The following is a 115,343-nucleotide window of genomic DNA, read 5'->3' as shown; positions in this document are numbered from 1 at the left end:
GTCCGAGCTGGCAGACATCGCCGACGTCCTGGGGCACGAGGTGGTCGTGGCGGAGCGCGACACCGACGTGTACCTCCAGGCGCGACGCAAGGACCGCCTGACGCTGGCCGCCGAGATGCAGTGGCAGCTGCTGCCCGGCCGCGCCTGTTCCCGGCCCGAGTACGAGCTGGGTGCCCAGCTGGAGCCTGCCTACGCCATCTTCGGCGACAACTTCGACTGGTCCGCCACCGCCGACCGGCTGACGCTGTACGTCACCAACGGCATGGGCGAGGGCATAGAGGCGTCCCTGCTGACGAACCTGGCCATCAACGCGCTGCGCAACGCCCGGCGCGCCGGGCTGTCCATCGCCGACCAGGCGGCCCTGGCCGACCAGGCCGTCTACGCCCACTACCGGGGGCGCTGCTATCTGTCGGTCCTGATGTTCGACTTCGACCTGGCCACCGGCCGGGCGAGCGTCGTGGACGCCGGCTCCCCCCAGCTGCTGCGGCTGCGCGGCGGCACCGTGGAGCGGGTCGCCTTCGACGCCCAGCTCCCGCTGGGCATGTTCGAGGAGACCGACTACATCGCGCAGGACTTCCACGCGGAGCCCGGCGACCGGCTCGTCTTCGTCAGCGACGGTGTCCACGCGGTGGCCTCCCCGAGGGGCGAGGCGTACGGGGAAGGGGCTCTCGCCCGGGCCATCCACTCCACGCGCCTGCTGCCCGCCGCCGAGGTGCCGCGCGCCGTCCTGCGGGAGCTGACCGGCCACCGCGGTGAAGCCATGCCGGACGACGACGCGCTGATCGTGTGTCTGGACTGGCACGGCAGGCCACAGCAGTCCGGCTGACCGGCGAGTCGGCGCGCTGCGGCGGGGGCATGTTGTTCGCCGCACACGCTCGCGTTAACGTTTGCCATGCGGCAATAATTGCCACGTGGCCTGACCGCTCGGCGGGCCGAATGGGCTCGCAGGCAGGGAGACGATGCAGGTGGCGGAGCACGACACAGCCCTCGAGACGGCGAAGGAGCTGGGCGCCTTCCTCGAGCGGCGTCGTGAGCAGATCGCCCAGCGCTGGGCGGACGCCGCCCTGTTCCGTACGGTCTTCACCGTGTCCCGGGACGAGGCGGTCGAGGCGTGCAAAGCCGTGGTGGACTCCCTGGCCGACGTGGCCCGCTCCGGGCGTATCGAGGATGTCGACGCACCTGGCTTCGGCACCGTGCGGGACCAGCTCGGCCGGATGGCCGCGGCCCGGGCCCGGGCCGGGTTCACGCCGGTGCAGATCGCCGGAGAGGTCGCGGAGCTGCGCGAGCCGGTGACCGCACTGCTGCGCTCCGAGTTCGAGGACGCCGCCGACGGCATGCGAGGGGACGCGTGTGTCCAGGCGCTGGCGGTCCTGACGGCCACCCTCCGCCTGGTGATCATGGAGACGACGGTGAGCGCGGGCGAGGAGCTCATCGCCCGGCAGCGCCAGCAGCTGCTGGAGGTGGCCACCCCCGTCATAAAGCTGTGGGAGGGCGTGGTCGCGGTACCGCTGATCGGAACCCTGGACAGTGCCCGCAGCCAGGTCGTGATGGAGAGCCTGCTGGAAGCGATCGTGGACCAGCGGGCCGCGTACGCCATCCTCGACATCACCGGCGTCCCGACCGTGGACTCGCTCGTGGCGCAGCACTTGATGAAGACGGTCGCCGCGGCCCGGCTGATGGGCGCGGAGTGCATCGTCTCCGGGATCCGTCCCGCCATCGCGCAGACCATCGTCCATCTCGGCATCGACCTGGGCTCGATCATCACGCGGGCCGGTCTCGCCGACGCGCTGGCCTACGCGCTCACCCAGCAGGGCATCGTCGTCTCCGCACGCCCGGTGACGGGAGCGAGTCCGCGGTGACCGGCTTCCTCGCCACGCATTCCGGCCCGGGCCCGGTGCCGGTACTCGCGCTGGGAGACGTCCTGCTGGTCACCCTGCAGGGCGAGCTGCGCGACGGGGTGGCCGAACAGCTCCAGCACGACATCTCCGAGCGGATCGCGTCCAGTGCGACGCCGGTGAACGGTGTCGTGATCGACATCTCCGGGGTGGAGATCGTCGATTCCTTCCTCGGCCGCGTCCTGGCCGAGATCGCCGCGAGCTCACGCCTGCTGGCCGCCCGGACCGTACTCGCCGGCATGCGTCCTGTCGTGGCCATCACTCTGGTCGAGATGGGTCTCACCCTGCCCGGCCTGGGGACGGCCCTCAACGTCGAGAAAGCCCTGTCCCTGCTGGGCCGCGCGCCCTCGGCAGCTCCGACCGCACACCCGGAAGAGGGTGCATGATGCATGCCCCCATCGCCTCGACCACGCGCCTGCCCATCGCCTCGGACGCGGACCTGGCCTGGGTCCGCCAACAAGTGCGCCAGAGCGCAGCCGACCTCGGCTTCAACCTGGTCCAGCAGACCAAGCTGGTGACCGCGGCCAGCGAGCTGGCCCGCAACACCCTCGTCCACGGTGGCGGCGGGCACATGGAGATGACCGTGCTGGCGGAAGGCGCCCACCGCGGACTGCGGCTGTCCTTCGTCGACACGGGCCCCGGCATCCGGGACGTCGAGCTCGCCATGACCGACGGCTACACCACCGGAAACGGTCTGGGCCTGGGACTGAGCGGGGCCAAGCGGCTCGTCAAGGAGTTCGCTCTGGACACCCGCCCGGGCCAGGGCACCACCGTCACTATCACCGACTGGGTCTCCGGCCTGCCCGCGCCCCGCACAGGTGCGTCGTGAGCAGGGTCTGGGACATTCCGGTCCAGGACAGCACCCGCGTCCGGGACGTACGGGTCGCAGCCGAAGCCGCCTGCGCCGCGGCGGGCCTGGACGCACACGCCACGGCGGTCGCGGCGCTGGTCGCCACCGAGCTGGGCACCAACCTCGTCAAGCACGCCGGGGGCGGCCGCATCTTCATCAACCTGGCCGCGCCCGCCGACACGCTCGCCGAGGACGTGCCCTGCGTGCAGATCGCCTCGCTCGATCACGGACCCGGCATCGACAACGTCCCGGCGGCGATGCGAGACGGTCACACCACCGCCTCGTCGTCCCTCGGCGCGGGCCTGGGCACCTGCCGGCGCGTCGCCGGCGAGTTCGACCTGCACAGCAGACCGGGGAGCGGCACCGTCGCGGTGGCCCGCATCACCCCGGCGCGGGGCCCCGGCCGCTCTCGCCCCCGGGAGGCCCGGTCGGGTCCGGGCACCCGGGCCGGTGGGATCACCACCTCCCTCGCCTACGCCGAGAACTCGGGAGACGCCTTCAGCCACGTGCGCTCCGGTCCGCGGGTCACGCTGATGCTCGTGGACGGGCTCGGCCACGGGGACAAGGCGGCCGACGCGTCCACGGCCGCCGTGGAGGAACTGCGCCGGTGCGCCGACCTGCCGCCGGCCGAGATCCTGCGACGGCTGCACACCGCGCTGCGGGCCACGCGAGGAGCGGCCGTCGGCGTCGCCCAGCTCGACGAGGACAGCGGCCGGCTCTCCTTCGCCGGGGTCGGCAACATCGGCGCCAGGCTGCGCACCGACGGCGTATGGCAGCCCCTGATCTCCCACCCCGGCATCGTCGGAGCCCACTTCCCCGCCACCGTGCCCCTGCGCGAGAGCGCCTGGACGCCGGACAGTCTGCTCGTCCTGCACAGCGACGGGCTCCCCAGCCGCTGGGAGCCCCCCGGCGATCCCCGGCTCGCCGCCCATGATCCGGCCGTGGTGGCCGCGGTCGTCCTGCGGGACGCCGGCAGCGCCGCCCGCCCCCTGCGCGACGACGCCAGTGTGGCCGTACTGGCCCCTGACCACCGGACGGACCCGTATGACCGCACCCCCTGACGTCTGGAAGATCGCGTCGGTGGCCGACGCCGCCCGGGCCCGCGCCGCCGTCGACCGCATCGCCACGGACGGCGGGGCGCCGGCGCTGGAGCGGGCCCGCTTCCTGACTGCGCTCACGGCACGCCTGCGCCACTGCCTCGGCCAGGGCGGTGAGTGGCAACTCCGCCTCCACATCCGGCCGTCCGGTCTGCTCGAGGTGTCCTTGAGCCCGGCCGGCGAGCGCGAGCCGGATCCGCAGGACGAGACGCCCTTACTGACCTGCCCGCTGCCGCACGGGCCCGTCCGCAAGGGGCGCCGCGGCGCCCCCTCGCTGCCGCAGGCCCTGCTGCGCGCCGACGAGAACACCGCGGCCGTGCTGAGCCTCCTGGACGAGCAGGAGAACCTGGTCCGGCTGCACCGGGAGGAACTGCACCAGACCAACCAGGGCGTCCTGGCGCTGCACGCCGATCTGGAGGCCGCGGCACGCGCTCAGCAAGAGCTCCTCGAAGCCGAGCGGACCGCACGCGCCGCGGCCGAAAAGGCCCGCCGTCTGCTGACCTTCCTGGGTGACGCCAGCGCCGCCATCACGTCGTCCCTCAGCCGTACGGCCATCCTGCGCCGCCTCTTCGACGTGCTGGTGCCGGAGTACGCGGAGCGCCTCGACGTCTGGCTCTTCGACGAGGAGGAGTCCGAGGGACGCGACGACGAGCGCGCGCACCGCGTCCGGGAGCACTCGGCGGCCGCGGTGGCCGCCGCCCGCACGGGCCGCCCCCAGCACGCCGCCGCCCACCCGGGCCGCCTTCCCGGCGTCGACGATCTCCCGCCCTCCGCCCTGTCCCCCGAGCGGCCCCTGCTGGCCATCCCCCTCGTCGCACAGCGCCTGCTGGGCGTCCTCACCCTCACCGCCCCCGGTCCCCGCTTCGACGAGGACACCTCCCTGATGCTGGTCGAGCTGGCCCGCCGCGTCGGTGTCGCCCTGGACCACGCCCACCGCTACCAGCGGTCCCGCAACACCGCCGAAGCCCTGCAGCGCGCCCAGCTCACGGACCTGCCCACGCCGCCGGGACTGCTGCTCGCCGCGCGCTACCTCCCCGCCACCTGGGGCATGAACATCGGCGGTGACTGGTACGACGCCTTCCTCCAGCCCGACGGCAGCCTGCTGGCCGTCATAGGGGATGTCACCGGCCACGGGCTGCACGCCGCCGTCGTCATGGGCCAGTTGCGCACGGCCCTGCGCGCCTACGCCGTCGAGAACGCCACCCCCGGCGAGATCCTCACGCGCCTGCACCACATGCTGGGCCACCTGCAGCCTGACCTGTACGCCACCGCGCTGATCGCCCGTTTCCGGCCGGGTGAACCGGAAGTGGTCTGGGCCTCGGCGGGCCACCCGCCGGCCGTCGTGCGCGCCGCCGACGGCACCGTACGGGTCCTGGACGCCAAACCCGGCGTGATGCTGGGCATCCCGCTGCCCTACGTGTACACGGACCACCGGACCGACCTGCCCCCCGGCTCGTCCCTGGTGCTGTACACCGACGGCCTGGTGGAACGCCGGGGGCAGGGCATCGACCCCGGAATCGGGCGCCTGTGCCGCGCTCTGGAGGCGTTGAGCACACCGGAACTGGAACAGGACCTGGACGCCGCCGCCGACGCCCTGCTCAAGCCCCTCCTGTACGACTCCGAACGGGACGACGACGTCTGCCTGCTGCTGTGCCACACCGTGACCGCCGCGGCGCGGGAGCGGCCCCGCACAGCCGATCGCTCGCCTTCCGAAAACGAACCGCCTGCCGGCCCGTCCGCTCGCGGTAGCGTGAAGGACACAAGGCGAGAGGGTGGATTTAGTGAAAGCCTCTGAACCGCAGCCGTCCGCGGAAGCACAACTGCGCGCGGCCTCGCCGCACGCGCTGGTGGCCACCGCCCGCCGTCTGCTCGCCGAACGGGCAGGGGCTCAGGAGGTGAGCGTGCTCCTCGCCGACTATGGCCTGGCCGTCCTTCAGCCGGTGACGCACCTGCCGCGGACCGGCCCCCCGGTCTCCGCCCACGAGGGGCCCGCGGGCAGTGCCTTCCTCACCCAGAAACCGGTGCTCGAAGTCCTTCCGGCCGGCCAGCTGGCGCATCTGCCCATCACCGTGCGCGGCGACCGTCTCGGCGTCCTGTCCGTGCACCTGCCCGCAGGCGCCGTGGACCCGCGCACCGTGCTCCAGCTGGGCGACTTCGCCACGGCGCTCGGACACGAGATCGCCACCGCCGGCCGCGACACCGACCTCTACCTCCAGGCCCGCCGCACCCGTCGGCTGACCCTCGCCGCCGAGATGCAGTGGCAGCTTCTGCCCGGCCGGGGCTGCGCCCGCGAGGAGTTCGTCATCGGCGCCCACCTCGAACCCGCCTACGCCATCGGCGGCGACACCTTCGACTGGTCCACCGGCGCCGACCACCTCGTCCTCACCATCACCGACGGGATGGGACAGGGCATAGACGCCTCCCTGCTCGCCGGTCTCACGACCGGCGCCCTGCGCAACGCCCGCCGCGCCGGCATAGGCCTCGCCGACCAGGCGTGTCTCGCCGACCAGGCCGTCTACGCCCAGTACGGCGGCAAGGCGTACGCCTCCACCCTGCTGTTGAGTTTCGAGCTGGCCACGGGCCTCGTGCACGCCGTCGACGCGGGCTCCCCGCAACTGTTCCGGCAGCGCGGCGGCCACACCGAGCGGGTCGAGCTGGAGGCGCAGATGCCGCTCGGCATGTTCGAGGAGACCCTCTACACCGAGCAGACGTTCCAGGTGGAGCCGGGCGACCGTCTCATCGCGGTCAGCAGCGGGGTCCACGGCACCCGCTCGGCGACGGGCGACCTGTTCGGCGAGCGGGTCCTGCGCCAGGTCCTCGGCGCCACGCGTGCCACGCCGCCGCACGAGACGGCACGCGCGGTCGTCGGCGGGCTCATCGAGCACTACGGCAGCAAGGAACTGCTGTCCGACGCCGCCGTGGTGTGCCTCGACTGGACCGGCCGCCAGGGCTGACCCCGCGGTCAGCGTCCGAGGTCGTCGTTCTCCTTGTCGGTGTCGCCCTGAGCGCTCAGGAAGGCCCGCAGCCCCCCGCTCAGCGCCGCCCGCTCGCCGGGTCCCATGGCCGCGAGGACCTCGGCGAGCGCCTGTGATCTGCGCGCGGCGACCTCGTCGAGCACATGCCGGCCGCGCACCGTGAGAACGAGCTGCACCTCGCGCCGCCGGTGCGGGTGCAGCAGACGCTCCAGCAGGCCGGCGGCCTCCAGCCGGTCACACAGCCGGCTGGCGGTCGGCGGGCCTATCTCCATGCTCTCCGCCAGAGTGGTGAGGTTGAGCCCCGGTTCCGACTCCAGGATGCGCAGTGCTCTCAGCTGGTGCGGTGACAGCCTCAGGCTCGCTCCCTGGGCGGCCACCGACCACAGGTTCGCGAGACCGTCCACGGCGTCGGCGACCTCCAGCGCGACGGAGAGTGGGTCGTCACCCGGTCCGCTCGACTGGTCGTCCCCCGAGCCACTGAGACGAGTCACACACCCATCGCTTTCAGTAATCGCTTGGCCATGCAGATACCACCCTCATTCAAACGCGGTACCCGATGCGCCGTCGAGCAAGCACGTGGGTCCGCTCCGGAGGACGGCAAAAAGAAAGGGCAAGGAGAGAACTCTCCTTGCCGTTACCCAAGTTATAGCGCGAAGGGGGGCTTGCGGCAAGCCCCCGGTCACCGCGCACAATCGTCGGCCGAGGCCACAACCTGCGGATATGGGGGAACTACGTGTCGTCAGACCTGACCGAGCAGTACGTTTTGGATCTTCAGGAGGTCGACGGAAGTCAAGTCGCCGTCGCCGGCGGCAAGGGGGCGCATCTGGGCAGCCTGTCACGGATGGAGTGCATCCGCGTGCCGGCGGGCTTCTGCGTGACGACGGACGCCTACCGGCGGGTCGTGGAGTCGACGCCGTCGCTCGACGCACAGCTGGATCAGCTCTCCCGGGTGGACCCGGACGACCAGGAGGCGATCCGCACGCTCAGCGCGGAGATCCGCCGGACCATCGAGGGGATCGCCGTCCCGGACGAGCTGGCGGAGGCGATCACCGGTGCGCTCGCCCGGTCCGGCGAGCAGGCCGCCTACGCCGTCCGGTCCAGCGCGACCGCCGAGGACCTGCCCACGGCCTCCTTCGCGGGCCAGCAGGACACCTACCTGAACATCGTGGGTCCGGCGGCGATCCTCCGGCACGTCAGCCGGTGCTGGGCGTCTCTGTTCACCGAACGGGCCGTGACCTACCGCCGGCGCAACGGCATCGACCACCGTACGGTCCGTATGGCCGTCGTCGTGCAGCAGATGGTCCTCCCGCAGGCGTCCGGCATCCTGTTCACGGCCGACCCCGTCACGGGCAACCGGACGGTCGCCACCGTGGACGCGGGATTCGGCCTCGGCGAGGCCCTCGTCTCGGGTCTGGTGAACCCGGACGTCTTCACGGTGCGGCACGGCGAGGTCGTCGCCAGGACGATCTCCGCCAAGCAGCGTGCCGTACACGCCCTGCCCGCCGGGGGCACGCGGGAAGTGGCGATCGACGCGCAGCGGCAGGAGCAGCCGGCGCTGACGGATGCGCAGGCCGTCCGGCTCGTGGAGCTCGGGCGTCGGATCGAAGCGCACTTCGGCCGCCCGCAGGACATCGAATGGTGCCTTGTCGGCGACGACTTCCACATCGTGCAGAGCCGGCCGATCACGACGCTGTTCCCCGTCCCGGAGAGCGGTGACCAGGAGAATCATGTCTACGTCTCCGTCGGCCACCAGCAGATGATGACCGACCCCATGAAGCCCCTGGGCCTGTCCATGTGGCAGTTGACGGCCATGGTGCAGATGCACGAGGCCGGCGGGAGGCTGTTCGTCGACGTCACCCGGCGCCTGGCCTCGCCCGCGAGCCGGGCCGCCCTGCTGGACCTCATGGGGAGGGGCGATCCGCTGGTCAGGGACGCGCTGGAGACCGTCCTGGAGCGCGAGGGCTTCGTCCCGTCGCTCCCGGACGCGCCCGCCGGCGGGCCGCGGGCCGGCGGCGCGTCCGACCCGGTCGAGACCGATCCGGCCGTCGTCACCGGGCTGATCGAGCGCAGCCAGGCATCCCTCGCCGCCCTGAGGCGCGAGGTCCGGACGAAGAGCGGACCGGAGCTGTTCGAGTTCCTGCTGGAGGCCTTCGAGGAACAGAAACGAGTCCTCACCGATCCCCTGAACTTCAAGGTGATCATGGCGGGGATGGAGGCCACCTGGTGGCTCAACGACAAGCTGGAGGAGTGGCTCGGCGAGAAGAACGCGGCCGACACCCTGACCCTGTCCGCCCCCGGCAACGTCACCTCCGAGATGGGACTCGCGCTGCTCGACGTCGCGGACGTGATCCGCCCGCATCGGGACGTGGTCGCGTTCCTGGAAGGTGCCGGGAACGACGGCTTCCTCGACGGGCTGGTGAAGCTTCCGGGCGGGACCGAGGCACGCGACGCCATCGAGGCCTACCTCGACCGGTACGGCATGCGCTGCGTCGGCGAGATCGACATCACGAGGCCGCGGTGGCGCGAGCGCCCCGGCACGCTCGTACCCGTGATCCTCGACCACGTCAGGAACTTCGAACCGGGCGCGGCCCGGCGGCGTTTCGAGCAAGGGCGCCAACAGGCGCAGAAGAAGGAACAGGACGTCCTGTCCCGCCTGCGGGCCCTGCCGGACGGGGAGCGGAAGGCCGACGAGACCAAGGGCATGATCGACCGGGTCCGCACCTTCATCGGCTACCGGGAGTACCCGAAGTACGACATCATCAGCCGCTACTTCGTCTACAAGCAGGCCCTGTTCGCGGAGGCCGAGCGTCTGGTGGAGGCGGGTGTGCTCGCCGAGCAGGAGGACGTCTCCTATCTCACCTTCGAGGAGTTCCGCGACGTCGTGCGCTCGAAGCAGGTCGACGACCGGCTCGTCAAGCAGCGCAAGGACGCGTTCCGCTCGTACCAGGCGCTCACACCGCCCCGGGTCCTCACCTCGGACGGCGAGGCTCTCACCGGGGCGTACCGGCGGGACGACGTGCCGGAAGGCACCCTGGTGGGCCTGCCGGTCTCCACCGGGACCGTCGAGGGAAGGGCCCGCGTCATCCTCGACATGGCGGACGCCGATCTCGAAGCGGGCGACATCCTGGTCACCACCTTCACGGACCCCAGCTGGTCACCGCTGTTCGTCGGCATCGCCGGCCTGGTGACGGAGGTGGGCGGCCTGATGACCCATGGCGCGGTGATCGCCCGGGAGTACGGCCTGTCGGCCGTCGTGGGCGTCGAGCAGGCCACCCGGCGGATCCGGGACGGGCAGCGGATCCGCGTGCACGGCACCGACGGGTACATCGAGATCCTGGACTGACCGTGCCGGCCGATCGGCTCAGGGTCGAGCGCCGCTCGCGCCGTCGGGGTGGATGGTGAAGATCTGATCGAGACCGACGATGCGCAGCACGCGCAGGGTGTTCGGCGGTACGGCCGCCAGGGCGACGTCTGCCTGGACGGCCTGTGCGTTGCTGCGCGCGGCGATCAGAGCCGTGATGCCGCTGGAGTCGCAGAACTCCAGTCCGCTCATGTCCAGGACCAGGCACTGACCCGGCCGGAGGGAGAGGCCGTCGAGCACGGCGCGCAGCTCGCCGACGTTGGCGTAGTCGAGTTCACCGAAAAGCTTCAGAACGGGGCCGGTCGCGGCGTCTCGGGTGGTGATGTTCAGCGGGCTCATGGTTCGTTTCTCGTCTGTGGGTCGGAGGCGGGGACACCTATGGCGAGCAGGGCGGTGTCGTCGTCGAGGCCGTCACCGAAGCTGTCCAGGAGTCCGGTCAGGGCCTGGATGAGGGCCTGCGGTGGCTTGCCCGCGTGCGCGGTGACGAAGGCGAGCAGCGCCTCGTCGCCGTAGAGACCGGTGCGGTCCTGGCCGGTGCGGGCTTCGGTGAGGCCGTCCGTGTAGAGCAGAAGCGTGTCGCCGGGGCCGAGAACGGTCCGGGCGTCGGCGAAGCGCGCGGAGGGCAGGATGCCGACGAGAAGGCCGCCGGGGGTGGGCAGGAAGTCGGCTGTGCCGTCCGCGCGGGCGACGATGACCGGTGGGTGACCGCCCGCGGCGAGGTGAACGGCCAGCTGCCCGGTCTCCGGATCGGGTTCGAGGGTGCCGAAGACGGCGGTGCAGTAGCGGGGGTCGCCGCTGCCGGCGTACCGCTCGTGGAGCGCCGTGTTGAGGATGGTCAGGGCGGAGACGGGGTCGGGGTCGTGCAGTGCGGCGGCGCGCAGGGTGTAGCGGGTCAGCGAGGTGAGTGCGGCGGCCTGGGGCCCCTTGCCGCACACATCGCCGAGGAAGAAACCGAAGCGTTTGCCGTCGAGGGGGAAGACGTCGTAGAAGTCGCCACCCAGCCGGTCGGGTGAGGCGGTGTGGTAGTGGGCGGCCGTCTGCACGCCGGGTACCGGGGGCAGGGTGTCCGGGAGCAGCGACTGCTGGAGCACGGCGAGCGCCTCCTGCAGTCGGGCGCGGTCGGCCTCCGCCTGCCGGCGTGCTTCCTCGGCCGCTTCACGGCGGCGCAGGAGTTCGGCCTCGTAGGCGCGGCGGTCCCGGGCGTCGAAGACCGTGGTGCGGATCAGGATGGGCTGCCCGGTGGTGCCGTTCTTGATGACGGACGACGCCAGCACGGGTATCCGGCCGCCGCCGGACTGTTTCATCTCCAGGGCTATGCCGCTGATCTCGCCCTGCATCCGCAGCAGCGGCGCGAAGTGCGTCTCGTGGTACAGCTTGCCGCCGACGGTCAGCAGGTCGGTGAACCGCATCCGGCCCACCACGGCCTCCCGCTCCAGGCCGAGCCAGTCCAGCAGGGTGCCGTTGATCTTGGCGACGGTGCCGTCCATCAGCGTGGAGAGGTACCCGCAGGGGGCGTTCTCGTAGAGGTCCTCGACGCTGTCCTCCAGCAGTGCGGCGAACACCGCGTCCGCGGCGTTGTCGCGGTCGGCGTCCCGTGGGTCCGGTTGCTGGCCGGCGCGGCACATCATCACAGGCTCGCCAGGAAGTCGACGATCGCCCGGTTGGTGGCCTCGGGCGCGGACAGATGCGGGCAGTGCCCGGTGGCGTCGAGCGTGACCAGGGTCGAGTCGGGAAGCGCCTCGTGGACGAAGGCGCCGACCTCACGGGGGGCGATCACGTCCTGGGTGCACTCCAGCACCAGCGTCGGCACGCTCACCTTCTTCAGGTCGTCCCTCGAGTCCGACAGGAACGTGGTCCGGGCGAAGACGCGTGCCATGTCCGGGTCGGTGGCGCAGAAGCTGTTCTTGAGCTCGTCGCCCAGTTCGGGCCGGTCGGCGTTGCCCATGATCAGCGGGGCCATGGCGGCCGACCAGCCGAGGTAGTTCGCTTCCAGGGACGCCAGCAGTTCGTCGATGTCCTCGGCACTGAACCCGCCCCGGTAGCCCTCGTCGTCGATGTACCGCGGGGACGGCGCGACCATCACCAGCGCGCCGATCCGCTCCGGAGCCGAGCCGGCCGCCAGTACGCCGATCATCGCGCTGACCGAGTGGCCCACGAACACCGCGTCGCGCAGGTCGAGGGCTTCGCACACCTCGACCACGTCCCGGGCGTACCCGTCCAGAGAGGCATACCGGTCCGCCGAGAACGCGGACGCGTCCGAGCGGCCCGAACCGACGTAGTCGAACAGCACCACGCGATAGTCGTCGACCAGAGCGGGCACGGTCAGCCGCCACATGTTCTGGTCACAGCCGAAGCCGTGAGCCAGCACGACCGTGGGTCCCTGCGCGTTGCCGGTGACGGTCACATGGTTTCTGCTCACGATGTCCATACCCGGCAGTCTCTCAAGCCCGGTGCGCACCTCGTGACGCCCCCTGTCACGCACGGGCGCCCGCCAGGGCCCGGAGCAGGCGGTTGCGGCCGCCGTTGGGCACCGTCCACAAGGGGTGGCCCCGTACCGCCCATGACTGCAGGATGGCGTTGGCGGCGAGGAAGCCGCTGGTGGCGGCCCGTTCCATCAGGGCGACGGGGAGGTCCGTGCGCACCAGGTCGCCCGCGAGCATCAGGCCGGGCTGCGGGGTGCGTACGCCGGGACGGTCGGTGTATCCGCCGACGGGGAACAGGGGGCAGTCCTGCCGCCACTCGTGCCGTGCGTCGAGGACGCGCGCGTCGCGGGTCTCGGGGTAGACGTTGCCCAGCTGTGCGATCAGGTGCCGGGCCCGCGCGTCGGGGTCGGCGTTCTCGGGCAGCGCGTAGCCGTGGAGTTCGACCACGGAACCGCCGGTGCGGGCGGACCATCGTGCGGCCTCCTGCTCCCAGCGCTCCAGGACGCTGACGTTGTCCAGTGAGCCGTATCCGGCCGTGCCGAGGAATCCGGGCCGGCCGGCGTCGACGGGGCGGTCGAGCCAGAGCCGGGAGACGAGGAAGGGCGGGGCGGTGCGGAGCCGCCCGACGCGTTCACGCCAGGCCGCGTCGGCGAGCCGGGGCGAGCGGCCGACCAGGGAGCGCAGGCCCGCGGTGTCGAGGGCCAGCACGACGGTGTCGTACCGCCTCTCCTCGCGGTCCGTGGCGATGGTGAAGGCGCCGTCCGCGGTGGGCGAGACGTTCTCGACGGCGGTGGACAGGCGCAGGTCGACGCCGTGGTGGCCGAGGTGCTTGGCGAGGGGGTCCCACAGGGCGGTCGGGAAGGGGTCGTCGGGCACGTCGAAGAGAAGGCCTTCGGAGCTGCCGAGGAAGTAGATGTGGAACATCAGGACCATCTCGGCGGCCGAGAGGTCGCGGGGGTCGGCGAAGAAGCTGCGGGAGAAGACCTCGAAGGCCAGGTGGCGTGCGGCCGCCGGGAAGCGCAGGGACGCGAGGAAGTCGTGGGCGCTGACGGCGTCCAGTTCGGTGTAGACGTCGGGGACGCGGACGTCCAGCAGGGGCAGGGCCCGCGCGGGGCTCATGCGCGCCATGTCCCGCCAGCGGAAGGAGGGGCTCAGCGCCACGAAACCCAGTGCGCTCAGTGGCGGGGTGCGCGGCACTCTGCGGAAGCTGTCCCGCAGTCCGTCGCGGTGCCGCAGCGGGTAGTCGGGGAGGCCGGTGAGGCGGCCCCGACGGGAACCAGTACGGCTCAGCAGGCTGCGCAGGTTGTAGTACTGGCGGAAGAAGGCGTGGAAGCCACGGCTCATGGTCGCGGTGGTGCCGTCGTACAGGTGGGTGTTCCAGCCGCCGACGCGGCCGCCGAGGTATGCCTCGCGTTCGTAGAGCGTGACGTCGACGCCGCGTTCGGCGAGCGCCGTGGCGGCGGCGAGCCCTGCGATGCCGCCGCCGACGACGGCGGTGCTGCGCGGCCCGCCGACCCGGGTCGCTCCGGGCGGCGGGGGCAGGAGGACGGCGTGCCGATCCCGCCCGGGGCGGGGACCCGCCGTGGCGGCGGTCACTGTCCGCCCCGGGCATGCGGCGCGGCGCGGCGGGCGACGACGGTGTGGGTGATGCCGGTCTGCCAGCCGGGCAGGGGCAGGGCCCGTACGCGGTCGAACCCCCGGGCTCGCACGCGGTCCGTGAACCGGTCGACGGTGTCGAAGTCGACGACGCTGCGCCACAGGTGGCGATAGAGGTCGCCGTCGCCGAGGGCGGTGGCGACGGGCAGCACGAGGCCGCGGCACACGGCCGTCCAGACGGCCCGGTCGAGCGGGCGGCCGCTGAGGGTGTACTCGTGCACGGCGAGCCGGCCGTGCGGGGCCAGCAGGTCGTGGACGGTGTCCAGCACGGCGTCGGGGTCCGCGACGTTGCGGAAGAGGTAGGCGGCGAACACCGCGTCGAAGGGCCCGGCCACGCCCGCCTCGGCGAGAGCCTCCGCCGGCGCGCACACGAACCTGACCCTGCCGTGCCACGGCTTGGCCGTGGCACGGTCGAGCATCCCGGCGGAGGCGTCCACGCCCGTGATGTCGGCGTCGGGCAGGACGCGGGCGAGTGCGGCGGTGGAGGCGCCGGTGCCGCAGCCGAGGTCCAGCACGCGCAGCCCGGTGCCCCGGTGGGGCAGGCCCAGCCGCCGGGCCGAGCGGCGCAGCTGGGCGTGGTAGCCGGGGTTGGCGGCCACGAGGGTGTCGTACCTGTGCGCCGCATGGTCGAATGCGGCGGCCAGGTCCGCGTCACGCAGCACGGTCACGCTGCCTCCTGGTGCGGGTCGTCGGGGAGTCGGGGGATCGGGCCGCACCGCGGGTCAGGGTCCGGGGAAGGGGCGGCGGGGAAGCCGGGGCACTTGCGCGGCGGCCCGCAGCATGGGCAGGACGGGGGTGCGCAGTCCGATGGCGAGTTCTTCGTGCGGTCGTGTGCCGCCGTCGAGGAAGCGCAGGAGCCGGGTCATGGGGATCTTTGTGAACAGTCGTGCGAAGAAGTCCGCGCCGTCGACGAGGCCGCTGTCGAGGGCGTGCAGCAGGACCGCGTCCATGGCGCGCGAGCGGCGCGAGTGCGGCAGCGGGGGCAGGGGCCGCCGGCCTCGGCGCAGGGCGGCCGCGACGGCCGCGGTCTGGCGCTGCACTCCGGCGAAGGTGTAGCCGGTCGAGGGCCGGGTGGCTCCGCCGGCCGCTCCGATACGGAAGACCGACGCGCCCGTCTGCCGTGCGAACCTGGCGTCGGTCATCGGGATGACGCCGGTCTCGGTGCCGGTCACCTCGAAGTCCCGCAGCCCGAGGACGGTGCCGGTGTAGTGGTCCAGGGCCTTGTCGTACGCGTCCGCGGACAGGACGGCCGGCGAGAACTCCGTGTACTCCACCAGGGCCTGGTCCGGGCGGGTGGGCAGCACGTAGCCGAAGGAGAGCCCTTTCGCGGGCTGGGAGGTGCGCAGGTCCATGAACTCGACGCGGTCCGGGTCGAAGACCGGACGGCCGGTGCGGACGAACCAGCCGTGGAAGTGCTGGAGCAGCGTCGTACGGGCGGCGGGGAGGCTGTCCAGCGGCCGGGAGTCGAACACCCAGCGGGCCTGCACGGATGCCGGACGCCCGGCCGCGGTACGGGCGTCGATGCGTGCACCCTGCGGGAGTCCTTCGACGCTCTCGACCGTGGCCTCGAGGCGCCGGACCTGGCCGCTGCGGGCGAGGTCCTGCTCGATCAGGGACTCGAAGTCGTCCGAGTGGATCATCTTGTACCGCAGGGGGGAGATGTCGTGCTCGATCGGTTCCCCCGTGGGCGGGTGCACGCGCAGGCGCTGCCATGACCTGGTGACCGCGGCGTCGTAGGGTCCGCGGCCGGTCTCCCAGAAGCACCAGGTGCGCCGGGGCGGGCGCAGCGGGCCGGGCGGGGCGTCCACGAGGACGACGGACAGGCGTCGCGCGCCTGGGGCGGGGCGCGAGAGGCGGTGGGCCAGGGACAGGCCCGCGGCTCCCGCTCCGATGATGGCGACGTCCGCCTCGTCCATGGCCGCTCACTCCCTCCGCGCCCTCGCCGTGCCGTGTCGTCGGTGTTCCGGTCGCAGTACCCGTCCGGATGCGGATGCCACCTGTGAAGACGTGGATCGATTCCGCGTCGTCTTCACGCGGCGCACTCGACGAGATCGTCCGTGCGGAGCCGGCCGGCGAGGCGGCGCAGGCCGCGTCGGGCGTGGCTCTTGACCGTGCCCAGCGGCCAGCCGGTGAGTTCGGCGATCTGGGTCTGGGTGAGGTCGTCGTAGAAGGCGAGGTTGAGCACCCGGCGCTGGGGTGCCGGAAGCTGTGACATCTCGTCGGCGAGCAGGACACGGTCGAGGGCGGTCTCCGGCAGCACCGCCTCGTCGTGGGCCCGCAGCACCAACTGGGCGCCCACGGCGGCGACGAGTTCGGTGCGCCGGGTGCGGGCGGCGAGCGCGTCGGCGATCTTCCGGCGGGCGATGCCCGTGAGCCAGCCGGGCAGGGTGCCGCGGTCCGGGGCGAATCCCACGCGGCCCCGCCACGCGGCGAGGAACACCAGCTGGGTGACGTCCTCCGCCTCCCTCGCATCCCCCAGGGAGCGCCTGGCGAGGGCGTGGACGAGCGGACCCCACCGGTGGTGCACGACCGCGAGGCATGCCTCGTCCCCGTTGCGGAACCCCTCCACGAGCTCGCGCTCGTCGATGTCCCCGCCGGTTCGCTGTGCGGTCCTCATCGTCACTCCTCCGCTGGGCCTGGTGGTCGCCTGGAGCGACCGCGGCCCTTCCACCGTGCGGATCCCACGCGGATGGGGCAACTTGCATCGACTTCGCATCGAATCGAGCAGGTGACGGGGAAACGCTCCCCCGTGGGGCCCGGTCGCTTCCATCCCTTCCCGTTCCGCCCCGCATCCGTCTCCGCCATCCGAGGCGAACCGGTCATGACGACGCCAGCTCTGAGCACGAGCATTCGACGAGGGGAAGCGGCATGAGCTCCACCGTGGCAAAGGACCACTGCGCGGACCGGAGTCCGTGCGCACCCCCGACCGCCGAGCAGGTGTCCCCCGCTCCGGCCCACCGGACGGCCGCAGACACGGGCCACGGACGAGGTGATCACCAGCGCGCCTCCCCGCCCGGCACATCCCCCGCGTACGACGACCCGCGCGCCGTGGACGCGGACGTGGCGCACGCCGTGCGCGCGGTTCTGGGTGACCTGCTCGACCATCACCTGGCCGCGGCCGAGGCCGTCGATCCGCTCTTCGGCGCGGACCTGGCCGCGCGGGTCGCCCGTTTCACGCGGAGCGGCGGCAAACTCGGCCGCGCCCAGTTCGTTTGGTGGGCGCTGCGGGCCTGCGGCGGCGGCGAGCCCTGGCAGGCGCACGCCGCGCTGCGGATCGGAGCCGCCCTGGAACTCATCCAGACCTGTGCCCTGATCCATGACGACGTGATGGACGGCGCGCGGCTGCGCCGCGGACAGCCCGCCCTGCACGTCGACGTGGCCGCCCAGTACGCCGGAGCGTGTGCCCCGCGGCGCGGTGCGCGCCTCGGGGAGGCCGCGGCGATCCTCGCCGGTGACCTGGCCCTGGCCTGGGCGGACGACGTGCTGGCGGACACCGAGATGCCGCGCCCCACCGCGCGGCGGGTCCGGGAGCTGTGGAGCGCCCTGCGCACGGAGATGGTGGCCGGGCAGTACCTGGACGTGCAGGGTGAGGCCACCTCGGCGCGTTCCGAGGCCCGGGCGATCCGCGCCGCCTGCCTCAAGAGCGCCCGGTATTCGGTGGAGCGCCCCCTCGCCCTCGGGGCGGCCCTGGCCGATGCCGGCCCCGCCGCCACCCGGGCCCTGTGTTCGGCGGGCCGCCGCGTCGGGCTGGCCTTCCAGCTGCGCGACGACCTCCTCGACGCCTTCGCGGATCCGCACGACACCGGCAAGCCCCGGGGCGGCGACATCCGCAGCGGCAAACCCACCTACCTCGCCGCCGTCGCGCAGGCACGGGCGCAGGCCTCGGGTGACCGACATGCCCAGGACCTGCTGCGCGACACGCTCGGCCGGACGGACGCCTCCGACGCCCAACTCGCCGCCGTACGGCAGGTGTTCATGTCCACGGGCGCGCGCGACACCGTCGAGGACAAGATCCGCGGGCTCGTCGCCCAGGGCCTGCGCCACCTGGACACCGCCGCGCTCGAACCCGGCCCCGCGAGGCGATTGCAGGGGCTCCTGCGCTCCGCGGGCGGCGTGACCGGCACCACGGCCTCCGACGTGGTCCCCCTCCCCCTGGCCCCGGCGACCGGCGAGGGGGCCGGCCGATGACCCGGACCGTGCCCGGGCGCACCGACCATGTGGTGGTCGTCGGCGCCGGTCTGTCCGGGCTGGCGGCCGCCCTGCATCTGCTCGGCGCCGGACGCCGGGTGACCGTGGTGGAACGCGACGCGTCACCCGGTGGGCGTGCCGGCCGGATCGTCCGCGGCGGCTACCACTTCGACACCGGACCCACGGTGCTGACGATGCCTCACCTGGCGGACGAGGCGTTCGCCGCCGTCGGCGACAGCCTGCGCGCCCGGGTCGATCTGGTGCCGCTGCACCCGGCCTACCGGGCCCGGTTCGCCGACGGCAGCACCCTGGACGTGCACACCGGCGCCGAGGCGATGGAGGCGGAGATCGAGCGCTTCGCCGGGGCCGCCGAGGCCGCCGGATACCGGCGGTTGCGTGCCTGGCTGGAGCGGCTGTACCGGGTGCAGATGCGGCGCTTCATCGACGCCGACTTCGACTCGCCCCTGAGCCTGCTCCACCCCGACCTCGCACGCCTGGCCGCGCTCGGCGGGTTCGGGCGTCTGGACGCGCGCATCGGACGCTTCCTGCACGACGAGCGACTGCGGCGCGTCTTCTCCTTCCAGTCCCTGTACGCGGGGGTGGCCCCCGAACGCGCCCTGGCCGCGTACGCCGTCATCGCCTACATGGACACGGTGGCGGGCGTGTGGTTCCCGCGCGGCGGTATGCACGCCCTGCCCCGGGCGATGGCGGACGCCGCCGCGGACGCGGGCGCCGACCTGCGCTTCGGCGAGGCGGTGACCCGTCTGGAACGCTCCGGGGAACGGATCACCGCCGTGGTCACCGACACCGGCCGTATCGCCTGCGACGCCGTCGTCCTCACCCCCGACCTTCCCGTCGCCTACCGGCTGCTGGGCCGCGCCCCCAGACGGCCGGTGGGCCTGCGGTTCTCTCCCTCCGCCCTGATCCTGCACGCCGGCACGGACCGCACCTGGCCCTGGCTGGCCCACCACACCCTCTCCTTCGGGGCGGCATGGCGGCGGACGTTCTCCGAACTGACCGAGACCGGCCGTCTGATGAGCGATCCGTCCCTGCTCATCACGCGTCCGACCGCCACCGATCCGGGCCTGGCCCCGCCGGGACGCCATCTGCACTACATCCTGGCGCCCTGCCCGAACACCGCGCTCGGCCCCGGCCCGGCCGCCTGGGGCGAACTCGGGCCGCGCTACCGCGACAGCCTGCTCGCCGAACTGGAACGACGCGGCCTGGACGGTCTCGCCGCCGCCATCGACGAGGAGTGCCTGGTCACGCCGGCCGACTGGCAGGCCCAGGGCCATGCGGCCGGCTCGCCCTTCTCCGCCGCCCACACCTTCGCGCAGACCGGGCCGTTCAGGCCGCGCAACCTGGTGCGCGGCACGGTCAACGCGGTTCTCGCCGGCTGCGGCACCACCCCCGGCGTCGGCGTCCCGACCGTCCTGCTGTCGGGCAAGCTCGCCGCCGCACGCATCACCGGCGGTCCCCGCCCGGGGCGGCCGCGCCCCGCAGTACGTGAACCCCGCGAACGGAGACCCGTATGACCGTCCGTGAACTCGACGCGGCAGGCGTCACCGATCCGGCACTGCGGCAGGCGTACACCCGCTGCAGGCGGCTCAACGCCCGGCACGGCAAGACGTACTTCCTCGCCACCCGTCTGCTGCCGCCGGCACGCCGGCCGGCCGTGCACGCGCTGTACGGGTTCGCCCGCTGGGCCGACGACATCGTCGACACGCTCGACGGCACGACCACCCCCGCCGAGCGCGCGGAGCGGCTGGCCCGTCTTCAGCACCAGCTGGAGAGGGGGCTGAGCAGGGGCGACAGCGCCGAACCGGTCGTCCGGGCCCTGGCCGACACCGCGCTGCGCTACGACATCGACCACCGCCACTTCACCGACTTCATGACGGCGATGCGCGCCGACCTCGACACCACGGCCTACGCCACCTACGCCGATCTGCGCACCTACACCTACGGTTCGGCGGAGGTGATCGGCCTGCAGATGCTGCCGGTGCTCGGCACGGTCGTCCCGCGCGAGGAGGCGGCACCGCACGCGGCGGCCCTGGGCGTGGCCTTCCAGCTGACCAACTTTTTGCGGGACGTGGGCGAGGACCTCGACCGCGGCCGCGTCTATCTGCCCGCCGACCTGCTGGCCGCCCACGGCGTCGACCGGCATCTGTTGCGCTGGAGCCGGGACACCGGACGGCCCGACCGCCGGATCACCGCCGCCCTGCGGGAGTTCGAGCGGCTGACCCGCGAGCTCTACCGCGCGGCCGCTCCGGGGCTGGCCATGCTCGACCCGGTCTCCCGCCCGTGCATCCGCACCGCGTTCGTGCTGTACGGCGGCATCCTGGACGCGGTCGCCGCGGACGGGTACCGCTCGGTGCGGCGCCGTGCCGTGGTCCCGGGACGCCGCCGTGCCGTCGTGGCCCTCGACGGTCTGGTCCGGGTGGGCGCGGCGCGGCTGCGGCACCGGTCGGCCGGCGGCCGGGCGGCACCCGTGCCGGACACGGCGGCCGGCACTCCCTCACCCTTGCGGAGGATCGCATGACACCGTGGCGACCTGCGGACCGTGCCCGCTTCCCGCTCGCCCTGCGGCGCCGCCCGGTGCGCTGGGAGAAGCAGCAGCCGACGTGGCGGCAGGCCCGGCCCGGCCTGATCGCCGAGGCACTGAAGCGGGCCCAGGCCCGCCCGTCCGGCAACTGGTACGTCGTCGGTGCCGCCCGGGACGTACGCGGGGACCGGCCGCTGTCCGCGACGGTGGCCGGTCAGGAAGTGGTGGTGTGGCGCACCGCCGACGGGCGGCTCGCGGCGGGTCCCGGTGTCTGCCCGCACCTGGGGGCGCCGCTCGCCGACAGCCCGGTGCGCTGCGGGACCCTGGTCTGCCACTGGCACGGACTCGCCCTGGACGGCGGGGCGTTCGCCGGCTGGGAGCCACTGCCCGTGCACGACGACGGAGTGCTGGTCTGGGTGCGCCTGGACCGGGCCGGCGGTGAACCGCCGACACCGGCACCGGTCGTTCCGCCCCGGCCGAAGTTGTCGCGCTCCGTCGCCGCCGTCTACGCCGGAGTGGGGATCTGCGAGCCGGAGGATGTCCTGGCCAATCGGCTGGACCCCTGGCACGGGGCCTGGTTTCACCCGTACTCCTTCGTCGATCTGACCGTGGTCGGCACACCCGGCGCCGAGGGGGCGGGTGAGGACGGGTTCACCGTGGACGTGTCCTTCAAGGTCGCCGGTCGGTTCGTCGTGCCGGTGCGGGCCGTGTTCACCACGCCCGGACCGCGGACGGTCCTCATGCGCATCACCGAGGGCGAGGGCCTGGGTTCCGTGGTCGAGACGCACGTGACCCCGCTCGGCCCGGACGAGCTGGGCCGGCCGCGTACCGCCGTCGTCGAGGCGGTCGTGGCCTCCTCCGCGCGTCCCGGCTTCGCCGTGGCCCGCACCGCGGCCCCTGTCCTGCGCCGCTTGATGACGGCGGGGGCCGGGCGGCTGTGGCGTGACGACCTGGCCTACGCCGAACGTCGCTGGCTGCTGCGCTCCACCGGACGCTTCCCCGGCTGACCGAACCGCCTTCCGCAGTTCACTCCAGCGGGGCGGTGACCGCGTCGGGGTGATCGGCGAGGTAGTCCCGGAGCACCGAGAGGAAGCTCGGGTCGGGGCCGAGTCCCAGTGCGGCGGCGCGCCGGTGGTCGAAGACGGCCGGCCATGAGCCGACGATCGCCTCGACCGCGGGGTCGGGAGCGAGGGTGACCCGGTCGGCGACCGGGTCACCGGCCACCTGTCGCAGGGTGGCGAGGATGTCGGCGGCCGAGACCGTCAGGGCGGGCAGATTCACCGGTAGCGGGCCCTCCAAGTACCCCGGCCCGGTGCCGCGTTCGGCCTCGGCGACACGAAGGATGCCCTCGATGGTGCGCCGGGGTGAGGAGAGTGCCACTTCGAGAGCGGGATCGACCGGGCAGACGGCGGGCAGCCCCGCGAGCGGCTCGCGGACGATGCCGGACAGGAATCCGGAGGCGGCCGCGTTGGGCCTGCCCGGACGTACCGCGACGGTCATCAGCCGCACGACACGGCCGTCGACGAAGCCGCGTCGGGTGCAGTCCGCGATGAGCTGCTCGCACATCAGCTTCTGGGTGCCGTAACTGGACCGCGGAACCGGCACCGTCGTCTCGCTGACCGCCGGTGGCAGAGGCAGGGCCGGATGGAAGCCGTAGACGGCGACACTGCTGGCGAACAGCATCCGCGTCACCGGCCCGCCCGAGCCGGACTGCGCCCGGGCCGCCTCCAGCAGCGCGCGGGTGACGTCCACGTTGGCGCGCATCCCGAGGTCGAAGTCGGCCTCGCACTCCGCCGACACCGCGGCGGCGAGATGGAACAGCACGTCCACCGGCTCGGCGAACACCGCGTCCAGGTGCTCGGGCAGTTCCCCGTGCACCACCTGGACGGGCACCTCGTCATCTTGTGCGGTGCCGGGGCGGGCCACGCGGTCGACCAGCACCAGACGGCTGATCGGCTCACCGCCGAAGGTCCCCGTCCGCGCCAACGCGCCGACCAGCAGTCGTCCGAGGAAACCGGACGCACCTGTCACGACGATTCTCACCGGTTCATCTCCTCCCAAGGCCGACTGGTCCCCCCGATGCCTACCCCGGCCGCCCCCGGCGATCCGGGAGCTCGGGACACCTCGGGGTAATTGACAGGGTACGCAAGTACTGCCTAACGTACCCACATCCTGAACCACGCCGTCGGCTCGACGAGGAGTACCGATGCAGCACCTGTACGAGATTGACGTCCGGGTCCCGATGCGTGACGGCGTGGCACTCGCCGCCAACATGTGGCATCCGGCCCAGGGGGAGGCGCCGACGCTGCTCGTTCGCCTGCCGTACGGCAAGGACGTGATGGGCTTCGGTCAGTCAGCCATCCCCGACCTCCTGACTCTGGTGGAGGCCGGCTACGCGGTGGTGGTGCAGGACTGCCGGGGCACCCACCGCTCGGAAGGCGAGTTCGTTCCTCATATGGCCGACCGGGGCGACGGCGAGGACACCGTCGCCTGGATCGCCGACCAGCCGTGGTCGGACGGCACGGTAGGCATGTTCGGGCCGTCCTACCTGGGCATGGTCCAGTGGGAAACCGCGGTGACCGGTGCTCCCGCCCTCAAGGCGATCGCGCCCGCCCTCACCTCGATCGACAACTACGAGTCGCCCTGGTACGGCCCGGGCGGTGCCCTCTCACTGAGCCTGGTCACGATGTGGAACGCCATGATGTACATGGCTGACGCGCAGCGGTCCCTGGCGGCCGGCGAGGGCTCCGTGGCCCAGCTGCAGCAGCTCGGTCAGGCGCTCCTGTTCCCGGACGCGCTCAACGACGTGCTGCCGACGGCCGAGGTTCCGGTCCTCGCGGCGTACGGCAAGTGGTGGGACGACTGGATGGCGCACCCCTCCCACGACGGGTACTGGGACGCCATGGAGCTCACGCCCGAGCTCAAGAACGTCACCGCTCCGGCGCTCAACATCGGCGGCTGGTACGACCTCTACATCGGGCAGACCGTGCGTACCTACACCACCGCCCGCCAGGAGGCAGGCAGTGAGCAGGCACGTGAGGGGCAGCGGCTGATCATCGGTCCGTGGGACCACATGTCCACGACCGGCGTCTATCCCGACCGCTCCTTCGGTCCGTTGGCCAGTGCCCAGATGCTGGGGCTGACCGGCCTGCACGTGAAGTTCTTCGACCGCTGGCTGCGCGGCGACACCACCGCTCTGGACGACGTGGCGCCCGTGAAGATCTTCGTCATGGGCATCGACCAGTGGCGCGACGAGCAGGAGTGGCCACTGCCCGACACGCGCTGGACCGACTTCCACCTCACCAGCGCCGGCCACGCCAACACGGCGGACGGCGACGGCACGTTGAGGACCGAGCCGCCGACCCACGCGGAGCGCGACACCTACCTCTACGACCCGCGCCGCCCGGTTCCCTCGGCCGGAGGGGCGTCCATGCCGACGACCCCGGGCTTCTGCGGCCCGGTCGACCAGCGGACGGTCGCCGTCCGCGAGGACGTGCTGTGCTTCGCCGGGCCCGTGCTGGACGAGCCCGTGGAGATTACCGGGCCGGTCAGTCTGACCCTGTTCGTCTCCTCGTCGGCGGTGGACACCGACTTCACCGCCAAGCTCGTCGACGTCTTCCCCGACGGCAAAGCGATCAACCTGTGCGACGGGATCCTGCGCACCCGCTACCGGGGCGGCCTCGCCACCGAAGAACTCATGGAGCCCGGCACGGTCTACGAGATCACCGTCGACATGACCGCCACCTCGAACGTGTTCCTCCCCGGTCACCGCATCCGCGTGGACGTCTCCAGCAGCAACTTCCCGCGCTACGACCGCAACACCAACACCGGCGGCGTCATCGCCCGCGAGAGCGAGGAGCACATGATCCCGGCGGTCAACCGCATCCATCACGGCCCGAACCACCCCAGCCGCCTGGTCCTGCCCGTCATCGACCGCAAGGACCAGCGGTGAGCGCCGCCGACCGGGTCGCCGAACTGACCTCGGCCTTCACGGCTCCCTCCCTGAACGTGGCCTGGCTGCTGTGCGACCGGCACGCCCCCGAGAACGTCGCGTTCACCGTGGTCGACGGCGACGGCCTGGCCGCGACGCTGACCTACGGTGCTCTGGCCGCGGACTCGCACCGCTGTGCGCGGGCGCTGCGGGGGCTCGGCGTCGGTCCGGGCGACCGCGTGGCGACCCTGATGGGCAAGAGCACCGACCTGGTCACCGTCATCCTCGCGATCTGGCGGCTGGGCGCGGTCCATGTCCCGCTGTTCACCGCGTTCGCGCCCCAGGCCATCGCCCTGCGTCTGGAGGGCGCGGGGGCGCACGTCGTGGTCGTCGACCCGGACCAGCGCCACAAGCTCGACCCGGGCCCCGACATGCCGGACGACCAGCAACGCCGTGTCATCGTCACCGGAACCGGCACGCAGCACGGTGACGCCTCGCTCGCCGCCCTCATCGCGGCCGCCCCACCCGAGCCGGTGCCCGCCGTCACCACCAGCGGGGACGGACCCCTGGTGCACATGTTCACCTCCGGCACCACCGGCAAGCCCAAGGGTGTCGTCCACCCCGTCTCCTACATCGCCGGATGGCAGGTCTACCTGGAGTACGGCCTGGGGGTCACCCGGGACAGCAGGTACTGGTGCGCCGCCGACCCCGGCTGGGCCTACGGGCTGTACGCGGCCGTCGTCGCTCCCCTGGCCGCCGGCATTCCCAGCCTGCTGCTGTCCGGCGGGTTCTCCCCGGAGACGACCTGGCGCACCCTCGTCGACCACCAGGTCACCGACTTCAGCGCCGCCCCCACCGTGTACCGGGGACTGCGCTCCTCGTCGGTACCGGTGCCTCAGAACCTGCGGCTGGAGCGGCTGTCCAGCGCGGGTGAGCCCCTGACTCCCGAGGTCAACGAGTGGGCCGGGGCCGCGCTCGGCCTGACCGTGCACGATCACTTCGGCCAGACCGAGGTCGGCATGCCCCTGGCCAACCACCACCATCCCGAACTCGCCCGTCCCCTCAAGGCGGGATCGATGGGCCGGCCGGTGCCCGGCTGGAGCCTCACCGTCCTGGCCGACGAGAAGGACGAGCCCGTCGCACCGGGCGTGCTCGGCCGGGTCGCGATCGACGTCGCCGCCAGCCCGCTGATGAGCTTCCGCGAGTACCAGATCCCCGGGCAGGCCGACGCCAAGTTCACCGCGGACGGCCGCTGGTACCTCACGGGCGACGCCGGGCGCGTCGACGCGGACGGCGAGTTCTTCTTCTCCTCCCGCGACGACGACGTCATCATCATGGCCGGTTACCGGATCGGGCCGTTCGAGATCGAGAGCGTCCTCGCCCAGCACCCCGCGGTCGCCGAGTGCAGTGTCATCGGCGCACCGGACGAGGTCCGCGGCGAGGTCATCGAGGCGTACGTCGTCCTGCGCGACGGCATCGACGCCTCGCCGGAGCTGGCCACCGAGCTCCAGCTGCTGGTCAAGACCCGCTACGCCGCCCACGCCTACCCGCGCCGGATCCACTTCATCGACGCCCTGCCCAAGACGCCCAGCGGCAAGACCCAGCGCTACCTGCTGCGTCGACGCCGACAAACCGAACTCGCCACCCCGGAGTCACGTTGACCGACACCGAACCTCTGCTCGTCGAGCAACGCGGCCCCGTCCGGTGGCTGCTGCTCAACCGCCCCGAGCGGCGCAACGCCCTGGACGTCACCCTCATCGAGGCCCTGGACAAGCAGATCACCAGTGCCGAGGCCGATCCCGGCACAGCGGTGATCGCGGTGGCGGGCAGGGGACGGAGCTTCTGTGCGGGCGGGGACTTCCACCAGTTCCTTCGGATGCACGACCGCGGCGACAACCCGGTGGACTTCCTGACCGACGTGTCGGCCTGCTTCAGCCGTATCGCGGCCAGCCCCAAGCCATGGGTGGCCGTGCTGCACGGTCACGCCGTCGCCGGGGGTCTCGAACTCGCGCTGGCCTGCGATGTGGTCGTCGCCGCCGACACCACGCTCATCGGGGACGGTCACCTGGGCCGGCGCCTGGTGCCTGCAGGCGGGTCCAGCGTCCGGCTGCCCGGCGCGGTCGGACGGGGCCTGTCGCGCTGGCTCCTGCTCACCGGCGAACTGCTGCCCGCGACCGCCTTCGCGCACACCGGCTGGATCCGCGCGATCGTGCCCGCGGCCGACCTCGACGCCACCGCCACCCGCCTCTGCCACCAGTTGGCCGACCGTCACAGCCCGGCTCAGCAACGGCTCAAGACGCTGCTGCACCGGATCGACGGCATGCCCCCCGAGCAGGCCCTGCGCGAGGAGCTGGCCACCTTCGCCGACAACTGGCCGGCGAGCTCGGTGGCCGACGCCCTGCGGGTCTTCCTCACCTCCCCCACCACGAAAGCGGACAACAAGTGAAGCGCTACCAGGGACGGGTCGTCGCCATCACCGGGGCCGCACAAGGTCTCGGCCTCGCCATGGCGGCCCGGTTCGCCGCCGAGGGCGCCACCGTCGCACTGGCCGACGTCAACGAGCAGGCCCTCACCGACGCCGCCAGAACCCTCACCGACGCCGAACTCCGCACCGACGTGGTGGACGTGACGAGATCGGCCCAGGTCAACGCCTGGATCGACGGCGTCACCGACGCTCTGGGCCGCCTCGACGTGCTGGTCAACAACGCCGGCATCATTCGCGACAACCGCGTCGAGGACATCAGCGACGACGACTGGCACGCGGTCATCGACGTCAGCCTCACCGGCGGCTTCCACTGCGCCCGCGCTGCGTTCGCCCCCATGAAACGCCAGGGCTACGGACGCATCGTCAGCTTCTCGTCCATGTCCTGGCGCGGGAACTTCGGCCAGACCAACTACGTGGCCGCCAAGGCCGGCATCGTCGGTATGACCCGCACCCTCGCCCTGGAGGGCGCCCGGCACGGCATCACCGCCAACGCCATCGCCCCCGGCCTCATCGAGACCCCCATGCTCGCCTCCATGAACGGCCCGGCCCGCGACAAGCTCACCAACAAGATCCCCATGCGTCACACCGGCAGGCCCGAGGACATCGCCGAAGCCGCCGCCTTCCTCGCCAGTGAGGCCGCCGGCTACATCACCGGTGTCGTCCTGGACGTGGACGGCGGCATCTCGATCGGATCCTCGATCAGGTGACGCCGCTCCCCCGCTCGCGCGACGCCGGTGGGATCACCCGCCGCTTCAGGCGGGGGCGCGCGTGGGAGAATGCTGCGGTGACGGCCCAAACTGACTCGCGCGACCGACGCCCACGCCGGACGGCACGCAAGCGGGTCGTTGACACCCGCCGACGCGACGAACTGCTGCGCCAGGCCGAGGCGATCATCCTGGCCGAGGGTTTCACCGCGGTGACCATGGATGAACTCGCCCAGCGGCTCGGATGCTCCAAGGCGACGCTCTACAGCCTCGCCTCCACGAAGGAACAGCTGGTCCTGGCGGTCACCCGTGCCTTCTTCCGGGAGGCGACGGTCGAGATCGAACAGGCCGTCCAGGCCGAGCCCGACCCCAGGCAGCGCATCCGGGTCTACCTCGCCGGCGTCGGCACGGCCATGCGCCGGCATTCCCACGCCTTCTACGACGACATGGTCGGGTACGAGCCGACCGCGCAGATCTACCGCAAGAACTCCGCGGCTGCGGCGCACCGGGTCCACCAGCTGATCGAAGAGGGCGTTGAGACGGGTGTCTTCCGCGCGCTCAACGGGCATTTCGCGGCCCAGGTCGTGGCGGTGACCATCGACGCGGTCCAGTCGGGAGTCCTTCTGGAGAGCACCGGCCTGACCGCCGGCGACGCCTTCTCCGAGCTCGGCGACCTCCTGCTGGACGGGCTCAGCTCAGGGCAGGGCCTCTCGGGGCCCGCACCGGCGACGGGCTGACCGAACCGGCCGCGGGACCTGCGAATACCGGGGCAGAACTCCCAAGCCAGGACGCCTCCGCGTGCTGAACTCGTGAAAGATTGACGGGAGTTGTGAAGACCGACAAGAATGCGGCTCGCTCGCTGTGACTGAAGCGAGCGAAGTGACGCGCGTGGCTCGCCACGGCTTGCCTTCGTCTTCTCCGCCCACCGCGGCCGCTCGCGTCCTGCCACCTCCCACACTCACAAAACCGCTAGGGCATATCTTGACGCGCCTTTCACGCTCCAGAACGTCGGCCGCCGTCGCCGCGACCGCCTTCCTCGCCACGGCCACTCCCCTGTTCGGGGCCGCCGCCGCCAGTGCCGCACCCGCGGGCGGCTGCCAGTCCGCCACGGTGCAGTACCGCATCGTCGACGCCACCGGAAAGCCGGACGCCGACTGGACCTCGCAGGGCGGCTTCCACCAGTTGTCCGCCGCCCCCGGCACCGTCGAGGTGCGGCTGGCTCCGGGCCAGACGGTCGGTGACGGCTGCACGTACCCGGTCTCGCTGGCCGAATACACCACCGAGGGCCCCACCTGGCCCACCTCCGGTCTCCAGACCCTCGTCGACCACGCCACCGTCTATCTCGGCGCCGCGGACCTGCCCGGCGCCGACGACGCCAAGCGGACCTGGCAGAAGCTCACGGTGAAGACGCCGGACTGCTACGGGCAGATCGACCTCTACGGCGACGACGTCATCTACGACGGCGGCTCCGGAAAGGGGCACGGGCCCGCGCCCTACCAGCCCGACAACGTCGTCACGCCGAACCACCTGATCGCCGCGTGGAACGGCGGCGACAAGTCGTGCGCCCCCGAGCAGCCGAACTCCCCCACGCCCCCGGCCTCCCCGTCCACGCCGGACAGCCCGAGCAGCCCGCCGGCCAGTCAGCCGCCCGCGGACGAGACGACTCCGCCGGCCACGTCCACCACCCCGCCGCCCTCCTCCAGCACTCCGCCCACCACCCCGGACGTCCCTCCGCTGGAGTCGACGCCCCCCACCGCTCCGGCGCCCTCGCCCAGCGACAGCACCCCGCCGCTGGCCGAGACCGGTTCCAGCGCGCCGGTAGGCCTGATAGCGGGCGGTGCGGCCGCGGTGATCGCCCTCGGTGCCGCCGCCCTCTACGGCACCCGCCGCACACGGCGCTCCTGACCCGCACCGCCACGCGGTGAGGGATCCGGCAGTTTCACCTCAGGCATCGGACACACCCGCTCGGTCGGGACACAGAGCCTGCGGTGAAACTGCCGTCGCGGCGAACGGGCGGGCGCCTGGTCAGTTCTCGTGACGCGCCGCGCGGTCGGCGAGGCCACCGGCGCCCAGCGGCCCGGTGTACTCGACCGGCGCTTCGGCCTCCAGGCGCGGCAGCGCGCGGCGCGAGACGCGCAGTACGACAGGAGGCAGGGCCGTGCGCACCGGCTGGACCAGGCGCAGCCAGGCCGGTGCGTACACCGCTGTACGGCGCCGCTCCAGGCCCGTGACCAGGCGGGCGGCCACCGTGTCGACGGGGTGGATCCGGTGGGCGGGCCCCGGCATGTGCACGCGCAGTTCCCGCAGGACGGCGTGCCGGTCGGCGTCGCGGATCATGTCGGTGTCCGTCCAGTTGAGGTAGGCGATGCCCACCCCGACGCCCCGGTGGGCCACCTCGGCCCGCAGGGCGTGTGCGAAGGCCTCGGCCCCCGCTTTGGAGGCGCAGTAGGCGCTCATCATCGGGGCCGCGCCGATCGACGCGAGCGAGGCGATCTGGAGGAAGTAGCCCGCCGTGTCGAGGAGGTCCGGAAGGAACGCCCGGGCCGTGTGGGCGCTGCCGGTGAGATTGACGTCGACGACGCGGCTCCAGGCGGCCGGCGGTGATGCCTGGAACGGGCCGCCTTCGGCTATGCCCGCGTTGGCCACCACGGCCGAGACAGCTCCGAGGCGCGCCCGCACGGTGCGGGCCGCGGCGGCCAGCGCGTCCGGGTCGGTGACGTCCACCTCGACGGCCAGGGCCGGCCCCGGCAGGGCGGCGGCCACCGCGTCCAGGAGGCTCTTCTCGTGGCCCAGCAGCGCCACCCGGCCCCCGCGCCGGGAGATTTCCCGGGCCAGAGCCGCGCCCAGACCGCGGGCTGCTCCGGTGACGGCCACCGTCCGGCCGATGAGCGGACTGCTGCGCACGGATGGACCCTCCTTGCAGCGGACGAACACTCCGGCTCAGGCCCCTGAGGCCGGCGGGCGCGGAGTGTGGTCGGGGTGACCGGGCGTGCGGCGCTCCTCCTTCATCTCCGCCTCGAACAAGTGGTCACGGCCCTGCGCGAGTTCCTGCACCGCGCTCAGCTCCAACTGCTGGAAGGGCCGGTAGTAGGTGGCGTTGTAGGCCTCGACGATCTGGAACGTCCAGTGTCCGGGGATGACATTGCGCCCGAGGACCTCCGAGCGGACCTTCTCGGCCCATTCGGGGTGACCTGCCTCCTCCAACAGCCGTACGGCATCGTCCAGTTGCAGATCGGCGGTCCCGGTCAGCTGATGGAAGTCGTACAGCCGGCCCCTCGCCCGCTCGGTCGTCTCCAGTGCCTTGGACAGCGCCCCGAGGGCCTTGACGGTCGTGTCGTCGACACCGGCGGGGCGCCGGTGGTCACGGTCGGGGCCGCCGAGGGCCTGCTCGTGTTCGTTCACTGTTCCTCCTCGACAGGTACGGCATCCCGAAGCGAACGGCGCCGTGGGTCAGCGTCTGCTTCCGGTGCGGTCGCGGCGGGTCAGGAGTCGTTGGGCGGGGTGGAGGCCGGGGGGCCGGTGGCGGTGCAGGGCGGCCCGTGCCGCGTTGGCGCCCGGCGCTCCGTGCACGCCGCCACCCGGGTGGGCGCCGGAGGAGGCCAGGTAGAGACCGGGGACCGGGGTCTCCGGGCGTCCGGTGCCCGGCACCGGCCGGAAGACGAGCTGCTGGTGGAGTGCGGTCGTGCCCCCGTTGATGGCGCCGCCGCTCAGATTGGCGTCCAGCGCCTGGAGGGTCGGGGGCGCCAGGACGCGGCGGGCGCGGATCAGGGCACGGAATCCGGGTGCGAACCGTTCCACCTGGCGTTCGACCCGGTCGGCCATGAGCTCCTGGTCCTTGGTGTCCCACTGGCCGGTGATGCCCTCGTCGGCGGCATCGGCACCGATCTCGTGGGGGACGTGGGTGTAGGCCCAGGCCGATTCCGTGCCCTGCGGGGAGCGGGTCGCGTCGGCGGTGGTCATCTGTCCGAACAGCAGGAAGGGGCGGTCAGGGACCTGCCGCATGGCGAGCTGCGCGGCGAACCGCGTGAGTTCGTCGACGCCGTCGGCGAGGTGCACGGTGCCGGCCCGGGACGCCTGCTCGGCCCGCCAGGGCACCGGGCCGTCGAGTGCCCAGTCGACCTTGAAGGTGGCGAAGTCCCACTGGAACCGGCGCAGGTCGTCCAGGAGCTGCGCGGGCAGGTGCTCGGGGTCGAGCATGCTCCCGTACAGGGCGGGTACCGACACGTCCGCCAGCACCGCCCGGCGGGCCGGCACCGCGTCGCCGGTCGCCGTCCGTACGCCGACGGCCCGGCCGCCACGGACGACGACCTCCTCGACGCGCTGCTCGCAGCGGATCCGCCCGCCCCGGGCCCGCAGACGGCGGGCCAGGGCCTGGGTGAGGGCGCCGGAGCCGCCGACGGGGACGGGGAAGCCGTATGTCTGGCCCAGCATGGCCATCAGCCAGCCGAAGCCGCCGCTGCCCGCAGATTCCGGGGCGAGGTCGGCGTGCAGGGCGTTGCCCGCCAGCAGCAGCCGGCCGCCCTGGCCGCGGAACTCCTCCTCCCCCATCCGCCGTACCGGAAGGACCAGGGTCCGGGCCATCCGCAGACCGCCCGCGGCCCGCAGCCGCCACGCCAGGCGGGCCGCCGCGCGGACCGGGGGGAAGGGCGTGAACAGCGCGTCCAGGAGGTCGGGGCGAAGGTTCAGCCACACATCGTGCAGCCGCCGCCACGCGTCCCCGTCGCCCGGCGCGAAGGCGTCGAGGGACCCGGCGGTGATGTCGATATCGCGGTCCAGGAGGGCGCAGCTGCCGTCGGTGAGGGGGTGGGCGAGCACGCTCGGCGCGTTGCTCCAGCGCAGTCCGTGATCCTCCAGGCGCAGTGCGGCCAGGACCGGGGAGGCGGCGGCGAGCGGGTAGAAGGAGCTGAAGAGATCGTTGACGAAGGCGGGATCGACCCCGTGGTCGTGGCGCACCGCGCCGCCCGGCTCCGGCTGTTCCTCCAGCACCTCGACGCTCCAGCCGGCGTCCGCCAGCACGTTGGCGGCGACCAGGCCGTTGGGGCCCGCGCCGATCACCACGGCGTCAGGCATGACCGGCGCCCTCCGCGCCCGGTGCCACCGACCTGATCGGCACCGGACGCAGGGCGTCGCGGTCCCGGTTCTCGCACAGCCTGGCCAGTCGGGCGAGCATGGTGCGGTGGCGCAGCTGGATCAGCGCGTCGAAGCCGACGTTGTGCAGCCGGCCGCCCGCTCCCTGCAGTGGGTGCTCGTCCACGATGACCAGGCAGTGCTCGCCCCACTGCCGCAGCTCGATCGCGATGCGGGCGGTGCCCAGCACTCCGGCGTGGGCCTCCAGCTCCAGCCGGGCGCCTTCCTCGCAGTGGCGTACGACCGTCTCGTTCTCCAGTCGGATCGGGCCGAGCCGGATCTGGAAACGGATCGCCGCGTCCTGGTGCGGCCACTTTCCTCGGACCGGCTCGGATTGGCTGGTTCCCACGACCCACTCCGCGTAGCGGTGACCGTCGGCGAGGATGTCCCACACGGCGCTCGGACTGACTCGGATCAGACGATGGCGACGAGCCATGGATGCCTCCCAGACTGTGTGTGCAGAGAACTTCCCTCGTGATCCCTCGGCCGGATGCACCGTCCGCCCGGAAGGTCGGCGAGCGCCCGTCGCGGCTCGACCGATGAGGAGTGCCCATGTCCGAGAACAGCGTGACGGTGCGCGAGGGTGGCTGCCACCCGGAGCCGGGCAGGCTGCTGATCGGGCCGGCGCCGTCACCGCGCGCCCTCGTGCCCGCGGTGACGGCTCACCGCCCGTCGTCCGACCACTACATCGGGTCGTCTACATCGGATCGTCGAACAACGTGAGGCGGGCCGTGACGCACTTGCCGACCGGCTCTCGGCGCGCCTCGATCCCCTGGACGACCGCCATCACGATCTCCAGACCGTGCTGGCCCACCCGCCCCGCGTCGGCGGCACGGGCCAGCGGAAGTGTCGGATCGGTGTCCCACACCTCGATCTCCAGCATGCCGTCGGTGATGCGCAGGTGCAGCAGCACCGGCCCGGGCGCGTATTTCAACGCGTTGGTGACCAGCTCGCTGACCACCAGCTGCCCCAGATCCATGGTGCGGGCCGACACCGGCAGCCCGTACTCCCCCTGCACCCGCGTCAGGAATTTCGACGTCTGGGCCCGGGCGTCGGCGATACAGCCGTCCGCTCCGTCCAGGGCCACGGTCACCTCGGCAGGTGCGGCTTCCGGCATCCGCGAACACTCCTCAGGCAGGACCCGCACCCTGCCGACCATCTCCAGTACCCCGTTCATGAGCGCGCGCATACCCCGTGTTTCCTGCCTTACGCCTGTGCACCGCTGTTCCTCTGCTGCGGACGAACTCAAGTGCTGTCTCATGCATCGCGCCGGGACTTTTGGGGCAGCGGTGGCACCAAGGACGGGGCAGGTCCCATCGAGTGCGCAGAGGACGCAAGTGGCAGAGAAGCGGGAAGCAGCGGGTCACGGCGAATTGTCCGTGGTCCGGACCGACGCCGACGGCATCACCGTCCTCGGCCTCGACGGAGAGATCGACCACCAGAGCGTGAGCGGCCTGACCCGGGCCCTGGCTCCGGCGGACGCCTCCGTGGAACGGCGGGTCGTCATCGATCTGAGCCGGGTCACGTTCATGGACTCCAGCGGCGTCAACGCCCTGATCGCCGCCTTCCAGGCCGCCCGGGCCACGGGAGGGTGGCTGCGGCTCGTGGTGGTGCGGGGTGCCGTGCTGCGCACCTTGCAGCTCGTGGGCCTCGACACCGTCATCCCCTTCCACCCGACCCTGGAGGACGCCCTCGCGCCGACACACCCCGGCCAGTGAAAAATAGTGCCGAGTACCCGAGGTCGCCTCCCTCATGCCACCCTCACGAACCCTTTTTTCGCCATGTCACCATGCTTCGGTCAACCTTTTGTCGCTGCTCGGCACCTGGGTTAATCTTCATCGGATTTCTCATCGCGCAGCTCCGTGGGGTGCGGGATTGTTGCTGGTGAGCGGGCCCTTCACGAGCCCGGCACGGTTCCGAGTCCTCGGTGCGGGGGCTCGTGGGGAGCGGAACGAGGGTGCGCATGACCAGCACGTCGACGGAGGCCCGGGAACAGGCCCCGGGCGAACAGGAGCTACTGCAGTTGCTGGCCGGGCTGACCGCCGTGCGCGACGGCGACTTCGGCACCCGGCTGCCGTCCGACGGCGAGGGTCTGCTGGGCGACATCGCCACGGTCTTCAACGGCATGGTCGATCAGCTGTCCGTGTTCACGTCGGAAGTCACCCGAGTGGCCCGCGAGGTGGGCACCGAGGGGACGCTGGGCGGACAGGCGGAGGTCCCGGGGGTCTCCGGCACCTGGGCGGACCTGACCGACTCGGTCAACGCCATGGCGGGCAATCTGACCACCCAGGTCCGTGACATCGCCCAGGTGGCGACCGCGGTGGCCAAGGGCGACCTGTCCCAGAAGATCGACGTGCCCGCGCGCGGAGAGATCCTTCAGCTGAAGGAAACCGTCAACACGATGGTCGACCAGCTGTCCGCCTTCGCCGACGAGGTCACCCGCGTCGCCCGCGAGGTCGGCAGTGAGGGGCGCCTCGGCGGTCAGGCGCAGGTGCCCGGGGTGGGCGGCGTCTGGCGCGACCTCACCGATTCGGTCAACTTCATGGCCGGAAACCTGACGTCCCAGGTCCGCAACATCGCCCAGGTGACGACGGCGGTGGCGCAGGGCGACCTCTCCCAGAAGATCACCGTCGACGCCCGCGGCGAGATCCTCGAACTCAAGAACACCATCAACACGATGGTCGACCAGCTCTCCGCCTTCGCCGACGAAGTCACCCGCGTCGCCCGAGAAGTCGGCACCGAGGGACGGCTCGGCGGACAGGCCGACGTCAAGGGCGTCAAGGGCACCTGGCGCGACCTCACCGACTCCGTGAACTTCATGGGCGGAAACCTCACCGCACAGGTCCGCAACATCGCCCAAGTGGCCACGGCGGTCGCCCAGGGCGACCTCTCCCAGAAGATCACCGTCGACGCCCGCGGCGAGATCCTCGAACTCAAGAACACCATCAACACGATGGTCGACCAGCTCTCCGCCTTCGCCGACGAAGTCACCCGCGTCGCCCGAGAAGTCGGCACCGAGGGCAACCTCGGCGGACAGGCGATCGTCCGGGGCGTGTCAGGGACCTGGAAGGACCTGACCGACAACGTCAACGTGATGGCGTCGAACCTGACCGGGCAGGTCCGCTCGATCGCCCAGGTGGCCACCGCCGTGGCCCGCGGCGACCTCTCGCAGAAGATCACCGTGGAGGCCAAGGGCGAGGTCGCAGCCCTGGCGGACGTCATCAACACGATGGTCGACACACTGTCCGCGTTCGCCAACGAGGTCACCCGCGTCGCCCGCGAGGTCGGCACCGAGGGACGGCTCGGCGGTCAGGCGCACGTGCCCAACGTGGCCGGCACCTGGAAGGACCTCACCGACAACGTCAACTCGATGGCCAACAACCTCACCGGGCAGGTGCGCAACATCGCCCTGGTGACGACCGCGGTGGCCAACGGCGACCTGTCGAAGAAGATCGACGTCGACGCCCGGGGCGAGATCCTGGAGCTGAAGACGACCATCAACACGATGGTCGACCAGCTGTCGTCGTTCGCCGCCGAGGTCACCCGCGTCGCCCGCGAGGTCGGCAGCGAGGGACGGCTCGGCGGACAGGCCGAGGTGGAGGGCGTCGAGGGCACCTGGAAGCGGCTCACCGAGAACGTCAACGAACTGGCCGGGAACCTCACCCGGCAGGTCCGCGCGATCGCCGAGGTGGCCAGCGCCGTCGCCGAGGGCGACCTGACGCGGTCGATCAACGTGGAGGCCTCCGGCGAGGTCGCCGAGCTCAAGGACAACATCAACTCCATGGTGGAGTCCCTGCGCGAGACCACCCGGGCCAACCAGGAGCAGGACTGGCTCAAGACCAACCTGGCCCGGATCTCCAGCCTGATGCAGGGCCACCGGGACCTGCCCGTGGTCGCCGAGCTCATCATGGACGAGCTCACCCCGCTGGTCGCCGCCCAGTACGGCGCCTTCTACCTGGCGGAGGACACCCAGCGCGGGCACGAACTGCGGCTGGTGGGCTCGTACGGCTATCCCGACGACGAAGAGCGACCCACCCGCATCCCGGTCGGGCGCTCGCTGGTCGGGCAGGCCGCGCGCAACCGCCGTAGCGTCACCGTGGAAGAGCTGCCCGAGGGGTACGTCACCATCTCCTCGGGTCTCGGGCACGCCGCGCCCTCCGCTCTGGTGGTGCTGCCGATCGTGGTCGAGGAGCAGGTCCTCGGGGTGATCGAACTGGCCTCCGTCAGCCGCTTCAGGCAGATCCACCAGGACTTCCTGACCCAGTTGATGCCGACCATCGGTGTCAACCTCAACACCATCGTCGCCAACGTCCGCACGGACGAGCTGCTCGACGAGTCCCAGCGGCTGACCGCCGAACTCCAGGCCCGCTCCGAGGAGTTGCAGGTCCAGCAGGACGAACTCCAGCGCTCCAACGCGGAGCTGGAGGAGAAGGCCTCTCTGCTGGCCTCGCAGAACCGGGACATCGAGGCCAAGAACCTCCAGATCGAACAGGCCCGGCAGGAGCTGGAGACCCGCGCGCAGCAGTTGTCGCTGGCGTCCAAGTACAAGTCGGAGTTCCTGGCCAACATGAGCCATGAGCTGCGCACCCCGCTCAACAGCCTGCTGATCCTGGCCCAGTTGCTGGCGCAGAACCCGTCGCGCAACCTCACGCCGAAGCAGGTCGAGTACGCGGGCATCATCCACTCGGCGGGCTCGGACCTGCTCCAGCTGATCAACGACATCCTCGACCTGTCCAAGGTCGAGGCGGGCAAGATGGACGTCGCACCCGAGCGGGTCCCGCTGCGCCAGCTCCTGGAGTACGTCGAGGCGACGTTCAGGCCGATGACGTCGCAGAAGAGCCTGGAGTTCACGGTGGCCACCGCCCCCGGCACCCCGGCCGATCTGCTCACCGACGACTCCCGGCTGCGCCAGATCTTGCGCAACCTGCTGTCGAACGCGGTGAAGTTCACCGAGCAGGGCGGTGTGGAGCTGCGGATCGAACCCGCCGCGGACCGGGAGGTACCGCCCGGCGTGCACCTCGGCGGCCCGGTCGTGGCGTTCCGGGTCAAGGACACCGGTATCGGCATCCCGCAGCAGCAACTGGAGACGATCTTCGGGGCGTTCCAGCAGGCCGACGGGACGACCAGCCGCAAGTACGGCGGCACCGGGCTCGGTCTGTCCATCACCCGGGAGATCGCCCATCTGCTGGGCGGCGCGGTCACCGTGGACAGCACTCCCGGCCAGGGCAGTACCTTCACGCTGTTCCTGCCCGTGGCACGCGCCGACTTCGAGGAACTGGTGGAGGGCGGCGGGCGTCTCGCGGAACAGCCGCAGGACGCCTTGGCCACCGGGGAGTCGGCCGAGCCCCGGCAGCTCGCGGCTCCCGCGCCCTCCCCCGGGCACCGCAGGCGCCGTCTGCTGGTCATCGAGGAGCGCCCACGGGGTCTGCTCACGCTGGTCGCCGAGCGGGCCGTCGCCGACCTCGCGTACGACTCCGACGATCCGCACGGGGGGATCGACATCATCACGGCGGTGGGGGCGCAGGAGGCGGCTAGCACGCTGGCGGCCGACCCCTGCCACTGCGTCGTCCTCGAACTCGGCATGCGGCACGACGAGGGCGCCGACTTCCTGGAGGCCATGCGCGGCGACTCGGCGCTGGCCAGCGTGCCGGTCCTGATCCACACCGGGCATCGGGTGAACCTCGGCCAGGAGCAGGGTCTGCGGGCTCTGGCGGGCGACCGGCCGCTGGACTTCCTGTCCAGCCTGGACGACCTGCGCGAGCGCATCACCCTGCACCTGTCCGCCGAGCAGCCTGGCGACGTGCTGTCGCTGGTGCGTCCCGAGGACCCGCAGCGGCCTGTGGCGCAGGTGGTGGACGACTCCTTCCTCGGCCGGACGGTCCTGGTGGTCGACGACGACGCACGCAACCTCTTCGCGCTCAGCGGGGTACTGGAACTGCACGGCTTCCACGTCCTGCACGCGGACAACGGCCGCAAGGGCATCGAGATGCTCCTCGCCCACCCGGACATCTCGCTGGTCCTGATGGACGTGATGATGCCGGAGATGGACGGCTACGCCGCCACCGCGGAGATCCGTTCGATGCCGCAGTACGCGGAGCTGCCCATCATCGCGGTCACCGCGAAGGCCATGCCGGGCGACCAGGAGAAGAGCCTCGCGTCGGGTGCCAACGACTACGTCACCAAGCCCGTCGACACCGGCGACCTCATCGCCCGCGTCCGACGGTGGCTGCCGGGGTGAGCGCACGGAGAGACCACCAGCCGACCGCGTGACGTCCCAGCCGAGGAACAGGCCCACCTTGAGTGATCTCCGTCAGCCCTCCGAGCCCCAGAACGCCCCCGTGCAGGACCAGCCCCCCGTCGACGGCAGCGACAGCGACGGGCAGGCCTCCCCTGTCGGCAGGCTGGCGGCGACCGTGGAGCGGCTGCGCCGGGAGGTGCGGGCGGCGCAGGCCGAGGCGGAAGGGCGGGCCCTGATCGAACTGGCCAAGGGCATTCTCGTCGAGCGGCTGGGGTGTGGTCCGGCGCAGGCCTCGCGGCAGCTCGCCGAGCTCACCGAGCAGGCCGGCGTGACACCGCTGGAGTTCGCCGTCGAGGTGATCAACCAGGCCTCGCGCGACCGGATGTCCGAGGTGACCAATGCCTTCCTCGCGGCGACCGCCTCTGCCGATCCGCCCGACGGGCATTCCTCCGCCGTACGACTGCGTGCGGCGGAGAGCGGGGTGCTGGCCGCCGACGACACCCAGGCCGTCGCCGACTCGCTGCTGGAACACGCGCTCACCCCGCTGGGCGCGGAGGCGGTGGCCATCTGGGCCCTGGGGGCCGACGGGTCCCTCGCGCTGGCGGGCAGCGCCGGGTTCTCCACGGCCGAGGCCGGACGCTGGCGCCATGTGCCGCCGGGTGTGACGACCGTGGCACGGCGCGGGCTCACCGAGCGCAGGGGGGAATGGATCCGCAGTCTGTCCGAGACCGGCCTGCCGTCCATCGGGCAGCACCACTACCGCGACGGCGGCCGGGTCGCCGTACCCGCCGAGACCGGCGGGCGCATCCACGGCGTACTGGAGATCGTCTGGTCCACGGCGCTGGAGCCCCCTCCCGCGGCGATCGTCCGCCAGATCGAGGCGCTGGCCGAGCTCTGCGCGCACACCCTGGAGACGAACGCGCTCCCGCATCCCGACGACGCCACGAACCCGCGCGTCCTGCCGGACGTCGCCGAGCTGATGGACCTGGCCGACGGGCTCCACGATCCCGCCCTGGTACTGGTGCCGCACCTGGGCTCCGACGGGCAGCTCGTCGACTTCCGCATCCACCACGTCAACAGCCGCTTCCTCGACCCGGCCGGCCGGCCGCGGGGCGCCGTGAACGGAGCGCTGCTGCTGGAGGCGTACCCGATGGCCGCGGGCCACAGCGAGCTGTTCGAACGGATCGAACGCGTCTACGCCACCGGCGAGCCCTTCCGCGCCCACCGCATGCGGCTCACCGCCCTGGTGGACGACGTCACGCTCGCGGCGGTCGCCGACATCAACGTCAGCCGGCACGGCGGCAGCGTCCTGCTGATCTGGCGCATCGAGGACGAGACGGCCCGCCTGGCGAGCCTGCTCCAGCACGCCCAGCGCCTGGGCCGCATCGGCGGTTTCGAGGAGAACCTGCTGACGGGTGAGATCACCTGGAACGGCCAGCTCTACCACCTCTACGGCAGGCCGGTCTCCGAGGCCCCCGTGCCGCTGGAGGACCTGCCCGCCCACGCCCACCCCGATGACGCCGTCGCCATCGGCCGGTTCCTGCGCACCGTGCTCCACCAGCGCCGTCCCGCGTCCACCGCGTTCCGGCTGCAACGCCCCGACGGGGTCACCCGGCACATCCGGGTCGTGGCGGAGCCGGTCCTGGACTCCGCCGGTCAGCTGTACCTGCTGCGCGGCGCCTACCAGGACATCTCCTCGCACCACTGGACCGAGGTCGCCCTCGCCGCCACCCGGGACCAGCTCGCCCACAGCGAGCAGCAGGCCAGCGAACGCGACCGGCTGACCCTCCAGTTGCAGCATGCCATCATGCCCCCGACGAGGGCGCCGCTGGCGGTTCCGGGACTGGACGTGGCGGTGCGCTACCGGCCCGCGGAGACCCAGCATCTCGTCGGCGGCGACTGGTACGACGCGGTCGTGCTGCCGTCCCGGCTGGTGCTGCTGTGCGTGGGCGACGTCGCGGGACACGGCATAGAGGCGGCGACCAGCATGGTCGTCCTGCGCAACGCGCTGCGCGGGCTCGCCGTGACCGGCGCCGGGCCCGGCCAGCTGCTGTCCTGGCTCAACATGGTGGCCCACCATCTGACCGGCGCGGTCACCGCCACGGCCGTCTGCGGCCTGTACGACCCCGAGAACAACACCCTGCGCTGGGCGCGGGCCGGGCATCTGCCGCCGGTCCTGGTACGCGGCTCCGAGGCGGCACCGCTGCCGCTGGTGTCGGGGCTGCTGCTGGGCGCCGTACCGGAGGCGACGTACGAGGAACACGAGGTCCAGCTGGCCGTCGACGACACACTGCTGATGTACACGGACGGTCTGATCGAACGCCGGGACCGGTCCGTGGAGGAGTCCCTGACACAGTTCCTGACGGTCGCTCGGGCCGTCCCGCCCACCCTGGACCAGCAGTTGGACCGTCTGCTGACGCACAGCAAGTCGGACACGGACGACGACACCTGCATCGTGGGGATCCGGGTGGCCTGAGGCAGGAGCCGGGGCTTGTGTCCCGGCAGACGGGGAACGCGGTGCCCCAGACGATCGGGGAGCCGCCATGCCACGTGTCAAGCAGTACGCCGTCGCCGCGTCCGGTCAGTGGACGGACGAGGAGGAGGGCCGCCGACGACTGCCGTCCGGAGAAGTCCACGCCTGGGAGCCGGGCACGAACCAGACGGTCTGCGGGCTCTCGCTCAGCCGCTCACAGCTGATCCGGTTCCCGCATGTCACCTGGTCCGACACCTTCCCGGAGTCCGGGGGCGCGGCCGACCGGGTGCGGCGCCTGTGTCCGCGCTGTGCCTCCGTGGCGGGACGTCGCGGCGGCGACGCACGGCCGCAGTGGCACCGCACCAACCCCAGGCCGTGAAGGGAGCCGGCATGTCCGACAAGAGGAGTCCCGGCGTCCCGGAGCGGTTGGCGCGGGCCGCCGACGAGGTGTTCGGCTGGAGCGAGTTGCGGCCGGGGCAGCTGACCGCGATGGCAGCGGTCATGCGGGGCCGGGACACCCTGGCCGTGATGCCCACCGGCGCCGGGAAGTCGGCGGTGTACCAGGTGCCCGGTCTGTTGCTTCCCGGGCCCACGGTGGTGGTTTCCCCGCTGATCGCCCTCCAGCGGGACCAGATCGCCGGCCTGCTCAGCCATGCCGATGCCCCGGAGGCCGTCGCGGTCAACTCCGCCCAGGCGGCCGGAGAGGCGGAGGCCGCCTGGGACGCGGTGCGGCACGGCGACGCCGAGTTCCTGTTCCTCTCCCCCGAGCAGCTCGCCAAGGACGAGGTGGTCGAGCGCCTGGCCGAGGCCGCGCCCTCGCTGTTCGTCGTCGACGAGGCCCAGTGCGTCGCCGCCTGGGGCCACGACTTCCGTCCCGACTACCTCCGCCTGGCCCAGGCGGCCCAGCGGATGGGCAGGCCCCCGGTCCTGGCCCTGACCGCCACGGCCGCTCCGCCGGTGCGCGAGGAGATCGTGGAGCGGCTCGGCATGGAAGATCCGGAACTGGTCGTCGCCGGTTTCGACCGGCCGAACATCGCGTTGGAGGTGCGCCGCTTCCTGGACGACACGGACAAGCGCCGGGTGGTCGTGGAGCGTGCCGCGGCGGAGCCCAAGCCGGGCCTCGTCTACACCGCCACCCGTCGGGACGCCGAGGCCTACGCCGCCGACCTCGCCGAGCTGGGTCTGTCGGCCGACGCCTACCACGCCGGGCTGACAGCCGGTGAGCGTTCCCGGGTCCACGATGCCTTCCTGGCCGGCGAGACCGACGTCGTGGTCGCCACCTCCGCCTTCGGCATGGGCATCGACAAGGAGGACGTACGGTTCGTGCTGCACGCCTCCGTACCCGGCTCCCTGGACGCCTACTACCAGGAGATCGGCCGTGCGGGCCGCGACGGCCGGCCCGCGCTCGCCGTACTGCACTACCGGCCCCAGGACAGCGGCCTGCAGCGCCTCTTCGCCACGCGCACGCCGGACGAGGACACCCTCGGCACGGTCGCGGAGCACATCCACGAGCGGGACGCTCCCGCCGAGCCGGACGGCATCGGGAAGGAGACGGGGCTTTCGCGCAGACGGGTGACGGCGGCCGTCAATCTGCTGGAGCAGGCGGGGGCCGTGCACACCGAGGACGACGGGCGGGTGCGCGCCGTTGCCGGGACGACGGCCGAAGAGGCGGCCGCGCGCGCGGCGGAGGAGGCCCGATCACGCAGGAGGCTGGAGGAGTCGAGGCTGGCCATGATGCTGGGGTACGCCGAGACGACGGGCTGCCGGCGCCGCTTCCTGCTCGGTTACTTCGGGGAAGCCTACGAGGCCCCGTGCGGGGCGTGCGACATGTGTGCGCCCGTTGCGCCCGCCCCGTCCGGGGACAGCGTCGTCGACGGGGTGGGCGACACGGGCGACGACTCCGACTCGCAGGCGCCGGCCGTCTCCTATCCGGCGGGCACCCGGGTGCGGCACACGGAGTGGGGAGAGGGAACGGTGATGAGCGAGGAGGGCGACCGGATCACCGTGCTGTTCGAGTCCATGGGCTACCGCACGCTGTCCCTGGCGGCGATCGCCGGCAAGGGCCTCCTCACAGCAGCCCCGCTCAGTGCTGTGCCACCACCCGCAGCGTCTTGACCGAGGGGTCGGCGGCGTCCGGGATCAGGACGCCGTGCTCGACGCCGCTGCGCAGGTAGTCGAGGACCTCGTCGGTGATGACCTCACCGGGAGCGATCGCCGGCACACCCGGCGGGTACGGGCTGATCATCTCCGCGGAGATACGCCCGGCGGCACGCTCGGCGGGGACGTGGTCGACCTCGGCGAAGAACGCATCGCGCGGCAGCATGGCCTGCTCCAGCTCCAGGGCCGAGGGCTCGGGCAGGCGTACCGGCGGCCTGCGTTCGATGGACTCGGCGCCCTCGGTGAGGGCGCGCAGGGCGTCCAGCAGCACCTTCTCCGTCTCGTCGTCGTCGGCGTGCGTGATCGACGCGCTGAGTCGGCAGGTGTCGGAGCCGCCCACATCCACGTGCCGCTCGGCCCGCAGCCATTCGGCGGCCTGCATGCCGCTGATCCCGAGCTCGCGTACGTCGATCACGATCTTCAGGGGGTCGAAGTCGGCGGCGAGCCCTTCCTCCACGATCTCCTGCCCCATGGGCCGCAGTCCCGGCAGGTCCCCGGCCGCCAGCCGGATCCGCTCCGCGCGGTGCAGCGCGGCGTCCAGGAGGGCGTGGCCCTGCTCGACCATCTGGCGACGCCAGCCGTCCAGGGTCAGGTACACCAGGGACGAGGCGCTGGTGGTACCGAGCAGGTCCTCCCGCTGCTTGAGTGCTTCCGGGGAGACCCGGTCGTACTGGAGGTGGAACACGGAGCTCTGCTCGATCGCCCCGCCCATCTTGTGGACGCTGGTGACCACGAGGTCCGCCTCGGCGTCCATGCCCCAGGCCGGCAGGTCGGGGTGGAAGGGCAGGTGGGCGCCCCAGGCCTCGTCGACGATGAGGGGTACGTCGAACTCGTGGCACACCCGCGCCACACCCCGGATGTCGGCGCAGGTCCCCCAGTCGGTGGGGGTGATCAGCAGCATGCCCTTGGCGTCCGGGTGCTCCTGGAGGCGGCGGCGTACGTCGTCGGGCTCCGGCGGGTGGGCGATGTGCCGCTCGCGGTCGAACTTGGGGTGCACCCAGATCGGTTCGACGCCGTTGACGACGACGGCCGAGATCACGGCTTTGTGCGCGTTGCGCGAGATCAGCAGCTTCTCACCGGGGCCCGCCACGGCCAGCATCGCCGTCTTGACGGACAGGGAGCTGCCGCACGTGGAGAAGAACGCCTGCTCGGCCCCGACCGCGTCCGCCATCAGCTCCTGCGCCTGACTGAGCACGCCCTGGGACTGGCGGCGGTCGTCCAGGCCGTTGAGGGACAGGACGTCCGAGCGGAACACGTCGAGCCCGACGATCTCGGCTACCCGCGGGTCCACGCCTCGGCCCTGCCTGTGGCCGGGCGGGCCGAAGACCGTGTCGCCGCGACGCCGGAACTCCTCCAGCGCCTCCAGTACCGGCACCCGCGAGTGATCCATCGTTCCTCCCAAGTCCGTCCCGCCCCGTCCAGTGCCGAAGTCGCAGTGTCGGAGTCGTAGGGCCTACCGGTCTGAACACCGTGTTGACCGCTGACGCCGTCCGAAACGCCCCGAACTGGCGTCCGAGGGTCAGGAGGGGTGCAGGTGCCGTTCCATCCAGTCCGCAGCGGCCCGGCGGAACAGGCGCCGGTTGTCCGCGCGCAGGAAGTCGTGCCCCTCGTCCCGCAGGACGAGGAGTTCGGCGGGCACACCGTGCTCCCGCGCGGCCCGCACGAACTGTTCCGACTCCCCCGGCGGCACGTTGGTGTCGTGCTCACCGTGGACGGCGAGCAGGGGGGCCCGCAGCGCGTCGATACGGCTCATCGGGGACAGGGCGTGCAGGAGTTCGCGGTCGCGTTCGGGGTGGCCGTACTTGTGGGCCGCCGATTCCGCGATCCAGGGCTCGGTGCCGGCGAAGAAGGTGAGGAGGTCGGACATGCCGCAGACGGCGACGCCGGTGCGGAACAGGTCCGGGTGCCACACGAGGGAGGCGAACGTCAGGTAGCCGCCGTACGAGCGTCCCATCACCGCCAGCCGGGTGGGGTCCGCGGGGCCCGCCGTGACCGCGTGGGCCGCGCAATCCGCGACGTCGTCGAGTGCGGCGAAGCGGCCGGTGCCCAGGTCGGCGTCGACGAAGGACCGGCCGTGTCCGCCGGAGCCGCGGACGTCGGGGGCGAAGACGTCCAGTCCGCGCCCGAGCAGTTCGTGGTAGAGCGGGTCGAACACCGGGCGTTCCTGGTCCTCGGGGCCGCCGTGCAGGTGGATCACGCAGGGCGCGGGCTCGTTGGGGGCGCGTCCGGGAGCGCGGTAGTACCAGCCGCTGAGGGGCAGGCCGTCCCGGGCGGTGAGGCGGGTGAGGACGGGGCGTACGGGCCGGCGGCCGGGCGGGACGGCGTCCTCGTCCCGGGAGGACCACGGGGTGCGCAGCAGGGACACGCCTTCGTGGGCCCACCACACGCCGGGGCGGCGTTGTGAGCCGGACAGCGCCAGCAGCAGGCGCCCGGCACCGGCCGGCGCGATCCGCGTGACGACCTCGTGAGGCAGCGGCACCGGCCGCGCCGGTCCGGCGGTGTCGGCGGCCCCGTACCCGGGGGCGGTCTCGACGACGTCGAGTTCACAGGCGCCCCGCACGTTCCACGCGAGGACGGCCGTCCTGCCGTCGTGCGCCATCGTCAGCAGTTCGAGGTCGCAGTCCTCGCGCTCGGCGACGACGGTTCTGCCGAGCGGTGTGCCGTCGGCGTCGAGAGCGACGGCGAACAGGGCCGCGTACTCCCGGTCGGCGTCGCTGCGCAGCCACAGCGTCCGCCCGTCGGGTGAGAACCGGCCGATCCACTGGTCACCGTCGGCGACCGGCAGGGTGAAGGTCGTCGCCCCGTCGTAGAGGCGCCGGACGAACGCCTCCCGCCGCCCGCGCGGCCCCCGGCGCAGCAGCGCCAGCCTGCCGTCGTGGCTGAGGTCGCACACCCGGAGGGTGGGGGCGTCCGGTTCCGTGGCGAGCAGCACGGGAGAGGCCAGCGCGTCCGGATCGACGAGGTAGGCGGACAGGCCCGCGCCCGGCCGGGTCGCGGGTGTGCCGCCCGGCCCCATGGCGTACGCGGTGGTGCCCAGGAGGGTCGCCCGGCCGTCCCGCGCGGTCCAGTGGGCCGGGGCGGCGTCCGCCCGGGCGCGGTCGGCGGCGGGTGCGGCGAGGGTGACGGCGACGGCCGATCCGTCGTGGGCCCAGCAGCCGAGGTAGGCGGAGCTGTCCCGGTCGGCACCGGCCAGCAGGCGACGACCGGTGCCGTCGGGGCGCACGCACAGCACGCGTGAGTGCTCTCCGCCGCCCGGTGCGGTGGTGTACGCGATCCAGCGGCCGTCGGGTGACCAGGACACCTCCTTCACGGGGTCCGGGGAGGAGTCGAGCAGCCGGACGCCCTCCCCGTCCACGGGCCCGGCCCACAGCTGGGGGACGCCGCCCCGGTCGCAGATGAAGGCCGCCTGGGTGCCGTCGGGATCTGCGGAGGGATACCAGCAGCCGTGGGCATACAGCCGGGTCACGGCGTCCCGGGGCCCTTCTGCCTCGGGCAACGGCATCGGAGCGGGGGCCGCCGCGCGGGCGGGCTCCTGCAGCGGTGCGGGGCGGGCGGGTTCCTGTGCCGGGGCGGGGTTTGCGGGGCGGGCGAACCCCGGCGCCGGGGCGGGCATCGCGGCATCGGCAGGCTCCTGCGGCCATGCAGGTTCCTGGGCCGACGCGGGCGCCGCGGCACCGGCGGGCGCCTCCACCGCTCCGGGCGCCGCGCCACGGGCGGACCCCTGCGGCGGCGCGGATTCCTGCGCCGACGCAGGCGTGGCGGCGCGGGGACCCCCCGCCGATGCCGGCATCGCGGCACCGGCGGGCCCCTCCACCCACCCGGGCGCCGCACCACGGGCAGGCCCCGGCGCCGGGGCGCGCGGCGGCGTGTGCGGGGACCGGGTGGTGTGCTCGCCGGTCACGAGATGTCGTGTGTCTGCAGCCATATCTCCAGCAGCGCCACCTGCCACAGGGCGTTGGCGCCCCGTTTGGTCCGGTGCTCGTCGGGCGCCGCCAGGAGCTCCGCCACGTACGACTCCTGGAAGATCCCCCGCTTCTTCGCCTCGGGTGCCGCGAGCGCCTCGCGGACCCGGTCCAGGACGGGGCCCGCCATGTGCCGGATGGCCGGGACCGGGAAGTACCCCTTGGGCCGGTCGACGATCTCCCGCGGCAGAAGCTTGCGGCCGGCTTCCTTCAGTACGCCCTTGCCGCCGTCGGCGAGTTTGAGCTCCGGCGGACAGGCCGCGGCCAGCTCCACCAGCTCGTGGTCGAGGAACGGCACGCGGGCCTCCAGTCCCCAGGCCATGGTCATGTTGTCGACCCGCTTCACCGGGTCGTCGACCAGCATGACGTGTGTGTCCAGTCGCAGCGCCGCGTCCAGGGCGGTCTGCGCTCCGGGGCGGGCCATGTGGTCCCTGACGAAGCGGCCCGACACGTCGTCCTCGGGCAGCATGTGCGGCTGGAGGATCCCCGCGAGGTCGGCGTGCGGGCGGTCGAAGTACGTCTCGGCATACCTCTGCGGCTCCTCCTCGCGGGCGACCGCGGCCAGCTCCGGGTACCAGTGGTACCCGGCGAACACCTCGTCGGCGCCCTGCCCGCTCTGGACGACCTTCACCTCCTTGGAGACCTGCTCGGACAGCAGGTGGAAGGCGACCACGTCGTGGCTGATCATCGGCTCGCTCATCGCTGCGACGGCGTCGTCCAGGGCGGTCGAGACGCGGCCCGAGGGCACCATCATCCGGCGGTGGTCCGTGCCGAACTCGCGGGCGACCAGGTCCGAGTAGCGGAACTCGTCGCCCTCCTCCCCGCCCTCCGCCTCGAAGCCCACACTGAACGTCTTCAGGTCGCGCTGTCCCTCGTCGGCGAGCAGCGCGACGATCAGGCTGGAGTCCAGGCCACCGGAGAGCAGCACGCCCACCGGCACGTCGGAGACCATCCTGCGGCGTACGGCCGTGCGCAGCGCGTCCAGCACCGCGTCACGCCACTCGTCGGGCGCCATGTCCGCGTACTCGTCCCGCCGTGTGTAGGACGGCTGCCAGTAGCGGTGGTCGCGGTGGCTGCCGTCCGGCTCGACGATCCTGACGGTGGCCGGCGGCAGCTTGCGCACGCCGTTGAGGACGGTGCGCGGTGGGGCGACCGTGGCGTGCCAGCTCAGGTACTGGTGGACGGCCACCGGATCGATGGTGGTGTCCACGTCTCCGGCGGCCAGCAGAGCGGGCAGGGAGGAGGCGAACCGCAGCCGGTCCGGCGTCGGCGCCAGATACAGCGGCTTGATGCCCAGCCGGTCGCGGCCCAGCACGACCCGGCCGGTGCGGTGCTCGACGAGCGCGAAGGCGAACATGCCGTGGAAGTGCTCCACGCAGGCGGTTCCCCACTCCCGGTAGGCGTGGAGCACGACTTCCGTGTCGGACGTCGACTTGAAGCGGTGCCCGAGGCTCCCGAGCTCCTCGCGCAGCTCCTGGTAGTTGTAGACGCAGCCGTTGAAGACGCCGGTGATCTCGCCGTCGGCGTCGGTCATCGGCTGGGCGCCGGCGTCGGACAGGTCGATGATCTTCAGTCGTCGGTGCCCCAGCGCCACCGCGCCCCGTGTCCAGATGCCCTGGCCGTCCGGTCCGCGGGCGGCGAGCCGGTCGGTCATACGCTCGACGGCCGCGAGGTCGGGTCGCCTGCCGTCGAAGCGGATCTCGCCGCTCAGACCGCACATGACGCGCCGCCCCCTTCCCAGGAGCCGTCGGCCACGAGCCGGGACGGGAACCCCGGGTCGCGCCTGCCGGTCGCGACCCGGGCGGAATTGCTGGACATGACGAAATCTCTCCTCGGGGTTGTCGGATGTGGGACGGGCAGCCGGGCGCGAGCCGCGCGGGACCGGATCAGCTGCCCAGGACCTCCGGTGCACCGGAGCCCGTCGCGCCCGCGACGGAACGTGCGACGCTTCTGCGGCTGACGTGGGCCGGCCTGCGGGGTCGCCGCTCGCCGCGGGTCTCCGCGATCAGCAGGTCGGTGCAGGACAGCAGATCCTCCTCCCGCGCCGTGCGGCGCATGCGCTCGGCGGCACTCCCGTCGGCCAGGGCTGCCTCGGCCAGATCCCGCACGGTCTGCCAGTCGCCGTGGGCCTCCAGCGCGGGACGCAAGCGGGCCAGCAGTGCGCGTACGACGTCGGCGGCGGGCGCCTCCCGGTGGGTCCTCGGATCCACCAGGACAGCCTCCAGGCCGGAGCGGGCGGCCCGCCAGGACGCGCCGCGCAGCCATTCGTGACGGCCGTCGCATTCCGCCGCACCGGCCGCGCGCAGCTCGATGGCCTGGGCCACCAGAGCACGGAACAGGCCGGCGACGAGCACGACGGTCTCCACCCGCGGGCAGGCGTCGCAGATACGGAGTTCCAGCGTCCGCAGATGTGCGGAGGGCCGAACGTCGTAGTAGATCATCCCCGGGTCGCTGATGATCCCGGCCCGGACGAGGTCGCCCACCGCGGCGTCGTAGTCGGCCGCGCTGCGGAAGCAGCCGACCGGGCCCGCGGTCGGCCAGCGCTGCCACAGCAGCGTGCGCCAGCTGGCGTAGCCGGTGTCGGCTCCCTGCCAGAACGGTGAGCTGGCGGAGAGCGCCAGCAGCACCGGCAGCCAGGGAGAGACCGCGCACATCACTCCTACGGCTGTGTCGCGGTCGGGTATGTCCACATGGACCTGGGCGCCGCAGATGAGCTGCTCGTCGGCGACCTGCCGGTACTCCTCGACCATGTGGCGATAGCGCGCGCCGGCCGTGGGGTGTCCGGAGGCGGCGGGCGCGAGGGGTGCCGTGCCCGCGGCCACGACCGCCAGCCCCAGCGAGGAGGCGGCCGCGTCGAGCCGCCGTCTGGTTCTGGCGAGGTCGGTGTACAGGTCGGCCAGCGAGGCGTGCACCCCGCTGTTCGACTCCACGGTGGACTGGTGCAGCTCCGTGGTGAAGGTGTCCCGGGAGAGCCGGCGCAGGACCGCGTCGGCACGCGGCACCAGCAGTCCGCTCTCCACTGCCAGGATGTGGAACTCCTCCTCTACTCCGATGCGCATGGCCACAGTCGCTCCTTGAGGTGGTGCCGACGGTCCCGCCTGTCGCAGGGTGACCCCCAAGTGCCCAGAAGATCGACGGATAAGCACGGTTATGCGCGTTTGAAGAAGGTGGCCCACAGATGAGCAGGTTTCCCGGTCAGTCGTCGGTGGTTTTGCCGACCAGTGCGCCGTACGCCAACTGCAGGGCGTCCGCGCCGGCCAGCGCGGTCAGGGCGCCCATCGCGGTACGTGTCGCGCGGGGCCACAGGAGTTGTCCGGCGGTCAGGGTCGACGCCACCCAGACGCTCATGCAGAAGGGGCAGGTGAGCAGTTCGCCCACGGTGTCCTTACCGGTCTCGGGCTGCGCCTCCTCATGCAGTTCGGCGGGGCCCTGCGGACCGACGTACGTCGTGAACGGGGCGCGCAGTGGGCTGGTCACCGACGCCTTGCTGATCAGCCGGCTGAGCCGGAACGTGGCGACCGAGGTCAGGACCACGTCCCAGGGTTCCGGCCGGTCGGGCAGGGGGCGCCCGCGCAGCCGTACCGCCGTGGCCCAGCCGGCCGTGTACGTGCCGAACGCCGCCATGGCGGCGAGATAGCCGCGCAGGGGCCGGTCGTGCGTGCCCGCGTAGTCGCGACCGGTACGGCGCAGGAGCGCCTGTGCCCGTCGTCCGATGCGGCTGTCAATTGATGTGCTCATGGCTTGCCTCGCTCAGGTGACGGTCCGGTTCCCCACCGTCCGCGTCTTTCTCTTCGTGCTCTTCGTTTTTCTCTTCGTGGTGGCGCAGTCGCACCTCCACCTGTCCCTCGGTGACCCGTGTGTCGAAGGCCGGCTGAGGGGCGATGGCCGGGCCCTGGACATTCAGGCCGTCCGAGAGCCGGAAGACGCTGCCGTGCCAGGGGCACCGCACGCATCCGTCGGACACCGTCCCTTCGGACAGCGGCCCCGCCAGATGGCTGCACCGGTCGGCCAGCGCGTGGATCGCCCCGCCCGTCTCACGCACTACCAGGACCGGCACGTCGTCCACGCTGCGCCGCACGGGCCGGCCCGGCGGAAAGTCGTCCACCGCGCCGATCCGGTGCCAGCGGTCGCCGACGACATGGGGCACGGCCTCGGCGTGGTTGGCGCCGGCGGCCTGCCGGTAGGCCAGGTGGCCGCCCAGCATGCCGCCGGCTCCCACGGCCGCGAGTCCCAGGAAGCCGAGGGTCCGGCCCGCGCGCCCACGGCCGGTGAGGCGGCAGGCGAGGGAGGCCGTGTACAGGCCGACGGCCGCCGTGTTGGACACGGCGTGCACCAGCCCGACGCGCATCTGCGGGCGGCGCAGTTCCGCCCAGTCCACGGCCCCCGTCAGCGCGGCGGGGACGGCCGCGGCCAGGCCGACGCCCACCAGCAGGCCGGCCTCACGGGGGCGGCCCTTGCGCAGGTCCAGGATCGCGGCGGAGAGCCAGCTGCCGATCGGCACCTGCACCAGCAGCGGATGGACGGGATGCCCCAGCCACGTGCCGTGCAGCACGTCCCGGCCGCGCCCCAGCGGCAGGGACCGTATCCCCGCCCCGAGTGCGTCGATCAGCGGGTCCTGCCGCGGTTCCCGCTCCAGACGGTCGAGCAGCCGCAGAACCCGGTTCTGTCGTGTACGTGGATGATGTCGTCGCACGCTCATGCGCAGCCGGGTCTCCCCCTGCACGTGCGGCAAACGACCGAGGAGGAGCTCAGCCGCCCGGCCGGATGATCGCGCGGACACAGCCGTCCGTCTTCTGCTTGAACAGGTCGTACGCCTGCGGCGCATCGTCCAGGGACACGGTGTGGGTCGCCAGGTGGGCGGTGCTCAGGTCCCCGGCGGCCAGCCGGTCCAGCAGCATCGGGATGTAGCGCTGGCCGTGCTGCTGGGCGCCCCGTACGGTCAGCCCCTTGTTGATGACCGCGCCGAGCGGGAACTTGTCAACGGCCCCGGCGAAGACCCCCAGCACGAATACCGTGCCGCCCTTGCGGCAGGCGTGGATGGCCTGCCGTACGGCGGTGGGGCGGTCCGTCTGGAGCCGCAGCTGCTGCTTCACCTGGTCGTACAGATGGACCGGGCTGTCGCTGTGCGCCTCCATGCCGACCGCCTCGATGCAGACGTCGGGACCGCGTCCTCCGGTGCGCTCGCGCAGTTCCGCGCCGACGTCGGTGGCCGTGTAGTCGATGACCTCGCTGCCGATGAACCGCTCGGTCATCTCCAGGCGTTCCGGGATCCGGTCGATGGAGATCACCCGTTCCGCGCCCAGCAGTATCGCGGCACGGGCCGCCATCTGGCCGACGGCGCCGCACCCCCAAACGGCCACGACGTCACCGGGCTTGACCCCGCCGAGGTCGGCGCCCATCCAGCCGGTCGGCACCGAGTCGGACACGAACAGCGCGCTGGTGTCGTCCACGCCCTCCGGGACCTTGAAGGCTCCGTAGTCCGCGAAGGGGACGCGGACGTACTCGGCGTGGCTGCCGCGCAGTCCGCCCATGGCGTGCGAGTAGCCGAAGATGCCACCGGTGTCGGCACCGAAGAGGGCCTGCCCGATCCCGGGGTTGGTGTTGGTGTTGTCGCACAGCGACCACAGGTCGTGGGTGCAGTACCAGCAGCGGCCGCAACCGACGAAGGAGGAGACGACGACCCGGTCGCCCACGGCGTGCCGGCGCACCCCGTCCCCCACCTCGACGACCTCGCCGAGGAACTCGTGTCCGATGACGTCCCCGGACCGCATGAACGGGATATAGCCGCCGATGAGATGCAGGTCGGAACCGCAGGTGGTGCCCGCGATCAGCCGTACGATCATGTCCTGGTCGTTGCGCAGGACCGGGTCCGGTACCTGCTCCACGGCGAGCTTGTTCACGCCTTCCCAGCACAGTGCCTTCACAGCACACCCTCCCCGTCGGCGCGTCGGCTGAACAGTCCGATGACCTTGCCGCCCGGGGTGTCATGGGTGGTCGGCTCGTCCGGGACCAGCACCTCGCCCGCCTCCAGCAGGGACTTGGCCTCCCGCAGAGCCCGGCGCAGGTCCTGGCGTGGGTCCTGGCCCGCGAGGCGCGCGGGCACGGACCGCGCGAGGTCCGACGGGGGTTGCTTGAGCCGCACGGCCAGTTCGGTGCCACGGTCCGCGGGCGCCGGGCTGATCCGCGTCTCGATGCGTTCGCCGTACTCCTGGAGCGGGGACGGCAGCTTGTCCGTCCGGAGGTCCGTCGGTGCGCAGTTGACCGTGACCGCCAGCCACCGGTTCGCGCTGCTCGACGCCGATCCGGGTGTCCGTGCCCTCCGCACGGCGACGGCGGCTGCGGCGACTCCCGCAGCGGCCACCCAGAGGGACTTCCTCGGAATCATGAGCTCACCTTTCCGTCATGCGGCTCTGCATGCCTCTGCCCGGGCACCCTGGTGGGTGCCCGGGCAGGTGAGTACCCGGTATCGGGGTGATCAGGACTTGGACATCGCGTGGCGTCCGGCCCGTCCGGAAAACGCGAGGTGGTGAGAAGGCCGGGCCGCATCGGTGGGCCCGAGGTGCCGCAGCCAACGGGAGGCCATGGCCAGCAGGCCCGTGAAGACGGCCAGGAGCAGCAGGGAGGTCCACATGGGCCGACTGCCGGGAGAGTCCCACATCGTCCAGGCCGACGACGCCGTCCACAGGACGACGCCGGCCGCGTAGAAGGCCCGTATACGGCGCAGTTGCCTTGCGGCCCTGATCGCTGTGGGGTCGTCAGTGTGTGTCATGCCGACCCGTGTACCCCGATCGACACTCTCCAGACCGCGCTGCGGGTGCGGCACAAGTACAGAACAGGACAGGTGTGTCCTGCGTAGTATCACTACGACATAGGAAGAGGTGCCAGCCCATGTCCGAATCCGCTCCCGCCGCCACCGAGTTGACCTCGCAGTACAGCACCCAGGTGGCCGACGACCTCGAACGCAATCTCAAGGAACAGGAGCGCCTCAGCGGGGAAATCGCGGCGCTCCAGGGCCAGTTGGCCGCCCTGCAGCACGACCACACCGTCCTGCTGAACATCCAGCAGGTCCTGGGCACTCCGCCGGCGGCCGCCACGCCCGCCGCTCCGGCCCGCGGTGCGGTGCCCGCTCCGCGCAAGAAGGCCTCCGCCGCACCGGCCGGGAAGCAGAGCGTGAGGAAGGCGGCCGCCAAGGCTTCGACCGCCCGGTCGGGGCCCACACTCGTCGACCTCGTCCGAGAGCATCTGGCCGAGCAGAAGGAGCCCCGCTCGGCGGCCGAGATCTCGACCGCGCTCGGCAGGCAGCACCCCGAGCGCACGATCAAGGCCACCGTCGTGCGCACCACACTCGAGGGACTCGTGGCGAGGAACCAGGCCCAGCGCACCAAGCAGGGGACCTCGGTCTTCTACACCTCGCCCGACGCGAGCGAACCCGCCGCACAGCCCGAGGGCGGCTCCGGGGCGTCGGACTGACGGACGCCCCCGTGAGGGTCGTTCAGCCGGTCCGCCGGGCGGGACGGAGACCGCCGCCGCGCCATCCGGCGGCCGCGAGGACCGCGGCCGCCGCCCCGGTGCCCAGCACGGCACCGGCGACGACGTCCCCCGGGTAGTGCACGCCGGTGTGGATCCGTGAGTAGCCCACCGCGCAGGCCAGCAGGCCCAGCGGCACCGTGGCGACGGGGAGCGCCGGTCCGACCGCCGCCGCGAACGCGACCGCGGACGCGGTGTGCCCGGAGGGGAAGGACGCGGACTCGGGCATCGGCACATGCCGCCCCGGAAACGGCGAGTTCTCCGCCCGGTGCGGACGGGGCCGGCGCACCAGGCGCTTGCCGAGCATGTTCGCGCTCGCCGAGGCGACACCGATGGCCGCGACTCCGAGGGCGGCGGCGCGCCGCGGCCGGCCGGGGCACAGGGCGAGCAGTCCGGCGATCGTGAAGGAGATCTTGGAGTGGTCCGCCGCGGCCGACAGCCGCCGCAGGGCGTGGTCCAGGGCCGGCGTCCGGGTGACCGTGACGGCCTCGTACAGCGCCTGGTCGAGGGCGGCGAGATCTCGCAACAGCTCCCGGGAGGTGTGCTGTTCGCGCTGCGGTCGGTCAAGCATCGCTCTGCTCCTGGTTCTTGACGGCCGGGATGGGAGTCCGGTCGAGGGCGAGGCGCACGATCCGGCGCCAGTCGACCGACGGGGCAGTGTACGGCGCGCCGGGACGGTCTCTCGGTACCCGCACCCGCAGGGCCTTGGGTCGTACGGCGCACACGACCGGCGGGGGCAGCAGCAGCGCTTCGCCGTCCACGGCCACCGGAATGGTCTCCGCGTCGGCCTCGACGACCACCCGGCGCGAGGTCGAGGAGGTGATCCCGCTGGCGCGTTCGCCCCGCAGCGCGAGTTCGGCGGCCTGTGCCGCGCCCTCGATCCGCAGACTGATCACACCGAGCCGGCCACCGTCCAGGTGGGACCTCCGTCCGACGCCCATCGGGCCGGCCTGCGCGTAGGGGTTGTTGCTCACCAGCAGCGCGTGCGGGGCCTCGAGCCGCCGGCCGTCCGCCGTGGCGGTCAGCTGGGCGCCGGCCTCGCCGACCAGCAGGTCCGGCAGCAGGTCGAGCGTGGTGGACGCCTTGGCGTCGCGGTATTCGGGGCTCTGCACGATCTCCGCGTACGTCCCGAACGAGACCGTGTTGACGAAGGGCCGGCCCGCCACGTCGCCCAGGTCGACCCGGATCTCCACACCGTGCGAGAGGGCTTGGAGACCGCTCGCCGGATCATCGCGGTCCAGGCCCAGATCCATCGCGAAGTGATTGCGGGTCCCGGCGGCGAGGACCATGAACGGCACGCCGTGTTCCGCGGCCACCCCCGCCACCAGGGCCTGTGTCCCGTCCCCGCCCGCCACGCCGAGCAGGTCCGCGCCCTCGGCGAGGGCCTGGCGGGCCAGCGCCGCCGGATCGGGGCTGTTGTCCACGTCGAGCAGGATCACCCGGGCGCCCAGGGCCTCGGCGCGCTCCACCAGTGCGTGGTCGCCGACCTTGCCGCCGCCCGACAGCGGGTTCATGATCAGGACCGGCCTGCGAGGCGGCCGGACCGGACGCGAGTGCGTGGCGCGGGGTGCGCGCAGTCGGCGCAGCGCGCTCCTGGCACAGGCCAGTGCCGCCACCCACAGGCCCAGCGCCGAGGCCGCGAACGGCCACAGGCCGGAGACCGCGTACAGGACCAGGACGGCGACGGGGGCGGCCACCGCCAGCAGGGCGCCGCACAGACGCGCCAGGCCCCGGTGGGCCAGTGCCCACCAGATGCCGGCGGCGGCCAGGCACAGGCCCACGAAGCCCAGCAGCAGGAGCAGCCACTGGCCCGCGGCCACCACCGCCGCGACCACTCCCGCCAGGCAGAGCAGGGCCAGCCGGGCCAGCGTCCGCGCCGCGGTGCCGGAGCCGTCCGGCTCCACCTCGTTCATCGTCGGGGTCGCCTCTCAGGGGTCGGTGGCCCAACGATCTCATGTGCACGCGCCGCCGGTGCCGCCCTGGTCCAGGGTGGATCAGCGGGTCACGACGTGCCGCTCGTCCGGCACGCAGTGGGTCATGGTCAGGCCCTCGACGTCCCGCGGCGGGTTCTTGCCGAGATTCGACAGCCGCTTGCGGTCCTCGTCGGTGAGGTCCTGGCTGGCCAGCGGCTCGAGACCGGCCACGTCCTCGGGGCTGATGCCGAGGCCGTCACCGACCCTCAGTCCAAGGTCGTTCTCGACCAGCAGGAAGTGCCACACCATGCGTTCCTGCACGGGCCGGTCGCACTGGGCGAGCAGGTCGGTGAAGTTCTTCACCAGGTCGTCGCGTTCCCACTCCTCCAGGAGGAGGTACCGCTGGCCCGCCTGCAGGTAGTCGTTGGTGCGGGGGATGCGCTTGCGGGTGAGCCGGCCGTGGATCTCCGGGCCCTGTTCGTCGTGCGTCGGGTACTGCGCCTCGCGCAGGCCACCGGTGATGGACGGCTCGTAGTTGACGATCGGGTTCTCGCCCCCGCCGTCCACGTGGTACGTCATCTGACCGTCGCGCTGGTTGGTGCGCACCTCGGCGTTCTTGGCCTGGTTGACGGGGAGCTGGAGGTAGTTCGGGCCCACCCGGTAGCGCTGCGTGTCGCTGTAGGAGAAGGTCCGGCCCACCAGCATCTTGTCGTCGGAGAAGTCCAGTCCGTCGACGAGGACGCCGGTGCCGAAGGAGATCTGCTCGTTCTCGGCGAAGTAGTTCTCCGGCATCCGGTCCAGCACCATCCGGCCCACCGGCTGCGGCGGGAACTCCTGCTCGGGCCAGGTCTTGGTGTCGTCCAGCGGGTCGAAGTCCAGCTCGGGGTGATCGTGGTCGTCCATGATCTGGACGAGGAGCTCCCACTCGGGGTACTCCCCGCGGGCGACCGCCTCGTACAGGTCCTTGGTGGCGTGGCCGAGCGAGTCGGCCTGCACGTTGGCGGCGTCCTCCTCGGTCATCGAGCGGACGCCCTGCTTGGGCATCCAGTGGTACTTGACCAGCTTGGTCTCGCCGTCGGCGTTGACCCACTTGTAGGTGTTGACGCCGAAGCCCTGCATGTGGCGGTAGTCCGCGGGGATGCCGCGCGGGCTGAACAGGTTGACCAACATGTGCATCGACTCGGGTGTCTGGGACATGAAGTCGAAGATGCGACGCGGCTGCTGCTCGAAGGTGACCGGATCGGGTTTGAGGGCGTGGATGACGTCCGGGAACTTGATCGCGTCCCGGATGAAGAAGACGCCCAGGTTGTTGCCCACCAGGTCCCAGTTGCCGTCCTCGGTGTAGAACTTCACGGCGAAGCCGCGAGGATCACGGGCTGCCTCGGAGGAGTCGCGCCCGCCGATGACGGTGGAGAAGCGGACCGCCAGGTCGGTGCGCTTGCCGCGCTCCTGGAACAGTTTGGCCCGGGTGTACCGGCTGATCGGCTCGTCGCCCCAGGCGCCGTAGGACTCGAAGTAGCCGTAGGCGGTGACGCCGCGGGCGTGTACGACGCGCTCGGGGATGCGTTCCCGGTCGAAGTGGCTGATCTTCTCCAGGAACTGGTAGTTCTCCAGCGTGGCGGGCCCGCGGGCGCCGATGGTGCGCTGGTTCTGGTTGTCGTGGACCGGGTGGCCCTGGCGGTTGGTGAGCTCCTTGCGGTCGTCCGCGGGAGCGGGACCGGTACCGGACACGTCCGTCATGATCGGGGGCTCCTCAGGTTCTCGGGTTCTCGGCAGGTGGCGGCCCCTGGCGCAGCGGGCGGCCTCCGGCCGGTGTTCGGCGGATCACCCGAGTACCCGGTCGGCTCGTGTCACTCACGTCAGGCGCCCGCCACCAGCGAGTCGTCCTTGGGGCGGGTCCCGGACAGCTGGCGGCGGGCCGCTGCCAGGGCGGATTCGATGTCGCGGGTGCCCGTGGCGATGCACAAGGTGTAGGACACGTCCTCGAGCCGCTGACGCGCTCCGGCGCTGCCTTCCTCGGCGTGCAGGACGTGCAGCGCCTCGTAGCGCTCGAGCAGGTCGGTGAGAAGGGCGGGGTGGGCCATGAGCATGATTCGCTCCTCCGTCTGCGCAGTGGGAGTGAGGGGCGGTGGCGTCCGCCGCGTCACTCGGACTGTCGCGGGAGAGGCCTCGGCGGCACGCACCAAGGAGAGCCGCATTCGGCCGCTTCCGCGGTGGGCCTGTGATCCCAAGCACCTGAACCCGCGTCTGCCCGGGCGAATGAAGCTCAAACCACCGATGACAACCTCAGCGTTCCAGTCGCCGTGGGCCGGGCAGCGGTCAGTCCCGGCGGGCGTCGACGTCGCCGTTGACCGAGGTCAGCGTCATGGTGTGGTCCCGGTCGGCCTCGCGTACCGGGACGGCCACGGTGGCTCGGCCGTTGTCCGTGGACGCGGTGACCCGGTAGGCCGGGCTGTCGTGGGGCACGGTGACGTCGACCGAGCCGTTGACGGTCGCGGCGCTGACACCGGACGGGACCGCCGTACATCCGAGGACGACGTCGCCGTTCGTGGTCGCCGCGTGCACCCGGCGCGCTGCCACGCTCGTCGCGCGGACGGAGCCGTTGCGGGTGGACAGCCGTACGTCGGCGCCGTCGCGTCCGGAACGGGTCACCGTCACATCGCCGTTGACGGTCGTGATGTCCAGGGCGGCGGCGACGCCCGCCACGTCGACGCCGGCGTTGCGGGCGGTGGCCGTGACAGTGACGCCGTCAGGGATCTCGACGTACGGCATCCGGGGACAGTCCCCGTCGCCCGTGTCTCGGTCGGCGCACGACAGGTCGAGCGTCCACACCTTCCCGTGGTGGGACCAGTGCTCGTCGACGCGGTCGTCGACGGTGACGTCGCGGCCGTCGGCCGGGCGCAGCCGCAGGCCGTTGTCGGTGGCGATGACCACCTGTTCGCCGGAGTCCGCGACGCGGAGCGTCCCCGCCGCCGGCGGGCCACCGGAGGCCCGGTCGTGATCGTCGCTGCACGCCCCGGCCAGGGGCAGCAGGGCCAGTACCACCATCAGGCGCGTCAGGCGCCGTGTCGGCATCGCCTTCATACCCCGACGGATGCCCCGGTTCGCCGTGGCCATGGCGGACGGCGGGGACGGACGGTTCGGGCCTTACGGCACCGGGACCGAGTCCGCGTCCGTCGCCCCCTCGTTCGCCGCGAGCGCCTTGTTGCGGCGCACCGAGGACCAGAAGGACCAGCCGATGAGGACGACCCCGACGAGGCCGGTGATGATCTCGTTGATCTGGTACTGGATGGTGACCATGAGGATCACGGCGAGGGCGCCGATCGCGTAGTGCGCGCCGTGCTCCAGGTAGACGTAGTCGTCGAGGGTGCCCTGGCGGACCAGGTACACGGTCAGGGAACGGACGTACATCGCGCCGATGCCCAGGCCGAGCGCCATCAGGACGATGTCGTTGGTGATGGCGAACGCGCCGATCACCCCGTCGAAGGAGAAGGAGGCGTCCAGGACCTCCAGGTACAGGAACATGAAGAACGCGGCCCGGCCTGCCAGCGTGACCGCCGAACGGGTCCCGCCGGAGCGCTCGGCCTCCTTCTCGCGTTCCTCCTCGTCCTCGAGCTTGTCCTCGAAGTAGCCGGAGAGGCCGCCGACGACCATGTAGGTGATCAGGCCCGCGATACCGGAGATCAGGACGGTCTGCGCCTTGTCGACGTGCGCGCCGCCGTGCTGGTGGGCGTGGGCGGCGAAGGTGAAGGCGGTGATCAGCAGGACGACCAGGGCGATGCAGACCGACAGCATGTCGACCTTGCCGAGCTTGGCCAGCGGCCGCTCCAGCCAGGCCAGCCACTTGATGTCCCGGTCCTCGAAGATGAAGTCGAGGAAGATCATCAGCAGGAACATCCCGCCGAACGCGGCGATCGCCGGGTGCGCGTCGGTGACGAGCTGCTGGTAACGGTCCTTGTCGGTCAGGGCCAGCTGGACCGCGTCGTACGGATTGAGCTTCGCGGTGACCGCGACGATCACGACCGGGAAGACCAGCCGCATGCCGAACACGGCGATCAGGACGCCGACCGTGAGGAAGATCTTCTGCCAGAAGGCGTTCATCTTCTTCAGGATTCCGGCGTTGACCACCGCGTTGTCGAACGACAGGGAGATCTCCAGCACGGCCAGGATCGCCACGATGCCGAAAGCGGCCCAGCCGTCGTAGAGCACTCCTGCGGCCAGGCCGAGCGCGGTGATCGCGAACGCCCAGCCAAAGGTCTTCAGAATCACTTGCATCAAGTCCTGTTGTCGGGAGGTCGCCGGGTCGGCGGGCGCGGACGGCCCGTGGGTTCAAGGGCGTTGTCTATCACGGTCAGGGGTCATGACGTTCTGGTGGGTGCTCGTACGGCGAGCAGGGCGACGTCGTCGTCGTTGTGGACGTGCCGTACCCGGCGCAGCACCTGGTCGGTGAAGGAGGCCAGCGGGCGGTGGGCGAGGGCGGCGGCGTGCCGGCTCAGATGCTGCAGGCCCTCGTCTATGGACCGGCCGGGTGCCTCGATCAGGCCGTCGGTGTAGAGCAGCAGGGTGGAGCCGGGCGGCAGCAGGACGCTCGCGTCGGTGCGGGGTGCGTTGACTCCGGTGCCCAGGAGGATGCCGTGGCCGTCGGTGAGGTAGCGGGCCAGGCCGTCGTGGCTGATCAGGAGGGGTGGCGGGTGACCGGCATTGGTCCAGGTCAGTTCCCAGTTTCCGTCGTCCTTCTCCTCGATCCGGGCGAAGATCATGGTGGCCATGGTGACGTCGGTGATGTGCATGACCGCCGCGTCGAGCCGGGCGACGATCCGGCTCGGCGCCTCCTGGTGGGCCCAGGCGTAGGCGCGAAGCATGTTGCGCAGCTGTGCCATGCCGGCCGCGGCCTCCAGGTCGTGGCCCACGACGTCTCCGACTGCCAGCGCGGTGGCGCCGTCGGAGAGGGTGAAGGCGTCGTACCAGTCACCGCCGACCTGTGAGGCGTCGGGAGCGGGCAGATAGCGGGCCGTCATCTGCAGTCCGGGCACCCGCGGCATCTGGGGCAGCAGGTGGTTCTGCATGGTCTCGGCGACCTTGCGCTGCCGCTGGTAGAGACGCGCGTTGTCCAGTGCCAGGCCGGCACGGCGGGCGATGTCCTCGATCAGCGGGAGATCGGCGGTGGTGAAGTCCACCGGGTCCTTGGCCCGGCCCAGGGTCAGGGCGCCCAGGACGGCACGGGTGCTGCGGATCGGGGCGATGGCGGCGGAGCGGATTCCGGTGGCCTCGAACAGGCGGCGCTGTTCCACCGCTATCCCGGAGTCCGGGTCCCGCCGGTAGGTCTGCGGCCCTGCCAGGGTGGAGGCGACCCCGCGCAGGGCCCGGGACAGCGGCATCGGCGATTCCTCCGGGACCGGTGGCATCGGTCCCTGGAGGTCCTCGTGGCGCTCCAGGGTGTCGTCCTCCGCGTGGACGACCGCGATGCGCCACACCTCGTCGCGCTCGGTGATCAGGTCGACGACGGCCCAGTCCGCCAGCCGGGGCACCACCAGGGCCACCAGTCGCCGCAGGGTCTCCTCGACGTCGAGTGTGGACGTCAGGCGGGTGGTGGTCTCGGCCAGCAGGGCGAGCCGCTCCAGTTCCGGCATCGCCTGGGCCGCCGCCTCCGGTCGGCCGGCGGTCTCCGGCGGATGCTGGGCGTGGACGAGCACGAGCGTGCCGACGTCCTCGCCGTCCACGTCGTACGGCGTGATCAGCCACGCGACGGGCAGCAGGGTGCCGTCGCCGCACTCGAAGTAGTCTCCCTCGCCCTGGGCGGTGCGTCCCTCGTGGAATGCCTGCCGCATGCTGCACCGGCTGCGCGACAAGGGGTGGCCGTGGGCGTCCCGGTGCAGCAGGTCGTGCGCGTCGCGGCCGAGGAACTCTGCGGTGGGGCGGACCAGCAGCTCTTCGGCATGGCTGTTCACGGCGATGACGTGGCCCTCTTCGTCCACGACGTACGCCGCGGTCCCGATGGCCTCCAGCGCCTCGGTGGGCCCCGCAGCGGGTCGTCTCCCGACGGTCCCCGTGTCCTCCGCCCCTGCCATGTCTTCCTCTCCTCGCCGGCCGGCCGCCGCTGCGTGCCGGTCTGTGCCCTGTTCACTGGGCCGTCCTGTCCTTCCCGTGTGCCCCGGCCTCCATGTATCCAGCCTCGCCTGTGAGCGAGCACTCGCAACCGGGTGGCAAGGTCGGCGGTGCGAAGCCGCTACGGACAGGGCTCCGAACCGGGTGCCATGGCGGCCTCCCGCGCGCCCCCTGACGCTTCCGTGCGCTGGGCGCATGTGGCCGAATTCGCCCTGCTTCCACGGCACTTGGCCACCTGCTGGGTATCCGTGAGATGACGGTAGCGGACCGGCGGCACGGGGAGGGCTGGGGCTGTGGCACGCCTGTCGTGGACGTCCGGCCTCATCCCGTCGCGTCTGTCGCGGAAACGGCATGTCGTGCGCGCGCTGCGGGCCGAGGGACGCTACGGGCCCGGGCTCCGTGATGTGCTCCCCGCCTTCGTCGGTGTCGTGGCGGGCGTGTGCACGGTGGCGGCCGTGCTCGCCGCGGGGTACCGCGCCGCCGGGATCGCCGTCCCCGTGGCCGGGGTCGCCCTGCTGGCCCTGGTCGTCACGGCCGCGATACGGCACGGGCGCCTTGACGCCCGCCGTCGTCTGGGTTACTACACCGCGGAAGAACTGCTCGAACTCGACACCCAGCAACTGGCGTTGGCGGTGGCGCGGATGCTGCGCCGGGACGGGTGGCGGGTGCGGCTGGTGCCCGCGCCGGACCGGCCGCGCCTGTGCGCGCGGGACGCGGCCGGCCGTCGTATCGACGTGGCCTTCCGGCCGGTGGCGGAGCCCCTCCCCGACGAGGACGCGCCGCATCCTCACCCGCACCGCGGGTGCCAGATGTCGCCGCTGCGTCTGGTCGTGCATCGGGGTGTCTTCACCGACCGCGACCTCCGGTGGGCCCGCAGGGAGCGGACGATCCGCCTGCTCGACGGCAGCGCTCTGCGGCGGTGGGCGGCGGGCGCCCGCCTCAACGACCTGTTACGTCAAGAACGGTGAGGAATGCCTCGGGGCCCGCCTCTCCCCCGTCAGATCCGCCCGCCGGTCAGGCGGGTGATCGGACCGTGCGTGTGACGTCCGGAGCGCCGGCCGACCGCGTACGAGGTGGCGGTCAGCGCGGTCAGCCCCGCACCGACGCCCGCGGCGATGAGCTTCCGCTGGGCGATGACCGTCCAGGCCGTCTTGGCGACGGCCGCGGCCTGTCCCGAGGCGGCGATGACGGTCTGACGGCCGGCCTCGACGCTCTTGGCCGCGGTCTGGGCGGCCCCGCTCACCGTCTTGGCCGTCCGTTCGGTCGCCTCCTGGCCCGCTGACGCGGCGTCATCCGCCTTCTCTGCGGCCTTGTTCGCCGCCTTGGTCGCCGGGGCGGTGGCCTTGGCCGTGCTGCGCCGGGCCTTCGCCGCGGTCCGGGTGGTCGCGGAATCTTGGTTCGTCTGCTCGTTCGATTCACTCATGGACATCGCGTTACCGCTCGCTTCGACGGCAAACACGCTGCGTCGAGAGGGTTTTCACCGCAGGGCGCTGTCGGCGCGCCCGCGCGGAGCGGTGGCGGCCCCGGCGCCGTGGCGCACCGGGGCCGCCACCGACGGCCTGTCAGCCGATGTGGAAGCTGTCCCCGTAGACCTTCCAGTCCAGGGGCGGGTTCAGGTCGAGGTTGCCCTTGCGCAGGAAGACGCGTTGGGCGGTGTCCACCCGGCTGGTGTCGCTGTGCGCTTCCTCCTGTTTCATCGCCCACACGCGCGCGTCGAGGAAGGCGTCCAGGTACGTCGTCTCGCTGCCGCCCTGCGCCGGGGGCTTGGCCTGGCGCAGGGCCCGGCGGCGGATGCTGCTGAAGCTGGTCGCGTCGCCGCCGTCGCCGTGCATGACGATGGCGTCGTAGTAGGCGAACTGGCCCAGCGCGCGCAGCCCGTCCGCCTTGCCCTGCCGGACGGCGGGGTTGAAGTAGACGCGGTCGCGTTCGTCGTTCTGCGCCTGCTGGAACGCCGTGTCCCGGGCGGCCTTGCGCCAGTCGTCGGGGAAGTTCGGGTCCAGGCCGTCGTGGGAGTCGGTGCCGTCGACCCGGCGCAGGGCCGGCAGGTACTTGGCGAGGACGTTGCCGGGCTTGCGGTCGGCGTAGAGCTCGACGAGGTCGAGCATGTCTCCGGTGCCGGAGCAGAAGCCGATGATGCCGGCGGTGTAGCCGCGGCCGTCACCTATGTCCTCGATGTACTTGTACTGCGCCTTCCAGTCGAGCGAGGAGTTCTCCGCGCTCGACACCAGCTTCATGGCGATCTCCTTCTTCGCGGGGTCGTCGAGGCCCGGTGCGGCCGCCGAGGCCGCGGCGGCGCGCGGGGGGCTCAACAGGGCCGCGCAGGTAGCCGCTCCCATCAGAGCGAGGACGCTGCGGCGGGACGTGTGGGCGGCCGGGGGCACTGTGTCAGGTTCCACGGAGGCTCCAAGTGGAGGTGGGGGGTGGAGAGTTGATTGGTGCAGACCTGATTGTTAGGAACGTTTCCTACCAGTGCGTGGCGCCATCAGTAACCCACTACGGAAGAAGTTCGTAGGTTCGAACAAACAATGGTTAGTCAGACGTCAGTTCGACAGCCTGAGGGCCCGGTCGCCGACCGGGCGGGGCAGGGACGGTTCCCTGTCGGCCCGCCGGTCGGTATGCGGCGTCAGAAGTGACGCGGCAGACGGACGACCTGGACGAAGAAGTCGTCGATCTGACGGACCGCGGCGATGAACTGGTCCAGATCGACCGGCTTGGTGACATAGGCGTTGGCGTGGAGCTTGTAGCTGCGCAGGATGTCCTCCTCGGCCGCGGAGGTGGTGAGGACGACGACGGGGATGTGGGACAGCTCCGGGTCGGACTTGATCTTCTCCAGGACCTGACGGCCGTCGTACTTGGGGAGGTTGAGGTCGAGCAGGATGAGGTCGGGCTGCGGTGCGTCCGTGTGGTCGCCGCGCCGGTAGAGGAAGTCGAGCGCCTCCTCGCCGTCCCGGACCACATGGAGCGTGTTGCCGATCTTGTTGTCCTCGAACGCCTCACGGGTCATCAGCTCGTCGCCGGGGTCGTCCTCGACGAGGAGGACGTCTATGGGGCTGGCGGCTGGGGTGGTCATGTAAGAACCTTCTCCTCGGTGCCGATACCGGACGCCTCCGGGCTCTCGGCGATGGACGGAAGGGTGAAGCAGAAGCGCGTGCCGTCCGTGTGAGCGGTGTCTATCCAGATCTTGCCACCATGTTGTTCCACGATCTTCTTGCACAGAGCCAGACCGATGCCGGTACCTCCGTAGGCGTCCCTGCCGTGCAGTCGCTGGAAGATGATGAACACCTTCTCCTTGAACTGCTCGGGAATGCCGATGCCGTTGTCCGTGACCGACATCAGCAGACTGTCGGGCTCGTCCGGATCCGTCCCACAGGTGATGGACACGTGTGGAGCGAGGTCGGGGTGGCGGAACTTGAGGGCGTTGCCGATCAGGTTCTGCCAGAGCATGGTCAACAAGGTCGGGTCACCCACGACCTCGGGCAGGTGTTCCGGGCGGTCGACGCGGGCGTCGGACTCCTCGACGGCTGCCCCGAGGTTGGCCAGTGCCTTGTCCAGTGCCTGGTCGAGGCCGACGGGCACCCGGGCGTCGTTGACCCGCCCGACCCGGGAGAAGGTCAGCAGATCGTTGATGAGGACCTGCATGCGCCGGGCCCCGTCGACGGCGAAGTCGACATATTGCCGGCCTCGGTCGTCGAGGGTGTCGCCGTAGCGCTTCTCCAGCAGCTGGCAGAAGGAGGCGACCTTGCGCAGCGGCTCCTGCAGATCATGGGAGGCGACGTAGGCGAACTGCTCCAGTTCCGCGTTGGAGCGGCGCAGTTCCTCGGCCTGGGCGTCCATGTCGGCGGCCTGCCTGGTCAGCGCCTGCTCCTGGGCGCGGGAAGCCTCCAGTTCGGCCACGACATGCCAGCGCATGCCCTCGACGGCGTTGGCCACCGCGGTCAGGTCGGCCGGGCCGGCCCCGGTGATGACGTACGAGAAGTCGCCGTCCGCCACCCGCTTCGACGCCGTGCCCAGCGCCTCCAGAGGGCGGGTCACCAGGACCCGGACCAGGACGGCGCTGGCGATGCCGGCCAGCAGGAAGACCGCGACCATGCCCGCGAGGACCCAGTCGCGCACCTTGCGTACATGGGCGAGGTGGGAACGGCCCTTGTCCACCGCCTTCGCCAGGTCGGTGTTCTGCCTGTCCCACAGGGTGCGCAGCCGGTCGAACTCCTTCTTGCCCCGGTCGGCCTTCTGCTGGTCCAGCGGCTTCGGACGGCCGGGCGTGACCGCGGCCGCGAGGGGTTCGGCGTAGGTGCGGCGCCAGTCGGCCGCCTGGGTTTCGATCGCCTTCAGGTCCGCCAGCAGTTCGGGCCGGTCGCCGATGAACCCGCGCAGCCGGGTGGCCGAGCTCGCCTCGTCCCGCTTGCCCTGGGTGTACGGGACGAGGAACTGCCGGTCGGCGGCGATCGCGTAACCGCCGATGCCCGCCTCCTGGCCGGCCAGGGCCGCCTGCAGCCGGTACGCCTCGGTCTGGGCGGGCTGGAGGCGGCGCGAGAGCCGGTCGCTCACCTCCGCCGTGCGGCCGAGCAGGACGGCCCCGATCACGCTGCCGACCACCACCAGCAGTGTCATGACGGCCAGCAGCAGGTAGAACCATCCCTGTACCGTCAGCCGGCCTTCCCTGCGCACCGCGCCCATCCCTCGCCTCACCATGTGGTCCCGCACCGCACTCTCGCTCACTCAGTTCCAGTTCAGATGGACGACGGCCACGTCGTCTGCCAGGCCGCCCCGCGACTCGGCGAGGCTCTCAGCCTTCTCGATCAGCCGGTCCACGAAGGCCTCCGGCTCCAGGGCGGCCGCCTCCCGGGCGAGGGCCAGGAGGCCTTCCTCGCCGAGGCGTTCCGTGCCACGGTTCACGTGCCCCTCGAAGAGGCCGTCGGTGAAGAGCACCACCGACGTTCCCGCCGGTACCGGCAGTTGTGCGGTCGGCCACCTGGCGCCGCCGGGGACCATGCCCAGGGCCGGTCCACCGGGCACCTCGACCCACTGCACGTCCGTCCCGGTGCGCTGGAGCAGGCCGTGATGCCCGGCTCGAACCACGTCGGCGTGTTGTTCTCCGGGGACGGCGGCCAGGCTCACCAGGGTCGCGAAGACCTCGTCGCGGGCCCGTTCGGCCATCAGCAGTTCCTCGAGCCGGGCCATCTGCTGGGCGCCGGTTATGCCGCTGAGGACGAGGGTGCGCCAGGCGATCCGCAGGGCGACTCCGAGGGCCGCTTCGTCCGGGCCGTGCCCGGAGACGTCCCCGATGAGGGCATGGAGGGTGCCGTCGGCGCTCTGGACGATGTCGTAGAAGTCACCGCCCAGCAGTGTCTGCGCGCGGCCGGGCCGGTAGCGGGCGACGACCTGGACGCCCTCGGCCCGCAGCAGGGGGCGGGGCAGGAGTCCGCGCTCCAGACGGGCATTCTCCTGTGCCTGGAGCGCGCCGGCCTGCAGGGCCACCGCCGCCTGCTCGGTCTGCTTGCGCTGGATCGCGTAGCGCACCGCCCGCCCGAACAGCTCGGGCTCCACCCGGCCCTTGACCAGGTAGTCCTGTGCGCCGGCCGCGACCGCGGCGAGGCCGGTCTGCTCCTCGGCGAGCCCGGTGAGGACCACGATGGCGACCTGCTCGGCCAGGCCCTGGACGAGGGAGACCGCCTCGAGACCGTGCGCATCCGGCAAGTGCAGGTCGAGCAGGACGCAGTCGGGTGTCTCGGTCGCCAGCACCTCGGTGGCCTCGGTCATCGACCGCACCCAGCGCAGCCGCATCTTCACGGCGCCGTCGACGACCAGTTCCTCCACGAGCATGGCGTCGCCGGGATCGTCCTCCACGAGGAGAACCGACGGCTCCCAGTGCTCCCACGCCGTCTCGGCGCCGGCTGCCGTCACCGACACCAACTCGGCAGCCTCAGTCCCCGAGATCACTCTCGTCCCGGCCTCCCCACTCCATCCATGTCGCCTGCCGCCGGCCGTTGCCCAGGACAACGACGGGAACGCGGTCAGAGCGACGATCCGATCTTCACTCGTCGCCCATGGCCGTGGACGGCATGTCCACCCCTGGGTCGGTCCTCTGGCGGGCCGTGCGGCCGGCCTCGGCAGTCCTGATCCTCGTGGCCGATCTTCACTCCCTGGTCAGTTCCCCGCGAGGTCCAGAGGGACGAGCGGGCGGCCTTCGGCGTCCCGGAGAGCGCGGCTGCGCTCCCTGTCGCCCCGTGCGGGGTCCGCCACCTCCGGCACTGCCGTACCTGTGCCGGCCGTCACTGACGTCGTCATCGTCCGTCCATCCCGAGATTCCGGTGTTCTGGCCGCGTTTACCCGCGATCGGCGTGACCATGCGGGGACGGTTTCAGAAAACCCTCCTGGGCGGCACGCCGCCTGCACATCCGGAGTCCTCCGTACGCCTTCGGTTCCGATCGATCTCACGGGGAACCGGGTAGGACGTCAGAAAGGAGTCCCCGTGACCACCTACGTCATCACCGTCCCCGGCACGTTCCTGCGGGGAGTGCCCGACAGCGTCCGCTCGGACATCGGACGGAGGCTTCGGCCTCAGGACCCCAGGAACACGGACCTCGGCGAGAGCGAGGAGCTCAGCGTGCTGACCACGGAGGAGGACGGCATGTTCGCCGCACGGGTCGAGGTCGACGCACCCGACCGGTTGCAGGCCGAGGCCGAAGCGGTACGGCTGGTGTCCCGGGCCCTGCGTGACAGTGGCCTGGCGGAGGAGGACGCCCCGTTGGGTCCCGCGGTCGTGACCGGCATCGACAGCGAGTTCTGAGGCGGCGGCGGAGCGGGCCTTCCGGTTCGCGGCCCGTCCGGGGGATGGCGCCGTGCGGTGCGGAGGGCGAGGATGTCCTTTCGCGAAGTGCGGTCCGCTCCGCCGCGGTTCATGGCCCATCCGGCCCCGCGCGGCACGGGCGGACGGCGTCGGCCGCCTGAAGGAGCCTCGGGATGGGTTCACACGCAGCGCCGCACCACCGCAAGCGGATCCTGGTGACCGCCGCGAGCCTCCTGCTCGTGGGCGGTGGTCTCCTCGGTCTCCCCCGGGCCGACGGTGCGCCCGCTCCCGCCGACGCCTGCCGCACCACCGCCACGCGGCTGCCCCGTGGTGACTGCGGGCCCTTCTGGCAGGTCCTCGCCGAGGACTTCAACGGCGACCGGCTGCCGCTGGGTTCGTTCAGCGACTGCGCGCACGATGTCGACACCTCCGCGGCCCACTGCGGGGGCCTGAAGGGGAAGTACCGCGACAACTGGTGGGCGTATCCGACGGGTTGGCCCGACACCGCCGCCGACCGGGGGCGGGACGTGGTAGGTGTCTACCACCCGGAGGACACCGTGAGCGTGGGTCCCGCGGCGAACGGCGACGGGCGGATGTCGATCCGGATGTGGCGGCCCGCGGACGGCGGCCCCGTGCATGCCGCGGCGCTGGTGCCGCGTGCGGTGATGCAGATGAAATACGGCAAGTACAGCGCGCGCATCAAGGTCACCGAACTGGCGCCCGGCTACAAGTCCGCCTGGCTGCACTACGGCGGGGGCTGCGAGATGGACCACCCCGAGGGCGAGTGGACCGGCTCCCTCAGCTCCTTCCACCACCCCTGCGGCGGCGGTGAGCAGGGCTACTTCCCGGGAAGCGACGACTGGACGCGGTGGCACACGGTGTCCACCGAGTGGACCCCGGGCCACGTCCGGTTCTTCGTCGACGGCCGGCAGACGGGTCATGACACCCGTGACGTGCCGGACCGTCCCCTGTCCTGGGTGCTCCAGAACGAGAGCGCTCTGGAGGGTCCTGGTGCCGCGCCGGGAAGCAGCGCGCAGCTCGACGTCACCTGGGTGGCGGCGTACGCGTACGGCTGGAAGTGAATTCTCACGCCGTGGGGGTGACGAGTTCGTCGGCGACCCATCGGGCGACGTGGGCGGGGTAGGGCGACGGCAGTCCGAGGACGATGTGGGTGAAGCCGGCGTCGGTCGCTTCGGCGATCGTGTCGCGGGTGGCGCCCGGACGGTCGTAGGAGACCGGGAGGTGGATGGAGCGGGTGATCTCGGCGGGGTCGCGGCCGATCTCCTCGCAGTAGCGGTCCAGCAGGGCGCTGCGGCGGGTGACGTCGTCGATGTCGCCGCCGGGGATGTTCCACAGGTCGGCGTGGCGGGCGGCGATGCGCAGGGTCGCGGAGGAGCGGCCGCCGATGAGGACCGGGGGGTGGGGGTGCTGGACCGGTTTGGGGTTGCCGAAGGCGCCGGTGAGGTGGTGGTGGGTGCCGTGGTGGTCGAAGGGCTTCTCCTCGGTCCACAGGCGCTTGATCAGCGCGCAGGCCTCGTCGAGGCTGCCCACGGCGTGCGCGGAGTCGTGGAAGGGCAGGCCGTGGGCTTCGTACTCGCGTCGGGCCAGCGGGTGGTCGGGGCGCGAGCCGACACCGATGCCGAAGTCGAGCCTGCCGCCGGAGACGATGTCGACGGTCGCGGCGATCTTGGCCAGCATCACGGGGGGCCGGAAGCGGTTGCTGCTCACCATGACGCCGAGCCGCAGGCGCCGGGTCTGGGCGGCCAGGGCCGAGAGGAGGGTCCAGCCTTCGTGGGCCGGTCCGTCGGGGTCGCCACCGATCGGCATGAGGTGGTCGAAGAGCCAGGCGTGCTCGATGGCGTCGATGGTGTCCGCCTCCTGCCAGACGCGCAGGATGTCGTGGTAGTCGACCTGCATGGGGGCGGTCATGATCCCGAAGCTGGGCGGGGGGTGGTGCGGCATGGACGGTGGGCCTTTCGTGTGCGGGGTCTCCCCCGGCGGTCAGCGGCGGCGCAGTGACGGGTCGAGGAGCGCGGGCGGGGTGTCGTGCTTCTCGTCCGGGGCCAGGTCGCTGCCGGGGGCGACGATCTCGTCGATCGCGTCGAGGACATCGGCGCTCAGGACGGTGTCCGCAGCGGCGAGTTGGGCGTGCAGGTGGTCGACCGTGCCGGGGGTCTCCCCCGGCGGTCAGCGGCGGCGCAGTGACGGGTCGAGGAGCGCGGGCGGGGTGTCGTGCTTCTCGTCCGGAGCCAGGTCGCTGCCGGGGGCGACGATCTCGTCGATCGCGTCGAGGACATCGGTGCTCAGGACGGTGTCCGCGGCGGCGAGTTGGGCGTGCAGGTGGTCGACCGTGCGGGGGCCGATCAGGGCACTGGTCACGCCGGGGTGCGCGGTCACGAAACCGAGTGCGAGCTGGATGAGGGTGAGGCCCGCCTCTTCGGCGACCCCGGCCAGTCGCTCGACGGCGGCGAGCCTGGCCCGGTTGGCGGGGGTGGTCGTGTCGAATCGCTGGGGCAGGATCGCCGAGCGGTGGGTGGTGATGTCCCGGCCCGCGCGGATCGCGCCCGACAGCCAGCCCGAGGCCAGCGGGCTCCACACCAGTACGCCGAGGCCGTACTCCTGGGTGACGGGCAGGACGTGGGCCTCGATGCCGCGCTGGAGGACGGAGTAGCTCGGCTGTTCGGTGACGTAACGGCCCAGGCGGTGTTCGCGGGCGGCCCACTGGGCCTGCACGATGCGGTGGGCGGGGAAGGTGGAGGAGCCGAAGTAGCGGATCTTTCCGGCGCGTTGCAGGTCGGTGAGGGCCGACAGCGTCTCCTCGTCGCCGGTGTTCGGGTCCCAGCGGTGGATCTGGTACAGGTCGACGTGGTCGACGCCGAGGCGGCGCAGACTGGCCTCCAGCTCGGTGACCAGCCAGCGGCGCGAACTGCCCCGGTGGTTGCGTTCGTCGCCCATGGGCATGCCGACCTTGGTGGCCAGCACGATGTCGTCGCGGCGGCCGGCGATGGCCTTGCCGACCATCTCCTCCGACTCGCCCTCGCCGTACATGTCTGCGGTGTCGATGACGTTGACGCCGGCCTCGAGAGCGGCGTCGACGATCGCGGTCGCCTCGTCCTGGGTGGTGCGGCCGATCCTGCCGAAGTTCATCGCGCCGAGCGCGAGAGAACTGACCTGCACTCCGGTGCGGCCCAAGGTGCGGTACTGCATGTGATTCCTCCGGGGTTGAAGCCGTGCGGCACGGCATGGCAGGGCTGCCGGGTTCCGGTCCGCCGTCACGAAGAAACGGAACCTCGTTCCGCAAACAATACGGAACATGGTTCCGGTTTTGCAAGGCGGGGAGGGCACCGTGGATGGCTGCGACGCACACTTCCCCGCGGGGCTGCTCGGAGACAGGTGTCCCGGACGCGCCACGGCCGGGTGATGCGGGCGCCTGGGCCTCGGCACTGGTCGCCCCGTCCCGCGGCCGACGCCTCTCCCCTACGTCGGCGCGGCCTGCCCGGCAGCTGAACATCGTGCCGTTGACCTGGCCCGCCGACCGCGGCCCGCGCTGCGGTGGGACCCTGGCCGGGCTGCCGGGCAGGACAGCAACTCCAGGGCGAAGGCCGAGGTGGAGGCGATGCGGAGCGTCCGCAGGATCGCCTGCCCGTACTCGCAGGTCGGCCTGTGCCTTGGCACGGGACGCTCTCGGTGGCACTGGTCGCCGTGCCGATCGGGATGCGCCTCGTCCACAGCGAGATGCACCTGTACGACGCTCAGCCGCAGCGGACGCCGTACAGCGGGTGGCGTCTCAGACCGCTGGTTCAGACTCCTGGTTCAGACTCCTGGTTCAGACTCCTGGTTCAGACTCCGGCAAGGCGGCCCTGCCCGCTGCCCGGTGTTCGGCCGCCGCCGTCGGGTCGGTGGCGTCGAGGACCGCCGCGATGCCCTCGTGGGCCAGGGCCTCCGCGTGGCGGTTGCCGAGCTTCGGAGCCAGTTCCAGGGCCTGGCGGTGGAGGCGCAGGGCCTGGTCGGGCAGGCCTGCCAGGCGGCAGGTCTCGCCGTAGGCGCTGAGGAAGTGGATCTTCCAGTGGTCCTCGAACAGCGCGTCCAGCAGCGCGAACGCCTGCTCGTGGCTCGCCAGGGCCTCCTCGTGGCGGCCCATCTGGCGCAGGGCGACGCCGAGGCAGTTCAGACACCATGCCTCGTTGTGCTGGTGGCCGTCCTCGCGGGCCAGCGCGAGCGCCCGGTGGAGGTGGCCGACGGCCTCGTCGGGGTCCTCGTGGGCGATGGCCACGCCCAGCGTGATCAGGGCCGTCAGGGTGGGCGGCCACGCTCCGTCGTCGTGCGGGATCTCCAGCGCCGTACGGGCCAACTGCGCCGCCTCCTCGCGGTGCCCCAGCTGCAGCAGCGCCCACGCCTCGTACGCGGTCGCGTGGGCCGTACCCATGGGGCAGCCGGCGTCCGCGTACAGCTTGCCCGCCAGCCGGAACAGGCCGAGCGGCTCCTCGACGTAGCCCTCGTCCCATCTCAAGTAGCCGCGGCGCATGGTCAGTTCGGCCTCCGCGCGGATGTCTCCGGTCCGGAGCACCAGCGCTGTCGCCGCCTCGTACGCGGCGCTCGCCTCCGCCATGCGGCCCGCGTTGTAGCGGGCGAACCCCAAGTCGCTGTGCGCCTCGGCGAGTTGCAGGGGCTCGTCGAGACGCCGCGCGGCGGCCAGTGACCGTTCGAAGAGGCCGTTGAGCATCGTGGTGCCGCAGCGCCGGGCGAAGTACGCCCGCATGAAGCGCGGCAGTTCGCACAGGTGCCGGTCGGCCCCGGCCTCCTCCGCCGCCTCGAACGCGGCCAGCAGGTTGAGGTACTCGGTGCCGAACCAGATGAGGGCCGCGATCTTGTCCTGGAAGTGGGGCAGTTCGACCGGCGGGCGATCCACGGAGGCCTCGCGGCTCAGCGACAGGAACGGCATCGCGGCGTCCGCGGCGGCGGCCGCGTGCACGTAGTAGTCGAGCACCCGGGTCAGGGCCCGGTCCCGTTCCGCCGGGGAGTCCTGTTCCGTGGTGGCGCGGCGGGCGTGCTGGTGGACCAGGTCGTGGAGGCGGTAGCGGCCTGCCGCGGGCTGCTGGACCAGGTGCGCGTCCAGCAGGTCCTCCAGCATCGCGCGGGCGCTGCGCAGCGGCACGTCGGCCAGCGCCGCCGCCACGTGCTCGTCGAACGACGACCCCGGCAGCAGACCCAGCAGACGGAACAGCCGCGCTTTGGCGCGGTCCAACTGCCGTACGGACATGGCGAAGGCGGTGTCGAACTCGCTCGCCCCCTCCGCCATCCGCTCGACGAGGATGCCCACCGTCCAGCCCGGCCGGTGTCGCAGCCGGGCCGCGGCCAGCCTGAGGGCCAGTGGCAGTCGGCCGCACAGGCGCAGCACCTCGGCGGTGGACCCGGGGTCACGGGCCAGGCGCCCCTCGCGGCCGTCGGCCTCGCCGCTGGCGCGGGCCAGCAGCTCGACGCTCTCCTGCTCGGTGAGCACGTCGAGCGACACGGGCGGGACCTCGTCCAGGCCGAGCAGCCGGTTGCGGCTGGTGACGAGGGCGACGGAGGGGCCGGCACCGGGCAGCAGCCGCGCCGCGGCCAGCCTGAGGGCCAGTGGCAGTCGGCCGCACAGGCGCAGCACCTCGGCGGTGGACCCGGGGTCACGGGCCAGGCGCCCCTCGCGGCCGTCGGCCTCGCCGCTGGCGCGGGCCAGCAGCTCGACGCTCTCCTGCTCGGTGAGCACGTCGAGCGACACGGGCGGGACCTCGTCCAGGCCGAGCAGCCGGTTGCGGCTGGTGACGAGGGCAACGGAGGGGCCGGCACCGGGCAGCAGGGGGCGGACCTGGTCGGCGTCGGCGGCGTTGTCGAGGACCACGACGGCCCGGCGGTGGGCCAGTTCGGACCGCCAGCAGGCGGCCAGTTCCTCGACACCGCCGTCCTGGGGCACCTTCTCGGAGGGTACGTCGAGGGCGGCGAGCAGGGTGCGCAGGGCGCGGTCGGGGTCGAGCGGTCTGCGACCCTCGGTGAAGCCGTGCAGGTCCAGGTAGAGCTGGGCGTTCGGGTAGTCGGCGGCGAGCCGGTGGGCGGCGTGCACGGCCAGGCAGGTCTTGCCGACGCCCGCCATGCCGTCGAGGGCGATCACCCGGCTGCCGGCCACCCCGTCGAGCACGGCAGCGAGCTCGGCCTCGCGGCCGGTGAAGTCGGGAACGTCGCGCGGGAGGTCGTTGCGGGGCGGGCGCGGGGCACCGGCGGGCGGTGCGGGCGGGGGTACCTGGCGGCTGGTCTTCGGTGGTGCCGGCAGCGGGTTGGAGGCCCGCTCCCACAGGGGGCGCAGCGGGCGGGGGTCGCGCTGGACAAGCCGGCACAGTGCGATCACCGCGGGCCACGGCGGAACCGTCCGGCCGCCGAGGTAGCGGGACAGGGACGACGAGCTGAGGCCGGCGTCCCGGGCGAGGGCCCGTACACCGCGCTTCGACAGTTCCTGGAGCAGCCGCAGCCGGGCGGCCAGTTCCTCCCGTGGATCTCCGGCCCCTGTCCTGTCGTGCTCAACCACTGTTCCCCGCCCCCCTGTCCCGCCCCGGCAGAACCTGTCCGGGCCGGATCGTGCCTGTTCAAGGCCGTTTCGGCTGTCCCACGGTGTCCCACGGTCGTCGTCCTGACAAGCCTTCTCGGCTGAGATGGAATCACGCCCCGAGGGACGGGGCACAGCCCGACAGAGGAGAGATTCCTGATGCAGTCCCGTATGCAGAACCCCGCCGCCGTCCTGTCCGACGCGATGCAGCCCATCCAGCAGCTCTTCAAGGCCGTGCACTCCGGTGGGGTGGACGGGCAGACGCTGGAGCTGGTGCATCTGCGGGTCAGTCAGATCAACGGATGCAGCGCGTGCGTCGACGGCGGCGCCAAGACGGCCCGTAAGGCAGGAGTGAGCGACGAGCGGCTGGCCACGGTCGCCGTGTGGCGGGAGGCCCCTACTTCACCGAGGAGGAGCGGGCGGCGCTCGCGCTGGCCGAGGCGGCGACGCGCCTCGCCGATCGTCCCGACGCGGTGAGCGACGACGTCTGGGACACGGCCGCCACCTACTTCGACGAGAAGCAGCTCGCCGCGATCGTCCTGATGATCGGTGTCACCAACCTGTTCAACCGGCTCAACGCCACGACCCGGCAGATCGCCGGCGCGTGGGGGTGAACGCCACGGCGGTTCTCGCGTGAAGATATGCCCGACCATCCGTAGACCTGGAGGAACCGTTATGGCCAGCACGCGCAGGACGACCGGCAGGACCGAGACGTTCACCGCCGAGGAGCGCGCCGCGATGAAGGAGCGCGCCCAGGAGGTCAAGGCGTCGGCGCGCCGCAGCTCGCGTGCCGACAAGGCGGCGGAGGACGAGGCCGCCGTGGTCGCGAAGATCGCCGAGATGCAGGACGCGGACCGGGTCATGGCCGAACGGATCCACGCCGTGGTCAAGGGCAACGCGCCCGGCCTGGCGCCGAAGCTCTGGTACGGCATGCCCGCCTACGCCAGGGACGGCAAGGTGGTCTGTTTCTTCCAGAGCGCGGAGAAGTTCAACGCCCGGTACGCGACTTTCGGCTTCAACGACAAGGCGAACCTCGACGAGGGCACGATGTGGCCGACCGCCTTCGCGCTCACGAAGCTGACCGCTGCGGACGAGGAGCGCATCGGTGAGCTGGTGAAGCGGGCGGCGGGCTGAGGACCGCGAGCGGGAAGGGGTGCCAGCACGATGCACAGGCCGACGAACAGCCGACGTCCCGAGGGGCTGTTCGTCGGCCTGTGCACGGTGGACGTCGTTCAGCTGGTGGACCATGTGCCCGGCTCGGACGAGAAACTGACGAGTCATCAGCAGGTCGTGGCCGCAGGTGGTCCGGCGGCGAACGCTGCTGTGGCCTTCAGTCACCTGGGCGGCGCGGCCGGGCTGCTGACCGGCATCGGCTCGCATCCGCTGGGAGTCGCCGTCGCGACGGAGCTGCGGAACCTGGGCGTGCGGGTGCGGGACCTCGCGGCGGATTCGGCCGAGCCGCCCGCCGTGTCGTCCATTCTGGTCACCGAGTCGACCGGGGACCGTGCCGTCGCCTCGACCAACGCGAGGGGGTTCCGGCTCACGCCGCCCGACGACCTGGAGGCGCTGGTGGCCGCCTGCGACATCGTCCAGTTCGACGGCCACCACATGGAGTTGGCGACGGTGACCGCCCGCGCCGCGCGGGCCGCCGGCCGGCGAACCGTTCTGGACGGGGGCAGTTGGAAGCCCGGTACCGAGGAGCTGCTGCCGTCGATCGACGTGGCCGTCTGCTCGGCCGACTTCCGGCCGCCCGGCACGAACACCCCGGCGGACGTCCTGCGGTTCCTCAGAGAACACGGGGTGGTGTGGTCGGCGGTGAGCCGCGGAGGCCGGCCCATCGAGTGGGCCGGCCCCGAAGGCACCGGTACCGTGGAGGTGCCCGCCGTCCGGGTCGCCGACACACTGGGCGCGGGTGACGTCCTCCACGGGGCACTCACCCATCGCCTCGCCACTCAGGGGCACTTGACCCCGTACGACTTCGTCGAGGCCCTGCGCGCAGCGGCGGGCGTGGCCTCGCGGGCGTGTGCCTCGTTCGGCACCCGGGCCTGGTTGCAGGGATCGTGACGCTTGGGAGGGGGACGTCCCACCTGGCCGTACTTCCCCCTACCCGACGAGACTCAGGACCTGCGGCCCCGTGCGCCCCACCCGCTGCCGATGCCCGCCAGGTGAAGCGCGAGCACCATGAGGCCGAGCAGCATGATGTTCGTCGAACTGAAGGTGTCGTTCGTCGATATGTCCGCGGCGTTGATGAGAAAGGAGATGAAGAACAGGACCGCGGAGATGATGGCGAGCATGGTGCCCGTCCCTTCGATTGTCTGAGGTAGTCACGCTGGGTACAACCCGCATGCCCCCAACTCCCCCATACATGTGGGGAGAACGTGTCGTTCGACCAGTCGGACATCGTTCGAAACCTCTTGACGTTCCCGTCCCACGCGATTGACACTCTCGCAACACGACGTCACACAGCCGAAACGGCAGGGTGCCCCCGCCGAGGCCCCGCCACGCCTCAGCAGGGAACACCACATGACGTACATCGCACGTCCGCGCACCCGCGCGAGACGCCGAGCGGGCCGCCTCGCCGCTCTGACCGCCGCGTCACTGCTCCTGGGCCTCGCCGCGCCCACGGTCTCCGCCCAGGCGGCGGACACCGCGGAAGTCACCGACGGACTGGCCCTCTGGTACAAGCTGGACGGCGCCTCGGGCAGTACCGTCACCGACGCCTCCGGCAACGGCCGCGACGGCACGGTGAACGGCACCGCCGACTGGTCGGACCCCGCGCGGGGACTCGCCTTCAACGGCTCCGACACCTACATCAAGGTGCCGAACGACATCATGAAGGGCATGGGCTCCATCACCGTCTCCACGGACGTGCTGATCGACTCCGCCCAGAGCACGCCGTACTTCCTCTACGGCTTCGGCAACTCCAGCGGCGGCACCGGCAACGGGTACCTGTTCGCCACCGGCAACTCCCTGCGCACCTCGATCGCGAGCGGCAACTGGTCGACCGAGCAGACCACGAAGCCCTCCGACTCGCACAACCTCACCCGCGCGGTGTGGAAGCAGCTCACCTACACCCAGACCGGCACCACCGGGGTCCTGTACGAGGACGGCGTCGAGATCGGCCGCAACACGGCGGTCACCATCGCGCCCGGTGCCATCGGCTCCGGCACCACCACCGCCAACTACATCGGCAAGTCGGTGTACTCCGGCGACAAGTTGTTCAAGGGCCGGATCCGCGACTTCCGCGTCTACGACCGGGCCCTCGCGTCCTCCGAGGTCGAGCAGCTCTCCCTGCCCGTCGCCACCGAGGGCGTCGCCGCCGACAAGGCCGCACTCGGCCTCGGCGACACCAGCGCCGTCACGGCCGACCTCGACCTGCCGACGACCGGCACGGCCGGCGGATCCGCCATCACCTGGGCCAGCGACAACCCGGACGTGGTGAGCGGCTCCGGCAAGGTGACCCGCCCCGCCGCCGGTGCACCGGACGGCCACGCCACGCTCACGGCGACCCTGAAGAAGGGCACCGTGACCGACACCAAGAGCTTCGACGTCACGGTCCTGCCGGACTTCGACGACGCCACGGCCACCGAGCGAGCCGCCCAGTCGCTCGCCGTCCACAACATCGACGACGTTCGCGGCAACCTCACCCTCCCGGCAACCGGCGAGTACGGCACCGCCGTCTCCTGGTCCTCCGCAGACGAGGACGTCATCGCGGCCGACGGCGTGGTCCACCGCCCCGCCCACGGCGACGGCGACGCCACCGTGAAGCTGACCGCCACCGTCACCAGGGGCGACGCGAAGGCCTCCCGCGCCTTCACCGCCAAGGTCCCCGAACTCCCCGCGAAACAGGCCCTCAAGGGCTACATGTTCAGCTACTTCACGGGCGAGGGCACCTCGGACGGCGAGCAGCTCTACGCCGCGCTCAGCAAGGGCGACGACCCCATGAAGTGGCGGGAGTTGAACGACGGCAAGCCGGTCCTGACCTCCACGCTCGGCGAGAAGGGCCTGCGCGACCCGTTCATCATCCGCTCCCCCGAGGGCGACAAGTTCTACCAGATCGCCACCGACCTGAGGATCTACGGCAACGGCGACTGGGACGCCTCGCAGCGCACCGGCAGCAAGTCCGTGATGGTCTGGGAGTCCACCGACCTGGTCCACTGGACGAACCAGCGGCTGGTCAAGGTCTCGCCCGACAGCGCGGGCAACACCTGGGCGCCGGAGGCGTACTACGACAGCAAGCTCGGCGAGTACGTCGTCTTCTGGGCGTCGAAGCTGTACGACAACGCGGCGCACTCCGGCGACACGTACAACCGCATGATGTACGCGACCACCCGTGACTTCTACACGTTCAGCGAGCCCAAGGTCTGGATCGACCGCGGCTACTCGGTCATCGACTCCACGATGATCCAGAACAACGGCACCTACTACCGGCTGTCGAAGGACGAGCGCAACAACAGCTCCTCGACGCCCAACAGCAAGTTCATCTTCGAGGAGAAGAGCGACTCGATCCTCAACCCGAACTGGACCGCCGTCGCGGAGGGCATCGGCAAGGGCGCGATGAACGCCGCCGAGGGGCCGCTGGTCTTCAAGTCGAACACCGAGGAGAAGTGGTACGCCTTCCTCGACGAGTTCGGGGGCCGCGGATACATCCCCTTCTGGACCACCGACCTCGATTCCGGCAACTGGACCCCGGTCGCCGACTACGACCTGCCGGCCAGGCCGCGCCACGGCACCGTCCTCCCGGTCACCCAGGCCGAGTACGACCGGCTGCTGCGCTCCTACCAGCCGGACCAGCTCGTCGAGAGCGTCGAGGGCATCTCCGTGAAGACGCGGATCGGCCAGGCGCCGGTCCTGCCGGCCACCGTGATCGCCACCTACGCCGACGGCGTCAAGCGTCCCGTCGCGGTCACCTGGGAGGACGTCCCGGCGTCGAAGTACGCCCAGGCGGGCACCTTCACGGTCACCGGCAGCCTGCCCGACGGCGCGGCGATCCTGGTCCAGGCCGTGGTCACCGTCTCGCAGGAGGGCCCCGACGTCCCGGCCGACCTGCTCCTGCACTACGGCTTCGACGAGACGGGCGGCAACATCGCGGTCGACTCCAGCGGCCACGGCTACCACGGCACCTATGCCGGTACGCCCGCCTTCGGCACCGGCGTGCAGGGCGGTTCCTTCAAGATGTCGGGAGACGCGACGGGCTCGCCGTACGTCAGGATCCCGAACGGTGTGCTGAAGAACGCCGACAGCGTGACGGTGTCGACGTACGCCAAGTGGAAGGGCGGCAGCAGCTTCCAGTGGCTGTTCGGGCTCGGCCCGGACAGCAACAAGTACCTGTTCGCCACGCCCTCCAACGGCGGCAACAGCCTCTACTCGGCCATCACGAAGGCGAGTTGGTCGGCGGAGTCGAAGCTGACGGCCGGCTCGCAGCTCACGCCCGGTGAGTGGCGGCATGTCACGGTCACCCTCGACGGGGCGACCGGCACGATGGTCCTCTATGTCGACGGCGTCGAGGCGGCCCGTGCGACGACCACCATCAAGCCGTCCGAGCTGTACGACGCGAACAAGGACTACAGCGGCTACATCGGCAGGTCGCTGTACACGGGCGACCCGGCCTTCGGCGGCGAGGTCGACGACTTCCGCATCTACGACCGGGCCCTGACGGCCGCGGAGGTCATGGAGCTCAGCGGCAACACCGCGGGCATCGCCAAGGCGACGCACCCGGCGCTCAAGGTCGACGCCATCGTCGACAACGCGGACAGCAAGGTCACGCTGCCGATGAAGGAGGGCACCAATCTCACCTCGCTGGCACCGGAGTTCACCCTCGCGCACGGCGCGGCGATCAGCCCCGCCTCCGGCAGCGTGCAGGACTTCAGCAAGCCGGTGACGTACGAGGTGACCGGGTCCGACGGCAAGAAGCGCACCTGGACGGTCTCGGCGCTGATCATGAGGAGCCCGGTCCTGCCGGGTCTCAACGCCGACCCGAACATCGTCCGCTTCGGAGACACCTTCTACATCTACCCGACCACCGACGGCTTCGAGGGCTGGAGCGGCACGCAGTTCAAGGCGTACTCCTCGACCGACCTGGTGCACTGGAAGGACCACGGCGTCATCCTCGACCTCGGTCCGGACATCTCGTGGGCGGACAGCAGGGCCTGGGCGCCGACGATCGCCGAGAAGGACGGGAAGTACTACTTCTACTTCTGTGCCGACGCCAACATCGGTGTCGCCGTGTCCGACTCGCCGACCGGCCCGTTCAAGGACGCGCTGGGCCACCCCCTGCTGACGGCGGGCCAGTTCAGCGGGCAGATGATCGACCCGGCCGTGTTCACCGACGACGACGGGCAGTCGTACCTCTACTGGGGCAACGGGCACGCCTACGTGGCCCCGCTGAACGACGACATGACGTCCCTCGACCTCACGAAGATGAAGGACATCACGCCCAGCGGCTACAACGAGGGCTCGTTCGTCATCAAGCGCCACGGCACCTACTACCTCATGTGGTCGGAGAACGACACCCGCGACGAGAACTACCGCGTCGCCTACGCCACCGGCCCCTCCCCGACCGGCCCCTGGACCAAGCGGGGCGTGATCCTGGAGAAGGACCTTTCACTCGGCATCAAGGGTCCCGGTCACCACTCGGTCGTCCAGGTGCCGGACACCGACGACTGGTACATCGCCTACCACCGGTTCGCCATGCCCGGCGGTGACGGCATGCACCGCGAAACGACCGTCGACAAGCTGGAGTTCGACGCCGACGGCCTGATCAAGAAGGTCGTGCCCACCCTGACCGGCGTCGAACCGGTGAGCATCGTGCACGCCGGCGAGGACGTCGGCGGGAAGGAGGGCGACGCGATCGCCCTGCACGGCACCCTCTCCGGTGCGGGCACCGCGAAGTGGACCGTCGAGGCCGGAGCGCCCTGCTCCTTCGCCGACCCCGGCTCGGCCGCGACGACGGTCACCTGCACCGACGACGGCACCTACACGGTCACCCTCACGGGCGGCCGCAGCCGGGACACGGCGACGGTGAAGGTGGCCAACGCGGCACCGGTCCTCGTCTCCGCCGCAGGTCCGCAGTCCCCGGTGGCAGTCGGCGGGCGCGCGGTCGTCACGGCCGGGTTCACCGACCCGGGCACGAGTGACACCCACACCTGCGTGGTCGACTGGAAGGACGGGAGCGCACCGCAGTCCGGCAAGGTGACCGCGTCCGGCTGCCGCGCCGAGCACTCCTACGCCAAGGCCGGGATCCGCCGTCCGGTGATCACCGTCACCGACGACGACGGCGCGGCGGACAGCAGGACGCTTCCCGAGCTGATCGTGTACGACCGCTCCGCCGGTCCCGCGCTCGGCGCCGGTGTCCTCGCCTCCCCGGCCGGCGCGTACCCCGCCAAGCCGGGCCTGACGGGCAAGGCCGCCTTCAGTTTCGCCGCGGCCTACCTGCCCGGAGTCGTGGCGCCGGTCGGTGAGGCCTCCCTCGACTTCGGACCGGCCGGTCTGAAGTTCCGTTCGACCGGCTCCGACTGGCTCGTGGTCACCGGCTCACAGGCCGTCTACCAGGGGTCCGGCACGGTCAACGGCAAGAGCGGATACGGCTTCCGCGTCACCGCCACGGATGCCCCGGACACCTTCCACCTCAGGATCTGGAAGAAGTCCGGCGGTGAGGTCGTCTACGACAACGCCACCGGCTCGAAGATCACCGGCATCATCTCGGTCGGCCGGAGCCGACGGTAGGACCGGCTCCACCCCGCATCGCCGAACCCCGCCGACAGAAACCTGGTCGGCGGGGTTCGGCATGGGCGGCCGTTCATGGACGTGGCCCATTAACCCGTGCGCAACCTCTTTCGCACAGAAGAGCGGCGTGGCATGCTCACCGCTCAACGCAGTTATGAACGTCGTTCACATCCATGAAAAGCACATGGGAAGGGCGAACGGACATGAGCAATGCGCACACGGGGCCCATGGGGCAATTGAATGTCATGGGCATGACGAGACGAACGCTGCTGGGAAGCGCCGTCGCGGTGGCGGCGGGCGTCGTCACGGCGCCGACCGCCCATGCGGGCGAAGTACCGACACTGTGGCGGGAGTTCACCCGCACCCCCTTCACTCATCCGCAGGTCCCGTACGTCGGACGCGCGGGGTGCCATGGCGGGGCCACACACCTTCCGCATCGCCGAGTCGTCGCCGACGTACGGCACTTCGGCGCCGTGGCGGACGGCACGACCGACTCCGCTCCCGCGATCAACCGTGCCATCGCCGCTGCCGGAAGGGCCGGCGGTGGCACGGTCATCATCCCGCCGGGCACGTTCCGCATCGACGACGTGATCCGCCTGGACCGCTCGAACGTGGTGCTCAAGGGCGCCGGCAGCGGTCGTACGACGTTGTACGCGACGAAGAACCTCACCGAGCTGATCGGGACGTACGGCTCCCGATACGGCGGGGACAAGTCGTCGTGGTCCTGGGCGGGCGGCCTCATCTGGCTGGCGCCCAGGGCCCGTTGGGAATCGCTCGTCGCCGCGATCAGGGCCAGGACGTGGCCGTTCGAGGGCTGGACGGGCAACCGGCGCGACGAGTGGCGGACGCTCACCGAGCTCGCCCCGGCACGACAGGGCTCCTGGACGGTGACGGCCGCCGACACCTCCTCACTGCGTCCCGGCGCCCTGGTCCTCCTCCGGCTCGCGGACGACGCGGACCACACCCTCCTTGAGCACATGTGCGGCGGCGGGCCCGGCCCCGAGGCCTACCTCTGGGACGACAAGACGAAGCTGACCTCGTACGTGCCCTACGAGTGGCCCGTCCGCATCACCCGCGTCCACGGCCGGAAGGTCACCCTGGAACGCCCGCTCCCGCTGGACCTGCGGCCCGAGTGGTCCCCACAACTGACCACTCATGTGCCGGAGTTGAGCGGGTCGGGCGTCGAGGGCCTGACCCTGGAGGCGCCCGACACCCCCCAGCAGCCGCATCTGCTGGACAAGGGTCACAACGGTGTCGTGCTGCAGTGCGCGTACGACTGCTGGGTGGACGATGTGACGGTCCGTCATGTCGACAACGGATTCGGCCTGGTGGCCGCCTCCGCGTGCACGTTGCGCCGGACGCGGGTGGCGGGCCGCGGCTCCCATCACCCCTACTTCTGCCGCGAGGGCTCGCACGACAACCTCGTCGAGGACTTCACGATCGAGGAGCGCACCAGCCCCGCGCCCGCGAACACCCAGCTTCACGGCATCAACGTCGAGGGGCTGTCGTCGTACAACGTCTGGTCGCGCGGTGACATGCGGATGGGCACCTTCGACAGCCATCGCGGCCTGCCCTTCGCCAATGTCCGCACCGACATCACCCTGAACAACAACGGCCGCCACGGCGGTGACGCGAGCGCGGGCCCCCTCTTCGGCGCCCGGTTCACGCACTGGAACGTCCGCGTCACCAACGGCCGCGCGGGCCTGGTGAAGATCGACGGCCTGGCGCCGTACTCCGCAACCGTCGGCGTCGACGAGGTCAGGGAGTTCGACCAGATCGACGTCCCCGACTTCACGGGCGAGCTGCACACGCGCCTCGAGCTGTACGGCAGTCCGGGCGCGGTGCGCCCACGGAACCTGTACGACGCCCAGCGCCGGCTGGGCGGAGTGGGCCGATGAGCGCGCGGTCGCGCCTGTGCGGCGCCCTTCTGACCGCCTTGGCCGCGCTCACCACCGGGCTCTGCGCACCGGCGGCGGCACACACCGCTCCCCCGCCGCACAGCACGGTCCTGGACGGGGCCCGTCTGCAGCAGACGCAAGCCCGGCTCCATCGGGGTGATCCTCAACTGCGGCGTGCGGTGAAGGCGTTGACCGCCCGCGCCGACAAGTGGCTGGACCAGGGTCCCTGGACCGTCGTCGACAAGCCGAGGCCCGCCCCCGGCGGCAATGTCCACGACTACCTCAGCCAGGCCCCGTACTGGTGGCCCTCCCAGAGCCCCACCGCCGACAACCCATGGGGCTGCCCGTACGTCCAGCGTGACGGCGAGCGCAATCCCGAGGTCGACTCCGGCACCGACCGTCAGGACGTCGAGAAGACCTTCGACTCCGCCTACGACCTCTCCCTGGCCTGGTACTACACCGGCGAAGGCCGGTACGCGCGCAAGGCCGGGCAGGTGCTGCGCACCTGGTTCCTCGACCCGGCCACCCGGATGAACCCCAACCTGGACCACGCCCAGTTCATCCCCTGCAAGTACGACGGCCGGGCCATCGGCATCATCGACTTCTCGCAGTCGTACACCAGCGTCCTCGACGCGCTCGCCCTCCTGGACACCGGCGCCCCCGGCTGGAGCAGGAAGGACCGCACCGGCATGGCCCGGTGGAACACCGACTTCCTCGGCTGGCTCAAGGACAGCGACTTCGGCAAGCAGGAGGGCGCCGCCGCCAACAACCACGGCACCTTCTACGACCTGCTGCTCGCCGGCCTCGCCTACGCGACCGGCGACGAGGCACTGGCCCGCCGGACGGTCCTGGACGCCCGGAGCAGGCGCATCGCACCGCAGATCGCGGCCGACGGAAGCCAGCCCCAGGAGCTGACCCGCACCCGCAGCTGGCACTACTCGACCTTCGACCTGGTCGCCTACGCCCGGCTCGCGGCCATCGGCCGGCACGTCGGGGTCGATCTGTGGGCGTACCGGGGCCCGGACGGGCAGAGCCTGTTCAAGGCGGTGGACTATCTGCTGCCCGCCGCGACCGGAGCCGCCGACTGGCCCCACCCGGAGCTGGAGTTCCTGCGGTACGCCGCGACCGACGTCGCGCACGCGGCCGCGGACGCGGGTGACGTACGGGCGCGGAAGGCCGTTCCGTCGCTGGAGTCGCCTCCGGGCGGCGACCTGTGGTCTCTGCGTCCGGCGGCGGAACAGCTGGACTCCATCGCGGGGTGAGGGCCGGCGTACCGTCGCAGCGGTCCAGGACGCATTGTTTGGGTCGCCAACTGACCGTTCAACAAACAACGGTTGGCGAACCGAGTCGAAATGCGCACAGGTAACCGAAGGCGTAGCGTGGAATGAAGGGGGTCATTGGCTGGCCGTGTTCCAGCCTCATGCACTCATTTCGACAGGAGGGAAACCTCATGAGGGTAAAAGGAATGCGTCTCGGGCCCTCTCGCTCCGCGCTCTGGCGGGCGCTCGTCATTCCGGCCGCAGCGGCCGTCGCGGTCCCCGCCCTGGCGACGGATGCCCAGGCCGCCCAGCGGACGGTGACGGGGAACGTCAGCATGCGGATCATGGACTATGAGGACTTCGGCCCGAACACCGTCTGCAACCGAGGGTTCTCGCTCACTCCACGCACCGTGACGAGCGAAACTGCCAAGAGAATCCACCTGGCGTCCCGGTGCGGCGGAGAGATAAGGGTCGAAGTTCACTACAGGCTTGCCGTCGATCCGAATGGCGTCATCCGCGTGACCGAGGGCCTCGTCGAGTTCTACGAGGGGGCCAGCGAGGACACCAGCGACCTGGACGGCGCCCAGACTTTCGCCAATATGATCCTCTTTCCGGGAGCAAGTGCTTCCAGGAATATCCACGTACAGAATTGGAGTGAGGGGCAGCCCGACGACAAAGCCGACGTGACACTCACCCTGCGCAACTGACGGTCGCGCCGCCCCGTTGTCACCCGCTCTTGCGGCCGACTCCCGCGTACACCCAGTACTCCGACGGGTTCTCCGGGAGTTCCTCGCCCTCGTCCGGGCGCCACAGCGGAACATGGACCAGGCCCGGTTCCGTCAGGTCGAACCCGGTGAAGAGGCCCCGGATCTCGTCGTAGGAGCGGGCGGTGACCGGTGAGGTGGCCCGGGAGCGGTACAGCTGGGTGACCGCGGCGGCCGTGTCGGGGCGGTCCTGGTTGGTGGCGTGGGACAGGGCCAGCCAGCTGCCCTCGGGCAGGGCGTCCCGGAAGGCGGCGACGACGCCGGCCGGATTCTCCTCGGGCGTGACGAAGTGCAGGATGGCGACCATGAGCACGGCGACCGGCTGACCGAAGTCGATCAACTCCCGTACCTGCGGCGAGGACAGGACGTCGGCCGGCCGCCGGATGTCGGCGTCGACGATGTCGGCGCGCGGGTTGTCGGAGAGCAGGGTGGTGCTGTGGGCGACGGCCACCGGGTCCTTGTCGACGTAGACCACCCGAGCCTCGGGGCTCGCCGCCTGGGCCACCTCGTGGACGTTGCCCTGCGTCGGGATCCCGGAGCCCAGGTCGATGAACTGGCGGACGCCGGCGTCGGTCAGGAAGCGCACGGCCCGCCCCAGGAAAGCTCGGTTGGCGCGGGCCAGCGCGCGCACCTGGGGGTCGATGGCCGTGACGGCCGCCACCGCCTCCCGGTCGATGGCGAAGTTGTGCTCTCCGCCCAGCAACGCGTCGTACATCCGGGCTACGCTCGCCTTGTCCGGATCGGTCCCTGGCGGCAGAGCATCCGTGTCGGTCACCAGAACGTCCTTTCCCACCAGGGCACTTGACGCCCCATCATATAGTTGCCCTGCGACGCCCGGCGGTCGATCGTGCCGCCGGGTACCCGGACCCCCACCCGGAAAGGCACTACGACCCTGCGGAACGAACCGCACCACCGCTCCGCCGACACCCCCACCGCCGTGCCCCAGCCCCGCCGTTCGGCCTTCTCCCCCGCGGCCGACGTCATCGGCTCGGAACTCGACCTGGGGCTGACCGGCAGCCATGTCGTGCACGCGCTGACGCCCGGCTTCTGCGACGCGGCGTCCCTGTATCTGCTGGAGCGGTGGCGGCGCGAGGAGACCACCTACGCCGGCGCGGACCCCGCGCAGATCGAGGCGCGCCGGCTGGCGCTGCGGGTGGGCACGGACGCGCCCGAGTCCTGGGACCGCACCCTGCCGGTCGGCGAGGTGCTCGTCTTCCCCCGGGAGACCCCGTACGCCCGCGCGCTGGTCGACGGGCACGCACAGTTGCTCGACTCCTTCGACGCCCATACGGCCGAGCGGCTCGCGGCCTCCGCCGGTGAGGACGCGCGCATCGGCGAGCTCCTCAGGACGCGCTCCTTCCTCGTGGCGCCGCTGCGGCTGCGGGGCGGGGCGATCGGCTTCGTCGCCTGCTCGCGCGGGCCGGACCGGGGGCCGTTCCTGACCGCGGAGATCGCCGCCGTGGAGTCGCTGGCCGCGCGGGCCGCCGTCGCCCTGGACAACGCGCGCCGCTACGAGCACGAGCGGCGCACCGCCCTGGCCATCCGGGGCAGCCTGCTGCCGGGCACGATCCAGGAGGTCGAGGGCTGCCGCATCGCCCACGGCTCCCTGCCCGCCGGGCAGGGCTCGATCATCGGCGGTGACTGGTTCGACGTGTTGAAACGGCCGAGCGACCGGGTCAGCCTGATCGTCGGGGACGCCATGGGCCACGGCCCGGAGTCCGCCGTGGCGATGATCCAGCTGCGTACCGCCGTACGCACGCTGGCCGGCCTGGACATCCCCGCGGCCGATCTCATACGACGGCTCGACGCGCTCGCCAGCGACACCCCGGGCGCGTCCTTCGCGACCTGCATCTACGCCGAGTGGGACCCCCGGAACCGCACCTGCACCCTCGTGGGCGCCGGTCACCCTCCCCCGCTCCTGCGCGGCCCGGACGGCCGGACCGCTCCGGTCCAACTGGTCGGCGCGGGCCTGCCGCTCGGCCTCGCCGCGGGCACGTACGAGCCGACCGTGCTGAGCATCGACGACCCGGCGCTGCTCGTGCTCTACAGCGACGGTCTGGTCGAGTCCCGGGACGCCGACATAGACCACGAGATCGCCCGCCTCGCCCAGGCGCTCGACGCGGCGACCGTCGACCACGACCCGCTCCCCGCGCTGTGCCAGCGGCTGCTGCTCGCCCCGTCCGATCCGGCCGGCGCGGACGACCGGACCCTGCTGCTCGCCGAACTCACTCCCGACAAAAGCTAGTTCGAAAGCTGGTTCAGGCCATCAGGTTCGCCCACACGGCGTTGCCGCCGGTGAGTCTGGAGCGGTCCACCCCCCAGGTGTCCGCGAGTTCCTCCACCAGGAACAGTCCGCGCCCGCCCTCGTCGTCGAGGCCCGCGCGACACCGGCGCAGAGTGGGACCCGAGCGGTCGTGGTCGTGCACCTCCAGCCGGAGGACCCCGTCGGTGACCAGTCCGATGCCGCACAGGATGCGCGCGCTGACGGTGTGGCACACGGCGTTGGTGGCCAGTTCGGACAGGAGCAGCACCGCGTCCGAGCACAGCTCGCCCGGCAGGCTCCAGGTCTTGAGCCGGGTGCCGACCGAGCGCCGGGCGACGCCGATGCTGGAGCGGTGCGCGGGAAGTTCGATCCAGTGGGTTCGTTCCTGGTCCACGGCGTCTAACAGCTGGGGGGACGAGGTCGTGTGGGGGGACACGGTGTTGGCCTTCCGTGGGGGCGGCGGCGCGGCCGGACGAGACGCATCGGGGGCAGGAGTGCCAACCTGCCGGAGGGTGGGGGCGGTTGACAGCACCGTGCGCGCGTTCTGCGGCACGGTTCACGCAAGTAACTATGCTCGCTCCCAAGTTCAACCTGCAACCAGCTCCCTGATAATTTCAGAAAGCCGATATCGAACTGGTGGCGTCAGCAAGTCGCTGTCAGACTCGGACCGGTGACATCCCCTCAGGAGGTCAGGACGTGAGCGAAGGCCGTACGGGCTCGGCCGGCACCAGTGCTCCCACCGTGCTGCGCATGATCCTGGGCCGGCGACTCCAGGAGCGGCGGCAGGGCGCGGGTGCCTCGCTGGAGGACGCCGCCAGGGCGCTCAGGGTGACGTCCCTGACCATCCGGCGCCTGGAGAAGGCCGAGGTCGCCCTCAAGCCGCTCTACGTGGAGAAGCTCCTCGAGACCTACGGGGCCGACCGGCAGGAGATCGACGAGTTCGTCGCCCTCGCCGAGCGGGCCAACGCGCCCGGCTGGTGGCACACGTACCGGGACGTCCTGCCGACGTGGTTCAGCGCCTACGTCAGCCTGGAGGCCGGGGCCAGGACCCTGCGCACCTACGAGCCGCACTACGTCACGGGGCTGCTGCAGACCCACGCGTACGCGCGCGGGGTCCTGCGCGGCGGCTTCCCGGGCGAGCCCGACGAGGACCTCGGGCGGCGGGTGGATCTGCGGTTGCACCGCCAGAGCCTGCTGGAGAGACCCGACGCGCCCACGCTGTGGGTGGTGATGGAAGAGGCCGTACTGCACCGGGTGGTCGGCGGCCCCGAGGTCATGCGGGAGCAGATCGAACGCATCCTGGAGATCTCGGAGCTGGAGCACGTCAGCGTCGATGTCGTGCCGTTCACCGCCGGTGCGCATGTGGGCGCGTGCGCCCCGTTCACCTACTTCCGCTTCGAGGAGCCGGAGCTGCCGGACATCGTCTACACCGAGGTCCTCTCCGGCGCGATGTACCTGGACCAGCGCTCGGACGTGTCGGCGCATCTGGAGGCGCACAACCGCATGTCCCTGCTGACCTCGGACGCGGACAGCAAGGCACTCCTGAACCGCATGCGCAAGGAGTACTCATGACCAGCACCGACTGTCACGTCTACAACGGGATGCCGGCCACCGAACTCGGCGAGCAGGGCTGGGAGTCCCCGTGGAGCGGCCCCAACGGCGGCCAGTGCGTGCAGACGAAGCTCCTGGCCGACGGCCGGGTGGCGCTGCGGCAGTCCACCGATCCGGCCGGACCCGCGCTGATCTACACCCCGCAGGAGATCGCCGCGTTCGTCGCGGGCGTCAAGCGGGGCCTCGCCGACCATCTGACGGCCGGCTGAACCACGACCCGAGCCGGACCTGCCCCCGGCAGCGACCTGCCCGACACCCCCCACGCACACCACTTGAAAGGGACAGGATGAGCAACTCCCCCGCCGCGCGGGAGATCGACACCAGCCGGCCGCACTCCGCCCGGATGTACGACTACTACCTCGGCGGCAAGGACCACTTCGACATCGACAAACAGGCGGCCGAGACCGTCGCGTCGGTCTACCCCGGCATCTTCACGTGCGCCCGGGAGAACCGCGCGTTCATGCACCGCGCCACCCGCGTGCTCGCGAGGGAGCACGGCATCCGTCAGTGGCTGGACATCGGCACCGGCATCCCCACCGAGCCGAACCTCCACCAGGTCGCCCAGTCGGTGGTGCCCGACGCCCGGGTGGTCTACGCCGACAACGACCCCCTGGTCCTCAAGTACGCCGAGCGACTGATGCGCAACACGCCCGAGGGCCGCACGACGTACATCGAGGCCGACGTCAACAACCCGGACGCGCTGCTGAACGCGCCCGAGCTGGCCGAGGCGCTGGACACGAACCGGCCGGTGGCACTGTCCCTCAACGCCCTCATGCACTTCGTCACCGACGCGCAGGACCCGTACGGCATCGTGAGCCGGCTGCTGGCCGAGCTTCCCTCGGGCAGCGCGCTGGCCCTGAGCCACTGCACGCCCGACTTCGATCCGGACACGTGGCAGAAGGTCACGGACGTCTACACGGGCGCGGGCACGCCGGTGCAGTTCCGCTCGCGCGACGACGTGGCGCGCTTCTTCGAAGGCCTCGACCTGCTCGACCCGGGAGTCACGGTCGGTCACCGCTGGCGCCCGGACAAGGAGCCCACCGCCTCGGACGCCGAGGTCAGCCTGTGGACCGGGGTGGGCATCAAGCCGTGACCCGGCGCGGGCCGGGCGGGAGCCGGGTCGCACCCGCACGGCCGGGCGGCTCTGGCGGCCTGGTGGCTCTGGCGGTGGAGCGGGGGTCAGCGCACCAGCAGGTCGATCACGCCCGTCAGGTCCTCCTCCCCGCTGCCCTCGGCGAGCCGGCGGCGCATCAACTCGAAGTAAGGGGCGAGCAGTTCGGGGCTGACACCCTGCTGTTCGGCGGTGCTCAGGAACGCCGGTGTGCCGGCCACCTGCATGGCGAGGGTGGAGACGACACCTCGGGTGTAGTCGTCGCTGCGCAGCTGGTCGGCGGTCCGGTGCACGGCGGGGGCCATCGCGACGAGCCAGTCGGCGAGCAGCGGGGCGAGCGAAGCGGGGTCGATGTCCTCCTTGCGGATCAGGGCGAAGGCGTGGGCGGCACCGGCGAACATCCCGTACATGGCGCTGAGCAGGGCCACGTCGTGCAGCGCCGCGAAGCCCGCGTCCTGGCCGACGTAGACGGTGCCGCCCGGGACCGCCAGCGTCTTTCGGTGCCGCTCGAACAGTTCCGGCGAGCCGCTGTAGAAGACATAGCCGCCGGAGTCCGGGACACCGATCATCGGCGGGACAGCCATGATCCCGCCGTCCAGGTAGCGGGCACCGCGCTCGCGGGCCCACTCGGCGCGTTCGCGGGCCTGGGCGGGGGTGCCGGTGGTCAGGTTGACCAGGTCCCGGCCGGCCAGGTCGGCGCCGGCCAGCGCCTCCTGGACCGAGGCGTCGTCCAGCAGACAGACGACGACCAGGGCGCTCGCGGCGACCGCCTCGGCCGCGCTGTCGGCGACCTTCGCGCCCTGCGCGTCAAGTGGCCTGGCACGGGCGGCAGTTCGGTTCCAGACGGTGAGCGGGTGGCCGGCGGCCAGCCAGGTACGGGCCAGCGCGGTACCCATCGCGCCGAGGCCCAGCAGGGTGACGGAGGTCTTCTCAACGGTGTTGTGTGTCATGCCGATCAGGCTGGTCACAGGCCGATGCATGATCAAGTACGCACTTCGGAGTGGGTGGTTACCCCGGGGTGAGCGAGCACGTCGAAGGGGTGGGGCATGACGACGCTGAACCGGCCGGGCGCGCCGGACGGACACATCTGCGGGATCGACGCCGCGATGGAGGTGATCGGCGGCAAGTGGAAGGTGCTGATTCTCTGGGCGCTCCACGAACACCCCTGCCGCCGCTTCGGCGAACTGCGCCGGCTGCTTCCAGGCATCACCGAGAAGGTGCTGGCGTCCCACCTACGGGAGATGGAGACGGACGGCGTCGTGCGCCGCGTCTCCTACGACGAGGTGCCGCCCCGCGTCGAGTACTCACTGACCGAGGACGGTGAGCGTCTCAACGACGCCCTCCAGCCACTGGCCGCCTGGGGACGCGGGCGGACAACCGCGCGGGGGGCGGACTAGGGACAGGTGGCAGTGGTCCTGGACGCAGGTGGCGGTGGACCTGGCAAGATCCACTGTCATGAGCATCGAAGCGGAAGACCGGCCCGTCGCCCTGGTCACCGGGTCCACGTCGGGGATCGGCGAGGCCGTCGTACGGCGGCTCGCCGCGGACGGGACGCGGGTAATCGTGCACTCGCGGCGCAGCGCGGAGGCCGGGCAGGCGCTGGCGGCGGAGCTCGGCGGGGCCTACGTCCAGGCGGATCTCGGCGTCGAGGAGGAGGCCCGTGGGATGGTCGAGAGGGCGCTGGGCCACTTCGGGCGGCTGGACGTGCTGGTGAACAACGCGGGCATCAGTTGGCCGATCCCGCACGCTGACCTCGCGGCGGCCACTCCCGCGGACTGGCGGCACCTGCTGGAGGTCAACCTCATCGCGCCCTGGGTGCTGTGCACCGCCGCCCTTCCGGCGCTACGGCAGGCCCCCGGGGGCGGCAGCATCGTCAACATCACCAGCCACGCCGGCGTACGGCCCAAGGGTTCCTCGGTGCCGTACGCGGCGAGCAAGGCCGCACTCAACCACGTGACCCGGCTGCTCGCCGCCGCGCTCGGGCCCGACGTACGGGTGAACGCGGTGGCACCGGGCCTCGTGGACACGCCGATGACGAAGGACTGGGCACACGCGCACGAGCTGTGGCGCGACCGTGCGCCGATGCACCGCCCGGCCCGACCCGCCGACGTGGCCGACCTGGTGGCGTCGGTGATCGCCAGCGCCTATCTGACCGGTGAGGTCATCGTGCTGGACGGCGGCCTCAACCTGACCTGAGTGCGGCGGACTCGGACAGAGTCGGAGCTGAGTGGGCCGGTCGTGGTGTCGCGGAAGGCATGGTGACGAGACCAGTGCCTGGTTCATGGCCACGAACCCGCCTCGGCGAGCATGTAGGCAGCGATCGACAGCCTGCCGGTGCCGGGGAGGCCACTCGTTCGAGGTCCTACGCCCTGCGGTCCGTGTCGCCGTCGGGAGTGGGCCGGACCAGGCCCGTCCGATAGGCGATGACGACGAGTTGCGCCCGGTCGCGGGCGTCGAGTTTCGTCATGGCGCGCTGCACGTGGGCGCGGACCGTGAAGGGGCTGAGGAACATCCGCTCGGCGATCTCCTGGTTGGACAGGCCGGTCGCTACCAGGGCCACCATCTCGCGCTCGCGCGGAGTGAGCACGGCGAGCCGTTCGGGCCGGTGCGAGGGGACGTCGTCCGGTGTGGCCAGGAATCGGGCGACCAGGGAACGGGTCGCGGCGGGGGACAGAAGGGTGTCGCCGTCGGCGATGGTCCTCACCGCGTCCAGCAGGTCCTCGGCCCCGATGCCCTTGCCGATGAAGCCGCCGGCCCCGGCGCGCAGCGCCTGGGCGACGTACTCGTCGGTCTCGTACGTGGTGAGGATCAGGATGCGGCTGGCGCGCAGTTCGGGGTCCGCGCAGATCTGGGACGTGGCGGTGAGGCCGTCCACCTCGGGCATACGGATGTCCATGACGACCACGTCCGGGCGCAGCTCCCGGGTGAGTCTCACCGCCTCCCGGCCGTCGGCGGCCTCACCGACCACGGTGATGTCGTCGGCGGAGTCGAGAAGCATCCTGAAGGCACCGCGCAGCAGCGCCTGGTCGTCGGCGAGCAGGACTCGGAGCGTCACGGCGCGTCCCCCGTCGCTCCGTCACCGGTCGCCGCGTCGGCCGTCCGCTCCTCGAAGGCTGTCGCCCCGTCAGTTCCGCGCGCCGTGTCCTTGGCGGGCGGGAGGGGCAGCCGGGCGTGGACGAGGAAGCCGCCCTCCGGTCGCCGGCCCGCCGAGAGGTGTCCCCCGATCGCGGTGGCACGTTCACGCATCCCGATCAGACCGTAGCCGGGCGGCCGGTCCCCCGCCGCGGACGCCCTCGGTCCGGCGGAGGCCGTCGGTGCCGCATGGCCGCCCCCTCCGTCGTCGGCGACCGTGATGGTCACGCGATCGCGGTGCCAGGCGAGTCCCACCCGGGCGGTTCCGGTGCCGGCGTGCTTGGTCACGTTGGTCAGGGCCTCCTGGACGATGCGGTAGGCGGTCAGGTCCACTCCCGGCGGCAGCGCTCTGGCCGTGCCCTCCTGGTGCACCGACACCCCCAGACCCGCGCGGCGGAAGGACTCCAGGAGCGTGGGCAGCCGGGACAGCCCGGGCGCCGGTTCGGGGGGCGCGGCCGCGTCCCCGGACTGGCGTAGCAGACCGACCGTGGCCCGCAGGTCGTCGAGCGCGTCGCTGGTGGTCTCGACAAGCTCCTTGAGACTCCTGCGGGTCTGCTCCGGGCGGCTGTCGAAGAGGTGGGCGGCGACCGTGGCCTGCGCGTTGGCCAGGGTGATCTGATGGGCCACCAGGTCGTGCAGTTCGCGGGCGATGCGCACCCGTTCCTCGGCCACTCTGCGGCGTGCCTCGCTGTCCCGGCTCTGCTCGGCCCGCAGGGCGCGTTCCTCCATGGCCGCCAGGTAGGCCCGCCGGTTGTGCACCGAGTGCCCCAGTACGCCGGCCACCAGCGGGAACGCCGCCACCGCCCCCACCCTGCTCGCGTCCTTCCACGACAGGGCCCCGAACAAGGGGGTGGAGGCGACGAGCAGCGCGACGGAGATGAGCGCCACCGCGCTCGCCGCGCGCCGTTCGGTGCGCGCGGTGAGCGCGTAGGAGTAGGCGGCGATCACGGCCGGGGCCGCGATGAGAGGGCTCAGCAGAAGACCGAGAAAGGGAGCGAGTACGCCGCTCGCGGTGGTGACCGCCATGGCGGTCAGGGGTGCCCGGTGCCGCATCGGAAGCACGGCACAGGACACCACGGCGATGACGTAGGCGGCGGCAGAGGGCGGTGACAGTGTGCTGCCGTCGTCCTGCACGACGCCGCCGAGCAGACAGAGCGCGAACGCCGTCGCCGTGATCGCTGCCTCCCGCCACCACGTGCCGCGTGATCGCGGGCCACCGCCACCCGTGTTCGTCATGGCCGGTTCAGTCCCGTCCGACGGGCAGACGCCGCACCGCCGCGTCCCGCTCGCTCGCGGCGGCCGGGACCTGCCTGCTCAGTGCCTCACCCTCGATGTCCACGTTCGGCAACACGCCGTTCAGAATACGGGGCAGCCACCAGGCCCGGTGGCCGAGCAGTGCCAGGACCGCGGGCGCGATCGCCATCCGGACCACGAAGGCGTCGAAGGCCACGGCGGCGGCCAGACCGACGCCCATCGTCTGGATGGTGGGGCTGTTCATCCCGATGAATCCGGCGAACACGCTGATCATGATGATGGCCGCCGCGGCCACCACCCGTCCGCTGTGCCGGAAACCGTTGACGATCGCCTCGCCGGGGGACGCGCCATGGGCGTAGGCCTCCCGCATGCGGGTGAGGAGGAAGACCTCGTAGTCCATGGCGAGGCCGAACACGATGCCGATGATGAGGATCGGCATCAGGGACATGACCGGTCCGGTCTGTTCGATGCCGATCAGGTCCGCCGCCCAGCCCCACTGGAAGACGGCGACGAGGACGCCGAAGGCGGCACCCACCGACAGCAGGAACCCGAGCGCTGCCTTGACCGGGACCAGGACCGAACGGAAGACCACCATCAGCAGAAGCACCGCCAGGCCGATGACCACGCTCAGATAGGGGACGAGGGCGTCGGACATGGCCTCGGAGATGTCGATGTTCAGCGCGGTGGTGCCGGTCACCAGGATGCCGGCGCCCGTGTCGGCCTCGACGCCCGGGACCGCGTCCCGGATCGCGTGCACCAGGTCCTTCGTCGCGCCGCTGTTCGGCGCGGTCCGCGGGACGGCGGTGAGAACGGCCGTGTCCTTACTCCGGTTGAGCACCGGATCGCCGACGGACGCGACTCCGTCCACCTCCCGTACGGTCTTGGCGACCAAGTCGGTGGTGGCCCGGGTGTCCGCTGCCCGGGACATGTCCACGACCACGGTCAGCGGGCCGTTGAAGCCTGGGCCGAAACCCTCCGACAGCAGGTCGTAGGCGCGCCGCTGGGTGGTCTGCACCGACTTGGACTCGTCTCCGGGCAGCCCGAGTTCGAGGCTCAGCGCGGGAAGGGCGACGGCGCCGAGACCGAGTCCCGCGATCATCAGCACGGCCACCGGCCGGCGCAGCACGAACCGCGCCCAGCGGGTGCCGAGGCCGGGCCGGCCGGCCGCGCCGGGCACCGGGTGCGAACGCTCGCCTGCCGCAGGGGTGGCCTTGCGGACGGCGCGGGACAGGACCCGCCGGCCGAAGAAGCCGAACAGTGCGGGGACCAGGGTCAGCGCGACGAGTACGGCGAGGGCCACGGCACCCGCGCCGCCCATGCCCATCCTGGTGAGCTCGGGGATTCCGACGACCCCGAGCCCGACCAGGGCGATGACGACGGTCGCCCCGGCGAAGACCACGGCTGATCCGGCCGTGCCCACCGCCCGGCCGGCGGCCTCCTCCGGCTCGCTGCCCCGGGCACGCTCGTCGCGGAAGCGGGAGGTGATGAACAGCGCGTAGTCGATGCCGACCGCAAGGCCCAGCATCAGCGCCAGGATGGCGACGGTGGACGTCAGGCCCAGCGGAACGGCCAGCGCGGAGACCAGGCCGAAGGCGATGGCCACGCCCACGAAGGCGGTCAGCAGCGACAGTCCGGCCGCGACCAGCGATCCGAGGGCGAGGACCAGCACCACCGCGGCCACCGCCACGCCGATCATCTCCGTCGCCCCGCCCAGCTCCTCTTCCGCGTCCAGGGCCGAGCCGCCGATCTCCACGGTCAGCCCCGCGTCCCGGGCCCGGGACGCGGCGTCCTCGAGGGCACTCTTCGCCGACGTGGTCAGATCGACGGCGCCCGCGGTGTAGGTGATCGTCGAGTAGGCGATGGTGCCGTCCTCGCTGACGGCGCCGGTCGTGTAGGGGTCGGTGGTCGACGCGACCTGCTCGCCCTGGTCCAGCGAGCCGAGCGCGTCCTCGACGGCCGCCTTGTTCTGCCTGGCCGTGACCCGCTGTCCGTCCGGGGCACGGAACACCAGGCGGGCCTCGGCCCCTTGGGAGTTGCTCTGCGGGAAGCGCTCGTCCAGCAGGTCGAACGCCTTCTGCGACTCGGTGCCGGGCATGGCGAGGTCCTCGTCCTCGCCGGCCGGTGCCAGGGCGGCGGCGGCGACGGCCAGCACCAGGACACTCAGCCACAAACCGCCCACGAGCCGGCGCCGCCGGAAGGCCCACCGTCCGATCCGGTAGAGAAAAGTAGCCACCTGTCGATCACTCCAGACGCCGCTAGGCAGGGGGAATGCGCGGAACTCGCGCACCTCCAACCCTTCCTTCCGGCGCCCCGCCGGACATCGTCCTGCGCAGCCGTCCTGCCCTGGTGCACCCGGACCAGCCAGTCACATGTCCTGGTGCCTACGCACCAGACCCGCCGCCGACGCACACCGCGCCACTGACCCGGACTTCGGGCGCGGAACGTCGGCACACCGCCAACTCGGCGCGCACCGCACCCACTTCAGCCCGGCACATCCGTCAGCATCCGCCACCCCGGCGCGTAGTTCCCGTGCAGCACCAGCGACGCCGCGCCCACCGCGCCCACCGTCTCGCCGATCACGCTCTGCTCGACGGCGACCGTCCGGATCGTACGGGCGACGGATGTGCGGTTGACGGCGGCCTCGACCTCCTCGCGGATGATCGGTTCGATACCGCGCAGCGCCTCGCCGCCGAGGACGACCCGGCTGACGTCGAGGAGGCTGGCGGCGCCGCGCGCGGCCTCGCCGATACGGCGCGCGGCTCGCCGTACGACCTCGCAGGCGTCGGCGTCCCCCGCGCGGGCAGCTCGGCGCAGGGCCTTCCAGTCGTGGTGCACGGAGTCGGGCGTACCGGTGAGGCCGATGCGCTCGGCGGCGGCGGAGCCGTACCGGCGCAGCAGGTCGTCGATGATCGCGGCGGGGCTGACGTAGGGGCCGAGGCAGTCCATCGCACCGCAGTGGCAGACGCGGTCGCCGGGCTCCACGGCCATGTGCCCGAATTCGCCGGCGTTGCCCGAATCGCCGTGCAGGACCGTGTTGTTGAGGACGATTCCGGCGCCGACTCCGGTGCCGAGGTAGAGGAAGAGGAAGCTGCCGGCCCGATCGGCTCCGCCGATCCAGCGCTCTCCGATGGCGGCGGCCGTGGCGTCGTTGTCCAGGGCGACGGGCAGACCGGTGGCCTCGGCGAACATGTCGGCGAGGGGGACGCGGCCCCAGCCGGGGAAGTTCGGCGGGGAGACCACGGCGCCGGTGGTGCCGTCGAGGGGGCCGGGCGCGGCGATGCCCAGACCGAGCAGGCGGGTGCGATCCACGGCGCTGCGGTCGAGGAGGCGCCCGGTGGTGCGGGCTATGCGGTCCACCACGTCGGCCGGGTCGCCCGGGTCGGTGAGCCGCAGGCGTCGGCTGCCGATCACCTCGCCGGCCAGATCGACCACCACGATGACCGCGGCGTCGGGGTCGAGGTGGACGCCGACCGCGCAGGCCCCGTCGGCCCGGAGGGTCAGCAGGGTGCGGCGCTTGCCGCCGCTGGAGGGGGCCTGGCCGGACTCCGCCACGAGACCGGCGTCGAGCAGCTTGCGGACGACGTTGGAGACGGTCTGGTTGGTCAGCCCGGTGAGGGCGGCCAGCTCGACCCGGCTCACCTGGCCCGTGGTGCGGATGGCGTCCAGCACGACGGCCTGGTTGTAGCCGCCGACCCGCGGCAGGTTCGTCCCGCTGAGCATCGTCACCTGTCGGTCACCTGATCCCTCGCCTGCGCCGCCCCGGCGCTCCCAGGGCGAAAGTTTACATACTGGAAGCATTGACTTCATCCATCAAATGGATTTAGCTGACGCCCATCAAAATCCGGCCATCGAGGCCGATCAGCGCAGGGTGGCGCAGAGGCTGGAGCGTCGTCCGAGCTGGCCTCCAGGCTGAGAACTCGCGGCTTTCCCTCAGGTTTCGCGTTCCGGAGGAACCCACTGTGCGCTCAAGAATCGTCACCGCCGCGGCCTTCACCGCCGCCACCACCTTGGCCGTCACCGGCTGCGGTTCGGGCTCGTCAGGCAGCTCGGCCAAGTCCATCAAGGTCGTCTACTGGCAGAACCTGGACAGCACCAACAAGATCCAGGCCACCTTCCTCGCCTCGATGGTGAAGCAGTTCACCAAGGCCAACCCGGGCACCAAGGTCACCCTCGTGCCGGTGGTCGCCTCCGAGAACGACTACTACACCAAGCTCCAGCTCATGATGCGCTCCCCCGCGACCGCGCCCGACCTCGTCTACGAGGACACCGCGCTCATCAACTCCGACATCGCGGGCGGCTATCTCAAGCCCCTGGACTCCTACACCGCGAAGTGGTCCGACTGGTCGCAGTACGCCAAGGCCGCCAGGGCCGCGGTGACCGGAGCCTCCGACGGCAAGACCTACGCCGTGCCGGACGACACCGACACCCGTGGCATCTGGTACAACAAGCAGCTCCTCCAGAAGGCCGGGATCCCGGTGCCCTGGCAGCCCAAGACCTGGGCCGACGTGCTCGCCGCCGCCAAGAAGATCAAGGCGAAGCTGCCCGGCGTCACCCCGCTGAACCTCTACACCGGCCAGGCGGGCGGCGAGGCCTCCTCCATGCAGGGCTTCGAGATGCTGCTGTACGGCACGCCGGCCGGCGACAAGTCGCTGTATGACGCCACGCAGAAGAAGTGGGTGGTGGGCAGCCAGGGCTTCAAGGACGCGCTCGATTTCGTCCACACCCTCTACGGCCAGGACCTCGGCCCGTCCAAGCAGCAGGCGCTGGGCGCCAACTTCGGTACCACCGTGGGCACCGAGCTCATCCCCGAGGGCAAGCTGGCGATCGACATCGACGGCTCCTGGATGCCCAACAACTGGAGTTCGGCGGCGGCCAAGCCGTGGCCGAAGTGGCAGTCGGTGATGGGCAACGCGGCGATGCCCACGCAGAACGGCCAGGCGCCGGGCCGTACGAGCATGTCCGGCGGCTGGGCCTGGTCGATCCCGGCGAAGGCCAAGAACCCCGACCTGGCCTGGAAGTTCCTGTCGACCACGCTCCAGACGAAGGCCAACGCCGCGCAGTGGAACGTGACGAACGCGAACATCGCGGTGCGCACCGACGTCGCATCCGACCCTGCGTACCTGAACTCGGTGCCGACCAACAAGTTCTTCACCGAGCTGGTGGCCGACACCCACTACCGGCCCGGACTGCCCGAGTACAACCAGGTCTCGACCGCGATCCAGAAGGCGATGGAGTCCGTGACGACCGGTCAGGACTCCGTCGACAAGGCCGCCTCGACCTTCGATAACGATGTCAAGGCGGCGGTGGGCGACGACAAGACCGCGGAGGGCACTTCGTGACCACCCTCGCTCCGGCGCCTCACGGGACCGGCGGTCGCCTCCGCCGGTCCCGCGGGGCGCCCGCCCCCGCCGTCCGCTCGCTGCTGCGCGGCCTGCCGACGGTCCCGGCCGTGGTCCTGCTGGCGGTGTTCCTGGCCGGTCCGATCGCGTACTGCGTCTACTACGCGTTCACCGACATGCAGCTCACCGGGGCCGCCGGTACCGACTTCGTCGGCGTCGACAACTTCACCCGGGCGTTCAAGGACGCCGACTTCCTCAACGCGATGTGGCTGACCCTGCTGTTCGTGGTCGGCTCCGCGGTCATCGGGCAGAACACCCTCGGGCTCGCGCTGGCCGTCCTGATGCAGAAGGCCACCCGGCCGGTACGGGCGCTGGTGAACGGCGTGGTGATCGCCGCCTGGGTGCTGCCCGAGGTGGTCGCCGGCTATCTGATGTACGCCTTCTTCTACGACGAGGGCTCACTCAACTCGCTTCTCGACGCCGTGCATCTGCCGGACCAGAACTGGCTCTACACGATGCCGATCCTCGCGGTGTGCCTGGCCAACGTGTGGCGCGGCACCGCCTTCTCGCTGATGGTCTTCACCGCCGCCATCAACGACGTACCGCAGGAGCTGGTGGAGGCCGCCGAGATGGACGGGGCCGGCCCCTGGCAGCGGCTGTGGCGGGTCGTCCTGCCGGTCATCAGACCGTCGATCCTGACGAACCTGATGCTGATCACGCTCCAGACGCTCTCCGTCTTCGGGCTGATCTACACCATGACCCGCGGCGGACCCGGCAACAAGAGCGAGACACTGCCGATCTTCATGTACCAACAGGCCTTCCAGAACAGCCTGATCGGCTACGGCACCGCCATCGCCCTGGTCCTGCTGGTGGTCGGCGCCCTGTTCTCCGTCGTGTACATCCGGCTGCTGAAACTGGAGGACGACTGATGGCCGCCGTCGCCACCCCGCCCGCCCGGACCGTGAACAAGGTGCCGATCGCACGGAGCCACCCACACGGGCGCCGCGTGCGGCCCGGGCGCCTGGCGATCAACCTCGTCCTGCTCGCCGTATCGGTGCTCTACGTCCTGCCGCTGCTGTGGATGGCGCTCGCCTCGGTGAGCGACACCAACTCCTTCCGGCTGAAGTGGCCTTCGGCGTTGACGCTGGACAACTTCGACGCGGTCCTCAATGTCGACACGACCTACCGTCCGATGCTCAACAGCCTGCTGCTGTGCGGTTTCGGTACGGCGGTGACCGTGGTGGCGTCGGTCCTGTGCGCCTACCCGCTCTCCCGCTACCGGTCCCGGGTACGGCGGCCGTTCCTCTACACGATCCTGTTCTCCACCGGACTGCCCATCACCGCTGTGATGATCCCGGTGTACAGCATGTTCGTGCAGGTGAACCTGATCGACTCGATGCCGGGGACCACCCTGTTCCTGGCCGCGTCCGCGCTGCCGTTCGGGATCTGGCTGATGAAGAACTTCATGGACGGCGTCCCGATCGTCCTGGAGGAGGCCGCCCGCATCGACGGCGCGAACACCATGCAGGTGCTGTGGCGGGTGGTGCTGCCGCTGATGCGGCCGGGTGTCGTGGTGGTCACCATCTTCACGTTCATCGGCATGTGGGGAAACTTCTTCGTCCCCTTCATCCTGCTGCTGTCCCCGGAGAAACTCCCCGCGTCCGTCAGCGTGTTCACCTTCCTCTCCGCCCACGACCAGACCCAGTACGGGCAGCTGTCGGCGTTCTCCCTCCTCTACTCCCTGCCCGTCGTGATGCTCTACCTGCTGCTGGCCCGCAAGCTGGGCGGCGGCTTCGCGCTCGGCGGCGCGCTCAAGGGCTGACTCCCCCCCCTGTACGGAGAAGTGATGCACAACGACCGTGACCTCACCGAACAGCGGCTCGCCCGAGTGCTCGACGAGCGGATTCGGCCCGCCGTCCACGCCCGGTCCGTCCCCCTGGAGGTGGGGGTGTGGAACGTCGCCGGTGAGCCGGTGCCGGTCCGTGAGGGGCTGGCCGCTCCCTACCGTCCGGCCCGGGTCGGCGAGTGGTGGGGACCGGCCTGGTCGACGAGCTGGTTCAAGGTCAGCGGCACGATTCCGGCGGACTGGGCCGGTGAGACGGTCGAGGCCGTCCTGGATCTCGGGTTCGCCACCCACTCCGCGGGCTTCTCCGCCGAGGGACTGGTCTACCGCCCGGACGGCACCGCGGTGAAGGCGCTCAACCCGCGCAACATCTGGCTTCCGGTCGCCGAACAGGCCGTGGGCGGCGAGGAGTTCATCGCCCACATCGAGGCCGCCGCCAACCCGGTCGTCATGCACAGTGCCCCCGGCGAGCTCACCTTCGGACCCACTTCGGTGGGCGGCCGGGCACCGTGGCTGGGCGACCCGGCCGCGGACCCCGGTGAGCCCCTCTACCGGCTACGGCGTCTGGACCTCACCGTGTTCGACCGGCAGGTCCACGAACTCGTCCAGGATCTGGAGGTGTTGGGGCAGCTGATGCCCGAGCTGTCCCCCGACTCCCCGCGCCGCTGGCAGCTCCTGCGGGCGGTCGAACGCGCCCTGGACGCGATCGACCTGCAGGACGTCAGCGGCAGCGCGGCCGCGGCCCGGGCCGCCCTCGCTCCCGTACTGGCGTCACCCGCGCACGCGAGCGCGCACCGCGTCTCGGCGGTCGGGCACGCGCACATCGACACCGCGTGGCTGTGGCCGCTGCGCGAGACCGTGCGCAAGGTGGCCCGGACGGTCTCCAACGTCACCCACCTCATGGACGATCACCCGGAGTTCAGGTTCGTCATGTCCCAGGCGCAGCAGCTCGCCTGGCTGAAGGAGCACCGGCCCGAGGTGTACGCGCGGGCCCAGGAGAAGGCGAAGACCGGGCAGTTCCTGCCGGCCGGCAGCCTGTGGGTGGAACCGGACACCAACATCAGCGGCGGCGAGGCCCTGGTGCGCCAGTTCGTCCACGGGAAGCGGTTCTTCCTGGAGGAGTTCGGCGTCGAGACCGAGGAGATGTGGCTGCCGGACACCTTCGGCTACAACGCGGCCCTGCCGCAGCTGATGAAGCTCGCCGGGGTGAAGTGGTTCCTGACCCAGAAGATGTCCTGGAACACCACCAACAAGTTCCCGCACCACACCTTCTGGTGGGAGGGCATCGACGGCACCCGGATCTTCAGCCACTTCCCGCCCGTCGACAGCTACAACGGCGAGCTGTCCGGTGCCGAAGTCGCCCACAGCGTAAGGAACTTCCAGGACAAGGCGGGCGCCAACCACTCGCTGATCCCGTTCGGTTACGGTGACGGCGGTGGCGGTCCGACCCGCGAGATGCTGGCGCGGGCCGACCGGCTCCGGGACCTGGAGGGCTCGGCGCGTATCGAGTTGGAGGGGCCCGCGGACTTCTTCCGCCGCGCCCACGACGAGTACGAGGCGAACGGCGGCGCGCCGGTGTGGTCCGGAGAGCTCTACCTGGAGTTCCACCGCGGCACCCTGACCAGTCAGCTGGCCACCAAGCAGGGCAACCGGCGCGGTGAACACCTGCTGCGCGAGGCCGAGTTGTGGGCGGCGACCGCGGCCGTACGGCACGGGTCGCCGTATCCGTACGAGGCGCTGGACCGGCTGTGGAAGACGGTGCTGCTGCACCAGTTCCACGACATCCTGCCCGGGACGTCGATCGCCTGGGTGCACCGGGAGGCGGAGGAGACGTACGCGGCCCTGGCGCGTGAATTGCAGGAGCTGATCGGTGCGGCGCAGGGGGTGCTGGCCGGGGAGCCCGGGGGCACGGTCGTCTTCAACTCCGCGCCGCATGCCCGGGGCGGGGTCGTGGCGTTCGGCGCGGGCCCGCTCTCGGGGCCCGTCGACGCGCCGGCGACGCCGGTGCCGGACGGGGACGGGTTCGTCCTCGACAACGCTCTGGTCCGGGTCGTTCTGGACGCCCGCGGTCTGATCACCTCCGCCTACGACCACACCGCCGGCCGGGAGGCGTTGGCTCCCGGCGCGGTCGGGAACCTGCTCCAGCTGCACCAGGACTTCCCCAACCAGTGGGACGCCTGGGACGTCGACGCCTTCTACCGCAACACCGTGCGCGACCTCACCGACGCCGAGTCCGTCACCGCGACCGCCGACGGAGTCCGGGTGGTCCGGGTCTTCGGGGAGTCCAGGATCGAGCAGACCCTGACGCTGCCGGCCGGGTCACGCGGGCTGGTGATCGACACGGTCGTCGCCTGGCACGAGCGGGAGAAGTTCCTCAAGGCGGCCTTCCCCCTGGATGTGCGGGCCGCGCACTCGACGGCCGAGATCCCCTTCGGTCACGTCGAACGGCCCACCCACACCAACACCAGTTGGGACGCGGCCAAGTTCGAGACGTGCGCCCACCGTTTCGTGCACGTCGGCGAGCCCGACTGGGGAGCCGCCCTGGTCAACGACTCCTCCTACGGCCACGACGTCACCCGTGACGTGCGCCCCGACGGCGGTACGACCACCACGGTGCGCCTCTCCCTGCTGCGCGCCGCCCGCTTCCCCGACCCGGACCAGGACCAGGGCACCCACCGGCTCGGTTACGCCCTGGTGATCGGCGCCGACGTCGGCGACGCGCGGCGCGAGGGGTACCGCTTCAACCTGCCCGAGCGGGTGGTGCCGGGCAGTGCGACGGTCGCCCCGCTGGTGTCGGTGGACCACGAGGGCGTGGTCGTGGAGGCGGTCAAGCTCGCCGACGACCGCAGCGGGGACGTCGTCGTACGGCTCTACGAGTCCCGGGGTGCGCGGGCCGCGGCCACCCTCACCACCGGCTTCCCGCTGGCCTCGTCCCTGGTGACCGACCTGCTGGAGCGCCCCTTGGACGATCCGTCGAGCCACCAACCGCTGGCGGACGGTCTCCGGTTGACGCTGCGACCGTTCCAGATCCTCACGCTGCGGCTGCGGCCCGGGTCGGACGGCTGAGGGTCAGGTGGCGAGGAGGCCGCCGTCCATGTGCAGGTCATGGGCGTTGACGCCGGTGTTGCGGAGCAGGAACTCGGTGGCGTCGGCGATCTCCGCCATCGTCACCAGTCGTCCGATCGGGGTCTGGGCCGAGTGCGGCGGGTCGGGAACGTCGCGCCACTTCGGGCTGTCGCCGATCAGGCCCGGGTGCAGGGCGTTGACGCGGTGCGGGGCGATCTCCACGGCGAGGGTCCGCACCAGGCCGGTGATCCCGGCGTTGAAGGTGCTGACGATGGTCGAGCCGGGGTAAGGACGTTCCTTGGCGAGCCCGCCGAAGAGGACGACGGAGGCGCCGGGGTTGAAGCGGTCGCGCAGCACGCGGACGGTCTCTGCGTAGCCGACGAGCTTCATGGTCACCGCCGCCACGGCATCGGTGACGTTGAACTGCGCCAGGGAGTTCGCCGCCTGGCCGACCGCGGTGATGACGACATGGTCGATCTCGGTCACTCCGGCCAATTCGGCACCGATCGTCTCCGGTCGGCCGAGGTCGAGGGCCAAGCCCCGGGCCCCCGCGCCTATCCGGGCGGCGGTGGCCTCCGCCCGTGCCTTGTCCCTGCTGGTGACGATGACGTCGTCCCCGCGGTCGGCGAGATGCCTGGCGATCACTTCGCCCAGTCCGCCGCTGCCGCCTACGACGAGTGTGCTGGTCATACGGACCGTCCCTCAGTTGTCGGTCGGGCGCGCCCAACTCTTAATATCCAGTTGGATACTAACCATAGCGGGGTCCGAAACGACGCTGCGTGCCCGAAGTACAGTGATCACATGGAAGAGGGCGCCGCGAAAGACCGGGAAGGGCCGGGGAGTCCGCCGCGCAGACGTCGGCGGGACCCCGAGGGACACCGGGCCGCCATCCTGGACGCGGCCCGCCACGCCTTCGCCGAGCGCGGCTACGCCCGCACCACCCTGCGGGACATCGCGGGACGGGCCGGTGTCACCCACGGCCTGATCACCCGCCACTTCGCCTCGAAGGAACGGCTCTTCCTGGCGGCGGTGCCCGGCCATCGCGACCTGGAGCAGGTGACGGCCGGGGACCCGGCGACACTGCCCGACCGGATCGCCGAAGCCTTCGTACGGCGGATGGAGACCGACGCCGCCGGCGACCCGCTCGTCGCCCTCGTACGGGGTGCCGCATCCGACGAACGCGCGGCCGCCGACCTGCTGGCCGCGATGCAGGAGCGCAGTGCCGCCGTCTACCGGTCCGTGCTCCGCCCCGACGGCACGGCGGCTCCGGACGACGACCTGGACGCCCGTGTGGCACTCGTGGGGGCGCAGATGATCGGCGTCGCCTTCAGCCGTTACATCGCGCGAACCGACCCGCTCGCCTCGATGCCGCCGGAACAGCTCACCGCCTACCTCACGCGGATGCTGCGCCACATCCTGCTCGACTGAAGCTCCGGTCGCGTGCTCGGCGAGGTCACAGGAGCCCGGGCCGCTTCCACTCCGCGCCGAGTACGTGGTGGTCGAGAAAGTTCAGGGCCGTCTCGTACACGAGGCGCAGGTGGTTCGGGGCTTCGATGCCGTGGCCCTCGTCGGGGAAGTACAGGAACTTGGCGGGTACGCCCTGGCGTTGGAGGTCGTGGTGGAGGGCCGTCGACTGGCTCACCGGGACCCGGTAGTCGTTGCCGCCGTGCACGATCAGCATGGGCGTCGTCAGGTTCGCCGCGTCGAAGTGGGGTGAGTCCGCCTCGTACCGTTCCCGCCGGGTGCGCGGGTCGCCGAAGATCTCGCGGAAGTACGTGTGCATGTCGGTCTCGCTCTGGAAGGCCTCCAGGTTCCACAACCCGGCGTGGGAGACGAGCGCTCTGAAGCGGTCGGTGCGGGTCGCGGCGCGGCCCGCGAGGTAGCCGCCGAAGGACCAGCCGGCGAGGGCCGTCCGGCTCGGGTCGAGGTCGGGGCGGGCCAGTGCGGCGTCGGTGAGGGCGATGACGTCGTGGTAGGGCCGGCCACCGTACTGGCCACGGCCGCGTTCCTGCATCCGTTGCCCGTATCCGGAGGACAGGGCCGGGTCGGGCAGGAGCACGGCGTAACCGCGGGCCGCGAAGGGCCACGGGTTCCACTGCCCGGGCCAGTCGCTCCAGGACCCCTGAGGTCCGCCGTGCACGTTGACAAGGAGGGGTGAGGGGTCGTCGGGCCCCGCGCTCTCGGGCAGAACCAGCCAGGCGCGGAGGGCGAAGCCGTCGTCGCCGGTCGCGGAGACCTCGGTCAGCGTGCCGGGAAGAGGGCCGAGGTCTCCCGGGCTCTCGAGGAAGGCGGGGTGCTGGTCGGGCTTGCCCGCGTCCAGTCGTACCGCCCGGGGCGGGCTGTCGAGCGCGCTGCGCAGGGCATAGAGGGTGGCTCCGTCGGGCGACACGCAGAGGGAGGTGTAGGCACCGGAGGCGGTGAGGCGGGTGACGGTGCCGTCCGGGTCACGGCGGAAGACCGGGCAGTGGCCCCGCTCGTCGCCGGTGAACCACAGCGTGGTGTCCCCGGGAACCGGTGAGGGGATCGCCCGTCCCGGCCAGGGCCAGTTGTCGAAATCCGGCAGGAGGTCCGTCTCCTCGCCTGAGACGGAGTCGAGGGCGACGAGGGTGTCCCGCCACTCGGTGTCGTACGTTTCCTCCTTCTGGCGTTCGCAGATCAGGCGCGTGCCGTCGGCGGTGAAGACCGGGCCGTAGTACTGATGGCCCGGGCGGGAGAAGGTGCGGCGCTCCGCGCCGGTCGACGCGTCGGCGATGACGACGACGTTCGTGTCCGGGGCCGTGCTCGTCGGGGCCCGGGTGTAGGCGACCACCGAACCGTCCGGGGACAGGGCCATGTCGCCTGCGCCCGCGCGTCCTTGGCCGCCCGCGTCGATCGGCGGGGCGTCGCCGCGAAGGACGAAGGTGTGCGGTTCGGCGGGACCGAGGTCCGCGCCGTCGGCGCGGGTGGGGGTCGCCTCGTACAGGACCGCGGTGACGCCTTGCCGATCGCGCTCGTGGAGCAGGGCGGCGTGGGTGTCGGCGTCCGCGGCGCCCGGCAGGAGCGCAGCCGTCCACGCGATCGTGGCCGAACGAGAGGCGGCGGTGAACGCGCTTGTTCCGCCCGGATGGTGGGCGATCCGCTCGACCTCACCGTTCGCGGTCAGCGCCCACAGTGCCGCTCCCGGTGGCTCCTGCGGGCCACGCTCGGAGAGGAACAGCAAGGTGCCGTCGGCGGTGAAGGCGGGGGCACGGTCGCCCTGCCGAGACCCGGTCACGAGCCGGGGGTCGCGCTCGCCCGCCGGATCCACCTCCCACAGCTCCGACACGTATCGCGAGCCCTCCTCGTCGAGGCTCTGGACCGATGCCACCAGGCGAGTGCCGTCGGGAGCGAGGGCCAGGCCGGTCGGGCGGGGCTGTTCGACGAGGCGCTGGTGGAAGGTGCTCGGAGCGTTGGCCATGGGGGCATCCTGCCCGTCGCGCCCGAGGCGGCGCACCCGAGTTCCGGCGAAGCTGTGTACGTACACACTTGATCTTCCTCACAGGAAGCCCTCTAACCTCCCCGAAATACTGCCGACACACGTATTTACAGTCCCCATCACTCCTCGTACTGTGAGCGTTCCCAGACGTTATCCACATGGTCATGTCAGACAAGGAGGTCGGGATGACCGTCAAAGGTCCACGCCGCCTCGTGAGAGCCGCCATGCTCCTCGCGGCCCTCGCCCTGCCCGCATCCCTGCTCACCACGCCCAGCGCCTCTGCCGCCGGGACGCTCACCATGCGCGGTGCCGATGTGTCGACCGCGCAGCGCGCCCTCGACCTCGGTGCCAAGTACTACGACGCGAGCGGCACCGCCAAGGACCCGCTGGACATCCTCAAGGGCCTCGGCGTCAACTACGTCCGCCTGCGGGTCTGGAACAACCCCGCCAGCGGCTACAACAACAAGGCCAAGGTGCTGTCTTACGCGAAGCAGGTGAAGGCCAAGGGGCTGAAGCTGCTGGTCGACTTCCACTACTCGGACACCTGGGCGGACCCGGGCAACCAGAACAAGCCCGCGGCGTGGGCCGGCCACACGATCAGTCAGTTGCAGACCGACGTCTACAACTACACGTACGACGTCTGCAACAGCCTCAAGTCGCAGGGCACCACCCCGGACAGCGTGCAGATCGGCAACGAGATCAACGTCGGCATGCTGTGGAACGAGGGCAAGGTCGTCAACAACGACTTCACCAACCTCAGCCTGCTGCTCAAGTCGGGCTACAACGCGACCAAGGCGTGCAACAGCGGCACCCAGGTGATCATCCACACCGCCGACGCCGACAGTGACGCCAACGCCCGCTGGTTCTACGACGGCATCAAGGCCAAGGGCGTCAACTGGGACATCACCGGGCTGTCCTACTACTGCCCGTGGCACGGCACGATCGCCAACATGGGCAGTGTCGTGGCCGACATGAAGTCCCGCTACGGCAAGGACGTCATCATCGCCGAGACGGCCTACCCGTTCACCTCGGCCAACGCGGACGGCACCGCCAACTCCATCACGACGGGCTGCTCGGGCTACCCGCTCAGCTGGCAGGGCCAGGCGGACAACTTCACCGCCGTACAGAACGCGGCCCGCAGCAACGGCGCGATCGGGGTCTTCTACTGGGAGCCCACCTGGTACGCGGTGAGCGGCAACGGCTGGGACCCGGCCGACATCAACAACAGCGGCAACGGCTGGGACAACATGGCCGTCTTCAACTGGACCGGCAACGTGAACCCGAACATCAAGTGGACGCCGTAAAGGGCCACTTCGCACAGGAACGGCACCGCCCTCGGGCGGTGCCGTTCGCCGTTCCCGCGGCCTCCCGCAGCGCCGGGGCGGTAATCACCCCCCGCCATGGAGGCAGCGCAGGGGGTCACATTACTCTGGCGTAGCGCCTGAGCGAGGGAAGGAAGCCATGGGGGTTCAACTGAACAGCGGATCGACAGCCGGTCACGAGTCGCTGGAGTCGATGAGCCTCGAACCGCTCATGACCCGCGACTACGAGCGGGACCCGGCGATCGTGTACGAGCGGCTGCGCCGGGCGCACGGCCCGGTCGCGCCGGTCGACCTGCTCGGGGTGCCCGTCTGGCTCGTGCTGGGCTACGAGGAGGCGTACGAGGTCCTCCGCGACGACCACGCCTGGCCGAAGGGGCTCGAGAACTGGCGGGCCCGCAGGGAGGGACGGCTGCCCGCGGACTGGCCACTCGCACCGTCGCTGGACGTCAACCACGTGCTGATCCAGGGCGGTGAGGGCTACCGCGGGCTGAAGGTGGCCTGGGACACCGCGCTACGGCCCTTCCAGGACCCCCGGCACCCGGTCGCCAAGCGGCTCAAGGCGAAGATCACCCGCGACGCCGACGAGCTGATCTCCCTGTTCACCCAGGGCGGGCGCACCGGATGGGCGGATCTGTCCGCGCAGTTCTCGCGGCCGCTGCCGCTCATGGTCGCCAGTCACCTGCTGGGCTTTCCGGGCTCGCAGCACGACGACGCGCTGATGGACATGTGGCGGGTCCTGGACGCGGGGCCGGACGCGGGGCCCGCGCTGGAACGGCTGCTGGCCACCCTGTCGGAGCTCGGCGCGTGGAAGATGAAGGAGCCCGGCGACGACTTCCCCTCCTATCTGCTCGCCTCCCATCCCGGCCTGAGCGTCGAGGAGTTGTCCCGCGAGCTGATGATGCTGCTCGGCATGACCTCGGACCATGTCGGCATCCTGATCTCCAACACGGTCGTCGAGGTCATCACCGGCAACCTCCCCGCGAGCGCCAGCCTGTCGGCGGGGCTCATCAGGGAGACCATGAACCGGGTGGTGATGCAGAAGCCGCCGCTGATCAACTTCGTGCCGCGATTCCCCTTGAAGGACATGAGGCTCGGCGAGTACACCATCGCGGCGGGCGATCCGGTGTGGGTGTCGGTCGGCGCCGCGCACGCGGATCCGGCCTTCGCGGGGAAGGTCTGCCCCGAGTCGACGATCAGCACCCGGGCCCATCTGTCCTGGGGTGCCGGTCCACGGCAGTGCCCGGCCCGGGAACTGGCCGGGGGCGCGGCGGCGATCGGCGTGAGCAGGCTCTTCGAGCGGCTGTCGGGGCTGGAGTTGTCCCTGCCGGTCGATCAACTGCCGTGGCGCTCCTCGCCGTTCATGCGCGGTCTGCGGTCGCTTCCGGTGCGGTACACGCTCTCGGGCACGCCGGCCATGCCGGTGCCCCCTCTCCCGCCCCTGCCCGCCACGGCCGACCCCACCCCGGCCGACGAGACCGCCGTACGGCCGCGTTCGTCGCTGTGGCGCTATCTGGCCGGGCTGGTGCGCGGGCGCTGACGGCCCCCGGAACACGGCAGCGGGCCACGGACTCGGAGGAGTTCGCGGCCCGCCCTGTGCCGCGGGACCCGGTCAGCCGACCGGAGGGGTGCGGATCGCGGCGATGTCGAACTGCAGGCGTACTTTCTCGCTGACCATGGCGCCGCCCTCGGCGAGCCTGCTGCTGTAGGTGAGGCCCCACTCGGAGCGGTTGATGGTGGTGGTGCCGTCGAAGCCGGCCCGCTGGTAGCCGAACGGGTCGGTGACATGGCCTATGTAGGTGAGTTCCAGGACCACGGGTCGGGTGATCGCCTTGATGGAGAGGTCGCCGGCCATCCGGTACACGTCCGGTCCGACCACGTCCACGGCGGTGCTGACGAACCGCATGCGCGGGTAGGCCGCGGCGTCCAGGAAGTCCCGTCCCACGAGGTGCCCGTCGCGCTGTTCCACGCCGGTGTCGACGCTGCCGGTCGCGATGATGATCTCCGCCTTCGAACGGGACGGGTCACGGCCGTCGAAGTAGAGGCGGCTCTGGTACTCCAGGAACGCCCCGCGCACAGTGGTCACCATGGCGTGGCGCACCGAGAAGCCGATCCTGCTGTGTGCGGGGTCGATGGCCCATTCCCCGGTCAGGGCCGCCAGTCCGGGATGGGGGAGGACGGCTGTGGCAGTGGCCGACGACCCGGTGGGGGGCTGGGAAACGTCGGCGGGTTCCGTGCGGTCGGTGCGACGGAACGTGGTGCCACGGTTGAACAAGTTCATGCATCACCTAATTACTGCACGGAACTTGTTGCCGCAAGCCGTGCTCCACAG

Annotated in this window: 96 protein-coding genes and 1 pseudogene (1 of these 97 running past the window's edge); 48 read left to right on the top strand and 49 right to left on the bottom strand. The window is 71.5% G+C overall.

All coding sequences use genetic code 11. The features are described from left to right. From ACGFWE_RS25405 to ACGFWE_RS25375, 7 genes are all read left to right on the top strand, one after another. Positions 1 to 826, top strand: partial view of a PP2C family protein-serine/threonine phosphatase gene (locus ACGFWE_RS25405; protein WP_352389709.1) — the 3' portion only. It extends 350 nt beyond the left edge of the window; the window shows 826 of its 1,176 coding nt (coding positions 351-1,176); the start codon falls outside the window, past its left edge; its stop codon occupies positions 824 to 826. Positions 827 to 959: 133 nt separating this feature from the next. Further along, complete coding sequence (locus ACGFWE_RS25400; RefSeq protein ID WP_393601911.1) at positions 960 to 1,859, top strand: STAS domain-containing protein; 900 nt, start codon at positions 960 to 962, stop codon at positions 1,857 to 1,859. Next, positions 1,856 to 2,281, top strand: coding sequence for an STAS domain-containing protein (locus ACGFWE_RS25395; RefSeq protein ID WP_352389711.1), 426 nt, complete (start codon positions 1,856 to 1,858; stop codon positions 2,279 to 2,281). The genes ACGFWE_RS25400 and ACGFWE_RS25395 overlap by 4 nt, the downstream gene beginning before the upstream one ends. Next, positions 2,281 to 2,724, top strand: a complete 444-nt coding sequence (locus ACGFWE_RS25390) for an anti-sigma regulatory factor (protein WP_352389867.1) — start codon at positions 2,281 to 2,283, stop codon at positions 2,722 to 2,724. The genes ACGFWE_RS25395 and ACGFWE_RS25390 overlap by 1 nt, the downstream gene beginning before the upstream one ends. Further along, entirely contained in the window at positions 2,721 to 3,806 is a 1,086-nt protein-coding gene (locus ACGFWE_RS25385; RefSeq protein ID WP_352389712.1) for a SpoIIE family protein phosphatase, read from the top strand. The genes ACGFWE_RS25390 and ACGFWE_RS25385 overlap by 4 nt, the downstream gene beginning before the upstream one ends. Further along, complete coding sequence (locus tag ACGFWE_RS25380; RefSeq protein WP_393601908.1) at positions 3,790 to 5,637, top strand: PP2C family protein-serine/threonine phosphatase; 1,848 nt, start codon at positions 3,790 to 3,792, stop codon at positions 5,635 to 5,637. Before ACGFWE_RS25385 ends, ACGFWE_RS25380 begins: the two co-directional genes overlap by 17 nt. Continuing rightward, positions 5,615 to 6,796 carry a PP2C family protein-serine/threonine phosphatase gene (locus tag ACGFWE_RS25375; RefSeq protein WP_393601906.1) on the top strand — a complete coding sequence of 394 codons (1,182 nt, stop codon included), beginning with the start codon at positions 5,615 to 5,617 and terminating at the stop codon, positions 6,794 to 6,796. The genes ACGFWE_RS25380 and ACGFWE_RS25375 overlap by 23 nt, the downstream gene beginning before the upstream one ends. A gap of 8 nt (positions 6,797 to 6,804) precedes the next feature. Here the strand turns inward: ACGFWE_RS25375 and ACGFWE_RS25370 are convergent, their stop codons facing one another. Next, positions 6,805 to 7,308, bottom strand: a complete 504-nt coding sequence (locus ACGFWE_RS25370; protein ID WP_393601904.1) for a MarR family winged helix-turn-helix transcriptional regulator — start codon at positions 7,306 to 7,308, stop codon at positions 6,805 to 6,807. A 254-nt stretch (positions 7,309 to 7,562) separates the two neighbouring features. Between ACGFWE_RS25370 and rph the strand changes: the two genes are divergently transcribed. Beyond that, positions 7,563 to 10,160: a rifamycin-inactivating phosphotransferase gene (gene rph, locus ACGFWE_RS25365; protein ID WP_393601995.1), complete on the top strand. Its 2,598-nt coding sequence runs from the start codon at positions 7,563 to 7,565 to the stop codon at positions 10,158 to 10,160. A gap of 18 nt (positions 10,161 to 10,178) precedes the next feature. Here the strand turns inward: rph and ACGFWE_RS25360 are convergent, their stop codons facing one another. The 7 genes from ACGFWE_RS25360 to ACGFWE_RS25330 form a co-directional block, all read right to left on the bottom strand. Beyond that, a complete protein-coding gene (locus tag ACGFWE_RS25360) occupies positions 10,179 to 10,517 on the bottom strand; it encodes an STAS domain-containing protein (RefSeq protein WP_352389716.1) in 339 nt (112 codons plus the stop codon). After that, positions 10,514 to 11,803 carry a PP2C family protein-serine/threonine phosphatase gene (locus tag ACGFWE_RS25355; RefSeq protein ID WP_393601902.1) on the bottom strand — a complete coding sequence of 430 codons (1,290 nt, stop codon included), beginning with the start codon at positions 11,801 to 11,803 and terminating at the stop codon, positions 10,514 to 10,516. Before ACGFWE_RS25355 ends, ACGFWE_RS25360 begins: the two co-directional genes overlap by 4 nt. A gap of 2 nt (positions 11,804 to 11,805) precedes the next feature. Then, positions 11,806 to 12,606: an alpha/beta hydrolase gene (locus tag ACGFWE_RS25350; RefSeq protein ID WP_352389717.1), complete on the bottom strand. Its 801-nt coding sequence runs from the start codon at positions 12,604 to 12,606 to the stop codon at positions 11,806 to 11,808. Between the two features lie 46 nt (positions 12,607 to 12,652). After that, a complete protein-coding gene (locus tag ACGFWE_RS25345) occupies positions 12,653 to 14,197 on the bottom strand; it encodes an FAD-dependent oxidoreductase (protein ID WP_393601900.1) in 1,545 nt (514 codons plus the stop codon). Then, complete coding sequence (locus ACGFWE_RS25340; RefSeq protein WP_393601898.1) at positions 14,194 to 14,925, bottom strand: methyltransferase domain-containing protein; 732 nt, start codon at positions 14,923 to 14,925, stop codon at positions 14,194 to 14,196. Before ACGFWE_RS25340 ends, ACGFWE_RS25345 begins: the two co-directional genes overlap by 4 nt. Positions 14,926 to 14,979: 54 nt before the next feature. Beyond that, positions 14,980 to 16,173 (bottom strand): lycopene cyclase family protein, encoded by a 1,194-nt coding sequence (locus ACGFWE_RS25335; protein WP_352389720.1) that lies wholly within the window; start codon positions 16,171 to 16,173, stop codon positions 14,980 to 14,982. A 113-nt stretch (positions 16,174 to 16,286) separates the two neighbouring features. Next, entirely contained in the window at positions 16,287 to 16,874 is a 588-nt protein-coding gene (locus ACGFWE_RS25330; RefSeq protein WP_393601896.1) for an RNA polymerase sigma factor, read from the bottom strand. A gap of 251 nt (positions 16,875 to 17,125) precedes the next feature. Here ACGFWE_RS25330 and ACGFWE_RS25325 point away from each other — a divergent pair, with 251 nt between their 5' ends. Genes ACGFWE_RS25325 through ACGFWE_RS25310 form a run of 4 tightly spaced genes read left to right on the top strand, consistent with a single transcriptional unit; the run spans position 17,126 to position 21,994 of the window. After that, a complete protein-coding gene (locus tag ACGFWE_RS25325; protein WP_393601894.1) occupies positions 17,126 to 18,445 on the top strand; it encodes a polyprenyl synthetase family protein in 1,320 nt (439 codons plus the stop codon). Beyond that, on the top strand, positions 18,442 to 19,980 hold the full coding sequence (crtI, locus tag ACGFWE_RS25320) for a phytoene desaturase family protein (RefSeq protein WP_393601892.1): 1,539 nt from the start codon (positions 18,442 to 18,444) through the stop codon (positions 19,978 to 19,980). The genes ACGFWE_RS25325 and crtI overlap by 4 nt, the downstream gene beginning before the upstream one ends. Next, positions 19,977 to 20,984, top strand: a complete 1,008-nt coding sequence (locus ACGFWE_RS25315; protein ID WP_393601890.1) for a phytoene/squalene synthase family protein — start codon at positions 19,977 to 19,979, stop codon at positions 20,982 to 20,984. Before crtI ends, ACGFWE_RS25315 begins: the two co-directional genes overlap by 4 nt. Continuing rightward, a complete protein-coding gene (locus ACGFWE_RS25310; RefSeq protein ID WP_393601888.1) occupies positions 20,981 to 21,994 on the top strand; it encodes a DUF5914 domain-containing protein in 1,014 nt (337 codons plus the stop codon). The genes ACGFWE_RS25315 and ACGFWE_RS25310 overlap by 4 nt, the downstream gene beginning before the upstream one ends. A gap of 19 nt (positions 21,995 to 22,013) precedes the next feature. Here the strand turns inward: ACGFWE_RS25310 and denD are convergent, their stop codons facing one another. Further along, on the bottom strand, positions 22,014 to 23,030 hold the full coding sequence (gene denD, locus ACGFWE_RS25305) for a D-erythronate dehydrogenase (protein ID WP_393601886.1): 1,017 nt from the start codon (positions 23,028 to 23,030) through the stop codon (positions 22,014 to 22,016). A 163-nt stretch (positions 23,031 to 23,193) separates the two neighbouring features. Here denD and ACGFWE_RS25300 point away from each other — a divergent pair, with 163 nt between their 5' ends. From ACGFWE_RS25300 to ACGFWE_RS25275, 6 genes are all read left to right on the top strand, one after another. Next, positions 23,194 to 24,939: a CocE/NonD family hydrolase gene (locus ACGFWE_RS25300; protein ID WP_393601884.1), complete on the top strand. Its 1,746-nt coding sequence runs from the start codon at positions 23,194 to 23,196 to the stop codon at positions 24,937 to 24,939. Next, positions 24,936 to 26,579, top strand: a complete 1,644-nt coding sequence (locus ACGFWE_RS25295; RefSeq protein ID WP_393601882.1) for an AMP-binding protein — start codon at positions 24,936 to 24,938, stop codon at positions 26,577 to 26,579. The genes ACGFWE_RS25300 and ACGFWE_RS25295 overlap by 4 nt, the downstream gene beginning before the upstream one ends. Beyond that, positions 26,576 to 27,364: an enoyl-CoA hydratase/isomerase family protein gene (locus ACGFWE_RS25290; RefSeq protein WP_393601880.1), complete on the top strand. Its 789-nt coding sequence runs from the start codon at positions 26,576 to 26,578 to the stop codon at positions 27,362 to 27,364. The genes ACGFWE_RS25295 and ACGFWE_RS25290 overlap by 4 nt, the downstream gene beginning before the upstream one ends. Beyond that, the gene (locus tag ACGFWE_RS25285) at positions 27,361 to 28,110 is read left to right on the top strand and encodes an SDR family NAD(P)-dependent oxidoreductase (RefSeq protein ID WP_352389730.1); all 750 of its coding nucleotides are present in this window, start codon (positions 27,361 to 27,363) and stop codon (positions 28,108 to 28,110) included. Before ACGFWE_RS25290 ends, ACGFWE_RS25285 begins: the two co-directional genes overlap by 4 nt. 77 nt (positions 28,111 to 28,187) lie before the next feature. Further along, positions 28,188 to 28,844, top strand: a complete 657-nt coding sequence (locus tag ACGFWE_RS25280; protein ID WP_352389731.1) for a TetR/AcrR family transcriptional regulator — start codon at positions 28,188 to 28,190, stop codon at positions 28,842 to 28,844. A gap of 244 nt (positions 28,845 to 29,088) precedes the next feature. Then, complete coding sequence (locus ACGFWE_RS25275; RefSeq protein WP_352389732.1) at positions 29,089 to 30,012, top strand: hypothetical protein; 924 nt, start codon at positions 29,089 to 29,091, stop codon at positions 30,010 to 30,012. 120 nt (positions 30,013 to 30,132) lie between these two features. Here ACGFWE_RS25275 and ACGFWE_RS25270 read toward each other — a convergent pair whose 3' ends face one another. The 5 genes from ACGFWE_RS25270 to ACGFWE_RS25250 form a co-directional block, all read right to left on the bottom strand. Beyond that, on the bottom strand, positions 30,133 to 31,011 hold the full coding sequence (locus ACGFWE_RS25270; RefSeq protein ID WP_352389733.1) for an SDR family oxidoreductase: 879 nt from the start codon (positions 31,009 to 31,011) through the stop codon (positions 30,133 to 30,135). A 36-nt stretch (positions 31,012 to 31,047) separates the two neighbouring features. Then, positions 31,048 to 31,509 (bottom strand): hypothetical protein, encoded by a 462-nt coding sequence (locus ACGFWE_RS25265; RefSeq protein ID WP_393601877.1) that lies wholly within the window; start codon positions 31,507 to 31,509, stop codon positions 31,048 to 31,050. Positions 31,510 to 31,557: 48 nt separating this feature from the next. Then, positions 31,558 to 33,177, bottom strand: a complete 1,620-nt coding sequence (locus tag ACGFWE_RS25260) for a phytoene desaturase family protein (protein WP_393601875.1) — start codon at positions 33,175 to 33,177, stop codon at positions 31,558 to 31,560. Then, on the bottom strand, positions 33,170 to 33,670 hold the full coding sequence (locus ACGFWE_RS25255) for an SRPBCC family protein (RefSeq protein WP_352389736.1): 501 nt from the start codon (positions 33,668 to 33,670) through the stop codon (positions 33,170 to 33,172). The genes ACGFWE_RS25260 and ACGFWE_RS25255 overlap by 8 nt, the downstream gene beginning before the upstream one ends. A gap of 261 nt (positions 33,671 to 33,931) precedes the next feature. Next, positions 33,932 to 34,411 (bottom strand): ATP-binding protein, encoded by a 480-nt coding sequence (locus tag ACGFWE_RS25250; RefSeq protein ID WP_393601993.1) that lies wholly within the window; start codon positions 34,409 to 34,411, stop codon positions 33,932 to 33,934. 160 nt (positions 34,412 to 34,571) lie between these two features. Between ACGFWE_RS25250 and ACGFWE_RS25245 the strand changes: the two genes are divergently transcribed. The 5 genes from ACGFWE_RS25245 (at position 34,572) to ACGFWE_RS25225 (ending at position 44,060) form a co-directional block, all read left to right on the top strand. Further along, positions 34,572 to 34,952, top strand: a complete 381-nt coding sequence (locus ACGFWE_RS25245; RefSeq protein ID WP_393601873.1) for an STAS domain-containing protein — start codon at positions 34,572 to 34,574, stop codon at positions 34,950 to 34,952. A gap of 245 nt (positions 34,953 to 35,197) precedes the next feature. Next, complete coding sequence (locus ACGFWE_RS25240) at positions 35,198 to 39,472, top strand: HAMP domain-containing protein (RefSeq protein ID WP_393601871.1); 4,275 nt, start codon at positions 35,198 to 35,200, stop codon at positions 39,470 to 39,472. Between the two features lie 58 nt (positions 39,473 to 39,530). Further along, entirely contained in the window at positions 39,531 to 41,948 is a 2,418-nt protein-coding gene (locus tag ACGFWE_RS25235) for a SpoIIE family protein phosphatase (protein ID WP_393601869.1), read from the top strand. 67 nt (positions 41,949 to 42,015) lie between these two features. Then, positions 42,016 to 42,324, top strand: coding sequence for a hypothetical protein (locus ACGFWE_RS25230; protein WP_393601867.1), 309 nt, complete (start codon positions 42,016 to 42,018; stop codon positions 42,322 to 42,324). Positions 42,325 to 42,335: 11 nt separating this feature from the next. Next, positions 42,336 to 44,060, top strand: a complete 1,725-nt coding sequence (locus ACGFWE_RS25225) for a RecQ family ATP-dependent DNA helicase (protein ID WP_393601865.1) — start codon at positions 42,336 to 42,338, stop codon at positions 44,058 to 44,060. On the opposite strand, the gene ACGFWE_RS25220 is transcribed toward ACGFWE_RS25225, so the two are convergent. The 9 genes from ACGFWE_RS25220 to ACGFWE_RS25180 form a co-directional block, all read right to left on the bottom strand. Next, positions 44,029 to 45,492, bottom strand: coding sequence for an aminotransferase class I/II-fold pyridoxal phosphate-dependent enzyme (locus ACGFWE_RS25220; RefSeq protein WP_393601863.1), 1,464 nt, complete (start codon positions 45,490 to 45,492; stop codon positions 44,029 to 44,031). The two genes, ACGFWE_RS25225 and ACGFWE_RS25220, sit on opposite strands and share 32 nt — an antisense overlap. Positions 45,493 to 45,621: 129 nt before the next feature. Then, positions 45,622 to 47,715 carry a S9 family peptidase gene (locus ACGFWE_RS25215; protein WP_393601861.1) on the bottom strand — a complete coding sequence of 698 codons (2,094 nt, stop codon included), beginning with the start codon at positions 47,713 to 47,715 and terminating at the stop codon, positions 45,622 to 45,624. 284 nt (positions 47,716 to 47,999) lie between these two features. Beyond that, on the bottom strand, positions 48,000 to 49,784 hold the full coding sequence (locus tag ACGFWE_RS25210; RefSeq protein WP_352389746.1) for an N-acetylglutaminylglutamine amidotransferase: 1,785 nt from the start codon (positions 49,782 to 49,784) through the stop codon (positions 48,000 to 48,002). A gap of 166 nt (positions 49,785 to 49,950) precedes the next feature. Then, positions 49,951 to 51,123, bottom strand: a complete 1,173-nt coding sequence (locus tag ACGFWE_RS25205; RefSeq protein ID WP_352389747.1) for a glutamate--cysteine ligase — start codon at positions 51,121 to 51,123, stop codon at positions 49,951 to 49,953. A 136-nt stretch (positions 51,124 to 51,259) separates the two neighbouring features. After that, a complete protein-coding gene (locus ACGFWE_RS25200) occupies positions 51,260 to 51,802 on the bottom strand; it encodes a DUF1360 domain-containing protein (RefSeq protein WP_352389748.1) in 543 nt (180 codons plus the stop codon). After that, positions 51,786 to 52,763, bottom strand: a complete 978-nt coding sequence (locus ACGFWE_RS25195; protein WP_393601858.1) for a Rieske 2Fe-2S domain-containing protein — start codon at positions 52,761 to 52,763, stop codon at positions 51,786 to 51,788. Before ACGFWE_RS25195 ends, ACGFWE_RS25200 begins: the two co-directional genes overlap by 17 nt. A gap of 49 nt (positions 52,764 to 52,812) precedes the next feature. Continuing rightward, positions 52,813 to 53,988, bottom strand: a complete 1,176-nt coding sequence (locus ACGFWE_RS25190; RefSeq protein ID WP_393601856.1) for a zinc-dependent alcohol dehydrogenase — start codon at positions 53,986 to 53,988, stop codon at positions 52,813 to 52,815. Continuing rightward, entirely contained in the window at positions 53,985 to 54,449 is a 465-nt protein-coding gene (locus ACGFWE_RS25185; RefSeq protein ID WP_352389751.1) for a hypothetical protein, read from the bottom strand. Before ACGFWE_RS25185 ends, ACGFWE_RS25190 begins: the two co-directional genes overlap by 4 nt. 90 nt (positions 54,450 to 54,539) lie before the next feature. After that, positions 54,540 to 54,833, bottom strand: a complete 294-nt coding sequence (locus tag ACGFWE_RS25180; RefSeq protein ID WP_352389752.1) for a hypothetical protein — start codon at positions 54,831 to 54,833, stop codon at positions 54,540 to 54,542. A 119-nt stretch (positions 54,834 to 54,952) separates the two neighbouring features. Between ACGFWE_RS25180 and ACGFWE_RS25175 the strand changes: the two genes are divergently transcribed. Further along, positions 54,953 to 55,534, top strand: coding sequence for a hypothetical protein (locus ACGFWE_RS25175; RefSeq protein ID WP_393601853.1), 582 nt, complete (start codon positions 54,953 to 54,955; stop codon positions 55,532 to 55,534). Between the two features lie 22 nt (positions 55,535 to 55,556). On the opposite strand, the gene ACGFWE_RS25170 is transcribed toward ACGFWE_RS25175, so the two are convergent. The 7 genes from ACGFWE_RS25170 to ACGFWE_RS25140 form a co-directional block, all read right to left on the bottom strand. Further along, entirely contained in the window at positions 55,557 to 56,162 is a 606-nt protein-coding gene (locus tag ACGFWE_RS25170) for a phosphatase PAP2 family protein (RefSeq protein ID WP_352389754.1), read from the bottom strand. After that, positions 56,155 to 57,504 carry a diacylglycerol/lipid kinase family protein gene (locus tag ACGFWE_RS25165; RefSeq protein ID WP_393601851.1) on the bottom strand — a complete coding sequence of 450 codons (1,350 nt, stop codon included), beginning with the start codon at positions 57,502 to 57,504 and terminating at the stop codon, positions 56,155 to 56,157. Before ACGFWE_RS25165 ends, ACGFWE_RS25170 begins: the two co-directional genes overlap by 8 nt. A gap of 81 nt (positions 57,505 to 57,585) precedes the next feature. Then, positions 57,586 to 59,244: a catalase gene (locus ACGFWE_RS25160; RefSeq protein WP_352389756.1), complete on the bottom strand. Its 1,659-nt coding sequence runs from the start codon at positions 59,242 to 59,244 to the stop codon at positions 57,586 to 57,588. A gap of 119 nt (positions 59,245 to 59,363) precedes the next feature. Further along, the gene (locus ACGFWE_RS25155) at positions 59,364 to 59,594 is read right to left on the bottom strand and encodes a DUF5133 domain-containing protein (protein WP_352389757.1); all 231 of its coding nucleotides are present in this window, start codon (positions 59,592 to 59,594) and stop codon (positions 59,364 to 59,366) included. 229 nt (positions 59,595 to 59,823) lie between these two features. After that, entirely contained in the window at positions 59,824 to 60,588 is a 765-nt protein-coding gene (locus tag ACGFWE_RS25150) for a DUF4097 family beta strand repeat-containing protein (RefSeq protein ID WP_393601848.1), read from the bottom strand. 63 nt (positions 60,589 to 60,651) lie between these two features. After that, positions 60,652 to 61,773 (bottom strand): DUF475 domain-containing protein, encoded by a 1,122-nt coding sequence (locus ACGFWE_RS25145; protein WP_352389759.1) that lies wholly within the window; start codon positions 61,771 to 61,773, stop codon positions 60,652 to 60,654. A gap of 89 nt (positions 61,774 to 61,862) precedes the next feature. Further along, complete coding sequence (locus ACGFWE_RS25140) at positions 61,863 to 63,572, bottom strand: SpoIIE family protein phosphatase (protein WP_393601846.1); 1,710 nt, start codon at positions 63,570 to 63,572, stop codon at positions 61,863 to 61,865. A 330-nt stretch (positions 63,573 to 63,902) separates the two neighbouring features. Here ACGFWE_RS25140 and ACGFWE_RS25135 point away from each other — a divergent pair, with 330 nt between their 5' ends. Then, entirely contained in the window at positions 63,903 to 64,577 is a 675-nt protein-coding gene (locus ACGFWE_RS25135) for a hypothetical protein (protein WP_393601844.1), read from the top strand. A gap of 29 nt (positions 64,578 to 64,606) precedes the next feature. On the opposite strand, the gene ACGFWE_RS25130 is transcribed toward ACGFWE_RS25135, so the two are convergent. The 5 genes from ACGFWE_RS25130 to ACGFWE_RS25110 all read right to left on the bottom strand — a co-directional run bounded on the left by ACGFWE_RS25130 (position 64,607) and on the right by ACGFWE_RS25110 (position 69,549). Further along, a complete protein-coding gene (locus ACGFWE_RS25130) occupies positions 64,607 to 65,038 on the bottom strand; it encodes a hypothetical protein (protein WP_352389762.1) in 432 nt (143 codons plus the stop codon). A 133-nt stretch (positions 65,039 to 65,171) separates the two neighbouring features. After that, positions 65,172 to 65,945, bottom strand: a complete 774-nt coding sequence (locus ACGFWE_RS25125; RefSeq protein WP_352389870.1) for a chitosanase — start codon at positions 65,943 to 65,945, stop codon at positions 65,172 to 65,174. 287 nt (positions 65,946 to 66,232) lie between these two features. Next, a complete protein-coding gene (locus ACGFWE_RS25120; protein WP_330269187.1) occupies positions 66,233 to 66,679 on the bottom strand; it encodes a response regulator in 447 nt (148 codons plus the stop codon). Further along, a complete protein-coding gene (locus ACGFWE_RS25115) occupies positions 66,676 to 68,286 on the bottom strand; it encodes an ATP-binding protein (RefSeq protein ID WP_352389871.1) in 1,611 nt (536 codons plus the stop codon). The genes ACGFWE_RS25120 and ACGFWE_RS25115 overlap by 4 nt, the downstream gene beginning before the upstream one ends. 42 nt (positions 68,287 to 68,328) lie before the next feature. After that, entirely contained in the window at positions 68,329 to 69,549 is a 1,221-nt protein-coding gene (locus ACGFWE_RS25110; protein WP_352389763.1) for a fused response regulator/phosphatase, read from the bottom strand. 532 nt (positions 69,550 to 70,081) lie between these two features. Between ACGFWE_RS25110 and ACGFWE_RS25105 the strand changes: the two genes are divergently transcribed. Both ACGFWE_RS25105 and ACGFWE_RS25100 read left to right on the top strand, forming a co-directional pair. Beyond that, complete coding sequence (locus ACGFWE_RS25105) at positions 70,082 to 70,399, top strand: hypothetical protein (protein ID WP_352389764.1); 318 nt, start codon at positions 70,082 to 70,084, stop codon at positions 70,397 to 70,399. A 173-nt stretch (positions 70,400 to 70,572) separates the two neighbouring features. Beyond that, entirely contained in the window at positions 70,573 to 71,481 is a 909-nt protein-coding gene (locus ACGFWE_RS25100) for a glycoside hydrolase family 16 protein (protein WP_393601841.1), read from the top strand. Positions 71,482 to 71,485: 4 nt separating this feature from the next. Here ACGFWE_RS25100 and ACGFWE_RS25095 read toward each other — a convergent pair whose 3' ends face one another. Then, the gene (locus ACGFWE_RS25095; protein ID WP_393601840.1) at positions 71,486 to 72,361 is read right to left on the bottom strand and encodes an LLM class flavin-dependent oxidoreductase; all 876 of its coding nucleotides are present in this window, start codon (positions 72,359 to 72,361) and stop codon (positions 71,486 to 71,488) included. An 84-nt stretch (positions 72,362 to 72,445) separates the two neighbouring features. Between ACGFWE_RS25095 and ACGFWE_RS25090 the strand changes: the two genes are divergently transcribed. After that, the gene (locus ACGFWE_RS25090; protein WP_393601838.1) at positions 72,446 to 72,604 is read left to right on the top strand and encodes a hypothetical protein; all 159 of its coding nucleotides are present in this window, start codon (positions 72,446 to 72,448) and stop codon (positions 72,602 to 72,604) included. Here the strand turns inward: ACGFWE_RS25090 and ACGFWE_RS25085 are convergent. Together ACGFWE_RS25085 and ACGFWE_RS25080 are read right to left on the bottom strand one after the other, a co-directional pair. Next, positions 72,587 to 73,606, bottom strand: coding sequence for an aldo/keto reductase (locus ACGFWE_RS25085; RefSeq protein ID WP_393601836.1), 1,020 nt, complete (start codon positions 73,604 to 73,606; stop codon positions 72,587 to 72,589). The two genes, ACGFWE_RS25090 and ACGFWE_RS25085, sit on opposite strands and share 18 nt — an antisense overlap. A 619-nt stretch (positions 73,607 to 74,225) precedes the next feature. Next, entirely contained in the window at positions 74,226 to 76,955 is a 2,730-nt protein-coding gene (locus ACGFWE_RS25080; RefSeq protein WP_393601834.1) for a tetratricopeptide repeat protein, read from the bottom strand. A gap of 177 nt (positions 76,956 to 77,132) precedes the next feature. On the opposite strand from ACGFWE_RS25080, the pseudogene ACGFWE_RS25075 reads away from it, so the two are divergent. The 3 genes and pseudogenes from ACGFWE_RS25075 to ACGFWE_RS25065 all read left to right on the top strand — a co-directional run bounded on the left by ACGFWE_RS25075 (position 77,133) and on the right by ACGFWE_RS25065 (position 79,037). After that, positions 77,133 to 77,587: pseudogene (locus ACGFWE_RS25075) on the top strand (carboxymuconolactone decarboxylase family protein). Between the two features lie 61 nt (positions 77,588 to 77,648). Beyond that, a complete protein-coding gene (locus ACGFWE_RS25070; protein ID WP_393601832.1) occupies positions 77,649 to 78,107 on the top strand; it encodes an iron chaperone in 459 nt (152 codons plus the stop codon). A 30-nt stretch (positions 78,108 to 78,137) separates the two neighbouring features. Further along, complete coding sequence (locus ACGFWE_RS25065) at positions 78,138 to 79,037, top strand: PfkB family carbohydrate kinase (RefSeq protein WP_393601830.1); 900 nt, start codon at positions 78,138 to 78,140, stop codon at positions 79,035 to 79,037. A 53-nt stretch (positions 79,038 to 79,090) separates the two neighbouring features. On the opposite strand, the gene ACGFWE_RS25060 is transcribed toward ACGFWE_RS25065, so the two are convergent. Beyond that, positions 79,091 to 79,267, bottom strand: coding sequence for a hypothetical protein (locus ACGFWE_RS25060; protein WP_352389773.1), 177 nt, complete (start codon positions 79,265 to 79,267; stop codon positions 79,091 to 79,093). 229 nt (positions 79,268 to 79,496) lie between these two features. Between ACGFWE_RS25060 and ACGFWE_RS25055 the strand changes: the two genes are divergently transcribed. From ACGFWE_RS25055 to ACGFWE_RS25040, 4 genes are all read left to right on the top strand, one after another. Then, positions 79,497 to 84,698: a family 43 glycosylhydrolase gene (locus ACGFWE_RS25055; RefSeq protein ID WP_393601828.1), complete on the top strand. Its 5,202-nt coding sequence runs from the start codon at positions 79,497 to 79,499 to the stop codon at positions 84,696 to 84,698. 245 nt (positions 84,699 to 84,943) lie between these two features. Further along, positions 84,944 to 86,596 (top strand): glycosyl hydrolase family 28-related protein, encoded by a 1,653-nt coding sequence (locus tag ACGFWE_RS25050; protein WP_393601991.1) that lies wholly within the window; start codon positions 84,944 to 84,946, stop codon positions 86,594 to 86,596. Then, positions 86,593 to 87,858 (top strand): alginate lyase family protein, encoded by a 1,266-nt coding sequence (locus ACGFWE_RS25045; RefSeq protein WP_393601826.1) that lies wholly within the window; start codon positions 86,593 to 86,595, stop codon positions 87,856 to 87,858. Before ACGFWE_RS25050 ends, ACGFWE_RS25045 begins: the two co-directional genes overlap by 4 nt. A 341-nt stretch (positions 87,859 to 88,199) precedes the next feature. Further along, the gene (locus ACGFWE_RS25040) at positions 88,200 to 88,562 is read left to right on the top strand and encodes a hypothetical protein (RefSeq protein ID WP_393601824.1); all 363 of its coding nucleotides are present in this window, start codon (positions 88,200 to 88,202) and stop codon (positions 88,560 to 88,562) included. Positions 88,563 to 88,581: 19 nt separating this feature from the next. On the opposite strand, the gene ACGFWE_RS25035 is transcribed toward ACGFWE_RS25040, so the two are convergent. Next, positions 88,582 to 89,394 (bottom strand): SAM-dependent methyltransferase, encoded by an 813-nt coding sequence (locus ACGFWE_RS25035; protein ID WP_352389777.1) that lies wholly within the window; start codon positions 89,392 to 89,394, stop codon positions 88,582 to 88,584. A gap of 162 nt (positions 89,395 to 89,556) precedes the next feature. Here ACGFWE_RS25035 and ACGFWE_RS25030 point away from each other — a divergent pair, with 162 nt between their 5' ends. Further along, positions 89,557 to 90,864, top strand: a complete 1,308-nt coding sequence (locus ACGFWE_RS25030; RefSeq protein ID WP_393601822.1) for a PP2C family protein-serine/threonine phosphatase — start codon at positions 89,557 to 89,559, stop codon at positions 90,862 to 90,864. A 13-nt stretch (positions 90,865 to 90,877) separates the two neighbouring features. Here ACGFWE_RS25030 and ACGFWE_RS25025 read toward each other — a convergent pair whose 3' ends face one another. Beyond that, positions 90,878 to 91,276, bottom strand: coding sequence for an ATP-binding protein (locus ACGFWE_RS25025; RefSeq protein ID WP_352389778.1), 399 nt, complete (start codon positions 91,274 to 91,276; stop codon positions 90,878 to 90,880). A 302-nt stretch (positions 91,277 to 91,578) separates the two neighbouring features. Between ACGFWE_RS25025 and ACGFWE_RS25020 the strand changes: the two genes are divergently transcribed. From ACGFWE_RS25020 to ACGFWE_RS25010, 3 genes are all read left to right on the top strand, one after another. Beyond that, positions 91,579 to 92,454, top strand: coding sequence for a helix-turn-helix transcriptional regulator (locus tag ACGFWE_RS25020; RefSeq protein ID WP_352389779.1), 876 nt, complete (start codon positions 91,579 to 91,581; stop codon positions 92,452 to 92,454). Next, complete coding sequence (locus ACGFWE_RS25015; protein ID WP_037708986.1) at positions 92,451 to 92,702, top strand: DUF397 domain-containing protein; 252 nt, start codon at positions 92,451 to 92,453, stop codon at positions 92,700 to 92,702. Before ACGFWE_RS25020 ends, ACGFWE_RS25015 begins: the two co-directional genes overlap by 4 nt. A gap of 77 nt (positions 92,703 to 92,779) precedes the next feature. Next, entirely contained in the window at positions 92,780 to 93,586 is an 807-nt protein-coding gene (locus tag ACGFWE_RS25010; protein WP_393601819.1) for an SAM-dependent methyltransferase, read from the top strand. An 86-nt stretch (positions 93,587 to 93,672) separates the two neighbouring features. Here ACGFWE_RS25010 and ACGFWE_RS25005 read toward each other — a convergent pair whose 3' ends face one another. Then, the gene (locus tag ACGFWE_RS25005) at positions 93,673 to 94,554 is read right to left on the bottom strand and encodes an NAD(P)-binding domain-containing protein (RefSeq protein ID WP_352389781.1); all 882 of its coding nucleotides are present in this window, start codon (positions 94,552 to 94,554) and stop codon (positions 93,673 to 93,675) included. 96 nt (positions 94,555 to 94,650) lie between these two features. Here ACGFWE_RS25005 and ACGFWE_RS25000 point away from each other — a divergent pair, with 96 nt between their 5' ends. Beyond that, positions 94,651 to 95,001: a helix-turn-helix domain-containing protein gene (locus ACGFWE_RS25000; protein ID WP_352389782.1), complete on the top strand. Its 351-nt coding sequence runs from the start codon at positions 94,651 to 94,653 to the stop codon at positions 94,999 to 95,001. 58 nt (positions 95,002 to 95,059) lie between these two features. Beyond that, complete coding sequence (locus tag ACGFWE_RS24995; RefSeq protein WP_352389783.1) at positions 95,060 to 95,800, top strand: SDR family oxidoreductase; 741 nt, start codon at positions 95,060 to 95,062, stop codon at positions 95,798 to 95,800. Between the two features lie 166 nt (positions 95,801 to 95,966). On the opposite strand, the gene ACGFWE_RS24990 is transcribed toward ACGFWE_RS24995, so the two are convergent. The 4 genes from ACGFWE_RS24990 to ACGFWE_RS24975 all read right to left on the bottom strand — a co-directional run bounded on the left by ACGFWE_RS24990 (position 95,967) and on the right by ACGFWE_RS24975 (position 101,710). Then, positions 95,967 to 96,659: a response regulator transcription factor gene (locus tag ACGFWE_RS24990; protein WP_352389784.1), complete on the bottom strand. Its 693-nt coding sequence runs from the start codon at positions 96,657 to 96,659 to the stop codon at positions 95,967 to 95,969. After that, complete coding sequence (locus ACGFWE_RS24985) at positions 96,656 to 97,972, bottom strand: sensor histidine kinase (RefSeq protein ID WP_393601816.1); 1,317 nt, start codon at positions 97,970 to 97,972, stop codon at positions 96,656 to 96,658. Before ACGFWE_RS24985 ends, ACGFWE_RS24990 begins: the two co-directional genes overlap by 4 nt. A gap of 7 nt (positions 97,973 to 97,979) precedes the next feature. Next, a complete protein-coding gene (locus ACGFWE_RS24980; protein ID WP_352389786.1) occupies positions 97,980 to 100,223 on the bottom strand; it encodes an MMPL family transporter in 2,244 nt (747 codons plus the stop codon). 248 nt (positions 100,224 to 100,471) lie between these two features. Then, positions 100,472 to 101,710 (bottom strand): ROK family protein, encoded by a 1,239-nt coding sequence (locus tag ACGFWE_RS24975; protein ID WP_393601989.1) that lies wholly within the window; start codon positions 101,708 to 101,710, stop codon positions 100,472 to 100,474. Positions 101,711 to 101,949: 239 nt separating this feature from the next. Between ACGFWE_RS24975 and ACGFWE_RS24970 the strand changes: the two genes are divergently transcribed. From ACGFWE_RS24970 to ACGFWE_RS24955, 4 genes are read left to right on the top strand one after another with little or no spacing between them, the layout of a single operon-like run. Next, positions 101,950 to 103,329, top strand: a complete 1,380-nt coding sequence (locus ACGFWE_RS24970) for an extracellular solute-binding protein (protein WP_352389787.1) — start codon at positions 101,950 to 101,952, stop codon at positions 103,327 to 103,329. Then, positions 103,326 to 104,258 (top strand): carbohydrate ABC transporter permease, encoded by a 933-nt coding sequence (locus ACGFWE_RS24965; protein ID WP_393601813.1) that lies wholly within the window; start codon positions 103,326 to 103,328, stop codon positions 104,256 to 104,258. The genes ACGFWE_RS24970 and ACGFWE_RS24965 overlap by 4 nt, the downstream gene beginning before the upstream one ends. Further along, the gene (locus tag ACGFWE_RS24960) at positions 104,258 to 105,151 is read left to right on the top strand and encodes a carbohydrate ABC transporter permease (RefSeq protein WP_393601811.1); all 894 of its coding nucleotides are present in this window, start codon (positions 104,258 to 104,260) and stop codon (positions 105,149 to 105,151) included. Before ACGFWE_RS24965 ends, ACGFWE_RS24960 begins: the two co-directional genes overlap by 1 nt. A gap of 24 nt (positions 105,152 to 105,175) precedes the next feature. Beyond that, positions 105,176 to 108,238 (top strand): alpha-mannosidase, encoded by a 3,063-nt coding sequence (locus ACGFWE_RS24955; protein WP_393601809.1) that lies wholly within the window; start codon positions 105,176 to 105,178, stop codon positions 108,236 to 108,238. 3 nt (positions 108,239 to 108,241) lie between these two features. Here the strand turns inward: ACGFWE_RS24955 and ACGFWE_RS24950 are convergent, their stop codons facing one another. Continuing rightward, the gene (locus ACGFWE_RS24950) at positions 108,242 to 108,928 is read right to left on the bottom strand and encodes an SDR family oxidoreductase (RefSeq protein WP_352389790.1); all 687 of its coding nucleotides are present in this window, start codon (positions 108,926 to 108,928) and stop codon (positions 108,242 to 108,244) included. 111 nt (positions 108,929 to 109,039) lie between these two features. Between ACGFWE_RS24950 and ACGFWE_RS24945 the strand changes: the two genes are divergently transcribed. Beyond that, positions 109,040 to 109,666, top strand: coding sequence for a TetR family transcriptional regulator (locus ACGFWE_RS24945; RefSeq protein WP_352389791.1), 627 nt, complete (start codon positions 109,040 to 109,042; stop codon positions 109,664 to 109,666). Between the two features lie 25 nt (positions 109,667 to 109,691). Here the strand turns inward: ACGFWE_RS24945 and ACGFWE_RS24940 are convergent, their stop codons facing one another. Continuing rightward, entirely contained in the window at positions 109,692 to 111,674 is a 1,983-nt protein-coding gene (locus ACGFWE_RS24940) for a prolyl oligopeptidase family serine peptidase (RefSeq protein WP_393601806.1), read from the bottom strand. A 203-nt stretch (positions 111,675 to 111,877) separates the two neighbouring features. Here ACGFWE_RS24940 and ACGFWE_RS24935 point away from each other — a divergent pair, with 203 nt between their 5' ends. Both ACGFWE_RS24935 and ACGFWE_RS24930 read left to right on the top strand, forming a co-directional pair. Then, a complete protein-coding gene (locus tag ACGFWE_RS24935) occupies positions 111,878 to 112,996 on the top strand; it encodes a glycosyl hydrolase 53 family protein (protein ID WP_352389793.1) in 1,119 nt (372 codons plus the stop codon). Between the two features lie 157 nt (positions 112,997 to 113,153). Next, positions 113,154 to 114,551 carry a cytochrome gene (locus ACGFWE_RS24930; protein WP_393601804.1) on the top strand — a complete coding sequence of 466 codons (1,398 nt, stop codon included), beginning with the start codon at positions 113,154 to 113,156 and terminating at the stop codon, positions 114,549 to 114,551. Positions 114,552 to 114,623: 72 nt separating this feature from the next. Here the strand turns inward: ACGFWE_RS24930 and ACGFWE_RS24925 are convergent, their stop codons facing one another. Beyond that, positions 114,624 to 115,292: a YceI family protein gene (locus tag ACGFWE_RS24925; RefSeq protein ID WP_352389795.1), complete on the bottom strand. Its 669-nt coding sequence runs from the start codon at positions 115,290 to 115,292 to the stop codon at positions 114,624 to 114,626. Positions 115,293 to 115,343 lie beyond the last annotated feature (51 nt).

The organism is Streptomyces sp. NPDC048523 (assembly GCF_043199815.1).
Lineage (GTDB): Bacteria > Actinomycetota > Actinomycetes > Streptomycetales > Streptomycetaceae > Streptomyces.
The sequence above is the reverse complement of the archived record's forward strand: the minus strand, read 5'-3'. Positions and strand labels throughout refer to the sequence as shown.

Excerpts from the sequence above, each read along its gene's own strand:
- ACGFWE_RS25400 (WP_393601911.1), top strand. The coding sequence starts at position 960 with ATGCAGGTGGCGGAGCACGACACAGCCCTCGAGACGGCGAAGGAGCTG.
- ACGFWE_RS25390 (WP_352389867.1), top strand. The coding sequence starts at position 2,281 with ATGCATGCCCCCATCGCCTCGACCACGCGCCTGCCCATCGCCTCGGAC.
- ACGFWE_RS25380 (WP_393601908.1), top strand. The coding sequence starts at position 3,790 with ATGACCGCACCCCCTGACGTCTGGAAGATCGCGTCGGTGGCCGACGCC.
- ACGFWE_RS25360 (WP_352389716.1), bottom strand. The coding sequence starts at position 10,517 with ATGAGCCCGCTGAACATCACCACCCGAGACGCCGCGACCGGCCCCGTT.
- ACGFWE_RS25355 (WP_393601902.1), bottom strand. The coding sequence starts at position 11,803 with ATGTGCCGCGCCGGCCAGCAACCGGACCCACGGGACGCCGACCGCGAC.
- ACGFWE_RS25350 (WP_352389717.1), bottom strand. The coding sequence starts at position 12,606 with ATGGACATCGTGAGCAGAAACCATGTGACCGTCACCGGCAACGCGCAG.
- ACGFWE_RS25335 (WP_352389720.1), bottom strand. The coding sequence starts at position 16,173 with ATGGACGAGGCGGACGTCGCCATCATCGGAGCGGGAGCCGCGGGCCTG.
- ACGFWE_RS25330 (WP_393601896.1), bottom strand. The coding sequence starts at position 16,874 with ATGAGGACCGCACAGCGAACCGGCGGGGACATCGACGAGCGCGAGCTC.
- ACGFWE_RS25325 (WP_393601894.1), top strand. The coding sequence starts at position 17,126 with ATGAGCTCCACCGTGGCAAAGGACCACTGCGCGGACCGGAGTCCGTGC.
- crtI (WP_393601892.1), top strand. The coding sequence starts at position 18,442 with ATGACCCGGACCGTGCCCGGGCGCACCGACCATGTGGTGGTCGTCGGC.
- ACGFWE_RS25315 (WP_393601890.1), top strand. The coding sequence starts at position 19,977 with ATGACCGTCCGTGAACTCGACGCGGCAGGCGTCACCGATCCGGCACTG.
- ACGFWE_RS25310 (WP_393601888.1), top strand. The coding sequence starts at position 20,981 with ATGACACCGTGGCGACCTGCGGACCGTGCCCGCTTCCCGCTCGCCCTG.
- ACGFWE_RS25300 (WP_393601884.1), top strand. The coding sequence starts at position 23,194 with ATGCAGCACCTGTACGAGATTGACGTCCGGGTCCCGATGCGTGACGGC.
- ACGFWE_RS25260 (WP_393601875.1), bottom strand. The coding sequence starts at position 33,177 with ATGCCTGACGCCGTGGTGATCGGCGCGGGCCCCAACGGCCTGGTCGCC.
- ACGFWE_RS25255 (WP_352389736.1), bottom strand. The coding sequence starts at position 33,670 with ATGGCTCGTCGCCATCGTCTGATCCGAGTCAGTCCGAGCGCCGTGTGG.
- ACGFWE_RS25250 (WP_393601993.1), bottom strand. The coding sequence starts at position 34,411 with ATGAACGGGGTACTGGAGATGGTCGGCAGGGTGCGGGTCCTGCCTGAG.
- ACGFWE_RS25240 (WP_393601871.1), top strand. The coding sequence starts at position 35,198 with ATGACCAGCACGTCGACGGAGGCCCGGGAACAGGCCCCGGGCGAACAG.
- ACGFWE_RS25230 (WP_393601867.1), top strand. The coding sequence starts at position 42,016 with ATGCCACGTGTCAAGCAGTACGCCGTCGCCGCGTCCGGTCAGTGGACG.
- ACGFWE_RS25225 (WP_393601865.1), top strand. The coding sequence starts at position 42,336 with ATGTCCGACAAGAGGAGTCCCGGCGTCCCGGAGCGGTTGGCGCGGGCC.
- ACGFWE_RS25220 (WP_393601863.1), bottom strand. The coding sequence starts at position 45,492 with ATGGATCACTCGCGGGTGCCGGTACTGGAGGCGCTGGAGGAGTTCCGG.
- ACGFWE_RS25215 (WP_393601861.1), bottom strand. The coding sequence starts at position 47,715 with ATGCCCGCCCCGGCGCCGGGGTTCGCCCGCCCCGCAAACCCCGCCCCG.
- ACGFWE_RS25210 (WP_352389746.1), bottom strand. The coding sequence starts at position 49,784 with ATGTGCGGTCTGAGCGGCGAGATCCGCTTCGACGGCAGGCGACCCGAC.
- ACGFWE_RS25205 (WP_352389747.1), bottom strand. The coding sequence starts at position 51,123 with ATGCGCATCGGAGTAGAGGAGGAGTTCCACATCCTGGCAGTGGAGAGC.
- ACGFWE_RS25200 (WP_352389748.1), bottom strand. The coding sequence starts at position 51,802 with ATGAGCACATCAATTGACAGCCGCATCGGACGACGGGCACAGGCGCTC.
- ACGFWE_RS25195 (WP_393601858.1), bottom strand. The coding sequence starts at position 52,763 with ATGAGCGTGCGACGACATCATCCACGTACACGACAGAACCGGGTTCTG.
- ACGFWE_RS25185 (WP_352389751.1), bottom strand. The coding sequence starts at position 54,449 with ATGATTCCGAGGAAGTCCCTCTGGGTGGCCGCTGCGGGAGTCGCCGCA.
- ACGFWE_RS25180 (WP_352389752.1), bottom strand. The coding sequence starts at position 54,833 with ATGACACACACTGACGACCCCACAGCGATCAGGGCCGCAAGGCAACTG.
- ACGFWE_RS25175 (WP_393601853.1), top strand. The coding sequence starts at position 54,953 with ATGTCCGAATCCGCTCCCGCCGCCACCGAGTTGACCTCGCAGTACAGC.
- ACGFWE_RS25170 (WP_352389754.1), bottom strand. The coding sequence starts at position 56,162 with ATGCTTGACCGACCGCAGCGCGAACAGCACACCTCCCGGGAGCTGTTG.
- ACGFWE_RS25165 (WP_393601851.1), bottom strand. The coding sequence starts at position 57,504 with ATGAACGAGGTGGAGCCGGACGGCTCCGGCACCGCGGCGCGGACGCTG.
- ACGFWE_RS25160 (WP_352389756.1), bottom strand. The coding sequence starts at position 59,244 with ATGACGGACGTGTCCGGTACCGGTCCCGCTCCCGCGGACGACCGCAAG.
- ACGFWE_RS25155 (WP_352389757.1), bottom strand. The coding sequence starts at position 59,594 with ATGCTCATGGCCCACCCCGCCCTTCTCACCGACCTGCTCGAGCGCTAC.
- ACGFWE_RS25150 (WP_393601848.1), bottom strand. The coding sequence starts at position 60,588 with ATGAAGGCGATGCCGACACGGCGCCTGACGCGCCTGATGGTGGTACTG.
- ACGFWE_RS25140 (WP_393601846.1), bottom strand. The coding sequence starts at position 63,572 with ATGGCAGGGGCGGAGGACACGGGGACCGTCGGGAGACGACCCGCTGCG.
- ACGFWE_RS25130 (WP_352389762.1), bottom strand. The coding sequence starts at position 65,038 with ATGTCCATGAGTGAATCGAACGAGCAGACGAACCAAGATTCCGCGACC.
- ACGFWE_RS25125 (WP_352389870.1), bottom strand. The coding sequence starts at position 65,945 with ATGGGAGCGGCTACCTGCGCGGCCCTGTTGAGCCCCCCGCGCGCCGCC.
- ACGFWE_RS25120 (WP_330269187.1), bottom strand. The coding sequence starts at position 66,679 with ATGACCACCCCAGCCGCCAGCCCCATAGACGTCCTCCTCGTCGAGGAC.
- ACGFWE_RS25115 (WP_352389871.1), bottom strand. The coding sequence starts at position 68,286 with ATGGGCGCGGTGCGCAGGGAAGGCCGGCTGACGGTACAGGGATGGTTC.
- ACGFWE_RS25100 (WP_393601841.1), top strand. The coding sequence starts at position 70,573 with ATGGGTTCACACGCAGCGCCGCACCACCGCAAGCGGATCCTGGTGACC.
- ACGFWE_RS25095 (WP_393601840.1), bottom strand. The coding sequence starts at position 72,361 with ATGCCGCACCACCCCCCGCCCAGCTTCGGGATCATGACCGCCCCCATG.
- ACGFWE_RS25085 (WP_393601836.1), bottom strand. The coding sequence starts at position 73,606 with ATGCAGTACCGCACCTTGGGCCGCACCGGAGTGCAGGTCAGTTCTCTC.
- ACGFWE_RS25070 (WP_393601832.1), top strand. The coding sequence starts at position 77,649 with ATGGCCAGCACGCGCAGGACGACCGGCAGGACCGAGACGTTCACCGCC.
- ACGFWE_RS25065 (WP_393601830.1), top strand. The coding sequence starts at position 78,138 with ATGCACAGGCCGACGAACAGCCGACGTCCCGAGGGGCTGTTCGTCGGC.
- ACGFWE_RS25060 (WP_352389773.1), bottom strand. The coding sequence starts at position 79,267 with ATGCTCGCCATCATCTCCGCGGTCCTGTTCTTCATCTCCTTTCTCATC.
- ACGFWE_RS25055 (WP_393601828.1), top strand. The coding sequence starts at position 79,497 with ATGACGTACATCGCACGTCCGCGCACCCGCGCGAGACGCCGAGCGGGC.
- ACGFWE_RS25050 (WP_393601991.1), top strand. The coding sequence starts at position 84,944 with ATGGGCATGACGAGACGAACGCTGCTGGGAAGCGCCGTCGCGGTGGCG.
- ACGFWE_RS25045 (WP_393601826.1), top strand. The coding sequence starts at position 86,593 with ATGAGCGCGCGGTCGCGCCTGTGCGGCGCCCTTCTGACCGCCTTGGCC.
- ACGFWE_RS25040 (WP_393601824.1), top strand. The coding sequence starts at position 88,200 with ATGGACTATGAGGACTTCGGCCCGAACACCGTCTGCAACCGAGGGTTC.
- ACGFWE_RS25015 (WP_037708986.1), top strand. The coding sequence starts at position 92,451 with ATGACCAGCACCGACTGTCACGTCTACAACGGGATGCCGGCCACCGAA.
- ACGFWE_RS25010 (WP_393601819.1), top strand. The coding sequence starts at position 92,780 with ATGAGCAACTCCCCCGCCGCGCGGGAGATCGACACCAGCCGGCCGCAC.
- ACGFWE_RS25005 (WP_352389781.1), bottom strand. The coding sequence starts at position 94,554 with ATGACACACAACACCGTTGAGAAGACCTCCGTCACCCTGCTGGGCCTC.
- ACGFWE_RS25000 (WP_352389782.1), top strand. The coding sequence starts at position 94,651 with ATGACGACGCTGAACCGGCCGGGCGCGCCGGACGGACACATCTGCGGG.
- ACGFWE_RS24995 (WP_352389783.1), top strand. The coding sequence starts at position 95,060 with ATGAGCATCGAAGCGGAAGACCGGCCCGTCGCCCTGGTCACCGGGTCC.
- ACGFWE_RS24985 (WP_393601816.1), bottom strand. The coding sequence starts at position 97,972 with ATGACGAACACGGGTGGCGGTGGCCCGCGATCACGCGGCACGTGGTGG.
- ACGFWE_RS24975 (WP_393601989.1), bottom strand. The coding sequence starts at position 101,710 with ATGCTCAGCGGGACGAACCTGCCGCGGGTCGGCGGCTACAACCAGGCC.
- ACGFWE_RS24960 (WP_393601811.1), top strand. The coding sequence starts at position 104,258 with ATGGCCGCCGTCGCCACCCCGCCCGCCCGGACCGTGAACAAGGTGCCG.
- ACGFWE_RS24955 (WP_393601809.1), top strand. The coding sequence starts at position 105,176 with ATGCACAACGACCGTGACCTCACCGAACAGCGGCTCGCCCGAGTGCTC.
- ACGFWE_RS24950 (WP_352389790.1), bottom strand. The coding sequence starts at position 108,928 with ATGACCAGCACACTCGTCGTAGGCGGCAGCGGCGGACTGGGCGAAGTG.
- ACGFWE_RS24945 (WP_352389791.1), top strand. The coding sequence starts at position 109,040 with ATGGAAGAGGGCGCCGCGAAAGACCGGGAAGGGCCGGGGAGTCCGCCG.
- ACGFWE_RS24940 (WP_393601806.1), bottom strand. The coding sequence starts at position 111,674 with ATGGCCAACGCTCCGAGCACCTTCCACCAGCGCCTCGTCGAACAGCCC.
- ACGFWE_RS24935 (WP_352389793.1), top strand. The coding sequence starts at position 111,878 with ATGACCGTCAAAGGTCCACGCCGCCTCGTGAGAGCCGCCATGCTCCTC.
- ACGFWE_RS24930 (WP_393601804.1), top strand. The coding sequence starts at position 113,154 with ATGGGGGTTCAACTGAACAGCGGATCGACAGCCGGTCACGAGTCGCTG.
- ACGFWE_RS24925 (WP_352389795.1), bottom strand. The coding sequence starts at position 115,292 with ATGAACTTGTTCAACCGTGGCACCACGTTCCGTCGCACCGACCGCACG.